The sequence below is a fragment of the Variovorax sp. 3319 genome (assembly GCF_031456585.1).
GTDB classification, from domain to species: Bacteria; Pseudomonadota; Gammaproteobacteria; order Burkholderiales; family Burkholderiaceae_C; genus Variovorax; species Variovorax paradoxus_P.
Map to the genome: position 1 here is coordinate 170,579 of NZ_JAVDUZ010000006.1, position 111,467 is coordinate 282,045.

A 111,467-nucleotide genomic window follows, 5' to 3' on the forward strand; every position below is an offset into this window, starting at 1 on the left:
GAACTCGCGCGTCTGGCGGATGTTGTGCAGGCTGTCCTTGGCGCCGATGCTCGCAAAGCCGACGATGGGCGGCGTGTAGTTGAAGGCGTTGAAAAAGCTGTACGGCGCAAGGTTGAGCGCGCCGTTCTCGTCTTGCGACGAAATCCATCCGATCGGCCGTGGCCCGACCATTGCATTGAACGGATCGTGCGGCAGGCCATGGCCCTTGGCGGGCTCGTAGAAGTGGAAGCCGTCTTCGCTGTCGTTGCTGGCGGTGGTGTTGTCGATGCTGGACATGGCTGTGGCTCCTTATGCTCCGGTGACGACGCTGCGAGCCACCGCTTCGGCCACCTTGATGCCGTCCACGCCGGCCGAAAGAATGCCGCCCGCGTAGCTTGCGCCTTCGCCGGCCGGGTACAGGCCGCGCACGTTGAGGCTTTGAAAATCATCGCCGCGCGTGATGCGAATCGGCGACGAGGTGCGCGTTTCAACGCCGGTCAGCACCGCGTCGTGCAGGTCGAAGCCCTTGATCTTGCGGCCGAAGGCGGGAAAGGCCTCGCGCATCGCCTCGATGGCATAGGCCGGCAGTGCCTGGTGCAGGTCGGTGGGCGTCACGCCGGGCTTGTACGAAGGCAGCACGCTGCCGAGCGCAGTAGAAGGCTTGCCCGCGATGAAGTCGCCCACCAGCTGGCCAGGCGCGCGGTAGTCGCCACCGCCGAGCACGAAGGCGTTCGATTCGAGCTCGCGCTGAAGCGCGATGCCGGCCAGCGCGTCACCCGCGGTTTCGGCCGTCCAGCCCGGAAAGTCGCGTGGGTCGATGCCCACCACGATGCCCGCGTTGGCGTTGCGCTCGTTGCGCGAATACTGGCTCATGCCGTTGGTGACCACGCGGCCCGGCTCGCTGGTGGCCGCAACCACCGTGCCGCCCGGGCACATGCAAAAGCTGTAGACCGAGCGGCCATTGCTCGCGTGGTGCACCAGCTTGTAGTCGGCCGCGCCGAGCAGCGGATGGCCCGCATGGCGGCCCCAGCGTGCGCGGTCGATCAGGCCCTGGGGGTGCTCGACGCGAAAGCCAATGGAAAAGGGCTTGGCCTCGATGTGCACGCCGCGCTCGTGCAGCATGGCAAAGGTGTCGCGCGAACTGTGGCCAAGCGCCATTACCACGTGGTCGGCGCGCAGCTCGCTCGACTGGCCCGTGGCCTGGTCGACCACCGTGAGGCCGCGCAGGTGCTTGCCGTTGGGGCCGTCTTCGATGTGCACATCGGTCACGCGCTGCTCGAAGCGGATCTCGCCGCCCAGCGCCACGATCTGTTCGCGGATGTTCTCGACCACCTTCACCAGCTTGAAAGTGCCGATGTGCGGATGCGCGACATAAAGGATTTCAGGCGGCGCGCCGGCCTTGACGAACTCTTCCATCACCTTGCGGCCAAGGAAGCGCGGGTCCTTGATCTGGCTGTAGAGCTTGCCGTCCGAAAAAGTGCCGGCGCCGCCTTCGCCGAACTGCACGTTCGACTCGGGGTTGAGCACGCTCTTGCGCCACAGGCCCCAGGTGTCGCGGGTGCGCTGGCGCACTGTTTTGCCGCGCTCGAGCACGATGGGCCTGAAGCCCATCTTTGCGAGCATCAGCGCCGCAAAGATGCCGCAGGGGCCAAAGCCGATCACCACCGGCCGGGGCGCACCCTCGGGCGCATGCGCCGGCGGCGTGTAGCGCATGTCGGGCGCGGGCTGTATGTGCGGATGGCCGGCGTGCCTGGCGAGCAGGGCGGCTTCCAGCTTTGCATCGGCCAGCTGCACGTCGCAGATGTAGACCGTGAGCAGGTCGATCTTGCGCGCATCGAAGCTGCGCTTGAAGACGGTGTGGGAGGCGATCGCTTCGAGCGGGACGTCGAGGGTCCGGGCGATCAGGGTGACGAGCGCTTCAGGCGCGTGGTCGAGCGGGAGTTTGAGTTCGGAGATTCTCAGCATGACGGTGGCTTGTGGTTATCAAGCAGACCGCGGATTTTACGCGCCCGAGGCGCTATGAAAGAGATAGCTGCTCAGGCTGGCAAAAAGCCTTCGACCGAGAGATAGCGCTCGCCCGTGTCGTAGTTGAAGCCCAGCACCACCGCATCGGGTGCCAGCGAGGGCAGCTTCTGCGCAATGGCCGCGAGCGTGGCGCCGGAAGAAATGCCGACCAGGATGCCTTCTTCCACCGCGCAGCGGCGCGCCATTTCGCGGGCCGGCTCGGCATCGACCTGCAGCACGCCGTCGAGGAGCGAGGTATCGAGGTTCTTGGGAATGAAGCCCGCGCCAATGCCCTGGATCGGGTGCGGCGAAGGCGCGCCGCCGGAGATGACGGGCGACGCCACCGGCTCCACGGCAAACACCTGCAGCTTGGGCCACTTCTTCTTGAGCACCTTCGCCACGCCGGTGATGTGGCCGCCCGTGCCCACGCCGGTGATGATCACGTCGATGCCGTCGGGAAAGTCGGCAGCAATTTCCTCGGCCGTGGTGCGCACATGCACCTCGATGTTGGCGGGGTTGTTGAACTGCTGCGGCATCCATGCGCCCGGCGTGCCGGCCACGATTTCTTCGGCGCGGGCGATGGAAGCCTTCATGCCGCCGGCGCGCGGCGTCAGGTCGAAGGTGGCGCCGTAGGCCAGCATCAGGCGGCGGCGCTCCATCGACATGCTGTCGGGCATTACCAGAATCAGCTTGTAGCCCTTGACGGCCGCCACCATCGCAAGGCCGATGCCGGTGTTGCCCGAGGTCGGCTCCACGATGGTGCCGCCGGGCTTCAGCGCCCCGGATTTCTCGGCGTCTTCGACCATCGCCAGCGCAATGCGGTCCTTGATGGAGCCGCCCGGATTGGCGCGCTCGGACTTGATCCACACCTCTTGTTTTGCATTGCCGAACAGGCGGTTGATGCGGATGTGCGGCGTGTTGCCGATGGTCTGGAGGATGTTCTGGGCCTTCATTGGGTCTCCTTGGGCTTTATGGGACAGGGCAGGTCGGTCGAAGCGCCATTGTGAAACGGGCTGCCTGCGGATGCGAGAGGATGAGGCGATAATTCCCTTCGTGAAGCACGCCAGACCGCCGCTGGTGCAAGCCCGAAAGGGGCGACGCCGCAAGGCGCCGCGTCGAAAGACCGCACTGGAGGAACGTCCGGACTGCACAGGACAGCGCAGGAGTTAACGACTCTCCACCGTGAGGTGAGGATCAGAGCAACAGAGACGAGCCGATTAAGTTCGGGTGAAACGGGCAATCTCTGCGCGCAGCAACACCAAGTAGGCCAGTATCGAGGTGGTTCCGCTGAGCTGGCGGGTAGGTGGCATCGAGCCGTTTGGCGACAAACGGCCCAGAGTAATGGCGGTCACGTTGGGGGCAACCCCAACGCACAGAATCCGGCTTATCGGCGGGCTTCACACTTTTTCTTGCCCCGGGGCAGCGGCTCATCGCGCCGCTGCCGCGGAGCGCACCCTCAGCGCGTAAACAGCCAGCCGCCCTTGGGCTGGCGCATCAACTCGTGCCGCCGCACAGAGCGCTCTTCGCCGTCGTCGCCCACGTACACCACGTCGAAGCGCAGCAGCCTGGGCGACACCATCTTCCAGTTCTGGATGCGCTTGACGGTGACGCAGGCTGTCTTGTCGTGGTAGTGCATTTCGGCCATGGGGCCGCCCTGGAAGCCCGTTCCGTCGAACAGCCGCCCGGGCGCCGCAAAATGGTTGAGCACGGCGCCGTTGCGCGCCGTGATGCAGCCTTCGGTGCGCACAAAAGACTCGATGGTGGGCGCGGCGCTTTGCACGATCTTGGCGACGGCCGGCGTGGGCGGCTTGGCGACGATGGCCTCGCGAATGCGCTCCACCTGCTCTTCGGTAATGGGCGCGAGCCCGCTGGGAGATACGACCGGCGGCGGGGCCTGCGGCGCAGGCGGCGATTGGTTGGGCAGCAATGGCGCCAGGTAGCTGCAGCCCACCAGCGCAAGAGGCGCCGTGCAGGCGAGTGCTGCGGTTCCGATTCCGAACTTCATCTCTTTTTCTCCTGTCCCTGTCTGTGTCCCTGTCCCTCGATAGCCTCTTGATTGTTGTTGTCGCTATCGTGGGTCAGAAGCGTTCGTGCGGCGAAAGATAACGCCACTGCCCGGGCTGCAGCCCCGACAGCGGCACGCGGCCGATGCGGATGCGCCGCATCGCAAGAATGCGCAGGCCGGCGTTGTCGCACAAGTGCGCAATCTGCCCCGGCCGCGCGCCCTTCAGCGCAAAGCGCAGGCCGGTCTGGTCGTCGGCCTGGCGGCCGATGCTCACGCGCGCGGGCGAGCGCTCGAAGCGCACCAGTTGCTCCGGGCTCACCGGGCCGGCCACGTCGACCATGACCTCGTGCTCCATGACGCCCGCGTCTTCATGCAGCTTGCGCTCGATGCGCCAATCCTGCGTATAGACGACCAGCCCGCTGGCGCCGGTTTCCAGCGGCGTCATGCAGTTCTGGCCCTTGGCATGCGCCGGCAGAAAGCGCATGCCCGCGCGCTCGGGCTCGTGGTGGTTGGCCGCCACCAGCAGCCGTTGCGCGTTTTCGGTCGGCATGCCGGCGGGCTTGTGCAGCAGCAGGGTGACCGGCAGCACCGGTTCGGGCTTGGCGCCGGCTTCGATCTCCACCTTCTGGTGGTCGTGCACGCGCGACTGGGGCAAGAGCGCCGGCACGCCATCTACCCGCACCGCGCCGTTTTCAATGAGCAGCTCGGCCTCTCGGCGCGAGCAGCCGGCAAGTGCCGCCACGCGCTTGGCAAGGCGAATGCCTTCTTCGCTGGAGCCGTTCATTGGGTGGAAGCCAGTTGCCGGATGCGGGCCACATGCGCGGCCAGCGAGCGGGCGGCCACCGGCCACATGCGCTCGGGCACGTCGTCATAAGCAAGCGGCAACCAGTCTTCGGGCGTGCCTTGGGGGAGTTTTTTCATGGCGGATGCAATCTTGGCTTCGCGCTTCAGGCGATGCGCTTTCAGTTGGGCGATGGCTGCGCGTGCGCTGCCGATGACGTAGCCGTGCGCCGGCAGGATGAAGTCGATACCGCCCGCCTCGCAGGCTGCGTCCAGCTTGTCCAGCGAATCCAGGTACGCGTTCATGTTGCCGTCGGGCGGGTCAACCACCGTGGTGCTGCCGTTCAGGATGTGGTCGCCGGAGAACAGCAGGCCGTCTTCTTCCAGCACCAGGCACAGGTGGTTGGCGGCATGGCCGGGCGTGTGAATGGTGCGCAGCGTGTGGTTGATTTTCTGGCCTTCGGCGTCGGTGCCCGAAAGCACCAGGCGCTCGCCGTCGAGCAGTTCGCGTTCGGCGGCAAAGCGTGCGGACGACCGTGCCGTGGGCGCCGAAGACAGCCCGAGGATCGGTGGCTTGGCTTTTTCGCACAGCGCCTGCAGCGGCGCTGCGCCGGGCGAATGGTCGGCGTGCGAATGCGTGCATACGATCATTCGGATGTCGCCCTGCGTGGCACGCCAGAGCCGGCCGATGTGCCCGGCATCGTTGGGCCCCGGGTCGATCACAAGGTAGCCCGTGGCCGCGTCGCCCACGATGTAGCTGTTGGTGCCGGGGCCGGTCATGGCGCCTGCGTTGGGCGCAGTCAGGCGCTGCACGTTCTTGAGCAGCGGCACCGCGTGCTCGCTCTGCCAGTCGAGCGTGTGCAGCAATTGGCCGTCGGGGCACACCAGCGCAAGCTCGCCATAGGGCGATTCGTTTTCCATGTAGCGCGCATCCTGCCCGCCGAGCAGCCCGGCGCGCGGGCAACTGGTCCAAAGCGGTTTTTCGCCGGCGCAGGCCTGCAGCACCGCATCGACCTTGGCATAGGCCGCCAGCCGCTGCAGCGTGCGCACCGTCGGAAAAATCATGAAGAAGCTGCCTGCCGCATGGCGTGCCAGCGCGTCGGCCGGCCGCACCCAGCAGGGTTCGAACTGCTCGCTTTCGTCGGCTGTGGGCGTCTGGCCTTCGGGCATGCGCGCCACCAGAAAAGGCACGTCGAAGCGCTTGGGCAAGTCGCGGTCGGTGATCCAGTGCGCAAGGGTGAAGACCTGGTCGCATGCGAGCACCAGCCCGCGCTGCTCGCACTGCGCCAAAAAGGAAACGGGGGACGTGGTGCTGCGGTCCATCGACGCGATGTCTTCCGCGCTCACGGGGTGGCCGTTTGCATGGCGCGCAAGCAGCACGCCCAGTTCTTCGAAGGCTTCGCGAATGGCCGCAATGGCCTGCGTGAGTTGAAGGCCGCTCTGGGTGGGGCGGTGCGCGGCAATGCGCTTGGCGGCTTCGTCGGCCGCATCGATCTGGCCGCCGGGAAACACATAGGCGCCTGGCGCGAAGCTTGCTCTGTCTGAACGGCGCGTCATCAGCACTTCGATGCCGGCTTCCGAATCGCGCAGCAGCAGCACGGTGGCTGCCGCGCGCACGGGCACCGGCTCGCGTGCTGGGTGGAGTTGTTGGGTGGGGCGGACCATGCGGCGATTATGGAGAGGTACTGCGATGCGGCGGTGTCCCGCATAAGCTCATACCGGATCGGGCATGAACCGCGCGCCACAATCCCGGGCTGCATCGCCCGCATCGAGGAAAAAGACAGTCATGACTCATTCTCCCTTTTCGCGTTTCTTCGGCTCCCGCCTGCTGCTGGCCGGCGCTGCCCTGTTTGCTGCCGCCGCATCGCCCACCGCCTTTGCCCAGGCCGACTGGCCGCAGCAGCCCGTGACACTGATCATGGGCTTTCCGGCCGGCTCGGGCGTGGACGTGGTGGCCCGCGCCATTCAGGAGCCGCTTGCCAGGCAGTTGGGCAAGCCCGTCATCATCGACTACAAGTCGGGCGCCGCCGGCAACATTGCCAGCGAGTATGTGGCGCATGCCAAGCCCGACGGCTACACCCTCTCTTTTGGTACCGCAGCCACCCACGGCAGCAACGCCGCGCTCTACAAAAAGCTGCCGTTCGACGTGGAGGCCGACTTTGTGCCAGTGGCGCCGGTGCTCGACGTTTCGAACGTGCTCACCATCAACCCCGACGTAATCAACGCAAAGACATTGAAGGAGTTCGTCGATCTCGTCAAGGCCAACCCCGGCAAGTACAACTATGCGTCTACAGGCAACGGCGCCGGCACGCACATGGCGTTTGCCGAATTCAATTCGCGCCTTGGCCTGAACATGGTGCACGTGCCCTACAAGGGCGGGCCCGAGGCCATCACGTCGGTGGTGCGGGGCGAAACCTGCTGCATCATGAACCAGGTGCAGACCGTGCTGCCGCACTACAAGGCGGGCAAGGTGCGCCTGTTGGGCGTGACCACGGCCACGCCGGTTGCGGCCGTGAAAGAGGTGCCTACCATCGCCTCGAGCGGCCTTGCAGGCACACAGGGCTTCGACAGCTCCATCTGGTTCGGCATCTTCGCGCCCAAGGGCACCGACGCCCAGATCGTCAACAAGCTCAACGCCGCGGTAAAGGCGGTGCTGGAGCAACCCGAACTTCGCGAGCGCTTCGAAAGCCAGGGCAACACCGTTCGCATCGAATCGCCCGCGCAGTTCAAGAAGACCGTGCACGACAACCGCGTGAAGTGGGCCGAGGTGGCCAAGGCCGCGAACATCAGCATCGATTGATGGCAGGCGCGGGCCTGCCGCGGTGCTATTCGAGCAGCGCCCGGTGAACGCGAATGGCCTCGGCCGATACCGGGTTCAACGCCGCGTTGCCATCCGCGTCCAGGTGAGCGAGCAGTTCCCTGCGCATGCGCGGTTCCCAAAAGCGCTTGAGGTGCAGCGCAAGATCTTGCAAGGCCTCCGCGCGGTCGGGCATGGCTTCGAAGAAGCTGCCCATCTGGTTCACCATGCGAATCAGCTGGTCTACATGCATTGCTGAAAACCTCCGGCGTTGGCGGGCAGGCCGTTCAGCCGCCCCGGATGCGTGTAGATGACCAGGTCGTCGCCGCGCACGAAGCCCGCCAGCGTCAGGCCGGTTTCCTGCGCGACTGCGGTGGCCATCGAGGTTGACGCCGACACTGCGGCCAGCAGCGGCACCCCGGCCGCAACGGTCTTTTGCACCATCTCGAAACTCGCGCGGCTTGTCACGGCGATGAAGCCTGTGGAAGCGGCCAGCGTGCTCTTGGCAAGCGCACCCACCAGCTTGTCGAGCGCGTTGTGCCGGCCGACGTCTTCACGCACCAGCAGGGCTTCGCCTTCTGCCGTGCACCAGGCCGCAGCGTGTACCGCGCCGGTCACCTTCTGCAGCACCTGCAGCGATGCAAGCTCCCGCATGCCGCGGGCAACGGCGCTCTTCGATAGCGAGGGGCCCGGCGGCAAAGGCGGCAGCGTGCGCGCAACATGCGCCAGGCTTTCAGTGCCGCACAGCCCGCACCCCGTGCGGCCGGCCATCGAGCGGCGGCGCTCCTTCAGCCGCGCGAACGCCGCGCTTGCCACTTCGAGCTTGAGGGTGATGCCTTCGGGCGCGTACTCTTCCTCGATGCCATAGAGTTCATTGCGCCCCAGCAGAATGCCTTCGCTGAGCGCAAAGCCGAGTGCAAAGTCGGGCAGGTCGGTTGGCGTTGCAAGCATGACCGCGTGCGCAATGCCGTTGAACTCCAGCGCGACCGGTATCTCCACGGCCACCCAGTCGCGGTTGTCGAAAATCTCGCGGGCGCGCACGCCCCGCACGGGCAGCAGCTCGGCGCTTCCGGGCCGCAGCGGTACGTCGGCCAGGTTCATTTGGCCACCGCTGTTTCTGCCGCTTCACCAAGCCGCTTGTTGAGCAGTTCTTCCTGCAGGGCGTTGAACCGGCTGTACTCCTGCTGCCATTCCGAAGGCTGCATCACCGGCATCACCTGCACCGCAGTCACCTTGAATTCGGGGCAATTGGTGGCCCAGTCGGAGTTGTCGGTGGTGATCACGTTGGCGCCCGATTCCGGAAAGTGGAAGGTGGTGTACACCACGCCCGGCTGCACGCGCTCGGTAATGGTGGCCCGCAGCACGGTTTCGCCGGCGCGGCTCCGTATGCCGACCCAGTCGCCTTCCGCAATGCCGCGGTCCTCCGCGTCGGCCGGATGGATCTCGAGCCGGTCTTCGCTGTGCCACTGGTTGTTTTCGGTGCGGCGGGTTTGCGCGCCCACGTTGTACTGCGAGAGGATGCGCCCCGTCGTCAATATCAGCGGGTACATGCGCGTGACTTTCTCGTCGGTGGGCACGTACTGCGTGATGATGAACTTGCCCTTGCCGCGCACGAATTCGTCGATGTGCATGGTTGGCGTGCCCTCTGGCGCGGCATCGTTGCAGGGCCACTGCACGCTGCCCAGCTTTGCCAGCTTGGCGTAGCTCACGCCCGTGAAGGTGGGCGTGAGCGCGGCAATCTCGTTCATGATTTCTTCGGCGCTCGAATAGTTCATGGGGTAGCCCAGCGCAGTGGAGAGCAGCTGCGTCACCTCCCAGTCGGCATAGCCCGCCTTGGGCGGCATGACCTTGGTCACACGCGAAATGCGCCGTTCGGCGTTGGTGAAGGTGCCGTCTTTTTCAAGGAACGACGCACCCGGCAAGAACACATGCGCGTACTTGGCGGTCTCGTTGAGGAAAAGGTCCTGCACGACGATGCATTCCATCGCCATCATGGCCTCGGCCACGTGCTGTGTGTTCGGGTCCGACTGCACCACGTCTTCGCCTTCGCAGTACAGGCCCTTGAAGCTGCCGGTAATGGCGGCATCGAACATGTTGGGAATGCGCAGGCCCGGCTCGGGCCGCAGCTCCACGCCCCAGGCCGATTCGAAGCTGCCGCGCGCGGTGCTGTCGGACACATGGCGGTAGCCGGGCAGTTCGTGCGGAAACGAGCCCATGTCGCACGAGCCCTGCACGTTGTTCTGGCCGCGCAGCGGGTTCACGCCCACGCCTTCGCGGCCCACGTTGCCGGTGGCCATGGCCAGGTTGGCAATGCCCATCACCATGGTCGAGCCCTGGCTGTGCTCGGTCACGCCCAAGCCGTAGTAGATGGCGGCATTGCGCTTGCCGTCGTGGCCCTGGGCAAACAGCCGCGCCGCGGCGCGCAGGTCGGCGGCCGGCACGCCGGTCACTTCTTCCATGGCCTCGGGCGAATTGGCCGGACGTGCGACAAATTCACGCCACTCGTTGAACGACTTGGGCTCGCAGCGCTCGGCCACGAAGGCTTCGTCGACCAGGCCTTCGGTCACGATCACGTGCGCCATGGCGCTGATGACCGCCACGTTGGTGCCCGGCTTGAGCTTGAGGTGATAGTCGGCCTTGACGTGCGGCGACTTCACCAGGTCGATGGTGCGCGGATCGACCACGATCAGCCGCGCACCGGCGCGCAGCCGCTTTTTCATGCGCGACGCAAACACCGGGTGGCCGTCCGAAGGGTTGGCGCCGATCACCATGATCACGTCCGACTTTTCAACCGACTTGAAGGTCTGTGTGCCGGCCGATTCGCCCATGGTCTGCTTCAGCCCGTAGCCCGTGGGCGAATGGCACACGCGCGCGCAGGTGTCGACGTTGTTGTTGCCGAAGGCGGCGCGCACCAGCTTTTGCACCAGGTAGCCTTCTTCGTTGGTGCAGCGCGACGAGACGAGCCCGCCGATGGAATCGGTGCCGTACTTGGCCTGGATGCGGCGGAACTCGCTGGCGGCGTAGTTGACGGCCTCGTCCCAGCTCACCTCTTGCCACGGGTCGGTGATCTTGCTGCGGATCATCGGCTTGAGCACGCGGTCCTTGTGGGTGGCGTAGCCCCAGGCAAAGCGACCCTTCACGCAGGAGTGGCCTTCGTTGGCCTTGCCGTCTTTCCACGGCACCATGCGCACCACTTCATTGCCCTTCATCTCGGCCTTGAAGCCGCAGCCCACGCCGCAGTAGGCGCAGGTGGTAATGGCGCTGTGCTCGGCCTGGCCCAGCCAGATGACCGATTTTTCTTGCAGCGTGGCCGTGGGACAGGCCTGCACGCAGGCGCCGCAGCTCACGCATTCGGATTCCATGAACGGCTGGTCTTGCCCGGGCGATACGCGCGACTCGAAGCCGCGGCCGCTGATGGTGAGCGCAAAGGTGCCCTGCGTTTCTTCGCAGGCGCGCACGCAGCGGTTGCACACGATGCACTTGGACGGGTCGTAGGTGAAGTAGGGGTTGGACTCGTCCTTGGCGCTCTTCAGGTGGTTGGCGCCATCGTAGCCATAGCGGACGTTGCGCAGGCCCGTGACGCCGGCCATGTCCTGCAGTTCGCAGTCCCCGTTGGCTGCGCAGGTAAGGCAGTCGAGCGGATGGTCGGAGATGTACAGCTCCATTACGCCCTTGCGCAGCTCTTGCAGCCTGGGGCTTTGCGTGCGCACCTTCATGCCGGCCTCGGCCGGCGTGGTGCACGACGCAGGGTAGCCCTTGCGCCCGTCGATCTCCACCAGGCAAAGCCGGCAAGAGCCGAAGGGCTCCAGGCTGTCGGTTGCGCACAGCTTGGGCACCTGTACGCCTGCGTCCACCGCGGCGCGCATCAGCGAGGTGCCCTTGGCCACCGTCACCGGCATGCCGTCGATTTCGAGCGTGACTTCTTCGGTCGATTCGCGCCTGGGCGTGCCGTAGTCGATGTCTTGCGATGGGTTCAGCATGGGATGTGTCTCCTGTTCGTCTTGCCGGTCAGGCTGCGGCGCGATCGGGGGCTTCGATGCCGAAGTCCTCCGGGTAGTGATTGATGGCCGACAGCACCGGGTACGGCGTCATGCCGCCCATGGCGCAGAGCGAGCCGTGCAGCATGGTGTCGCACAGGTCGCGCAGCAAAATGACTTGCTGCGGCCGGTTCTGGTTGCTGGTGATCTTGTCGATCACTTCCACGCCGCGCGTCGAGCCGATGCGGCAGGGCGTGCATTTGCCGCACGATTCGATGGCGCAGAACTCCATGGCGTAGCGGGCCAGCTGCGACATATCGGCCGTGTCGTCGTGCACCACGATGCCGCCGTGGCCCACCACGGCGCCCACGGCGGCGTAGGCCTCGTAGTCGAGCGGCAAGTCCCATTGCGATTCGGGCACATAGGCGCCCAGCGGCCCGCCCACCTGCACCGCCTTGATCGGCCGGCCGCTCGCGCTACCGCCGCCAAAGTCGTACAGAAGCTCGCGCAGCGTGAGGCCGAACGCCTTTTCGACGAGGCCGCCGTGCCTGATGTTTCCGGCCAGCTGAAACGGCAGCGTGCCGCGCGAGCGGCCCACGCCGTAGTTCTTGTAGAAGTCGGCGCCGCGCGCCAGGATGAGGGGCACCGACGCCAGCGTGATCACGTTGTTGATGACAGTGGGCTGGCCGAACAGCCCCTGCAATGCCGGCAGCGGCGGTTTTGCGCGCACGATGCCGCGGCGGCCTTCCAGGCTTTCGAGCAGCGCGGTTTCTTCGCCGCACACATAGGCCCCCGCAGCCTTGCGCACGATCAGGCGAAAGCTGCGGCCCGAGCCCAGGATGTCGTCGCCCAGGAAGCCCGCCTGCTCTGCATTGCGGATGGCCTCGTTCAGCGCGGCAATGGCATGCGGATATTCCGACCGCACGTACACATAGCCTTCGGTCGCGCCTGTCGCAATGCCCGCGATGGCCATGCCTTCAACCAGCATGAGCGGGTCGCCCTCCATCGTCATGCGGTCCGAGAAGGTGCCCGAGTCGCCTTCATCCGCATTGCAGACGATGTATTTTTGACGCGCCTCTGCGGCCAGCACGGTCTTCCACTTGATGCCGGCCGGAAAGGCGGCCCCGCCGCGGCCGCGCAACCCGGAGTCGAGCACTTGCTGCACGATATCCGCGGGCGAGAGCGTCAGCGCACGGCGCAGCCCCGCAAAGCCTTCGTGCGCCTCGTAGTCGGCCACAGACACGGGGTCGGTCACGCCCATGCGTGCGAAGGTCAGGCGCTCCTGCTTCTTCAGGTAGGCAATCTCTTCCGTCAGGCCCAGGTTCAGCACGTGTGCGCCGCCAGCAAGAAAGCCCGCGTCGAACAGGCCGGCCACGTCGGCGCGCGTTACCGGCCCGTATGCCACGCGGCCCTGCGGTGTTTGCACTTCGACCAGCGTTTCCAGCCAGAAGAGGCCGCGCGAGCCGTTGCGCACAATGCGCACCGGCAGGTTGCGCGCAAGCGCTTCGGCTGCAATCTGCCGGGCCACCCGGTCGGCGCCCACCGCCAGTGCGGCGGAGTCGCGGGGAACATAAACGGTAGTGGTCATGAGGCTTGCCGCGCTTCCTCGACGATTTCGTCGAACAGCGCCGGCGTGATGCGGGCATGCACTTCGTCGTTGATTGCAATGGACGGCGACGAGGCGCACAGGCCAAGGCAGAACACCGGTTCCAGCGAGTACTGGCCATCGGCCGAGGTGCCGTGCACGCCGCAGCCCAGCCGTTGCTCGGCATGCGCCAGCAGCGCGTCTGCACCCATCGCCTTGCAGGCTTCGGCACGGCAGACCTGCACCAGCAGCCGGCCTGCGGGCTCAGAGCGAAAGTGGTGGTAGTAGCTCACCACGCCGTGCACCTCGGCGCGCGACAGGTTGAACTGCTCGGCCACGAGCGGCACAGCATCGGGCGGCACATAGCCCAGCGCGTCTTGTATGCCGTGCAGGGCAGGCAGCAGCCCGCCGGGCACGTCCTTGTGCGCAGCGGCAATGGATGTCGCGATGCCCGGCCCTGTTGTCTCTTTCGCTTCTGTCATATGCTTTTGATCTCCTAATTGCGGAGTTGCCATACCCGTGGTTGCGCGAGTGTATGGAGCAGCATCGGGTGCCACAATATGAGGCGACCGGCCCAATAAATATGCGTTGAAAAGCCTAAACCTATGCATGAAGTGCACATCAAGCCCCAATGGACCATTCGCCAGCCCGATGGCGCAGCCCTGGCGCCGCGGGTGATCGAGCTGCTGGTGAAGGTGCTGGAGCACGGCAGCCTCTCCAGTGCCTGCGCGGAGGCCGGCGTGTCCTACCGGCACGCGTGGGAGCTCATTCGCCAGGGCGAAACCATGTTCGGCCAGCCGCTCGTGGCCATGCAGCGGGGCAAGGGCTCCAGCCTTACGCCGCTGGGCGAAAAGCTGGTGTGGGCAGACCGCCGCATTACCGCGCGCCTGTCGCCCCTGCTCGATTCGCTGGCCTCCGAACTGGGCGCGGAAATAGAAAAGCTGATTCCCACCGCGCCCAACTTGCTGCGCATTCACGCCAGCCACGGCTTTGCCATAGAGGCCCTGCACGGCTTTCTGGCCGCGGCGCAGGTGCCGGGTGATTTGCGCTACTGCGGCAGCGAAGAGGCCGTGGCCTCGCTGCATCACGGCAGTTGCGACGTGGCGGGCTTTCATGTGCCGCTCGGCGCGTTCGAGGCCGAAGCCGTTACCCACTACGGCGCCTGGCTCAACGCGGACACGCAGAAGGTCATCGGCATGGCAACGCGCCACCAGGGCCTCATGGTCGCGCCCGGCAACCCGAAAAAGATCTACTCGCTGGCCGACCTGGTGCGCCCCGATGTCCGCTTCATCAACCGGCAGGCGGGTTCAGGCACGCGCTACCTGTTCGATCTGCAACTGCGCGAGCAGGGCATTGCACCCGAATCCATCAAGGGCTACGAGCAATGCGAGTTCACGCACGCCGCGGTGGCGGCCTTTGTGGCCAGCGGCATGGCCGACGCGGGCTACGGCGTGGAAACGCCCGCGCGGCAGTTCAAGCTGGACTTCATCTCCAACCAGGTGGAGCGCTACTTTTTGCTGTGCGACGAACGCTCGCTCGCGGCGCCCATCGTGCAGCGCATGCTCGACATTCTTCGCAGCGATGCCTACCAACAGGCGGTAAACCGGCTGCCGGGCTACCAGGCGGTGAACTGCGGCCAGGTGCTGTCGCTGGCGGAGGCGTTCAGCTCCCTGGGTCCGTCGCGCGAAAAACCCGCCCGGTAACCTGCACTCGCGCGCCCAGCGCCTCGAAGCGGCACACAAGCTCGTCCTTCCAGCTCTCGCTGATGTTGTCGTCCAGCAGCTTCAGCGGCAGCTGGTGCTTGAGCTTCAGCAGGTTGGCACCTGCCAAATGGCTGTAGCTGGCATGCGCCTTGAGCGCGGTGAGTACCTTCAACGGCTGGTCGCCCAGATCCGTCAGGTGAACCGTATAGAAGACCGTCGGCGAAACGCCCGTCGGCGCAGGTGGTGGCGTGTACACCTCGATGCGATTCATCAGCACTTGCAGGCTCGGGTAGAGCGGCTGCGGTGACCAGTGGCCTTGGCCATGCCAGTCCCACAGCACCGGCACCTCCGGCCGGCTGATGTCGCCGATCAGCGGGTCGCCGCCGGCGTTTTGCAGAACCACCCAATGCGGCTGCCAGTCGCCCGTGTCCGCGGCGTCGCTCCACACCAGATGCCCGGGCGTGCTTGCCTGCTGATCAAGGATGAAGCGATAGCCTTCCATTTCCGCCAGCAGGCCGGGCACGTCAACCGCGCCCGAGCCGGTAAGCACCTCGCCGTCACCATCGCGCCATTCAGCCTCCTCCAGCATGAGAGTCTGCGCTTTCATGCGGCCACACCAGGCAAACCACTCTTGAATTGGCGGGGGCAGGGGAGGCAGGTTGAACCGGGCCGCCAGCGAGGCTTGTACGGCTGCCCGGCTGGGCCAGTTGTCGCGTGTCAGTGCCATTGAATGTTCGGGGTGCGGCGATCAGGCCGCCTCGATGGAGAGCCGGGGCCAACGCTCGGCGAACCGCTTGGCCTGAATGCGCTCCCGGTAGGTCGCAGCGCTTGCCCTCTGCGGATTGTGCCGAACGCGCAGCCCGAAGAGGTCGTCGAGCCCATGCGGAGCGACCACACCCAGCGTTCCGTCGCCGTTCAGGTACACGCCAACGCACGTGGCAAATTCTGGCCACGTTGCAACGCCTTCTTCCAGCGAGGCGAGGGGCGCGACAACCTGGCCGAGTGCGTCGGCGAACCAGCGATGAACGCCGGCCTGGTTGGTTACCTCCCAACGGAGGTTTGGCATGGCCGAGTGAAGCTGCTTTTCGAGATGGGCATCGTGCTCCGGCGCGGCATCCGCATCGAAGTAGACGACGTCCATGTCGTCGACCGGCGAATGTCGGTCGAAGCCGTGAAGGGTGTCCCACACCAACGAGCGGATGGCACCGGCGCCTATGCACCAGGACTGGAGTTGAAGCGAACGAACGGCGCGCAGTGCGGCCATCAGCGGGGCCGATGCAGCCACCATTGCGATGAGCCTGCGTTCGAGCACGGCTTGCACATTCGAAAGCTGCACGGTGATCTCTTCGGGCAATGAGGCGGTCATCAGTTCGGGTTTGCTCTTTCGTAGCGCATGAGCAGCGCAGGTCCGTCGGGCGTCATGACTTCGCCAACGTCCTCGAAGCCGACTTTCCGGTAGCAACGTATGGCGCGGGCGTTGGCGGGCGAGGGGTCTGTCTGCACCTTCGAAACGCCGGGGTCTTGAAAGAGCCGCTCGACGAAGGCCTTGATCATTGCAGTGCCCAGGCCCTGGTTCAGTCGGTCGGCGTCTGCCAGGAACTGGTCGATACCTCTCGCGCCGGCATCGGTCTCGTCTTCCCACCAGCCGCCGCCAGAGCCTTGCACCACGTAGACCTGGATGAACCCGATCGGCTCATCATCGAGTGTGGCGATGAACGCCCGGGTCGAAGACCTGCCGTCGAGCGTGGGAAGGTAGTCGTCCTTTATCTCTTCCAGCGTGCTGGGCTCGTTCCACCATTCGGCCACGTGGGGCCGCCGGACCCATTCGTGGAGCATTGCAAAGTCGTGTTCGGCCAATGGCCTGAACGAAAGCGCTTCCATCGCATTACCCTTGCAGCGAATTTTCAGAAGGCGTTCCGCCTAGCGGCGCTTTGGTGGCCGCTGCCATCCAGTCCCAGACCTGCGCGGGTGCCTCGATCATCACGTTGTGGCCGTGCGGCCCAAGGTCGCGGGCATCGGGGTCGAGCGCGCGGGTCTGCTCTAGCGTTACCAAGGCATCGTTGCCGCCGCGGCCCAGGTGCACCGGGCAGCGCGCCAGCGTCATCAGTTCGGTCAGCGGCGGCTTGCCGACGGCATTGGCCTTGGGGTCCATTGCAAGGCGCCATCCGTCCGCATCGCGTTCGACGCCTCTTGCAGCGGCAGCCGCCGATGCATCCGCAATTGCCGCAAGACCTGAAACCTTCAGGTATCGCTCCCACGCTTCTTCTTCCGTCGAAAACTTCTTGGCGGGTTGAGACGCCAGCGTTTCCATGCGACGGAGCTCATCGTCGTTCCACGAAATCTTGATGCCCGCCGCAAAGACCTGATGCGGCATTGCGCCGAACCAGCCGGTGGCCAGTGCGAGGCCGATCACTCCGCCCAGCGAATGCCCCAGCACTACCAGCCGGCCAGCAGGGTCGAGGTGCGGCAACACGGCGCGCGCAACGGTTGCGGCGCTTTGGCCAATCGCATAAGAGTCTTGCCGGCCCGAGCCGCCGTGGCCCGGCAGGTCCACGGCAATCCATCGCCCCGCCCATCGGGCGTTGGCCATTTCGCACATGGGCGACCACACGGCCCCGGTGGCGCCCATGCCATGCAGCATGAGGAGCAGGTCAGGGCCTTCGCCGCCTTGTTCGACGTACAGGTTCGCAGCTTGCATTGCGTTGCTCCTCAGGCGCGGCGCACTTCCATCACGCCATGCTCGCCGGCCTGCTCGTAGACCGAAGGCACGCGCGTTGCCAGGTGCAGCAAGATGCGTGGTGCCTGCTTCTTGACGGACCACCGCACCAGAATGCCGGCCAGCACCAGCGGCCCGCCGATCCATGGATAACCGGCCAACGCCGCGGCAATGCCCGGGCCGATGAGTGCAAGCGCCAGCGCCATTGCATGCATGCGGTGCGACACGAAGGGCACCACAAGCGCAGGGTTCACGATCACCCGAAAGCGCCCGTGCGGCAACCCTTCGCGGAATTCCTCGAAGGGAATATGTTCGGCGGTCTCCTGCGTGTCGTTCAGTTGGCTCATGCGCGCATTCTGGCGCCAAACGGCGATGGGCCGGCTGTTTGCATGTGGGCTGCGGCCTATTTGAAGATCATCGAAAGCGCATCTTCAAAGGCGGGCAGATCCGTTCCGACGTGGTTCGTCGAATATGTCTTTTCCACCAGCGTCAAGCCGGGGTATCCGCGCTGCAGCAGCTTTTCATACATCTCTCCCACCCACACGTAGTTGCAGCCCACAGGGTCACCGCACCGCGCGAGGATCAACGTGGCATTGATGGCCTTGCCTTTCTGCGCGTCGTACATCTTCTGCTCGAGGTTGTCCGTATCGACCTTCTGAAAACCATAGGAGCCTTCAAAAGAAAGGAAGTGCGAGAAAGTGAGCGTGCCGCTCGCACCTTCGAGAAAGAGCGCGTGGCCGGTCATGCTGCCGCTGAGTGAGAGCCCTGTGAGGACGCGCTTGCCCGGATCGGAGCGGTATCTGGATTCGATGAACGGCACCAGCTCCGACTTGAGAAACTCATGATAGGGAAGGGCACCGGGAAAGGTGTAGTCGGTTTGCCTGCGTATGGTGCCGCCTATCCCGACGAGGATGGCTTCGACGCGGCGTCGTTCGAGTATTTCCTTCAAGTTGTAGAAGCGCGAGACCGGCGCATAAAGCGCATCGCCGTCCAACGCATAGATAACGGGAAACGCCGCGGAGCTGCCGCTGTATGAGGGCGGCAGGTATATCTGCAGCTCGTAGGTTGCGCCGGTTTTTGCAGAGCTGATGCTCACGGTTTCCGTTCGGCCAGCAGCCGATGGCGCGGTGGCGGGAGGCGCACCCGTTACGGGCAGTATCGGCAAAGCGGCACCGCCGCCTCCGCCCCCACCTCCGCCGCCGCAGGCTGTCAGCGTAACGAGAAGCGCGCCGCAGACTGCGGACATGAGCGCGTAAAAACTCCCTCTGAATTGCATGGCGGCTTCCATTCTTGTCGAGGCATTTCGCAACGCCCCGGATCATCGTCGCGGCACATGTGAGTGGTCAATGACGTCCGTTCGCAGCCACCTCACTACACTGCCCCGATGCGCCACTCCCTCCATCGCATCGCGACATGCGAGACCTGCTGACCTCTTACTTCTTCAGCGGCGACACCATTCGCAGCCGCAGCGTGGGCAATGCCGTGCTCTCGGGCAAGGTCGATGTGCCTGTGCCTCCTGCAAGGCTCACGGCGGATTGGGAGCGCGAGATATCCGGCCACCTGGCCCTCGAGCCCGGCGACGTCGAGGCGATGCCGCTGGCGCGAGCGCGTGCGCGCTGGCCCGACTACGTGCGGTGCGTGCAGGCAGTGGCTGATTGGACGCGCACGCTCGGCCTGGGCGACGTGCTTGCATCGAGCGACGTCGCGCTCATGGCTTGCCGTGGCGCGCGATACCACCACGACGGTGCGCAATATGGCGGCGCTGCGTTCTGCAATCTGTTCGTGAGCGAAGACAAGGGGCTCGACGTTCACTTTGCTTCCACAGGCCATCGCATTCCGCTTGCTCGCGGCACGGTCCTGATCTTCGACACTGCCCAGCCTCATGCGGTTGTGCCGCGCGGCGCCAGCACTTTCGATGCGGCCGACTTCGGGCCTGACAAAGACTGCAGCCAGTTGTTTCTCACCTGGGAGCTTTCCATCGAAGGTGCCGATGTGGCGCGGGCACTCGGCGTGGTGTTCGACGTCGATTGTTCGACCGCATCGCAACTCGATGAAGAGCAGGTGCGGGTCAACGGCAAGCGCGCAACCGTGTGTTCCGCTTCAGGCCAGTGGTCAACTTTTGACTGATCTGCTCCGGTAGTGCTTACCAAGGTTCGCATCGCTACTACATCGCTGTGTCACAGCGACTTCGTACGCTCGATGTTGCCTTGATTCGCGGTGGCGGAGACACTGCCGTTCGTCGAGGCCATTCAAACCGCCTTGGCGAAATCAGGAGTGACTCTTCCATGCATTCACGGCTTTCTTATTTGCGCGCGCCGCTCGCGCTGTTGGTCATGGCCTTCGCGTTGACCGCATGTGGCGGTGGCGATGGTGGCGGCGGTGCCGCAGCCGGCTTCGGCGGCACGGCTGCGGCAAAAGACGTTGGTGAAAACACCGCCGGCAAGACCGATACCGCACCGGCGACGCCCGACGCCGGCAACAGCGAACCCACCGTGAGCTACGCCCCCTGAGGCGCATCCATCAAATATTCGAGACCGACCAAACCCACCATGACCACACGTCGCAAGTTTCTCCAGAGCGCCACGGGCACCGGCATTGCAGCCGCCACGCTGGCCACTTTTCCGCCCAGCATTCGCCGCGCGCTGGCCATTCCGGCGCACCACGAAACCGGCACCATCAAGGACGTGAAGCACGTTGTGCTGCTGATGCAGGAGAACCGTTCGTTCGACAGCTACTTCGGCACCTTCAAGGGCGTGCGCGGCTATGGCGACCGCTTTGCCGTGCCCGCGCCCAACGGCAAGACCATCTTTCACCAGACCTACACCAAGACCACGCCGCCCAGTACCTACACGCCCTACCGGCTCGAAGAGAGCAAGGGCAACGCGCAGCGCGCGGGCAGCACGCCGCACAGCTGGTCCGACTCGCAGGCCGCTTGGGACCACGGCCGCATGTTCAAGTGGCCCGACGTGAAGAACCTGCTGTCGATGGGCTACTACGACACCGCCGAAGTGCCGTTTCAGCGCGCGCTGGCCGAGGCCTTTACGCTGTGCGACCACTACCACTGCGGCATGCACACCGGCACCATTGCCAACCGCCTGTTCTACTGGAGCGGAACCAACGGGCCCAACGGCACCAGCCCCGCCGACGGCAGCAAGGTGCAACTGGCCGTGCTCAACAACCAGTTCAATGCCGGCAACGACATTGGCGCTTCGACCGAAGGCTGGACCTGGACCACCTATGCCGACCGCCTGGAGAAGGCCGGCGTCAAGTGGAAGGTCTACCAGAGCCTGATCGACAACTTCGGCTGCAACGAGATGATGAGCTTCAGGCACTGGCGCACCGCCATCGAGCAAATGCCCGAAGCGCGCCGACCGGTGTATGTGCCGGCCACCGACATCACGCAGCCGGTAACCGCCGCCGGCCCGTTCTACGACGCGGCCATTGACGACCCGCTGAGCCCTCTGGCCAAGGGCTTCGGCAACACCATGCCCTACGGCTTTCTGGAAACCTTCAAAGAAGACATTCGCAACGGCACCTTGCCGGCAGTGTCGTGGATCATTTCGCCATCGGCCTACAGCGAGCACCCCGGCCCTTCGAGCCCGGCCAAGGGCGGCTGGTATGTGCAAGAAGTGCTGGACGCACTCACCTCCAACCCCGAGGTGTGGAGCAAGACCGTGCTGCTCATCAACTTCGACGAGAACGACGGCTTCTTCGACCACCTGCCTTCGCCGGCCGTGCCCTCGCGCAACCCCGACGGGTCGCTGGCCGGTGCCACCACCATGGCCGAAGCCGACGTGGCCGTTGAATATCACAACTACACGCCGGCCACGCCCAAGCAGCCCGCCATGGACGGCCGCCCGTACGGCCCCGGACCGCGCGTGCCGATGTGGATTGTGTCGCCGTGGAGCCGCGGTGGCTGGGTCAACTCGCAGGTGTGCGACCACACCTCGACGCTCATGTTTCTGGAAAAGTGCTTTGGCGTGGCAGAGCCGCAAATCAGCAAGCACCGCCGCGCCGTCTGCAGCGACCTGACGAGCGCCTTCAACTTCGAGCGTCCCAACGACGAGCCGCTGCCCACGCTGGCCGGCCGCAAGACCAAGGCCGAGGCCGATGCGCTTACCACCGCACAAGAGGCGCTGCCCAAGATCGTGCCCATGGCCGATGCCGACCTGCCGGTGCAGGCCAGGGGCGTGCGGCCCTCGCGTGCATTGCCTTACGAGCTGCACACCAGCGCGCGCAGCGATGCGCTCAACGGCCGCGTTCAGCTGCTGTTTGCCAACAGCGGCAAGGCTGCCGCCGTGTTCCATGTGTACGACAAGCTGCACCTGGCCGACCGCATACCGCGCCGCTACGTGGTGGAGCCCGGCAAGCAGCTCGACGGCTACTGGGACGCCATGACCGACAACGCCGGCCTGTACGACCTGTGGGTGCTTGGCCCCAACGGCTATCACCGCCAGTTCAAGGGCGACCTCAACCGCCTGCGCGCGGGCGGTGCGGCCGCGCCAGAAATTCGCGTGGGCTACGACGCGCGCCGCGGCGACATCTACCTGCAGATGCGCAACGACGGCCGGCGCGATTGCCGCTTTACCGTTCAGTCGAACAAGGCCTACCCGCGGCCCGATGCCTACCAGGCAGGCGGCAGGGGCCGCCACGACGACCGCGGACGCGACGGGCATGGAGGCCATGGCCACGAAGGCCACGAAGACCACGACAACAACGGCGTGTACGGCACCCACCCGGACGGCTCATGGCGCATTCGCGTCAAGGGCGGCGGCGACACCGCCATGCGCTGGAGCCTGGACGCCAGCGGCCAGTGGTATGACTTTGTGGTCACCTGCGATGCCGACCCGTCGTTCTACCGCCGCTTTGCGGGCCGCATAGAAACCGGCCGCCACTCGGTGAGCGACCCGGCCATGGGGCTTGCCGACCGCTTCTGACCGGCAGCCGAAGAAAAACCGGGGCTACGGCAGCAGCCTTGCAACCGCATCGGCGAACGACGGAATATCGGTTTCGGTGTGCGTCGTCGAGTAGGTTGTTTCTTCTACTGCCAGGCCCTGGTAGCCGCGCCCCCGGAGCCGATTGAACATTGAATCGACCGGGGCAAAGTTGCACTCGTCCGGGTTGTCGCAGCGCGTAAGGATGAGCGTTGCCGGCAACGGCCTGCCGTTGAGGGCGTCGTGCATTTGCTGCTCCAGGTTTTCGTACTCTGGCCCCTGGTGCGCATACGCGCCTTCGAACGACAGAAAGTACGAGAACGTCAGGTTGTTGGCCGCGCCTTCGAGAAACAGCGCAATGCCCGCCATGCTCCCGCTCAGCGAGAGGCCGGTGAGCATGCGCTTGCCCGGATCGGCGCGGTACCTGGCTTCGACGAAGGGCACCAGCTCTTGCGTCAAGAAGTCGTGGTAGGCCGTGGCGCCGGGCATGGTGTAGTCCTGCTCGCGGCGCGAGGTGCCGCCAATGCCGACCAGAATCGCTTGCGTGCTGCGCTTGTCGAGAATGTTCTTCAGGTTTGAAAAGCGCGTGTCGGGCGGGTTGAAGATGCCGTCTGCGTCCATCGCATAAATGATGGGGTAGCTCGCCGAGCCGCCGTCGTAAGAGGCCGGCAGGTAAATCTCGAGCGGGTAGGTTGCGCCCGTCTTCGCGGAGGCAATGGTGTCGGTGGCAACACGGCTGGTTGCCGGGGGCGGTTCAGCCGGCTCTTCGGCTGGTGGTGGCGGTGTGGGTGTCGCGGGCGGCGTGGCAGGCGGCGTTGCGGGTGGCGTGGCGGGCGCAGCAGGCGGGTCGCTGGGCGGCGCAGCAGTGCCCACGGCGGCAAAGGGCAGCGCGGTCCCACCACCTCCGCCGCCACCACCGCCACCGCAGCTCGCCATGCCGAGCACCAGCGCCCAGCCTCCAAAAAATAAAAGCGAGCGCAGGCTGCGTGCGAGCTGCTGCATTGCGACTCCTTGATCGTCTGTGGTTTCAGTTCAGGAAGAAGCCGTCGCAAAGCGAACACAGCCCCTCTTCAGAATGCCACGCGGGGCCGTGGTCCCGGCCCGATCTTGGGGTACCTCAGTGCAGAAACACTCGTATCAATCCCACGCGGGCGAAAGGCCTGCCGGGTCGGTAAGCCGCTGCCCGCGGTCGAGCGCTGCAATCTGCGCCATCTCTGCATCGGACAGCCGCAGCTGCTGCGCCTTCAGGTTGCCCTCGAGGTTGGCGCGCTTGGTAGACGACGGAATGACCGCATAGCCCAGCTGCATGGCCCACGCCAGCACCACCTGCGCAGTGGTTGCGTTGTGCGCCTCGGCAATCGCCTCGATCACCCCGTCCGCCAGCACCTTGCCGTAGGCCAGCGTCATGTAAGACGTAATGTGAATGCCCTGGCTCTTCGCAAACTGGGCCACCTTGCGGTTCTGCAGATAGGGATGCAGCTCGATCTGGTTGGTGGCAATTTCATTCGCGCCCACGGCGGCAATGGCTTCCTTCATCAGCGAAATGTTGAAGTTGGAAACGCCGATGTGCCTGGTCAGCCCCTCGGCCTTTGCGCTGGCCAGCGCGGCCATGAACTCTGCCACCGGCACCGCGTTGCCGGGCGAGGGCCAATGGATGAGCGTCAGGTCGACATGGTTTGTGCGCAGCCTGGCCAGGCTTTCTTTCAGGCTTGGCACCAGCTTGTCTTGCGCGTAGTTGTCCGTCCAGATCTTGGTGGTGATGAAAAGCTCATTGCGCGGCACGCCGCTTTCGGCAATGGCCTGGCCCACCTCGGCCTCGTTGCCGTAGATCTGCGCCGTGTCGATGGCGCGGTAGCCCAGGTCGAGCCCGTTCTTTACCGAGTCGATCACCACCTGGCCCTTCAGGCGAAAGGTGCCCATGCCGAAGGCGGGAATGGTGTTGTTGGTCGTCATGATGTTGTTCGTCCTTGTCGTGCGTTTCTAAAAAAGAGAAAAAAGAAAAAGAGGAGGGCGATCAATCAGTGCCCCGCCGGCACCGCGCCCGAAGCCCGCACCGGAATACCCGCACGGCGGTCGAGCGTTCCGCTCCATTGCGTAAGCGCCAGAGAAACCAGCACCACCAGCGCGCCAATCCACGGCGTGTGCATCAGGCCAAGGTGCGTCACGATCAGCCCGCCCACCCATGCTGCGAGCGCAATGCCCAGGTTGAAGGCCGCGATATTCAGGCCCGAGGCCACGTCTACTGCCTGAGGCGTAAAGCGCTCGGCCTGCTTCACCACATACACCTGCAGCCCCGGCACGTTGCCGAAAGCCACCGCGCCCCACATCAGCACCGCCGCCAGCGCCAGCCACTTGTGCGGCGCTGCAAAGTTGAACACCAGCAGCACCGCGGCCAGCAACGCAAAGATGATCTTCAGCGCCGGAATCGGCCCCATGCGGTCGGCCAGCCTGCCGCCCCAGATGTTGCCCACCGCCACCGACACACCGTACACCAGCATGACCCAGCCCACAGCGCCCGCGCTGAAGCCCGACACATCGGTGAGGATGGGCGCAAGAAACGTGAACGGAATGAACGAGCCGCCGTAGCCGATGGCCGTCTTGGCATACACCAGCAACAGCCGCGGCTCCGCCAGCACCTTGGCCTGCTGCGCCAGCGAGGCCGGCGGCGTGTGACGGATGTTGCTGGGAACAAAAACCCAGCTGCCGACAAACGCGATTACGCCCAGCGCAGACACCGCCAGAAAAGTCTCGCGCCAGCCAAAGTGCTGCCCGATGAACGTGCCCAGCGGCACACCCGTAACCAGCGCCACCGTGAGCCCGGTGAACATGATGGCAATGGCGCTCGCGGCCTTTTCCTTCGGCACCAGGCCCGTGGCAATCGTCGAGCCAATCGAGAAGAACACCCCATGCGCCAGCCCCGTGAGCACGCGGGCGGCAATCAGCGATTCATAACTAGGCGCCTGCCACGCCAGCAAGTTGCCAAGCGTGAACAGCGCCATCAGGCCAAGCAGCAGCGCCTTGCGCGGCAGCTTGCCCGTGAGTGCGGTGAGCACCGGCGCGCCGATGGCGACGCCCAGCGCATAGAGGCTGACCAGCAGGCCGGCGGAGGGAAGGCCGATGCCGAGATCGGCAGCGACAGTGGGGATGAGGCCAACGATGACGAACTCGGTCGTCCCGATGGCGAAGGCGCTGAGGGTCAGCGCGAGTAGGGCGATTGGCATGAGGCACTCCTGATTGGGTTAGGAGGAGTGTCTTGGGATTACCTTTGCGGATTAAGAGGGGGTGGGGCAGAAGATAGTTGATTAAAAATCAACTATGAAGAGGCGCGCATGGCAAATTGGCTTCTACTCGGTCGTCTGTTGTTCTGCAAAGCGCGCAACGACATGTCCTAGATCATCTGCTTTGCCATCGTTATCCATCGCTCGAAAGACTCGACCTAGCTTTAGTAAAGACTCGTTCGTCGCAGTGCTCAAAAAGTCCTCGTCGAAGACTCTTTTGATAACTTCTTCCCGTCGGTTCCGCAGAAACGGAATGTCGAGTTGAAGCAAGCTAGTCATGTAGCCCGCGCTCGCGTCTGCAGGATCGCTTGCACAGATCTGCCCGTCTCGCGTATAGAGGAATCTAGCTTCGCACCCCTGGTCTAGCGGCGATATATGCTGAAGCTCGTCGAACCGGTTGCTCTTGGCGTGTCCGCAATGCGATGGTGTTGTCGCCTCGAATTTTCTTCCGCAGGAAGCGAAAAGATTTTCGTATTCGAGAGCTAGGTTCTCGTGACTTTCCTGCGGACGGAAGTGTTCGATGTGACTGCTGTCGAAGTCAATTGATTGCCCGCAGTAGCAACAGGTCCAACCTTGTTCTAACAGCAGCGACTCGTGCAAAGCATGCTTTTGAGGATTGTGTAGATCAGCGTAGCTTGGTTGCCAGTCGTCGTTTTCAAGCTCCATCCATTGCTGAAAAATCTCGGGAGCATTTTTCTTGTTCACATGTCTCATTTTCCAATGGTCTCCTTCCGCCTCAGCAGGGCGGCTGCACCAGCAAGCTCCGCCAGGCCCGGAGCTATTTTTCGTAGTTCTTCGAGTTGCTCGCGGGCAGCCTCCAGTTGGTTTCTCTCTAAGGCAGCAAATAGCTCAGACAGCCTTGTTTCGACAATGGGAGGTCTAGCAGATGCTCCCATGATTTCTTCGAGAACGCGACTCGAATCAACCCCATAGCTGACCTTGGGATGCGTGATGCCATGAGGGCTAAGCAAAATGATCTCCTTTGGCTTGAGCTCTCCAAGCACCTGCGGCGAATGACTCGCGACGATGAACTGAACCGCAGGGAAGGCGGCCGTCAGTCCTGTTGTGATCATCCGTTGCCATTTCGGATGCAGGTGCATATCAAGTTCGTCAATCAACACTACTCCCGGTGTATCTGTCAGCACACTTCGACCAAGATGTGGGTTTAGAAGGCACATACGACGGGCGATGTCTGCAACGAGAGAAATAACTGAGCGTTGACCATCACTCAGGTTCTCATAGAGTGTAGGAACGCGTTTTCTGGAGCTATCTTCATTCCACTCGACAAGAAGCCCCCTTTGCCTCATGTCATAGCGCACGCCCTTTAAGCCTTCAACAGCCCCTGCCAGCGCGGAGTTGACGAGGCCTAGCTCGTCATCGAGCACGTCATCAAACGCCTCCCCCAACTCGGACGCTGTTTGAAGGCGCTCTAGGCTCTTAGAGATCATCCATCCTTCCAAGGCCGAAGAATCTAGCGAGGCGTCCCACCATCTCTCGTATCCGTCTGCTCTGGCGTGGCGCTCCGTTACGGCCTCCAATTCGCTGAGTGCTCCTTTCGCCCACCTGCGATTCGCACCATAGAACACCGCGATCGGCAATGTTTTATGAAGCGTCTCATCACTAGAATTCGGAAGCGGGCGCTGTGATACCCAGAGTGGTCCCGGAGGATCTCCTGAGATCAGAGGATGTTCGATCGAACCAGCCTTCTTCCACGACCATTTGATCTTTGTCCCAAAAGCTTGTCCTGTAGCGATTAACTCAATCGGATAGCAGGGCTCAAAACGTCGACGCTCGTTGACCTCCGCAACGCTTACTCGCGCATCTCCTGGCTCCTGCAGTGGATGCGATTGACCGTGCCTCAGATTGAAGTACATCGTGAGTCCTCCAAGGCAGTCGCGCAGGCCTTTGAGGATCGTAGTCTTGCCACTTCCATTGGCGCCCACGAGAACGTTGAAGCCAGAGGAAAAGTCCACCGGAAGATCCTCGTGGCAGCGATAGTTCACGAGCCGTATCGAGTCGATTCGCATGATGGTCCTTATGTTTTTTGCACTATTCGAGATTATCTGCGTCGTGCCGCTGAGCACCATAGGCGAGACATCCCCAGATCGGAGCTGAGCGCCGCAAGTCTGGTTGATACGCCTATCGCCGATATACTGGTGCCGTCGCGCAAAAAGAGCGCGATCGGGTTTGGAAGCCCGCTAAAACCCCTGCGACGAAAGCCGCAGGAACCGCACATGGTCTGCGGCTTTTTCGTTCGTGCTGCTTTTAGGCGGCTCGGACGGGAGGGCGCAGCCCTGCCGGTTTCTCTGCAAGGGGTTTTCCGGTCTTCCAACCCGTTCGAGCTGCCGCCACTGTTTGGAAGCGGGTGCGGCGGTTGTAGCAAAGCAAAATCCCTTCGGAGGCCTTTCATGGCTGCATCTGCTCACGCGCCCGCGCAAACTCTCGCACGGCCCACGCTCCCTGCTCCCGCATTGCTCAGTCTCGATGACCTTGCTCTGCAAGCTTGCGACGACGCCGAGGCCCTCAACCACGTGGTGCGCGCCTACACGGCGCTCGAAAAGCTCATCGACACCAGCGCCCTGAGTGACTGCGAAGTACTCACCCCGAGCCGCACCGAACTGAGCGCCTTGCTGCGCTTGCTCAACGACGCACTGCTGGTTCGCATCAACACCGTTAACGCTGCCACTGGCGTGGTTCACCAAGCGCTTCAACGAGGCACCCCCGGCGGCATGTAGCGCCAGCTTTTCCCCCACAAAACAGCCGATGCCCGTTTCACCCGTTGCCGATCGCAAATCTGAAAGCGTTTCCGCCACTTGGGCACGACTGCGGACCATGGTCGCGGCGCGAGCCTCTTCAGACGGCCGCACCGACGCCCTCTACCCCGGCCTGCGCTACTACCGCTTTTCCCATCCCATCCGCTACGAGAAAACCCAACGTCTCACACCCGGCGTCGTGGTCGTCTTGCAAGGCCGCAAGACTGCGCACCTTGGTAATAGCGACCGCCGCTCGCTCGACTACGGCGCCACCCAGTGCCTGGTGCTCGGCGCCGAGGTCGCGTGCCTCGGCACGGTCGTCGGGGCGAGCACCGAAGAGCCGTACCTCGCCATTCATCTCGACTTGCCGCCCGATGTGCTGGTCAAGTCTTTCGTCGCGCTGGCAGAAAGCGGCAAGCTCGCGGCCGAGCCGGCGCGGGTGACCGAGAACTTCACGGCGCCGGTGGGGCAGGAGGTGGTCGAGGCCTTCGCGCGCCTGCTGCTGGCGGCGGACGACCCGGTGGACCGCCGCACGCTCGCGCCGCTGGCGGTCGAAGAGATCGTGCTGCGGCTGCTGCGCTCCGAGGCGGCGGCGGCCATTCGCAGCGCGAGTGCCGTCACCAAGGCGGGCGCGCGCATACAAGCGGCCATCGCCTTCATGCGCCGCCACTTGGGCCGGCCGCTGTCGGTGGCTGAAATTGCCAGCCACGTGCACATGAGCCCTTCGCACTTTGCGCACAGTTTCAGAGAGGTGGCCGGGGTCACGCCGATGCGCTGCATTCGCGACCTGCGGCTCGAAGAGGCGCGCATGCTGATGCTGGGCACTGGGCTGCGCCCCGGCGATGCGGCTGCGAAGGTGGGCTTCGAGAGCGCGGCGCATTTCAACCGCGCGTTTCGCAGGCGGTTCGAGGCAACGCCTGCGGAATACGTGCGGCGCGTGCAGTCGGGTTGATGGTGGAGGGGAGGGCTGCGGCAGCTTCGCAGCCACGGTCAATGTGTTCGCAGCTTCGCGTCTTGGCGCGGCGAAGGGCGCTGGCTAACCTGACTGCTTCCTTTTTCTTTTGTTGAAAGCAGCGCGAACTTCCATGGACCCGATCAACGTCATCATTACTTTCGAAGCCAAGCCGGAGGGCGCCTCTGCATTTGCGGAGCTCATGAACCAGGTCAAGCAGTCGTTGCCGTCGGCGGATGGCTGCCGGGGCGTGCAGCTGTTCGGGCGCAGCGACAACGCGTGCGTGTTCACGCTGGTCGAATCATGGGAATCGCAAAGCCACCATCAGGCGCATATCGATCGCGCAGTGGCGTCGGGCGCGTGGAGTGCGCTGGAGGCGCAGCTGGCTTGTGCGCCTGTGAGCTGGTATTGCGCGGAGCTTTGACGAAGGGTAGCGAAGTAAACTCCGCGGCTTTTTCGTTTCTGTAGAGGAGCGACTTGCGATGGCTGTCTTGGACACCGGCCCTTACTTCCACGGCACGCGGGCAGACCTTGAGGTGGGCGACCTGCTTACCGCGGGCTTCCGCTCAAACTACGACGGCGAAGTGGTGATGAACCACATCTACTTTACGGCCTTGCCAAAAGGCGCCGGGCTGGCCGCCGAAATGGCAAAGGGCGACGGCCGCTGCCGCGTCTATATCGTCGAGCCCACAGGTGCCTTCGAAAACGACCCCAACGTGACCGACAAGAAGTTTCCGGGCAATCCCACACGCTCGTACCGCAGCCGGGAGCCACTTCGAATTGTGGGCGAACTCGAAACGTGGGAACGCTTCGATGCGGAGTACATCGCGCAGCTCAGGGAGCGCGTGCGTGTAGGCATGGGAGAGATCATCAACTGAATCCCGCCCCCCGCGCCGATGCCGCGCTGGGTCAATCGCGATCTTCGTAGTAGCGGCGGTGCTGCTCGCGCTCCCATTGCTGGCGACGCCACTCACGGCGCTCTGCGCGGCGCTCTTCCCAGCGTTGTGCGCGGCGCTCTTCCCAACGAGTGCCAGGTTCGTAGTAGACGGGTGCCGGGGCCGAGTAGACCGGCTGTGCAGGCTGGTAGTAGGTTGGGGCGGGCCGCGAGTAGACGGGTGCCGGCTCGTAGTAGACCGGTGCGGGTTCGCTCACGACCACGCCGGGCAGGTTGACACCAATGGACCAGCTGGTGCCCGCGTTGGCCGATGCGGCGGTGAACAAGGCTGCAGCGGCAACGAGGCCGGCGGCACCCAACTTGAAAGCGGTTCGGGAAAACGTCATTTCAGCTCCTGGAGGGCGAGAAATAGCCCTGATGCCCAACCAACGCGTGGGCGGTCAGCGCCGCGTACATCGCCACGGTGAAGAACGTTCCCAAATGTCACTTAATCGTCAATCGAACTTCACCAGGTCCTTGAAGATCAGTTGACCCCAGCTATTGCCGCGCGCGTGCACCAGCAGCCCGCCTTCCGAGAGGCCGCCAAGCTTGATCGGCGAGAACCCGAGCTTTTCTGCAAGCGCGCCAATCTCCGCTGCTGCGCCGTCGTCGTCGCTCGACAAAAACACGACTCTCTTGCCGCCATGTACGGCAGGGTCCTGGCCAAGCACGGCAGCGACCAGATGGTTGAAGCCCTTCACCAGCCGTGCGCCGGTAAAGGCGTGCGCGACGGCCCTGGAAGAAGGCTCTCCGCCCAGTTGCTCAGGGGGCACGCCATAGGCGTTGATCACATCGACGATGGTCTTTCCCTGCCAAGTCGGCAGGGCCTTCGCTACGTCTTGGTGCGACTCGAAACGCACGGCCAAAAAGACGGTGTCGGCCTTGAGCGCGTCTGCCAGTTTCTTGGGAATGACCGTGGGCCCGATTGCCGCCGCGGCGGGCGCAAAGCTTTCGGGATCGCGCGTGGTTGCAACGGACACCTCGATGCCCTTGCGGGCAAACGCCTTGGCGAGGGCCTGGCCGACATTGCCGAAGCCGATGATTGCGTAGCTCATATGTTTCCTTTGGTTTGCGCGTCAGATTTGTGCCAGGCCGCCGTCAACGGCGAGCTCGCTGGCTGTCATGAAGCTGCTGTCCGACGAGGCAAGAAACGCAGCAGCGGCCCCAAGCTCAGCCGGGTCGGCCATGCGCTGGAGCGGATTCATCGAGGCAAAAACCTTCATGCCCTCCTCACCCAGCGCCGCCTTGGCGAGTTCGGTGGCCGTAGGCCCGGGCGACAGCACGTTGACCCGGATGCCCGTGCCCTTCAGGTCTTCTGCCCAGGTGCGCGCGAGGTTGCGCACCGCCGCCTTGCTCGCGCTGTAGGCGCCGAATGCAGGGGCGCCCGTGGTGCCGGCGCTCGATCCGGTCAGGATGATCGATGCGCCCTCGCGCATCAGCGGCAGCGCCTTCTGAACCGTGAAGATCGTGCCCTTCACATTGGTGTCGAAGGTCTCGTCGATGTGCTCGGCGGTGATCTTGCCGAGCGGAAGCGGGCTTCCGGCGCCGGCGTTGGCAAAGACGATGTCGAGCGTTCCGCGTTCGGCCTTTACCGCCGCGTAGAGCCGGTCGAGATCGGCCTCGTCGGAGACCGAGCCCTTCACCGCCCGGGCATTGGGGCCGAGCTCGGCCACAGCCGCGTCGAGCGCTTCCTGCCGGCGGCCGAAGATGTAAACGAAGGCGCCCTCATCGATAAAGCGCTTTGCCGCAGCGCGGCCGATGCCGGTCGCGCCGCCGGTGATTACGGCGGTTTTTCCATTCAGTCTGGTCATGTCATGCATCTTTCCTGGGGGTTGTTGCGCCGAAGCTCTCGTCAGAACAGAGGCGCGGTATCATGTGGATCAGTGGTCCGAATATCCGATTCACTGATCCGAATATATGGATCACTGATCCGATTGTCAAATACCCCTCCTGTCCTATGCGAGCCGACGCCAGAAAAAATTACAGCCATCTACTTGCAGTCGCGCGCGATGTCGTTGCTGAACATGGCGCCGATGCATCGATGCGAGACATCGCCCGTCGGGCCGAAGTGGGGTTGGCCACATTGCTGCGCCATTTCCCGACGAGAGAGGCTTTGTTCGAAGCGCTGCTGCGTACGAACCTGGATGGGCTGACGCAGAAGGCGAGCGAGCTCGAAACGCTGAGCGCACCTGACGAAGCGCTCGTGTCCTGGTTTCGCGAAGGGGTGGCGTTTGTTGGTAGCTACAACGGCGTTGTTGCGTTGATGGCAAGCGCGCACGCCAACCCGGAGTCCGCGCTTTACGCGCCATGCATGGCGGTGCGCTCAGCCGGAGCGCGACTGCTGCTTCGCGCCCAAGCCGAAGGAACGGCGCGCGCCGACATGGATGCGGACGACCTCTTTGCCCTGATGTCGGCACTCGGATGGCTCTTCGGCCAGCACGCATTTGCACCAAAGGCCGATCATCTTTTTCAGATCATTGCGAGTGCCATCTTGACTAGCGGGGCGAGCAGCGATGTGAAGAGGCAACCTGTACGGTTACCCGAATAGGGCCTCCGCTTGCGGCCAAACCGGGCCTTCGCAATAACGCCGCAATCGGGCGAGTTTCAAGAGGAGCAGGGATGCTAGTTCGCAGCATTGCTATTGCCGATTTCGACGCAGTTCATCGCTTGCTGACGTGCAACGGGTGGGCCCATCGCGTCGGTAATGTTGAAGAACTCGGCCGGCTGATCTCGGCTTCGCAGCGAGCGTTGGTTGCGGTGGCAGACGACCAGGTCGTCGGTTTCGCTCGCGCAATCACCGACGGAATTTCAAACGGGTATTTGTCCATGGTGGTGGTTGCTGAGTCGCACCGACGGCGAGGCATCGGGCAGGCACTTGTCGAGCGCCTTGTCGGGTCGGAACCGAACATCACCTGGGTGCTTCGAGCCGGAAGAGAAGGCGCCGCCGGATTCTTCGCGAAGCTTGGCTTCATCGCCTCGACGACCGCTATGGAGCGCTTGCGAAATTAAAGTGGATGAACTGTCCGGCCGGCGCAGAAGACAAAATGCCGCCAACGCCAAACATTGGCGGGGTAAAAAAACCAAACCAAGTCAAAGCGCCATGACCTTGCTTGCTAACCGTGAATTGCAGGTCCTCTTTGAAAGGGTGCAAAAACTTTTGCCCTTTGAGTCGACCGATCTTCGCCAAGCGAACGTTCGCTCGACTTCGCTTGATCTTGATGAACTCATTGATCATCCCAACGAGTACTTGGCCGGCATGGCTGAAGCTGCCCTCAAAGGGAAGGAATCCTTCTGGTCAGACGCACAACTGATACTTGAACGCTGGAAATCAGGGCCATCTGCGTTCGATCCGATTCTGGGCAACGAGGGATTTGTTGCAGTCTTGGCTGCGCTCGCCGAATTGCCTGAGCAATCATTCCAGGGCTCGCTCGGAGTCAGTCGCCATCTGCCTTCAAAAATCGATGATGCGGCCGCCTATCGGTGTACGGCGCTGCTCGTGCTCATCAGCCTTCGGTCGATCTGCTTCGGAGAACGCCGTGGACTCGACCAGGTTGCCGATTTTGTTGAGCGCAAAGGATGGCGATTCGCGAGGCTCTTGCCGGATCATGTTGGCTTCACCATCAGCGGATTTCGAGTGTTCTATGGGTACACGCATAGCCTCGAAGATGCGAACGCGCTTCTGGACTGGGCTCGAAATATTTTGGCCGCGAGAAAAGATCCGTGCGTTCAAGTCTCTCTGCTTGCTGCTATCTATTCGCTTTTGGCAACGGTCGGACGAACTGCACTTAACGACGATCCCGAAATGCTGCTGCGCTTTGCGCGATAGTTTATTTTGGATGGCAAATGAATCTGTTACGAACTTTCTGCACCGCTATTGCTTCCGCATTGCTGGTGTACGCCAGCGCGGCATCTGCACAACGAGCGACCGAAGCATCGGCGAGCGAACAAGAGATGTTGGAGGCCATCGAGACTCTCAATTACTCGCGGGCAGAAAAGCTGCTTCAGCGTGGCTTCGTTCCAAACACGCCGTTCTCGGGATCAGGTACTTCGGCAACGCATGTCGCCGCACGCATCGGTGATGCGAAGATGCTTGCGCTTTTTGTTGAGCATGGCGCGATAGTCGATTTGCCGACACAAGACGCCAGGAGGGATTCGCCACTCTTGATTGCCGCAGATGCGGGAAATCTGGGAACAGCTCACTATCTGCTGGCTCAAGGTGCAAATCCGAACTACCAAAATGGCGTCAGGAACGATGACTATGCCGTCGCTCACTACGCCACCACGAGCCAGAACGCATTGAAGATGCTGAAGTTGTTGAGTCGCTACAAGACCAACTTCAACGTGACTTCCCTGACCAAAACTTCCGTCTTGAACACTGCAATTTTCTCAGGCCACGCTGACGCTGCAGATTTTCTGTTGACCAATGGCGTCGACGGAGAAGCGAAGGATCTTGCCGGATTGCGCCCTGTATGCCATGCAGTTCTTCAAGAAGACCTAGGCGTGATTCGCGTCCTGGTCAAGCATCGCGTCTCATTGAATCATCTTGATTGCGCCGATGGCGTGTCTGGTGGGCTCTCACCGCTGCACGTCGCGTCCGGGGCCGGATCGATAGAAATCGTGCGCGTGCTAACGAAGGCTGGCGCGAGCTTGGAATCGCGTTCGAGCCGAGGAATGCTCCCGGAAGATCTCGCCAAGGCGCAGGGGCACACGGAAACTGCATCCTACCTAAGAGGGCTGATGAGGGGGCGCCGAAAGCGGGGCGCGCATATGGGTTGAGGCCGCAGTTGGCGAGAGCCGGAAGCTCATGTCGACGGCAGAATTTGGGGAAGCTATGTCACTTCGTGAGACCTTGAACAACCTCCAAGGGGCCATCTCGGCCGCCTGGACCAACTCGCCTGACGAATACCCGGATTGGAGCAGTTGGACATTCGAAACTCACATGAGGGACTTGCGAGACCTATGGGCACTGGCAGAGCCACGGCTGAGAAACCGCGACGTGGCTCAGCAGGTTGGGTCGGATCTGATGAGGATGATTGCGGCATTCGAATCAGGCGACAAGGCCACCGGCAGGAGCCTCGCCGGCAAGCTGTACAACCGGCCAATCTCGAAGCTGTCTTGAAAAGCAGACACCGAACATCGAAATGACAAAGCTGCTGACCCTCAATCTTCGGCGAGACGTCCCGGCACCAGAAGCGACTCCTCATCAAGCGGACCTCGCCAGGATATTTGACGACTTGAGCATCGAACTCAATGAAGGTCAGCTTTGCGGACGGAACTGGGAGCGGATGAGGGTCGCTCTTCGAGATGATCGGGAAAGCCCTGTGGGGTTGACCGACTTCATCATGACGGTCCCTTTTTGGATCGTCTCACAGCGGTTTGCGCTCCTCTTGCAAGCGCATCAGTGCCAATGCGAATTTCTTCCTCTAGAAGTCACCTATAAGAAGACGACCCTGACGGGCGAGTTCTTCGCGCTCAATGTTTTGGCGGTGGAGGACGAGGCGATCGATTTGTCTCAGTCGAAATTTGATCCTCGGCTGCTCAAACACGGCTTGATGAGGGATGTGAGCAAGCTCGTTCTCAAGCCCGACGCATTGACCTATACGCCGCTGGCATATCTACCGCAGATTGGTCAGATTGCAGTGCAAGATGAACTGTCCAAAAGAATCGAGCGAGAGCTTGTTGGCGTGAAATTGCTAGAGCCTTCACTCTTCACCAGTTGATCGGTGAACTGTTAGCTCCCTAGAACAACAATTGGCTAGGAGAAGCCACTCACTGCTGCAACAGAATAGAACTGAAAGCAGTCATTGGAGGAAGATGAGGGAGTCATGCACTGTGCAGTCGACGGGGAACTGCTGGAGAGTTCGAGCTTGCACGGGGATGCACTGTCGAAAAAGTGGCTCGCATATTTGCGAAAACCTCTTGTGCGGCGGGCCAGTCGTCGCCACCCACTTGGACGGCCCTTGGCTTTCTGGAGCGTGGAGTGTGCAGCAAGGAAGTGCAACTTCAGCATTGGCGACCATGTTGTCTATGCTTGCGCGATTCTTCGCTCAGGCGCCGAGCTGCAGAACAAGCAACTCCTGGATTCGCTTGGTTCGCCCGTGTGGCAGAACGTCCTAGCTCAGGCCTCCGATGAGCGACCGCTTTTCATCGTCATAAACCTCTTCCCCTGGGATGTTTCCAGCAAGGACAGCGAGGCCATGTTCCAGCTCGCGTATCACTTCGCCGCGGCGTATTTGAATTGGTTTAAGGACGACTATGCTGTCTCATGGCCGGCAAGCTAAGGGCAGGATACGGCCAGTACCGGACAAGATATTCAGCTCGTTACCTTGCGATTGAAGGCGACCATAGCTTCACGCTCGTACGGCAAGCTCCCCTCGATGAATGCCTTCGTGATGAGCTCAAGATTGCGAGGAGAGCGCGACTTGTCAGCCGCCAAAAGCGCTTTCGTCACGCCCGCTGCATCGAGTTCGGTGCAATAGGCGGGCGTTCCCGGTTGATAACGCCAGGACTCCGATAGCGGGCCAGCATCGACGGCATCGAAGCCGGTTTCGCTGACAAGACCCGACACCACGGATTTCGCAGCGACATCATCGCCACCGATCGGTATGGCCAGTCTGGAAGCGGAGCCACTTGTCGATCCGCAGTCGGACAGTGTGAAGGACAGGAGCGCGTTCCAGGCCTTCACGAGAGGCCTTCCAATCTGCTCGCTGCTCCAGACGGTTTCCAAATTTCCTTCGTCTACCTCTTCGATCTTGCCGTCTCGCACCGGATAGTAGTTGGACGTGTCGACTACGATAACGCCCGCTGGCACATTGGCAAGCACCGGCGCAAGTTCCGGATTTCGAGCGAACGGTACGGACAGGATGATGACCTCGACATCTTTGACCGCTTCATCTCGCGTGACGGCAGCGATTGCCGTCCCGGCAACGATGTCCTTCAGGGTTTCTGGCCCCTTCGAGTTGGCCAGCTTCACGTTGTGGCCGGCGATTGCCAAGATACGGGCCAGCGTTGCGCCAATATTTCCTGCTCCGATGATTCCAATTTTCATGATGTTCCTTTTGATGTTTATCGCGGGGTGGATGAAGTGTTGACGTGTTTTTCGTCCGGCGGCGGGCAACGCCACCGGCACTCTCAGTGATCCTGTCCGGGCGCAGGGATGGCGGACAGCATGGCGAAGACGTCGCCATATTGGCCGTTCGCCTCTGCGAACCGCAGGAACTTGGCGCGATCGACGACGACCTCGTTCGGCACGTGTTCGCCATGCAGCAGCGCGAGCGTCTCGGTCAGGAACTCCTCCAGCGGCATGGCTTGATCGTCGTTTTCCTGGCCGAACAAGGTGGTGCGCACTCCTGGCGGCACGATTTCGATCACTCGCACCGCCGTCTCGGCGAGCTGAACCCGCAGGCTCTCGGTGAAGGAGTGGACGGCTGCCTTGGTGGCACCGTAGGTCAAGGCCGCAGGAAATGGGACGAACGCAAGAGACGAGCTGACGTTGATGAGGACACCGTTGTCCTTGGTCATCAGTTGCGGCAGGAAGGCGTGGGTCATGCGGATCGTGCCTAGCAGGTTGACGGCAATCGTCCGCTCGGCAACCTCGAGCGAGTCCGCTTTCAAGACGTTCTCCGGCAGCATGATGCCGGCGTTGTTCACGAGCACGTTCAAGTCGGGAAAGCGGGCAAGCACGTGTTCTCGAGCGGCTGCTATGGACTGTGGCTCGGCCACATCGAGTTCGAGCGACTCGATGTCGGGATGCTCACGGGTGATCTGTTGCAGCAGCGCCGTTCGCCGACCTGCAACGATCACCTTGTTCCCTGCCCGCTGAAAGCGCAGCGCCATGCCGAGTCCGATGCCCGAGGTGGCGCCGGTGATGAGAATAGTGTTGCCAGAGGGCTTCATTGGTTTTCGCAGGTCGCGCCGGTTAAGATCAGTAGTGGACGTTTGTCCGTTTAGGCGAGTATACGGACATCTGTCCGTTTGTTTGGTTGGCCTTACTCAAAAGAGGGTTTGTGGAACAGGCGAAGAAGACCGGTCGGCCCGCACGGTCCGATGCATTGCAAAATAGAGAGCGCATCGTGTCGGTGGCGCTCGCGGAACTGGCACGCGCCGCGGACGTGCCGCTGAGTGCGATCGCACAAAAGGCGGGAGTCGGCCAGGGCACGATGTATCGCCACTTCCCGACGCGGGAAGCGCTAATCATGGCGGTGTATGAGTACGAGATGGGCCAAGTGGCGCACTTCGCCGAGCGGTTGCTCCAAGAGCACGCGCCGGACGAAGCCTTGGAGCGGTGGTTGCACCGCCTCGCCGAATACGCCAGGACCAAGGCCGGACTGGCCAATGCGATGAGCGAGGTCTCAAGCATGAAGAACTGCCAGGGGAACGACGGTTACGCGCCGGTCATTGCCGCGGCGCAGTTGCTGCTCGATGCCAATGCGCGCGCCGGCACGATCCGGGCTGGCGTGACGACCGACGACTTTTTCCTGGCGACCGCCGGCATCTGGTTGATCGACTTCAGCGGCGAATGGCAGCCGCGACTCGACTGGCTGGTCAGCTTCGTCATGCAGGGATTGCGCGCCGGCGCCTCGGGACCATCGCCCGCGCGGTGAGTCGGGGCGTTCAGGCGGGCCCGGGATCTGCCCGGCACGGCTTTTGCGCGCGCTTCGGCAGCGGTCTGCCGCGGCACCGTGGCGCGATGCCCGTGCATCCGGGCCGAACCGGCGTCGCGCGCGTTTCTACACGGCCTCGGCCCTGAGCAGACATTCAAGCTCACGATAAGCCCCCCGCAGAAACGGTAACCCGCAGCGCCACAATCCCCCATGCGCATCAAAGTCGGCGACCTCGCCCGCTCCACCGGTCTTACCGTCCGCACCCTCCACCATTACGACGAGATCGGCCTGCTCAAGCCCTCCGGCCGGTCCGACTCCGGCTACCGTCTCTACTCCGAAGGCGACGTCGCCCGCCTGCACGCCATTCAGGCGCTGCGGCACCTGGGCTTGGCGCTCGCAGAGATCGGGCCTCTCCTCGATGGAAGCGAAGCTGCCCCTGAGCGGGTCATCGAGCAGCAGATGCACGCGCTGGACCACCAGATTCGCCAGGCCACCGAGTTGCGCGAGCGGCTGGCGCTGATGCACGGCATGCTGCGCAAGGGTGGCAGCCCCAGCATGGACGACTGGGTGCAGACGCTTTCGCTGATGACAACCTTCGGCCGCTATTTCGAGGCGGGCGAGCTGAAGCAGATCCTCGGGGCTTACGTCGGTGTCGAGCAAGACTGGCTGCAGTTGCAGGCCGAGGTACGGCGCTACATGGACACGGGCGGTGGCATCGACACGTGGGAGTGCCAGGCGCTCACCCGCCGCTGGACGATGCTGATGGTGCGCTGGATGGGCGGCAATTACGCGCTGATGAATCGCTGGGGCGCCATGTTCCGGCAAGAGTCGAAGGTGCGCGGGCAGGGTGGGGCGCCGCCTACTGACATGATGGAGTTCATGGAGCAGGCCATCGAACTGCGTGTGCGGTTGATGCAGGAGCATTGCGGCAACGTGGAATTCCGCCTGCCCCCCATGCCCGACACCGAGGCGCAGGCGATCGATGCCGAGGGCCAGGCTTTGCTCCGGGCTGGCGAGCGGCGCGATGGTGCCAAGGCGCAAGCGCTTCGCAAGCGCTGGGCGGTGTTGCTGCACAAGACCTGCGGCGGCAACACCGCGCTGTTCGCGAAGCTCGCCACCTTGCATCTTGGCCACCCGCTGCTGCTGGCCGGCTTGCCGCTCGGACGCGAAGTGCGCGAATTCCTGTCGCCCGTCGATGAAAGTGCTTGACCCTCACGTAGCGTGAGCCCGCACAGTCGGCCCCTGTTCCAGAGGACCGACATGACAACCAAAACAGACTCGGCCGCACGCGCGGCGCTTTTCCAGGACCGCAACTTCCGCTGGCTGATAACCGGCAGCGCCATCTCGCTGCTTGGCGACCAGTTCACGCTGCTCGCACTGCCCTGGCTGGTGCTGCGCCTGACCGGGGACACCGTGGCGCTGGGTACCGTGCTGGCGCTGGTGGGCATTCCGCGCGCCGTATTCATCCTGTTGGGCGGCGCGGTGGTCGACCGGTTCTCGCCGCAGCGCGTGTTGATGCTCACCAAGCACGTCAACTTCGTGCTGCTTGGGTTGCTGGCGGCGGGTGTGTGGCAAGGCGTGATGACGCTGCCGGCCATCTACGCGTTGTCGCTGGCGCTGGGCATCAGCAGTGCCTTCAGCATCCCGTCGGGCACGTCGATCCTGCCGCACGCCCTGGCGCCCGCGCAGCTAGGCGCCGCCAACGGCGTGATGATGGGCGTGCGCCAGCTGAGCATGTTCGTCGGGCCGCTCCTGGCGGGCGTGCTGATTGCGCTGTTCGGCGACGGCTCGGGCGGCGTGCAGAACGCAGGCGGCATCGCGATAGCCCTCGCGCTCGACGCCTTCAGCTTCGCGCTCTCTGCCTGGACGCTCGCCCACGTAAAGATGCGCGCCCTGCCGGCTGACCCCGCGAGGCATGCGCCGATCTGGGCTTCGATGGTCGGCGGCGTGCGGCACGTCTGGGGCGATGCGCAGCTGCGCACGCTCTATCTTTATTGGGGCGCGGTCGCCGTGCTGGTGCTGGGGCCGTTGCATATCGCGCTGCCGGTGCTGGCGGAAAGCCGGCCCGGCCTGGGCGCTTCGGCCCTCGGGGTGATGGTCGGCGCGCACGGTGCCGGCACCTTGCTGGGCATGGTGGTGTCGGGACTGCGGCCGGGGCTGCGCATCGGCACCCTGGGCACCAGTGTGCTGCTGGCCGACATCGCCATCGGGCTGCTGTTCGTGCCCATGGGCGGCATCTCTGCTGCCTGGCAAGGGGCTTTGCTGATGGTGCTGGTGGGGGTGCTTGGCGGCTTCATGCAGGTGGCGGTGTTCACCTGGGTGCAGAAGCGCGTGCCGCCGGCAATGCTGGGCCGCTCGATGAGCCTGTTCATGTTCATCTTCATGGGGCTCGTGCCCGTGTCATCGGCGGCTGCGGGGTGGCTGCTGCAGGTGGTGTCGCTGCCGCAGTTGTTCACGGGGGCGGGGTTGCTGCTGGTGGCGGCCGCGGTTCTGGCTTGGGTGGGAACGCCGATTCGCGGTGTCGACGAGGCGGCGGCACCGGTGCGCGGCGCCGGTTCTTAACCATCGGTTCAGATCGATCATGGCAGGTGGTTTGACCATCGCCGGGGCTACGATCCGCTGAATGAAGTACCACACCACGCCCCGCAGCCACAAGCAACCCGGTTTCATCTTTGGCACGCGTGCGCGCGGTGCCACGGCTTGGGGGCTTTGCGCCGCCTTGCTGCTCATGGCCGGCTGCCAGGCAAGGCCGGAATTTCGTCCGCTCACGTCTGAGGCGCCGCCACCGCCAGTGTTTGCCACCGTGCCCGCCGACGAAACGTGCCAGGCCGTGCAGGCCCGCTACGCGCTCGGCCGCTCCCTCGACCCGCTGCTGCTGGAAGAAATGCGTACCCGCACCGGTTCCAGGTCTGCGCGCACCTCGCCGGCCGGCACGCCGTTGCCAACGCCGGCCGATCCGGCGCGCCTCAATGTCGATGTCGATCCGCAGGGTCTTGTGGTTGCCGCGCGCTGCGGCTGACCCGAGTTGATTTGATAATTCCGCGATGACGAAGAAGACGACAAACTCCACACCCATCGCGCTCGACTGCTACTACAGCCTTTCTTCGCCCTGGGCCTACCTGGGTGGCCCGCAGCTGCAAGACATCGTGCGCCGCCACCATGTACGGCTCACCCTCAAGCCCTATGACTTTCAGGCGGTGGTGCCACAAACCGGCGGCATTCCGCTGAAGACCCGGCCCGAGCCGCGGCGCACGTACCACGCGCTAGAGCTGGCACGCTGGAGCGACTACCTGGGCATGCCGCTCAACCTGGAGCCGGCGTATTACCCCAAGGGTGCGCCGGTCGATCCCAACTGGAACAAGTATCCCGGCTGGATGGTGATTGCGGCGCAACTGAAGGGGCTCGACGCACAGCCGCTCTCGCATGCGCTGCTGCGCGCGCTGTGGGCCGAAGAGCGCGACACCTCCGAAGCGGCGGTGCGCATTGCGGTGGCCGACGAAAACGGCTACGACGGCGCCTCGCTGCAGGCACTGGAGCAGTCGGCCGAAACGCTGGCCACCTACCGCGCCAACAGCGCCGAGGCCATAGAGGCGGGCGTGTTCGGCGCACCCACGTTCATCCTGAACGGCGAGCGTTTCTGGGGGCAAGACAGGTTGGCGTTTCTGGACCGGGCTTTGGACAAGCTTCGGCACGCGAGGGGCGGATAATCCCCCGATGCGAATCCGCTTTACCAAGATGCAGGGAGCCGGCAACGATTTTGTCGTGCTCGACGAAACGCGTGGCCCGCTGGGCCTTACGGCCGCGCAATACCGCTTTCTGGCCGACCGCCACTTTGGCGTGGGCGCCGACCAGATCCTTACGGTACGCCCCCCGTCGAAGGGCGCGGGCGAGGGCATCGACTTTCAATACGTGATTCACAACGCCGACGGCGGCGAGGTGGAGCAATGCGGCAACGGCGCGCGCTGCTTCATGCGCTATGTGCGCGAGCACCACCTGACCGACAAGGACACGGTGCGCGTCGAAACGCTGGCCGGCATCATCGAGCCGCGCATGAGCGAAGACGGCCGGGTGACGGTCGACATGGGCCCACCTATCTTCGAGCCGGCCCGCGTGCCCTTCGACACCGCGGGGCTCGACGCGCAGCCCACGGGCTCTTGGCACACCTGGCACCTGGCGCTTGGCACGCATGCCGATTCGGCCATTGTTTCGGTGGCGGTGCTGTCCATGGGCAACCCGCATGCGGTGCAGTTGGTCGACGACGTCGAAACTGCACCGGTAGAGCGCCAAGGCCCGCAAATCGAGCACCATCCGCGCTTTCCACAGCGGGTTAATGCAGGCTTCATGCAGCTGGTCGACCGCACGCACGTCAAGCTGCGGGTGTTCGAGCGCGGTGCCGGCGAAACGCTGGCCTGCGGCACCGGCGCCTGCGCGGCGGTAGTGGCGGGCATTCGGCTGGGCCTGCTCGACAACCGGGTCGACGTGCATACGCACGGCGGCGTGCTCACCATCGGCTGGGAGGGCGAGGGCAACCCCGTGCTCATGACCGGGCCGGCCACCACGGTCTTCGAGGGGGACATCGAGGTGCCCGAGCTGCCATGACCAACTTCAGAAACAACAAAGACGACCACGCCAACGCCATGAACCCGATTACCGAAGACGACATCGCCAACTACCTGGCGAACACGCCCGACTTTTTCGAGCGGCACGCACAGTTGCTGGCGCAGGTGCAGCTCACCAGCCCGCACGGCAACCGCGCCGTGAGCCTGCAGGAGCGCCAAGCCGAAATGCTGCGCGAAAAAATCAAGGCGCTGGAGCATCGCCTGATGGACATGGTGCGCCACGGCACTGAGAACGTGGTCATTGCCGACCGCCTGCAGCGCTGGACCAAGGGCCTCCTGACCACGCGCGACCCGCGCAGCTTGCCGTATCGCATTGCGGTCGACCTGCAGTCGCTATTTTTGGTGCCGCAAACCGCCATCAAGGTGTGGGACTGCGAGGCCGACTACCTGAACGAGGCCTACGCCCAGTGGGTGAGCGACGACGTGAAGGCGCTGGCCACCTCGCTCACTTCGCCTTACTGCGGACTCAATTCGGGCTTCGAGGCGGCCAACTGGCTGCCCGAGCCGGCCGGCGCCATGTCGATTGCGCTGATCCCGCTGCGGCCCGATGCCGAATCTCCGGCCTTCGGCCTGCTGGTGCTGGCTTCGCCGGACGCACAGCGCTTCAACGCCGAAATGGGCACCGACTTTCTCGAGCGCATCGCAGAACTGGCCTCGGGCGCCCTGTCGCGGCTGCGGCCTTGAGCGGGCGGCACCGGTCCTGGCGGGCCGTGCGGCCCGTGTTGTGGACGGTGCTGCTTGGCGGAATGCTGACGTACCTGGCCATTGCGGCCGTTGTTTGGCGGCACGCAGTCGAAGCCCTCGGCAATCCGCCCCAGCGCCCGGCCGATGCCGCGCTGATCCTGGGCAACCGCGCGTACTTGGACGGCAAGCCCAACCCGTGCCTGACCGGCCGGGTCGATGCGGGCATTGCGCTGGCCAATGCGGGCCGCGTGAAGCAACTGGTGCTCTCGGGCGGCGTCGACAAGGAAGACGGCCGCATCGAAGCCGAAGTCATGCAGCAGCATGCGCGTGCCGAAGGCTATGCCGGCCTGCTGCTGCTGGAGCCGGCTTCCACATCCACCCGGCTGAACCTCGCACTCTCGCGCCCGTTGCTGCAGGCGGCGGGCGTTCGCAGCGTGATCGTGGTGTCGGAGCCCTATCACCTGTGGCGCGTGGAGCGGCTGGTGCGGGCCGGCGGATTCGACAAAGACTTCGACGTTCAGTACGCCGCTGCCAGCACGCGCTGCTGGCAGCGCTGGGGCATGGTTTTCAAGGGCGCATTGCGCGAGCCTTTGGCTGTCGTGAACAATGCGTTCAATGGCTACCTCCACTGAGACGACCGATACGCGCTGGGTAGAAAAATACCTGGAGCACGTGCGCGTGGAGCGCCGGTTGGCGGCGCGCACGGTCGAGCTCTACGCCATCCACCTGCAGGCGCTCGTCGACAACGCCGCCGGAGCCGGGCTTGCGCTGGATCGCGTGCAAACAGCGCACATCCGGCGCTGGATGGCGCAGCTGCACGGCGCCGGCCGCGAGCCGCGCGGCATTGCGTTGGTGCTTTCGTGCTGGCGCAGCTTTTACCGCTGGCTCGGCAACGAAGGGCTGGTGGGCTTCAACCCCGTGCAAGACGTGCATGCGCCCAAGGCCGCGCGGCCGCTTCCCAAGGCGCTGGCGGTAGACGATGCGGTGCGGCTCGCCGAAATGTACGACCCCGAGGCCGACCCGTGGACCGAAGCGCGTGACGGCGCCATCGTCGAAGTGCTCTACGGCTGCGGCCTGCGGGTGAGCGAGCTCACCGGCCTGGACGCGCGCGCCAGCAACACGGCGCTCGGCTGGGTCGACCTGGACGCAATGGAAGCCAATGTGCTCGGCAAGGGCAGCAAGCGGCGCCTTGTGCCAATCGGCGGCAAGGCGGCCGAGGCGCTGCGCGACTGGCTCGCGGTGCGTGACGATTGCCCGGCGCTGGCTACGGCAGGTTTGCGAGACCCGGCCGGCGCGGCGGCGCTCTTCATCAACAGCAAGGGCTTGAGGATGTCCTCGCATGCGGTGTGGAAGCTGCTGCGCGAGCGCAGCCTGAAAGCCGGTTTGGCGGCGCCGGTGCATCCCCACATGCTCCGGCATTCGTTCGCGAGCCATGTGCTCCAGTCGAGCAGCGACTTGCGGGCGGTGCAAGAGCTGCTGGGCCACGCCAACATTGCTACCACGCAGATCTATACCCGGCTGGATTTTCAGCACTTGGCCAAGGCCTACGACGCGGCCCACCCGCGTGCGCAGGCCCGACCGGAAGGCTCCGATACGCGGACACGCGCTGAAGCAAGCGCCCGCGCCAAGCCCAAAAAAGACGACACCGACAACAAATGAAAACCCTCCGCCTCAAGCCCGGCAAAGAGCGCTCGCTGCAGCGCCGCCACCCCTGGATATTCGAATCCGCCATTGCACGCGGCGGTGCCGATTCGGGCGAGACGGTGCGCGTCGAATCGCACGACGGCGCCTTCCTCGCCTGGGCGGCGTTCAGCCCGGTGTCAAAGATCCGCGCGCGGGCCTGGAGCTTTGTCGAAACGCAGCGCATCGATGCCGCCTTTCTGGGCTCGGTATGCGCCCGCGCGGTCGCGGCCAGGGGGCTGTTCGACCTGCAGAGCGACGGCGTGCGGCTGATCCACGGCGAGGCCGACGGGCTGCCGGGCCTCATCGTCGATCGCTACGGCGACACGCTGGTGGCGCAGTTCCTGTCGGCCGGCGTCGAGCGCTGGAAGGCCGCCATTGCCGATGCGCTCCTCGAAGCGACCGGCCTGAACAAGCTCTACGAGCGCTCCGACGCCAGCGGACGCGAGCGCGAGGGGCTGAAGCCCGTGACAGGCTGGCTGCGCGGGGAGGGCGCCACCGAAATGACGATTCGCGAGCACGGCTGGAAGCTGTCGCTCGACGTTGCGACGGGACACAAGACTGGCTTCTACCTTGACCAGCGCGACAGCCGCCAGCGCTTTGCCGAACTGGCGCAGCACCGGCGCTTCAGGCGCGTGCTCAACTGCTTTTGCTACACCGGCGGCTTTACCGTGGCGGCGCTCGCGGGGCTGCAGGCGGCGGGCGTTGTGGAAGGCGCAGAGCTGGTGTCGGTCGATTCATCTCTGCCGGCGCTCGACAAGGCGCGGGCCAACCTGGCGCTGAACGGCTTTGGCGGCGAGGGTTCGGGCGTGAAGACGGAGTTTCTGGATGCCAACGTCAACACCGTGCTGCGCGAGTTCATCGAACAGGGCCGCACCTTCGACGCCATCGTGCTCGACCCGCCCAAGTTTGCGCCCACCGCCGCCCACGCCGATCGCGCGGCCCGCGCCTACAAGGACATCAATCGGCTTGCGCTCAAACTGCTGGAGCCCGGCGGCGTGCTGCTTACTTTTTCGTGCTCGGGCGGCATCAGCGCCGACCTTTTCCACAAGATCGTCGCTTCAGCGGGCATCGACGCGCAAGTAGACGGTTACATCAGCGAACGCCTGGGCGCGGCGCCCGACCATCCCATGACCATCGAGTTTCCCGAAGGCGAATACCTCAAGGGGCTGGTGGTGGTGAAAAAGGCGGCTTGACCCCGCGGCAACGCAACTGAGTGGCATTGGCTAAACTGCCTCTCCAGTTTTTCTTCTTCCCAGTTTTCCGCTTTCGGAGCACACCATGGCCCTTATTCCCGCCACCATCCTTACCGGCTTTCTAGGCTCGGGCAAGACCACGCTGCTCAAGCGCATCCTGACGGAGGCCCACGGCCAGAAGATCGCCGTCATCGAGAACGAGTTCGGCGAAGAAAACATCGACAGCGACATTCTCGTGACCGAGTCGAAAGAGCAGATCGTGCAGATGAGCAACGGCTGCGTCTGCTGCACCATTCGCGAAGACCTGCGCGAAGCCCTGCAACTGCTGGCCGCCAAGAAGCGCCAGGGCCTGCTCGACTTCGACCGCGTGGTGATCGAAACCACCGGCCTTGCCGACCCCGGCCCGGTGGCGCAGACCTTCTTCATGGACGACGAAATTGCCGAAAGCTATTTGCTCGATTCCATCCTGACTTTGGTCGATGCCAAGCATGCGCCGCAGCAGCTCAACGACCGCCAGGAGGCACGCCGCCAGGTGGGCTTTGCCGACCAGATCTTCATCAGCAAGAGCGAGCTGGTGTCGGCCGAAGAAACCGAGGCGCTGATTCACCGCCTCAAGCACATGAACCCGCGCGCGCCGCAGCAAAAGGCGCACTTCGGCGATGTGCCGTTGAAGGACATTTTTGACCTTCGCGGCTTCAACCTGAACGCCAAGCTCGACATCGACCCCGACTTCCTGAAGGAAGACGACCACGAGCATCACGACCATGACCACGCGCATGGCGAGCATTGCGACCACCCTTCGCACAAGCACGAAGGGCACGGCCATCATCACCACACGGACGACGACGTGAAGAGCTTCGTCTACAAGGCCGACCGTCCGTTCGATCCGGCCAAGCTCGAGGATTTTCTGGGTGCGATCGTCAACATCTACGGCCCGCGCATGCTGCGCTACAAGGGCGTGCTAAACATGAAGGGCACCGAGCGCAAAGTCATTTTCCAGGGCGTGCACCAGCTGATGGGCAGCGACCTGGGCCCGGAGTGGGGCAAGGACGAAGCGCGCGAGAGCCGCATGGTGTTCATCGGCATCGAGCTGCCGCGCGAAATTCTGGAGCAGGGGCTCGAGCAATGCCTGGTGTGACGCGTTGACTTGCTCCTTCCCCCGCCGGGGGAAGGTGGGGATGGGGGCAGGCCCTCGATTGGGCGCCGTGCTTTCTTAAAGGTCGTCGTGCCACCACCCCAGCCCTCCCCCAGCGGGGGAGGGAGGCCCCCGAGGCTTACTTGCCGGCCATGCCGCCCAGCGGCTTGCCGTTGACCTTCAGGTTGCCTTCGCTGTACTCCACCTGGCTGGTGATGTCGGTGCCGTCGCGCTTGACGAAGCCCATGCCTTCGCCTTGCTCGACCAGGCCTGCCACCATTTCGGGCGGCGGCAGTTGGCCGCTTTCAGCGCCGGTGGCGGCAACCTGCTCCAGCCATTGCATCGGCAGCCGCACGCTGGCCTTGAGCACGCCGCGCTTCATCAGGAGCGCCATGCCGGGTTCCTTCAGGTCTTCGTCGGTCACGCCGACCAATCCGGCCGTGTAGCTGATTTCGCCGCGCTTGCCGCCAATTTCGACCAGCATCTTGTCGACGCCGAGTTCGGGGTTGTACTTGGCCATGGCCTTGAGGTCGGGAGCCAGCTGGTCCATCAGCGCCTGCATGGCGGCCTGCGACGCCTTGCTGCCGCCCTTGCCGCAGCCGTTGACGGCGGCCGACTGCATCCAGGCATCGGCCAGCTTCTTGTAGCCGGCGGCATGAATGCGGCGCCCGCCGCTGGTCATTTCGAACTTGTCGATCTTCGTCTCGCCAACCTTGCCGGTGCCCTTGATGGTGCCAATGGATTCGTAGAGGCCATCCTTGATATTGGCGTCGGCAATCATGTCGATGTTCTGCAGCAGCACGGTGGGAAGCGGCTTGCCGCTGCCGCCCGCACCCAGGCCCTTGGGCGCCGCAAATTCGAAGCTGTCGAGGCGGGCCTCGGTCTTGCCCGTGGCCAGGATCCAGCCTTCGCTCTTGTTCATGTCGGCCTTGCCGGCCAGCTTGCCCATTTTCAGGGTCACGCCGGTGCGCGTATCGGTCAAGTCCAGGCCCGGCATCGCCAGGCTGTAGTTCACCTGGGTACGCGCGCCGTTCATCTCGGCGCGCATTTGCGCACCTTGCCAGGTGAACTGGCCCTTGCCTTCTTCGGCCAGCTTGATCGGCGCCACGGTCAGGTCGGTGGCATAGCCGCCGTTGAACGCCACCTTGGTGTGGGCCGTGAGGGGCTTGGCTTTGCCGAAGAGTTTTTCGGCTTCGGCCTGGGCCTTCACGTCGAGCACCAGTTCGCTGTCGATCGTTGCGGCGGCCAGCGTGCCGCCGGCAATCGGGCCGTGGTGGATGGTGTCGCGCACGGTAATGCGCACGGGCTTGAAGGGCGCGCTTTCGGCCTCGGCCTCGGCTTCTTCGTCTTCTTCATCGCCCTCGGCGGGCTTGGCAGGCTTGGCGACAGCGGGCACCTGTGCGGCCGAGGTATCGGCTGCGCATCCGAACTCGAATGTCACGGTGCTGACCGCGCCAAAGAATCCGCTTTCGTATTTGCGATCGATCACGCGCACCAGCGCGGTCTGCTTTGGCAACTCCTCCAGGGCGGCTTCGTAGCTGGACTTGACTTTGGAGCCCGCCAACCAGGTGCTGCCACCGTAGGCAACGGCGATGGCTGCGGCCAGCGTGCCCAAAACTGCTTTTTTGCTCAAGATTTCTTCTCTTTTGTATGAATGATCGGATCGACCCGCCGGGCCCGGTGGGCTCGGCAGGTCTTGTTGCCCCCTCCGGCAACGCCGGCGATGCTAACGGACGTAAGCGGTTTGCAGGCGCATCTCCCTTCTGTTTTGAGTTCTCTATACAATCGCGCGCCTGTTCCGGCAGCCACGCTTTCGTTTTAAGGGCGAGATGTGGCCTACGGCAGGGGGCGCCGCAAGTTTCTGGCGGGCTTTCGGGGGTATAACCCCGGGGTTCGTCGCTGCGAGCACTCCGACAATGTGGAGCCCGGGGCCTCAACCCCGCAGTGGTTCCCTTGGGAGGAGACACCCAGTGAAAGCGCGTTCCAGTTCGTTCAAGGAGCCAGTCACCGTGAAGAAACCCGCCGCCAAGGCAATGCCAGCAACCAAGTCCGCCGCCACCAAAGCGGTGGCTGCAAAGCCGGCTGTACCCGCGGCAAAAAAGATCTCTTCCGCTGCAAAAGCTCCGGCCACGAAAGAAAAAAGCGCTCCAAAGAAGCCAGCAACGCCAACGGCCAAGGCCGCGACCGTTGCAACGAAGCCCGTCAAGCCTGCAAAGTCTGCTGCGCCGCCGGAGGCATCCGCCCCGGCCAGGAGTGCAACCAAAACTGCAGATGCGGGTCTACCGCCATCCAAAACTGTCGGCCGCACTGCTGCCGTTACTTCTGCCCCTCCGATACCAATGAAAAAAACGGCTGCCGCCTCTTCTTCCGCCACGGCGACACCTTCGATGCCCGCTCAGACCGCCGCACCCGCCCCCGCGCGAGGTGGCCGCGTGTCCCGGCTGTCGCAGCTGACCGTGCCTTCCATGCCGCAATCGGTGGCCTCCACCGCTGCCAAGTCTTCTTTCTCGCAGGCGCCCTCCAACGCGCTGGTGCCGCCCCCTCCCGTCGCGGTCAAGAAAGACCCCAAGCTCGCCAACAACTGGAAAGCCAAGTCGGCTGCCGAGTTGACCGACGCCGAGGTCATCGCCATGCCCGACTCCGAGTACATGAACGAAAAGCAGATGGCGTTCTTCCGCCTGAAGCTGGTCGAGCTCAAGCGCGGCATTCTCGAAAACGCCGGTGAAACCACCGAGCACCTGCGCGAAGACACCGTGGTGGTGCCCGATCCGGCCGACCGCGCCACCATCGAGGAAGAACACGCACTCGAGCTGCGCACGCGCGACCGCGAGCGCAAGCTGCTCAAGAAGATCGAGCAGTCGATCCAGCGCATCGATGCCGGCGACTACGGCTACTGCGACGAAACCGGCGAACCCATCGGCGTCGGCCGCCTGCTGGCTCGCCCCACGGCCACGCTGTCGCTTGAAGCGCAGCAGCGCCGCGAACTCAAGCAGAAGATGTTCGGGGACTAAGCACAGAGCCAAGGCCAAAAGATCCAAGCTCGCGTCGAAATTCCTGTAGATGGCTAAGGAAGAAACGGGCCGCCTCCTGTCGAAGGTGGCGAAGTTCGTCCGCAATCCCCTGAAGGATTGGTCGGAGCTGAATGCGGCCGCCGATTCAACGCTCCCTGACCAGGCTTACAGCCGGGAAATGCTCAAGGAGATGATCGAGCGCCGCCAGCGCAACGACTTTGTGCGCCGGCGCGAGTTCGACATGCTCCGCAAGCTCCGGCAACGCGAAGCGGCCGCTCATGCGTTCGAAGGAACGGTCACGCCGTCGTCCTTCAACATGAACACCACCACGGAAAAGTCCGAGGGACGCGCACTCACGCTCAAGAAGATCGACGAGATCGAGGAGCAGATGTCGCAGCAGTGGTGGAAGGGCCGCGGCCCCAATGGCGAGGTGCTGGCCAATGCGCCGCCTGAAGCCGGCGCCGAGACCCTGCCCCCGCCCATGGACGAAGCCGAGGTAGCCAGCTTGCTCGCGGCGCCTACTTTTGGGGCGGCGCCAGCCACGGCTGCAGAAGCTGCCGCTGCGGCTCCTGCGCCCGCTGCGGCTCCGCTTGCGGCAAGCCCCGGGGTCGACGACACCTCGTTGCTGACGGCCCGGCTTGCGCGCGACAGCGCGCTGGAAGAGGCCGTGATCCGATTTGCGGATGGCGACGACACCGGCGCCGAAGCCATTCTTCTGCAGGCCCTGGCCTCCGAGAGTGCCGGCGCCGAGGGCGACCATGCCGCCGCCGAGCGCGACGAGACGCGATGGCGCGCATTGTTCGACCTGTACCGCGCCACCGGCGACGCCACCCGCTTTGCCGCCGCTCGCATGCGCTATGCGCAGCGCATGAAGCGCATGGGCCCCGACTGGGTGCCGCTCGACGAACTGGCGCGCGACGTGCAGGCAGTGGCCGCCAGCGAGTTCGCCGAGTTGGCTCCGACGAGTGCCGACTGGGTGTGCCCCGCGCGCCTGTCGCGCGACGGGTTGGTCAATCTCACGCGTGCGTTGTCGCAGGCCGGCGCCATCTGGACGCTCGATTGGCGCGCCCTGGCCGCCGTCGAGGCCGATGCCGCCTCGCCACTGCGCGTGCTGTTCACCCATTGGGCCAATTCGCCGGTCAAGCTGCGTTTCATTGGTTCGGCAAAGCTGCTTGCGGTGCTGGCCGAGGCAACGCCCAACAACGAGCGCAGCACCGAAGACGTCTGGTGGCAACTGCACCTGGCAACGCTGCGCATGATGAACCAGCCGGACGACTTCGAGCTGGTGGCGCTCAACTACTGCATTACCTACGAGGTTTCGCCGCCGGCCTGGCAAGACCCGAATGGCGAATGCACCACCATCGAGGCACCGGAGACGGGCCGGTCGGGGGCGGGCTCCGTGTGGTCGCTGCTGTCCGTCAACGGCGAATCCAGTTTTCCTTCGACCGACAGCGGCTTTGCCGCGCTCGCCGGCGACCTTCGCGGCGAGGCGCATTCGAGCCTCCAGCGGCTGGATGTCGACCTGCGCAACACCACCGCCCCGGTCATTTCATGTGCGGCGCTGCTGCGCATGGACCTTGCCGCAGCCGGCACGCTGCTGAGCTGGGTGCGCGCACGCGACGCCCAGGGCGAGCGGGTCCAGTTTGTGGACGCCCACCGCCTGATTGCGGCGCTTTTCGACCTGGTTGGCATTGCCGACCACGCCACGGTAGCGGTTCGTAAGAACTAACTTCCGTCGCGCGACTTGCACGCGCGCGGGGTTGCATTGCCTTGGGGCGTCCCCAGATGGCTTCGATGGAACAGTTTCACGGCACCACCATCGTGAGCGTGCGCCGCAAGACCCCCCAGGGCGACCAAGTCGCCATTGGCGGGGACGGGCAGGTCACTCTCGGCAATATCGTCATCAAGGGCACGGCGCGCAAAGTGCGGCGGCTCTATCACGGCAAGGTGCTGGCTGGCTTTGCCGGCGCCACCGCCGACGCCTTCACGCTCTTCGAGCGTTTCGAGGCCAAGCTTGAAAAGCACCAGGGCCACCTGACCCGCGCCGCGGTCGAACTCACCAAAGACTGGCGCACCGACCGGGTGCTGCGCAAGCTCGAGGCCATGCTGGCCGTGGCCGATGCCACCACCTCTCTCATCATTACTGGCAACGGCGACGTGCTGGAGCCCGAAGACGGCGTGATTGCCATCGGCTCGGGCGGCGCATATGCCCAGTCGGCTGCCAAGGCGCTGATCGACAACACCGATCTCACGGCTGAGCAAATTGTGCGCAAATCGCTGGCGATAGCTGGGGAAATCTGCATTTACACGAACATGAACCACACGGTGGAAGCGCTCTGACCATGTCCATGACCCCCCAGGAAATCGTCTCCGAGCTGGACAACCACATCGTCGGACAGCCGGCCGCCAAGCGCGCCGTGGCCATTGCGCTGCGCAACCGCTGGCGCCGCCAGCAGGTCGAAGAAAAGCTTCGCACCGAGATCACGCCGAAGAACATTCTCATGATCGGTCCCACGGGTGTGGGCAAGACCGAAATTGCACGCCGCCTTGCACGGCTGGCCGACGCGCCTTTCATCAAGGTCGAGGCGACCAAGTTCACCGAGGTGGGCTATGTGGGCAAGGACGTCGATTCGATCATTCGAGACCTGGCCGAAATTGCCGTCAAGCAAACTCGGGAGGCCGAAAGCGCCAAGGTGCGCGCCCGTGCCGAAGACGCCGCGGAGGACCGCATCCTCGATGTGTTGCTGCCACCCGCACGCGTTGCCGATGGCGCTACCCCGGCGCTGGACGGCCCCAACCCCACCCGGCAGGCCTTTCGCAAGAAGCTGCGCGAACACCAGTTGGACGACAAGGAGATCGAACTCGATCTTGCCGAGACTCGCGCCCCGCTCGAGATCATGGGCCCCGCGGGCATGGAGGAAATGACCGAGCAACTGCGCGGCATGTTCGGCCAGCTCGGTGGAGGCAAGCGCAAGACCCGCAAGCTCAAGATCGCCGAGGCCATGCGCCTCTTGATCGACGAAGAGGCGGCCAAGCTGGTGAACGAAGACGAAATTCGCGCCCAGGCCATCACCAACGCCGAGCAGAACGGCATCGTCTTCATCGACGAGATAGACAAGGTCGCCACGCGCAGCGAAGCCCAGGGCTCCGACGTGTCGCGCCAGGGCGTGCAGCGCGACCTGCTGCCATTGGTCGAGGGCACGGCCGTCACCACCAAGTACGGCGTGGTGCGCACCGACCATATGCTTTTCATTGCGAGCGGCGCCTTTCACCTGAGCAAGCCGAGCGACTTGATTCCCGAGCTGCAGGGGCGCTTTCCGATTCGCGTCGAGCTGCAATCGCTCTCGGTGGCGGACTTCGAAAGCATCCTCACGCAAACGCGCGCATCGCTGGTCAAGCAGTACCAGGCGCTGCTTGCCACCGAAGGCGTCACGCTCGACTTCACGCCCGAAGGAGTCAACCGCCTTGCGGCCATTGCCTTCGAAGTGAACGAGCGCACCGAGAACATCGGTGCACGCCGTTTGTCGACCGTGATGGAACGCCTGCTCGATGAGGTAAGCTTCGACGCCACGCGCATCGAGGGACAGACCATCCGCATAGATGCCGCCTACGTCGACGAGCGCCTTGCGGCACTAAGTCACGACGAAGACCTTTCGCGCTTCATCCTCTGAACGCCGCTTTGCAGCCCCTGTTACGGGGCTGCGCTTCACGCACTACATTCATTGCGTGAGCTAAGTGCTTCTTTTTCAACGAAATTCGCCGGTTTCCAGCTTTGGAAATCGGCGCTAAGTCGTTGATTCCATTACAAAAAATACCACCAACGACCAGTTGCGCGTGAAGTGTTTCCTGCTACAGTGCAAAAAAGTGCAGTTAAGTGGGAAAAAGTGCGGATGGTGCCTCTTTCGGGTGCCGCGGCATTCCCAACACAAAGGTCCTGGTCGTGTTTCAAGGCGCTTCATCGCTCAGTCTCGATGCCAAGGGGCGGCTCTCCGTGCCGACCCGGCATCGTGACGTCCTGAGCGCGACGGCGAACGGCCAGCTCACCATCACCAAGCATCCGCACGGATGCCTCATGGTGTTCCCGCGGCCCGAGTGGGAGAAATTTCGCGAGCGCATCGCCGCACTGCCAATGTCGGCGCAGTGGTGGAAGCGCGTATTTCTTGGCAACGCAATGGACGTCGAGATGGACGGCACCGGCCGCATCCTCGTGTCGCCCGAACTGCGCGCGGCCACCGGCATCACGCGTGAAACGCTGCTGTTGGGCATGGGCAACCATTTCGAACTCTGGGACAAGGCCACGTACGAGGCCAAGGAGGCCGAGGCCACCCAGGGCGAGATGCCCGATGTGTTTCAGGACTTCGCGTTCTGAGGGCTTGTGTGAACACTCCATGGATTCATACAACCGTCTTGCTGAACGAAGCGGTGGAAGCCCTTCTTTCCGGCAGCATGGCGGCGACCGGCACCTACGTGGACGCAACGTTCGGACGTGGAGGGCACTCGCGTGCGATTCTCGCGAGGCTGGCACCGGAAGGCAGGCTGATCGCATTCGACAAGGATGCGGAAGCAGTGGCCGAAGCAGCGCGCATCTCGGATGCGCGTTTTTCCATCCGGCACCAGGGATTCCGTTCGCTGGGTGAGTTGCCCGACGCCAGCGTGGCGGGTGTGCTGATGGACCTGGGCGTGAGTTCGCCGCAAATCGACAACCCGATGCGCGGTTTCAGTTTTCGTTTCGACGGCCCGCTCGACATGCGCATGGATACCACGCGCGGCGAGAGCGTGGCCGAATGGCTGGCAACAGCCGAACTTCAGCAGATTGCAGAGGTGATCCGTGACTATGGCGAAGAACGGTTTGCTGTTCAGATTGCAAAGGCGATTGTTGCTCGCAGACAAGAACGGGGCGCAATTTCAACCACCACCGAATTGGCCGAGCTCGTGGCTGGCACGGTCAAAACCCGCGAGCAGGGCCAGAACCCTGCAACGCGCACATTTCAGGCTTTTCGGATTTTCATCAACGCCGAGCTTGAAGAGCTGCAACAGGCGCTAGAGGCGAGCCTTTCGGTGCTGCAGCCCGGCGGGCGGCTCGCGGTGATCAGCTTCCACTCGCTGGAAGACCGCATCGTGAAGCAGTTCATCGCCAAGCACTCCAAGGAGGTGTACGACCGCCGTGCGCCCTTTGCGGCGCCCAAGGTCATGAAGCTCAATGCGCTCGAGCGCATCAAGCCTTCGGCCGAGGAGGTCAGCGGCAATCCGCGCTCGCGCAGCGCCATTCTGCGTGTGGCCGAACGCACAGGGGCAGCATGACGCGGCTCAACCTGCTCCTTCTGATGGCCGTCATTTCGACGGCGCTGTACCTCGTGCACACGCAGTACCTGTCGCGCCAGCTGTACACCGAACTCGACCGCACCCAGCAGGAGGCGCGGCGCCTCGAGCTCGACCACGATCGCCTGCAGGTCGAAAAGCGCGCCCAGGCCACGCCGTTGCGCGTGGAAAAGCTCGCGAAAGAGCAGCTGCAGATGCGCACCACGACGCCGGCCATCACGCAATACGTGCGGCCTGACGGCACCGTGATTCCGGCCGTGGTGGCCCCGCCGCCCGCGCCGCCGGCCGGTCCGGCGCCTAAGCCTGTGGCGAGGGCCCAGCGATGAGCCGCCGCAGCGTTCGCTACACCACCAGCCCCTTGCTCGCGAGCAAGACGCCGGTCTGGCGCAGCAAGTTCATCGTGGCCGGCATTGCGCTCGGCTTTGTCATGCTGGCAGGCCGGGCTGCGTACGTGCAGGTCTTCAACAACAGCTTCTTCCAGCGGCAGGGCGAAGTGCGCTTTGCGCGCACGCTGGAGCTGCCGGCAAACCGCGGGCGCATTCTTGACCGCAACGGGCTCATCCTGGCCTCCAGCGTGGTGGCGCCGAGCATCTGGGCCATTCCGGAAGACATCGAGCGCGACGACCCCGAGGTGCGCGCCAAGCTCAAGCAGGTGGCCAAGCTGCTCGAAATGCCGCAGAAAGACTTCGACAAGAAGCTCGAGGACGAAGACAAGACCTTCGTCTGGATCAAGCGGCAGGTCGATGAACCCATTGCCAAGCAGATTGCTGCGCTCAACCTCAAGGGCATCTACCAGCGCAAGGAATACAAGCGCCAATATCCCGAGGGCGAGGCTGCCGCTCACGTGGTGGGCTTCACCAACGTCGAAGACAACGGGCAAGAAGGCATCGAGCTTTCCTTCAACAAGGAACTGGCCGGCAAGGCCGGCTCGCGCCGCGTCATCAAGGACCGCCTGGGCCGCGTGGTCGAGGGCGTGGGCGAGCAGGTGCCGCCGGTCGACGGCAAGGACATCCAGCTGAGCGTCGACAGCAAGGTGCAGTTCTTTGCCTATCAAAAGCTGCGCGACGCCGTAACCGCGCGCAAGGCCAAGGCGGGCAGCGTGGTGGTGCTCGACGCAGTAACCGGCGAAGTGCTGGCGCTTGCCAACTACCCTAGCTATGTGCCCGACAAGCGGCAGAACCTGACCGGCGAGCAGCTGCGCAACCGCGCGCTCACCGACACCTTCGAGCCCGGCTCGACCATGAAGCCGATCACCGTGGCCATGGCCCTGGAAGCCGGCCGCGTGAAGCCGTCCACGCTCATCGAGACCTCGCCGGGCCGCTACCAGATGGGCGGCTTCACCATCAGCGACACGCACAACTACGGCACGCTCACTGTCGAAGGCGTCATCCAGAAGTCGAGCAACGTCGGTGCGCTGAAGATCGCGCAGAAGATGTCACCGCACGAAATGTGGGACACCTACACCGCGCTCGGCTACGGCCAGAAGCCGCAGATCCAGTTTCCCGGCGCGGTGACCGGGCGCCTGCGCCCCTGGAAGACCTGGAAGCCGGTCGAGCAGGCGACTATGGCCTACGGCTACGGCCTGTCTGCATCGCTGTTTCAAATGGCGCATTCATACACAGCGTTTGCGCACGACGGCGCGATCATTCCGGTCACCATCCTCAAGAACACCGAGTCGCCCGTGGGCGTGCGGGTGTTCTCACCGTCGAACGCACTGGCGGTGCGCAAGATGCTGCAGATGGCTGCGGGGCCGGGCGGCACGGGAACGCGCGCGCAAACCATCGGCTATTCGGTCGGCGGCAAGTCGGGCACGGCGCACAAGCAGGTTGGCAAAGGTTACGCAAGCAACAAATATCGGGCGTGGTTCACCGGCATGGCGCCAATTGAAAAGCCGCGAATCATCGTCGGCGTAATGATCGACGAGCCGAGCGACGGCCAGTACTTCGGCGGCGTGGCCGCCGCGCCTGTTTTCAGCGAAGTCGTGCAGCAGACCCTGCGCATGATGAACGTTCCGCCCGACCTTGCCGTCAAACCCCTGGTGGTGACGCAAGGCGTCGACGAGAGCTTCTGAGCATGCTGACACTCACATCCCCCCAACTCGCCGCGCTCTGGCTCCAGGAGCGCGTGCAGGGTGCGCTGCATGCGGACAGCCGGCCGGTCGGCGCCGGCGACGGCTTCATTGCATGGCCCGGTGCAGCAACCGACGGGCGCAAGCACGTGGCGGCCGCATTGGCGCAGGGCGCTGCAGCCTGCCTGGTCGAACACGACGGCGTCGAAGCTTTCGGCTTCGACAGCGGCGAATTCAGCGACCGCATCGCTAGCTACCCGGGGCTCAAGGCGGCCACGGGCCCCATTGCCTCGGCGTTCTACGGCAACCCTTCGGCCGCGCTCGAATTACTGGCCGTTACCGGCACCAACGGCAAGACCTCCACTGCCTGGTGGCTCGCCGAAGCGCTTTCGACCTTGACCGTGCCCGGCGGCGTTCGCACCTTGCGGCTCGACGGCAGCGCCGAGCGCTGTGTGCCGTCGCCCTGCGCGGTCATGGGTACGCTGGGCATTGGCGTGCCGCCGGAGCTCACCTACACCGGTCTTACCACGCCAGACCCGGTCATGATGCAGCGCGAACTGCGCGCCCTGGTCGAACGCGGCTTCGGTGCTTGCGCCGTCGAGGCTTCGTCGATCGGCATTGCCGAACGGCGGCTCGACGGCGCGCGCATTGCGGTGGCCGTGTTCACCAATTTCACGCAGGACCACCTCGACTACCACGGCAGCATGGAGGCCTACTGGCAAGCCAAGGCCGAGCTGTTCCGCTGGCCCGCACTGCGCGCAGCGGTGATCAACATCGACGACGTGCATGGCGCCAGCTTGTGCGCAAACCTGATCGAAGCGGGCGTAGGCGCGCTCGACGTGTGGACTGTTTCTGCCGCCGGCGCACCGGCGCGCCTGATGGCGCGCGACGTCGGCTACGACGCGCAGGGGCTGCAGTTCTCGGTGGCCGAACACGGCACCGATTCGGTCGAACGCATTTCGACCGGGCTGATCGGCCAGTACAACGTGGCCAACCTGCTGGGCGTGCTGGGCACGCTGCGCGCGCTCGGCCTTACGCTGGCGCAGGCCGTGGCGGCATGCGCCAATCTTGGCAGCGTGCCGGGGCGCATGGAGCGCGTGAGCGCCGGTGCAGGCGCGCCGCTGGCGGTGGTCGACTACGCCCACACGCCGGACGCGCTCGACAAGGCCCTGGCCGGCTTGCGACCGCTCGCACAGCAGCGCGGCGGCGCGCTGTGGTGCCTGTTCGGCTGCGGCGGAGACCGAGATCCGATCAAGCGCCCGATGATGGCGGCAGTGGCCGAACGCCAGGCCGACCACGTGATCGTGACCAGCGATAACCCGCGCAGCGAGAACCCCGACGCGATCATCAGCCAGGTGCTGCTCGGCTTGTCGCGCCCGGAGGCTGCGCAAGTGCAGCCCGACCGCGCGGCCGCCATTGCCGACGCCATTGCGCAGGCAGCGCCGCAAGACGTGGTGCTCATCGCCGGCAAGGGCCATGAAGCCTGGCAGGAAATTGCCGGCCAGCGCATTCCGTTTTCCGACCGGGCTCACGCGCAGGATGCGCTGGCCAAGCGAGGTGCCGCATGAGCGAGCCGATGATGCTTACGCTGGGCCAGGCGCAGCAATGGATTCCGGGTGCGCGACTGGTGGGCGACGCCAGAACCACCATTTCCCGCGTCCACACCGACACCCGCACGCTGTCCGCGGGCGACTTGTTCGTGGCGCTCAAGGGCGAGCGCTTCGATGCCAACGAGTTCCTGGCCGATGCCAAGGCGCAAGGCGCCGTCGCTGCGCTTGCGCACCATGGGCTGGAGGCTGCAGGCCTTGCCGGCCTCGAAGTGCCGGATTCGCTTGCGGCGCTGGGCGCGCTGGGCGCTCGCTGGCGCGCGCAGTTCGATTTGCCGCTGATCGCCGTGACCGGCAGCAACGGCAAGACCACGGTCACGCAAATGATCGCGGCCATCCTGGTTGCCTTCAGGGCGGATCGCGCATTGGCGACGGCCGGCAACTTTAACAACGAAATCGGCGTGCCGCTCACGTTGCTGCGGCTGCGTGCCAAGCACCAGCTCGCGGTGGTCGAGCTTGGCATGAACCATCCGGGCGAAATTGCACGCCTCGCAGCCATTGCACGCCCGACGATTGCACTGGTCAACAACGCCCAGCGCGAGCACCTCGAGTTCATGGCCACGGTCGATGCGGTGGCGCGCGAGAACGGCGCGGTGTTTTCCTTCTTGCCCGAGGGCGGCACCGCGGTGTTTCCCCACGGCGACGAGTTCACGCCGCTGTGGAACGGCATGGCGCACGACGGTGCGCCGCGCCGCTGCATGACCTTCGGCGAGCAGCCGGACGCCGACATTTCGCTGGTGGGTGCCGAATGGCAGCAGGGCGCGTGGCAGGTGCATGTGCGCACGCCGCTTGGCAACTTCGATGCACGCCTGCACATTGCGGGCCGGCACAACGTGGTCAATGCGCTTGCTGCCACCGCCTGTGCGCTTGCGGCCGGTGTTCCGCTGCAAGCCATAGCGGCGGGTCTCACAAGCTTCCAGCCGGTGAAGGGCCGCTCCAAGGCAAGCGAGGTCGTGCTGCCCGGCGGGCACCCGATCACGCTCGTTGACGACAGCTACAACGCCAACCCCGATTCCGTGCGCGCCGCCATCGACGTGCTTGCCGCATTGCCGGGCCCGCGCCTGCTGGTGCTCGGCGACATGGGCGAGGTGGGCAACCGCGCGGCCGAATTCCATGCCGAAGTCGGCGACTGGGCGCGGCAGCGCGGTATCGAGACCGTGTACGCGCTGGGCGCAGAAACCGCGCACAGTATTGCCGCGTTCGGCGGTGCAAGCAGCGGCGAGCACGGCAATGACGGCCGGCACTTCGAAGGAATCGACGCGCTCAACGCTGCGGTGCTGGCGCGTTTGCCGCAGGTCGGCAGCGTGCTGGTCAAGGGCTCGCGCTTCATGAAGATGGAGCGGGTGGTGCAGGCCATCGAGCAATCACAACAACAAAAGGAGGCCGGTCATGACGCATGAGCCGAGCAAGACAACATGCTGATGAGCCTGGCCCAGTGGCTGCAAACACTTTCGCCCGAGTTCGGGTTCTTGCGCGTTTTTCAGTACCTCACGTTCCGTGCGCTGATGGCTTCGCTGACTGCCCTGGTGGTCGGCCTGGTCGCCGGCCCCTATGTGATTCGTCGCCTCGCGGCCTTGAAGATCGGCCAGCCGGTGCGCGGCTATGGAATGGAAACGCACCTGACCAAGAGCGGCACGCCGACCATGGGCGGTGTGCTGGTGCTGTTCGCCATCGCCTTTGCCACGCTGCTGTGGTTCGACCTGTCGAACCGTTTTGTCTGGATCGTCCTGTGGGTGACCATGGGCTTCGGCGCCATCGGCTGGGTAGACGACTGGCGCAAAGTGGTGCGCAAAGACCCGGAAGGCATGCGCTCGCGCGAGAAGTATTTCTGGCAGTCGGTGGTCGGCCTGATTGCGGGCTTCTACCTTCTGTTCAGCATTTCGGAAAGCTCCAACTGGCGCGTGCTGCAACTGTTCTTTGCCTGGGTGCAGTCGGGCTTCGACCTCGACTTTCCGCCAAAGATCAACCTGCTGGTGCCGTTCTTCAAGGAGGTGAGCTATCCGCTGGGCGGCATCGGCTTTGTGGTGCTGACGTACCTGGTGATCGTGGGCGCGAGCAATGCCGTCAACCTGACCGATGGCCTGGACGGCCTGGCGATCATGCCGGTGGTGATGGTGGGCTCTGCGCTGGGCGTGTTCGCCTACGTCACGGGCAGCGCCGTGTACTCCAAGTACCTGCTGTTCCCCAACATTCCGGGCTCGGGCGAACTGCTGGTGTTCTGCTCGGCAATGGCCGGTGCGGGCCTTGCGTTTCTCTGGTTCAACACCCATCCGGCACAGGTCTTCATGGGCGACGTGGGCGCGCTCGCGCTCGGCGGCGCGCTGGGCACCATCGCGGTCATCGTGCGCCAGGAGATCGTGTTCTTCATCATGGGCGGCATCTTCGTGGTCGAGGCGATCTCGGTGATGGCGCAGGTCATGTACTTCAAGTACACCAAGAAGCGCTACGGCGAAGGCCGCCGCGTGCTCAAGATGGCGCCGCTGCACCACCACTTCGAGAAAAGCGGCTGGCGCGAGACGCAGGTCGTGGTGCGCTTCTGGATCATCACGATGCTGCTGTGCCTCGTGGGTCTTTCAACGCTGAAGCTGCGGTAACGGGCACATGCGACACCTGAAAGACCTCCCCGTATTGATCCTCGGCCTTGGTGCGTCCGGGCTGGCGATGGCGCGCTGGTGCGCACGCCACGGCGCGCACGTGACCGTGGCCGATACGCGTGAGGCGCCCGCGCTGCTTGCAACACTGCGCGCGGAGCTGCCCGAGGTGACCTTTGTCGGCGGACCGTTCTCGGCTGCGCTGATCGAAGGCACGCCGATCCGGGCCATCTACCGTTCGCCGGGCCTTTCGCCCGCCACGATTGCACCGGTCGCCGATGCGGCGCGAGCCGTGGGACTGCCGGTCGGCGGAGAACTCGATCTCTTTGCGCGTGCGCTGCAGGATCTGCGAACCGTCGAAGTACCGGCGGCGGAAGCGGACCCTGAAGCTGAAACTCCGGCCGAGGTTGAGCCCGTCGCAGAGCCGCCCGTGGAAGTCGCCGAGCCCGAAGCACAGGCCGAGCTGGCGCTGGACGCCGAGCCGGCGGAAGCCGCTGCGCCTGTCGAGCAGGCCGGCGTTCCTCCCGAGTCGGCAGCGGCTCCGGAGGCAGCCGAAGCCGCGGAGGCGCCTTCCGAAGTGCCTGACCCGGCCGAGCCAGTCCAGGGCGAGCCGGAGGGCGAACCCGTCCCCGCGATGGCCGAAGCCATGCCGCGCGATCCCTCGCTGAGCGTTCCTGTCTTGCCGCCAGCGGACGAAGCACCTGCGGAACAACCGCTGGACGCGCCCGCCGCGTCGCCGGGGCCCGCCGCTGCATCCAGGCTGCCGAGCACCGGCAAGCCCTACGTGCCTACAGCGGCCAGGGAAGCCGCAGAGTTCGTTGCCAAGATTGCCGAGCTCGCCGCCTCCAACCCGGCTTCCGCGGCCGTCGAGGAAGAGCCGACGGCCCAGCTCCCCTTGGTGCCGATCGAAGAGCCGCCTGCCCCCAAGGGCTACACGCCCGCCGTGCTCGCCATCACCGGCACCAACGGCAAGACCACCGTCACGGCGCTCACCGGCCAGCTCGTCGAGCGCGCCGGCAAGACCGTGGCCGTGGCGGGCAACATCGGCCCAACGCTGCTCGACACCCTGGCGGAGCACATCGACGCCGAGACGCTGCCCGACGTGTGGGTGCTCGAACTCTCGAGCTTCCAGCTTGACGGCGTGCAGGGCTTCGAGCCCACCGCCGCAACGGTGCTCAACCTCACGCAGGACCATCTCGACTGGCATGGCGACATGCCTGCCTATGCATCGGCCAAGGCACGCATCTTCGGCGCGCAGGGCCTCATGGTGCTGAACCGCGACGACCCGGGTGTGATGGCGATGCTGCCCGCGCCTGTCAGGGTCAAGCTGCAGCGTCCGCAGATTCGCACTCACATTACTTTCGGCAGCGCAATGCCGCTTCGTCCTGGCGACTACGGTATCGAGCGTGTCAACGGCATGGCCTGGCTGGTGCGCGCGCTAGAGGCCGACGAAACGCAAAAGCGCAAGCGCGGCGCGGTGGTCGAAGAAGAAATCTTTCTCCAGCGCCTGATGCCCGCCGACGCCTTGCGCATCCGCGGGCGCCACAACGCAATGAACGCCCTCGCGGCGCTTGCCCTTGCCAGCGCCGCCGATTGCCCGCTCGGCCCCATGCTTTACGGCTTGCGCGAGTACCGCGGCGAACCGCATCGCGTCGAACCGGTCGCGCTGGTGGACGATGTCGAATACTTCGACGACAGCAAGGGCACGAATGTGGGCGCCACCGTTGCCGCGCTGAACGGCCTTGGCGAAGACCGGCGCGTGGTGATCATTCTTGGCGGCGAGGGCAAGGGGCAAGACTTCGATCCGCTCGCGGAGCCCGTGCGCCAGTTCGCACGCGCCGTGGTGCTCATCGGCCGCGATGCGCCGCTGATCGAGCAGGCGCTGGCTTCCACCGGCGTTTCGCTCATGCACGCCGGTTCGATGGAAGAGGCCGTCAACCTGGCCGCCGCGCGCGCGAACCCGGGCGATGCCGTGCTGCTGTCACCAGCCTGTGCGAGCTTCGACATGTTCAAGGACTACGAGCATCGCGCAGCGGTGTTTCGCGAAGCCGTGCAAACGCTGGCGGACAACCCGCGCGAAGCGGCCTCGTCGAACGATTCCGACTTTTCTTCGGGAGACCCGGTTTGAACACTGCAACCGCCGGCGCCACGCCCAACACCAAGCCCCGCCGTTTCGGCGGCTGGTTCGGGCGCGCGCGCAGCGGCATCGACGCCTTGCCCATGCACCTGCCGGTGCGGCTGGGCGGCGCCGGCATCACGCAGACCAAGGCCGCGCCAATGCGCGTGCTGGGTTTCGACCAGGCATTGGTCTGGGTGACTGTCGCGTTGCTCACCTGGGGCTTGGTGATGGTGTACTCGGCCTCCATAGCGCTGCCGGACAACCCGCGCTTCGCACGTGCGGGCTATGGCCCGGTGTTCTTTCTCACCCGGCATGCGGCCTCGGTGGCGTTTGCGTTCGTCGCAGCCCTGCTGGCCTTTCAAATTCCGATGAAGACCTGGGAGCGTTCCGCGCCCTGGCTCTTCGTGGCCTCGCTGCTGCTGCTGGTGGCGGTGCTCATTCCGCACATCGGCATCAACGTGAACGGCGCGCGCCGGTGGCTGCCGCTTGGCTTCATGCGCTTTCAGCCGTCCGAACTCGCCAAGCTCGCAATGGTGCTCTATGCCGCGAGCTACATGGTGCGCAAGATGGAAATCAAGGAGCGCTTCTTCCGCGCCGTGCTGCCCATGGGCATTGCCGTGGTGGTGGTGGGCATGCTGGTCATGGCCGAGCCCGACATGGGTGCCTTCATGGTGATTGCCGTGATTGCCATGGGCATCCTGTTTTTGGGCGGCGTGAACGCGCGCATGTTCTTCGTCATTGCCGCCCTGGTGGTGGTGGCCTTCGGCACCATCGTTGCCACCAGCCCATGGCGGCGCGAGCGCATTTTTGCCTACCTCGATCCGTGGAGCGAGGAGCATGCGCTGGGCAAGGGCTACCAGCTTTCGCACTCGCTCATTGCCATCGGCCGCGGCGAGATCTTCGGCGTGGGCCTGGGCGGCAGCGTCGAAAAGCTGCACTGGCTGCCCGAGGCGCACACCGACTTCCTGCTGGCGGTGATCGGCGAAGAGTTCGGCCTGGTCGGCGTGCTGCTGATCATCGGCATGTTCCTCTGGCTGACCCGCCGCATCATGCACATCGGCCGCCAGGCGATTGCGCTGGACCGCGTGTTCTCGGGGCTCGTGGCCCAGGGCGTGGGGGTGTGGATCGGCTTTCAGGCCTTCATCAACATGGGTGTGAACCTGGGCGCGCTGCCGACAAAGGGGCTGACGCTGCCGCTGATGAGCTTTGGCGGCTCGGCCATCCTGATGAACCTCGTGGCGCTGGCGGTGGTGCTTCGTATCGATTATGAAAATCGTGTGCTGATGCGCGGAGGCCGCATATGACCGGCCGCACCGCACTCGTCATGGCCGGCGGCACCGGTGGCCACATCTTTCCAGGGCTCGCGGTCGCCGAGGCCTTGCGCGAGCGCGGCTGGCGCGTGCACTGGCTGGGCGCGCCCGGCAGCATGGAAGAAAAACTGGTACCGCCTCGCGGCTTTGCCTTTGAGCCGGTCCAGTTTGGCGGCGTGCGCGGCAAGGGGCCGCTCACGCTGTTCCTGCTGCCGCTGCGGCTCTTGCGCGCCTTCTGGCAAAGCTTTGGCGTGGTGCGCCGCGTCAAGCCCAATGTGGTGGTGGGCCTTGGGGGCTACATCACATTTCCGGGCGGAATGATGAGCGTGCTGCTCAACAAGCCGCTCGTGCTGCATGAGCAGAACTCGGTCGCAGGCCTTGCCAACAAGGTTCTCGCGGGCGTGGCCGATCGCGTGTTCACCGCTTTCCCCAACGTACTCAAGAAAGCGCAGTGGGTGGGCAATCCGCTGCGCGCGGCGTTCACGTCGCAACCTGCCCCGGCCGTGCGCTTTGCGGGCCGCAGCGGTCCGCTCCGACTGTTGGTGGTTGGCGGCAGCCTGGGCGCCAAGGCGCTCAATGCCGTGGTGCCGCAGGCGCTCGCGCGCATCGAGCCGGGCACCCGCCCGCGGGTGCTGCACCAGAGCGGCGCCAAGCAGATCGACGAACTGCGCGCCAACTACGCCGCGGCCGGTGTCGAGGGCGAGCTCACGCCGTTCATCGAAGACACCGCGCAGGCCTATGCAGACGCCGACATCATCGTCGCGCGCGCCGGGGCCAGCACCGTCACAGAAATCGCGGCCGTCGGCGCAGCAGCGCTGTTCGTGCCTTTTCCTTCGGCGGTCGACGACCACCAGACCACCAACGCGCGCTTCCTCGTCGATGCGGGCGGCGGCTGGCTGGTGCAGCAGACCGACCTCACACCTGAATTGCTGGCTGACTTGCTACAGAAAACCGAGCGCACTGCGCTGATCGATAAGGCCGCCAAGGCCAAAACCATGCAGAAGACCGAAGCCGTCGAGGCGGTCGTCCGCGCCTGCGAGGAGCTTGCCAAGTGAAGCATGCAATTCGTCATATCCACTTCGTAGGCATCGGCGGCTCGGGCATGAGCGGCATTGCCGAGGTGCTGCTCAACCTGGGTTACCGCATCACGGGTTCCGACCTTGCCGACAGCGCCACGCTGCGGCGGCTCGCCAGCCTGGGCATCGGTACCTTCGTTGGGCATGCCGCCGCGCACATCGAGGGCGCCGACGCGGTCGTCACGTCTACCGCGGTGCAGTCGGACAACCCTGAAGTTCTTGCGGCGCGAGAAAAGCGCATTCCGGTGGTGCCACGCGCCATGATGCTGGCCGAACTGATGCGTCTGAAGCAGGGCATTGCCATTGCAGGCACGCACGGCAAGACCACCACCACCAGCCTGGTGGCAAGCGTGCTCGAAGCCGCGGGGCTCGACCCGACCTTCGTGATCGGCGGGCGCCTCAACAGCGCCGGCGCCAACGCGCAGCTCGGCAGCGGCGACTACATCGTGGTGGAGGCCGACGAATCCGACGCTTCGTTCCTGAACCTGCTGCCCATCATGGCGGTGGTCACGAACATCGACGCCGACCACATGGAAACCTACGGGCACGACTTCGCGAAGCTCAAGAAGGCGTTCGTCGATTTCCTGCACCGCATGCCGTTCTATGGCGTGGCGATCTTGTGCACCGACGATCCGGCGGTGCGCGACATCGTGGGCGAGGTCACCTGCCCGGTCACCAGCTACGGTTTCGACGAAGGCGCGCAGGTGCGCGCGGTAGACGTGCGCGCCGTGGGCGGGCAAATGCATTTCACGGCGCAGCGCCGCAACGGCGTCACGCTGCCCGACCTGCCCATCGTGCTGAACCTGCCTGGCGAGCACAACGTGCGCAACGCGCTGTCGGTGATCGCGGTGGCGGTGGAGCTTGGTATTCCCGACGAGGCAGTGCAGCGCGGGCTGGCCGGCTTCAAGGGCGTGGGCCGCCGCTTCCAGAGCTATGGCGAAGTTGCCGTGCAGGGCCAGGCGGGCGTAGACGCACCGGGCACCTACACCGTGATCGACGACTACGGGCACCACCCGGTCGAAATGGCCGCGACCATTGCCGCCGCGCGCGGCGCGTTCCCAGGCCGCCGGCTGGTGCTGGCCTTTCAGCCGCACCGCTACACCCGCACGCGCGACTGCTTCGAAGACTTCGTGAAAGTCATCGGCAACGCCGACGCCGTATTGCTGGGCGAGGTGTATGCAGCGGGCGAGCCGCCCATCGTGGCCGCCGATGGCCGCTCGCTGGCGCGCGCCCTCCGCGTGGCCGGCAAGCTGGAGCCGGTGTTCGTGGACGACATCAATGCCATGCCACAGGCCATTGTGGACAACGCGCGCGCCGGCGACGTGGTGCTTTGCATGGGTGCGGGCTCCATTGGTGCGGTGCCGGCCAAGGTTGTCGAAATTGCCACCGCGGCTAGCGGCGCGGAGGTTGCCCCATGACTCTTCAAGATCCAAAGCAATTCGGCAAGGTTGCCGTGCTGTTCGGTGGAAGCTCCGCCGAGCGCGAAATTTCCCTCATGTCCGGCAACGGCGTACTCGAGGCGCTGCGTTCGCGCGGAGTCGATGCGCACGCATTCGATCCGGCCGAGCGCGATCTGGTCGAGCTTCGGCGCGACGGCTTCGCGCGTTGCTTCATTGCGCTGCACGGTCGGCATGGCGAAGACGGAACGGTGCAGGGCGCGCTCGAGTTGCTTGGTATTCCCTACACCGGCTCAGGCGTGATGGCTTCGAGCGTGGCCATGGACAAGGTCATGACCAAGCGTATCTGGCAGGCCGACGGACTGCCGACGCCCAAGTATGTGCGCTTGGCCTTCGACCAGCAAAGCCGCGAGCAGATCCGCGCCGTGCCCGACGTGCTGGGGCTGCCGCTTATCGTGAAGCCGCCGCGCGAAGGTTCCTCGATTGGCGTGACCAAGGTGGAGGGCTACTCGCAGATGCAAGACGCCGTCGCGCTTTCGGCCAGGTACGACGCCGACGTGCTGTGCGAGGAGTTCATCGAGGGCGAGGAAGTGACCTGCGCCGTGCTCGGCAGCGGCCTCGATGCGCACGCCTTGCCGGTGGTGCGCATTGCCGCGCCCGAAGGTGCCTACGACTACCAGAACAAGTACTTCACCGACGACGTGAAGTACCACTGCCCAAGCGGCCTGCCGCAAGCCGAAGAGTATGAAATCCAGCGCATCACGCTCGCTGCCTACCGCACGCTCGGCTGCCGCGGCTGGGGCCGTGCCGACGTGATGATTCGCGCGAGCGACCGCAAGCCCTTCCTGCTCGAGATGAACACGTCCCCCGGCATGACCAGCCATTCGCTCGTGCCGATGTCGGCGCGCGCATCGGGCATTGCCTACGAAGACCTGTGCCTGCGCGTGCTGGCATCGGCCTCTCTGGACGCCAAGGGGGGAGCGCAATAGCCATGGCCGACAGCATCCCCGCGCCTTTCGACGTCAAGCTCATGAACATCGTCTCGAACCTCGCGTTCGCGGTGGTGGCACTCATGCTGCTGGCGGCGGGTGCATGGTGGGTGCTGCGGCAGCCTTTCTTTCCCATTGCCGGGATCAAGGTCGACGGTGACGTGACGCACAACAACGAAGTGACCCTGCGCGCGAATGTGGCGCCCCAGCTTTCGGGCAACTTCTTCACGGTCGATCTTGCCCGCGCGAGAACAGCCTTCGAGTCGGTGCCCTGGGTGCGCAAGGCGGTGGTGCGGCGCGAGTTTCCGAACAAGCTGCGCGTGACACTGACCGAGCAGGTGCCCGTGGCCAACTGGGGCGACGAAGCGGGCTCGAAGCTGATCAACGGCTTCGGCGATGTGTTCGAAGCCAACGTGGCCGAGGTGGACGACCGCCTGCCGCGCCTGGATGGCCCCATCGAGCAGGCCGGCCAGGTGCTGGGCATGTACCGGGTGATTGCGCCGATCTTCCAGCCCTACGACTTCAGCGTCGACGAGCTCACGCTCTCGAGCCGGGGCAGCTGGAAGGTGGTGCTGAACAGCGGCGCAGAAATCGAGCTTGGCCGCGGCCAGCCCGAAGAAGTGGCTGCGCGTGCGCAACGTTTCCTGAAGACCGTGACCCAGGTCGCGGGCCAATACCACCGCACCGCGGCGGACGTCGAAGGGGCCGATCTGCGGCACAACGACGCCTATGCGTTGCGCCTTCGTGGCGTCACCACGGTCGTTACCGACCCGAAGACCAAGAAGAAGTAAATAGCGAATACCGAGGACATTCAATGCCCAAAGAATACAAAGACCTGGTTGTCGGACTCGACATTGGCACCGCCAAGGTGATGGTGGTGGTGGCCGAGGTGCTGCCCGGCGGCGAACTCAAGCTGGCCGGACTCGGCATTGCGCCGAGCAACGGCCTGAAGCGCGGCGTGGTGGTGAACATCGATGCGACTGTTCAAAGCATCCAGCAGGCCTTGAAGGAGGCCGAGCTGATGGCCGACTGCAAGATCAGCCGCGTCTACACGGGCATTACCGGCAGCCACATCCGCGGCATCAATTCGAGCGGCATGGTGGCGGTGAAGGACAAGGAAGTGACGCCGGCCGATGTGGCCCGCGTGGTGGAAACTGCGCGCGCCATCAACATCTCGAGCGACCAGCGCCTGTTGCTGGTGGAGCCGCAGGAGTTCGTGATCGACGGCCAGGACGTGAAAGAGCCGATCGGCATGAGCGGCATGCGGCTCGAAGCCAAGGTGCACATCGTGACCGGCGCACAGAGCGCGGCCGAGAACATCATCAAGTGCGTGCGCCGCTGCGGGCTCGAGGTCGACCAGCTGATGCTGAACCCGCTGGCCTCCAGCCAGGCGGTGCTGACCGAAGACGAGCGCGAACTCGGCGTGGTGCTGGTGGACATTGGCGCGGGCACGACCGACGTGGCGATCTTCACCAACGGCGCAATCCGCCACACGGCCGTGATTCCGATTGCGGGCGACCTCATTACCAGCGACATTGCCATGGCGCTGCGCACACCCACCAAGGACGCCGAAGACATCAAGGTCGAGAACGGCTATGCCAAGCAACTGCTGGCCGACCCCGACACGCAGGTGGAAGTGCCCGGCCTTGGGGATCGCGGCCCGCGCATGCTGAGCAAGCAGGCGCTGGCCGGTGTGATCGAGCCACGCATCGAGGAGATCTTCTCGCTCGTGCAGCAGGTGGTGCGCGAGTCGGGCTATGAAGAGGTGCTGTCTTCGGGCGTGGTGCTCACGGGCGGCAGCGCGGTGATGCCCGGCATGGTCGAGCTGGGTGAAGACATCTTCTTGAAGCCCGTGCGGCGCGGCATTCCGAAGTATTCGAGCGCACTGTCCGACATGGTTGCACAGCCGCGCGCAGCCACCGTGATGGGCTTGCTCGAGGAAGCGCGCTTCGCACGCATGCGCGGCTTCAAGGTCGCGCAGAAGAACGGATCGGTAAAGACTGCGTTCGGACGTTTCAAGGACTTCATCGTGGGGAACTTCTGACCATGAATCACTCCCCACTCTGGCTCGCACGCGGCGGTCCTCCCTTGCATTTCTACGAGCGATGGCGGCGCACAGGTCCACCGCCGCGACGACGGCTACGTTGAACTCGTCAAGACACCAGAAAAATTCATAGATACACAACGGCAACTGCAAAATTCAAGGAGTTAGAAATGACCATCGAAATGATCGAAGTCGAAGAATTCAACCAAGGCACTCAGATCAAGGTGATCGGAGTGGGCGGCGGCGGCGGCAATGCCGTTGCCCACATGATGGAGCGCGGCGTGCAGGGCGTTCAGTTCGTCTGCGCCAACACCGACGCGCAAGCGCTCCAGCGCAGCAACGCACACAAGATCATCCAACTGGGCACCAGCGGCCTGGGCGCTGGCAGCAAGCCCGACAAGGGACGTGACGCAGCCGAAGCTGCGGTGGACGACATTCGCGCAGCCATCGACGGTGCGCACATGCTGTTCATCACGGCCGGCATGGGCGGTGGCACCGGCACCGGCGCCGCCCCCGTGATTGCACGCGTGGCAAAGGAAATGGGCATTCTGACCGTGGGCGTGGTGACCAAGCCCTTCGACTGGGAAGGCGGGCGCCGCATGACCAACGCCGACGCCGGCCTGGCCGAACTCGAGGCGAATGTCGACTCGCTGATCGTGGTGCTCAACGAGAAGCTGCTCGACGTGCTGGGCGAAGACATCACCCAGGACGAAGCCTTCGCGCATGCCAACGACGTGCTGAAGAACGCCGTGGGCGGTATCTCGGAAATCATCAACGAGTACGGCGGCGTGAACGTCGACTTCGAAGACGTGCGCACCGTGATGGGCGAGCCTGGCAAGGCCATGATGGGCACCGCAGCCGCTGCCGGCCCCGACCGCGCCCGCATCGCCGCCGAACAGGCCGTGGCTTGCCCGCTGCTCGAAGGCATCGACCTCTCGGGCGCAAAGGGCGTGCTGGTGCTGGTGACCGCGTCGAAGGGCTCGCTCAAGCTGAACGAGTCGAAGCTCGCGATGAACACCATCCGCGCCTACGCCTCGCCCGATGCGCACGTGATCTACGGCGCGGCCTACGACGAAAGCCTGGGCGACCAGATGCGCGTGACCGTGGTGGCCACCGGCCTTTCGCGCGCCGACGCACGCCGCCAGGCACCCACGCTCGAAGTGATTCGTACCGGCACCGACAACATCCCGTTCAACGTGCCGACGCTCGGCACGGGCCATGGCGGCCATGGCGGCCACGGCGTGAGCCAGCCCAACTACGACGGCATGGCGGTTCCCAGCGTGTGGCGTACCAACCGCACGATGGCCGCTGCCAAGGTGGACGCACTGTCGTCGGGCGGCATGGACGACTTCGAGATTCCCGCATTCCTGCGCCGTCAAGCTGACTGAGGCCGGGCCACCGAACGCAGAGGGCACGAAGGTTCGCAAGGGGCACGGGGAAGACCTGAAAGGGACTTCCGCCGGCTCTACGCGCTGCGTTCGCTTCGTGCCCTTTGCGTCCATCGTGGGCGCTTGAAATAGAACCTATGTCTATTGGTGCCATAGCAAGGGGCATAGGCAGCCATGCCCGCCGCGCGCCTAAAATTGCAGGTGTGCTGCAACAAAGAACCCTCAAGTCGATCAGCCGCGCCGTAGGCGTGGGGCTTCACAGCGGACAACGCGTAGAACTCACGCTGCGCCCGGCGCCTGCGGACACGGGCATCGTGTTCCGGCGCGTCGACCTGCCCGAGCCGGTCGACATTCGCATGACCGCCGAAGCGGTGACCGACACGCGGCTGGCTTCCACGGTTTCGACCGGCGGGGCCAAGGTGCAGACCGTCGAGCATTTGATGTCCGCCTGTGCAGGCCTGGGCATCGACAACCTCTACATCGACATCACGGCCGACGAAGTGCCGATCCTCGACGGATCGGCCTCGTCGTTCGTGTTCTTGCTGCAAAGCGCAGGCATCGAACTGCAGAAGGCACCGCGCCGCTTCATTCGCGTGACCCGCAAGGTCGAGGTGCGCGAGGGCGAGGGCGCCAACGAGAAATGGGCGAGCCTGGAGCCGTACCACGGCTACAAGCTGAGCTTCGAGATCGACTTCGATCATCGCGTGGTCAATTCCACCGGCCAGCGCGTGGAGTTCGACCTGGGTTCCGACTCTTACAGCCGCGACATTGCGCGCGCCCGAACCTTCGGCTTTACCAAAGAGGTCGAATACATGCGCAGCAAGGGCCTGGCGCTTGGCGGCGGCTTGGACAACGCCATCGTGATGGACGACACCAAGGTGCTCAATGCCGGCGGATTGCGCTACGACGACGAGTTCGTAAAGCACAAGATCCTCGACGCCATGGGCGACCTGTACATCATCGGCAAGCCGCTGCTGGCCGCTTACACCGCGTTCCGCTCGGGCCATGCGCTCAACAACAAGTTGCTGCGCGAACTGCTGGCCAACAGCGACGCCTACGAGGTCGTGACCTTCGAAGACGAAAAGCGCGCGCCGCGCGGTTTCGGCGAAGTGGCGCGGGCCTGGTAGCGGGTTCTTTTTTCTTCTTCTCACCTCCAGGCAATGCTCGTCTTCCGCTGGGCCATTCTGCTGCTGTTGCTGGTGGCGGGCGTGTCGTTCGCGTTCTATGCCGGAACGGGGCAGGCCAGGTACCGGCGCTTCGGCTGGATCGTGCTCAAGTGGACGCTGCTCGCGGCCTTCGGATTCTTTGCGGTGCTGATCGCCGAACGGGTGGCCTAGCAGCAGGCTGGGCCTGAAACGGCGCTACTACCTCGAGCGGCCTTGCCGGTAAGTGCCGGCATGCGTTTTCGACAGATCGGCCGCCTCGGCCAACCGCGCCATCGAGCGGCCCACCTGCGCATGGGTGATGGCAATGCCGAGCGCGTCGGCCGCGTCTGCGCCGGGCAAGCCGGGCAGGTCGAGCAGGCGCTTCACCATTTCCTGCACTTGCGCCTTGGCGGCCTGGCCATGGCCGGCGACGGCTTTCTTCATCTGCAGCGCGGTGTATTCGGCTACCGTGAGCTTGCTGTTGACCAGAGAGGTTACGCAAGCGCCGCGTGCCTGGCCCAGCAGGAGCGTCGACTGCGGATTGACGTTGACAAAAATGATTTCGACCGCCGAAGCATCGGGCTGGTAGCGCTCTGCGATTTCGGCAATGCCGTCAAACAGCACCTTGAGGCGGGCCGGCAGGTTGCCGCTGCCTAGGTGCCGCGTGCTGATGGTGCCGCTTGCCACGTAGCGCAGCGCGTGGCCGTCCGCGTCCACCACGCCGAAGCCGGTGGTGAGAAGGCCGGGGTCGATGCCGAGAATGCGCATGTCGTCAGACGTTGAAGTACCAGCGGATCGAATGGAAGAAGATGGGGGCTGCAAAGCACAGCGCGTCGACACGGTCGAGCAGGCCATTGGCGCCGGTTACACCCACGCCCTTCTTGCCCCAGTTGGGAATGCCGCGGTCGCGCTTGAGCGCCTTCATCACCAGGTGGCCCATGGAGCCCGCGATGCAGGCAATGAACGACACCGCAAGTGCCTGGCCGAACTTGAAGGGCGTGATGAACGAGAACAGCGCGCCCACCAGGCTGGCCACCACGATGCCGATGCCCCAGCTGGTCCAGTTGAAGCTGCGGCTCACGTTGGGCGCGAAGGGCTTGCGATGGGTGCGGCGCGAAATAACGTGCTGCACCAGCACCGAGGTCTGCACCACGAACACCAGGAAGAAGACGAGAAAGGCGCTTTTGCCCTCGTAGCCCGGAAAGCTCAGCAGAAGCAGCGCGGGCACGTGGCTCATGCCGTAGACGCACACCATGATGCCCCACTGGAGCTTGGCATTGCGCTCCAGAAAATGGCTTGGGTCGTTGGCCAGCGCGCTTGCCACCGGAATGGCAAGGAACACGTAGACCGGAATGAACACGGTGAACAGGTCGAAGCGCGCGGTGCCTACAAGCCAGAACTGGATCGGCAGCACCACGAAGAAGGCCAGGATCAGGCTGCGGTGGTCGCCGCGGCGCGTGGGCGAGAGCGTAATGAACTCGCGAAGCGCGAAGAACGCGATGAGCGCGAACAGCACGGTGGCCACTGTTTCGCCGAGCGCCCAGCCGACCCAGAACACGATCACCATGAACCAGGTGGTGCCCAGCAGCTTGCGGTAGTGTGCAAGCTCGGCTTGCCATGCGGCGTCGTGCACGGGGTTGCGGCGCTCCCTGAAGCTCAGGAAGAGCGCCGTTGTGCTCGCAATCACGAGCAGGCCGAAGACGATGAGGAACAGGGTCGCGACTTGCTGAGTCGGGGTGAGGCTGCGCAGGAACTGGTTCATCGCAAGGTTCCGCTCAGACGTCGCGCAAGGCGATCACCGCGGCACGCGCGCGATCCAGGAAAGGGCGGCGCTCTTCGCCTTCTTCCACGCGGATCGGCGCACCGAACGTGACCGAGCACAAGATCGGCACCGGCACGATCTCGCCCTTGGGCATCACGCGCTGCACGTTGTCGATCCATGCGGGCACCAGCACCACTTCGGGAAACATCGTGGCAAGCGTGTAGAGGCCGGACTTGAACTTTTGCGGCTCGCCCGTGTGGCCGCGCGTGCCCTCCGGAAAGATGATGATCGAGTCGCCGCTGCGCAGCGCTTCGACCAAGGGGGTGAGCGGATCGGGAGCGGGGGCTACGGCCGCGGCCGGTTCGGAAGGGGCAGCTTCCGTTGCTGCGGCCGGCGGTTCGACAGGGGGTGTGATCGGTGGCGCAGGAGGCGGGGGCGCGGGAAGATCGAGCCGCCCCTGCACTTCGTCGAATGCTTCGGGGGTGACATCGACCATGGTCGGTGCCGGTGGGGTCATTGGCAACAGCGGTTCCATGGAAGGCTCGATGCGCTCGGCTGGCGGCGCGACGGCATCGCGTGCCGGTGCGGGTGGCATGTCAGGTTCTGCCCGGGGCGCTGGTGGCACCGCTGAAGCGGGCGCCGTGGCGGCGCGTTCCACATACACCGCATTGAAAACCTCGGTCGTGATCCAGCGCTTGAACGGCGTATTGGCCCAGTAGTCGCGCGCCGCAATGGGCCGCGTGATGCTGCGCAGCTCTTCGGGCAGGGCGGCCCAGATCATCACGAGATCGGCGTGGCTCTGGTGATTTGCGAAATAGATGCGCTGCTCGGCCTTGGGCGGGCAACCATACCAGCGTGCCTGGGCACCCGTGAGCAACCGGACGATTCCCAACAACAACCAACCTGTGAGCTTTGCCAGCATGGGCGCGATGATACGGGTCATGCGATGGCGTTTCGATCCTCTTTCTCTGGTGTGGGCGGTGGCCCTGTTCTTTGTTCTCGTGCTACTGGCCACCGTCGGCGCGCGTTGGGGCTGGCTGCGGAGTTTCTTCGGCGACGTGCTGGCCGTGGCATGGGTGTACGTCGTTTTCAAGACTTTCATTGCCGCGCGCGTTCTTCCCTTGGCGCTGGCCGCATTGGGCGTGGGCCTGGCGGTCGAACTGGGGCAGTTACTGGCATCGGCCTGGCACCTGCACATTCCGAATCGCGCGCTGCGCATCGTGCTCGGCAGCACGGCCGACTGGTGGGACGTAGTGGCCTACCTGATCGGCTTTGCGGCCGTGCTGGCCATCGAAGCGCTGCGTGGTGCCGTCAGGGCAACTCGGCCGCGGGCATCCGCGCCACGATGGTCGAAGCCCGCCCGTTGAGATAGGACGAGCCCAGCCGGCGCTCGAAGAACTTGGGGCTCGGAAGCATCACCGCCAGGCGGGCGGCTTCACCGGCGCTCAGGCGCGATGCGGGCTTTTTGAAGTAGTACTGGGCTGCGGCCTCGGCACCGAACACGCCTTCGCCCCATTCGACGTTGTTCAGATAGATCTCCAGGATCCGCCGCTTGTCGAGCAGCACCTCGAGCGTCATGGCAAGCACCAGTTCCTGGCCCTTGCGCAGCAGCGTGCGCTCGCCGGAGAGCAGCAGGTTCTTTGCAAGCTGCTGCGTGATGGTGGAGCCACCGCGCAGTTGCACCGGCCGCGCCGGCTTGCCGCGCGCAATGGCACGCGCCGCGCGCCGGGCCGCGAGCTCTTCAGCCTTGGCATTGCGTTGCCGGGCGCGCTCGATGGCTTCCCACTCCACGCCGTTGTGGTCGATGAAGTCGGCATCCTCGCTGGCGATGACTGCACGCTTGAGGTTGTCGCTGATCTGCGCGTAGGGCACCCATTCCTGGCGCCATGCGCCCTTGCTGCCCTGGTGAATCGCAATCTGCCAGGCTTCGGAGCGCTGGAACGCGGTGCTCTGCGGGTCGATCACGGCCATGGCCGCAATGCGAGCCACGAAGAAGAATTCGAGCGCCACGCCCGCCACCAGCAGGCAGCCGATCAACCGCAACAGCGCCTTCATTGGCCGGCGGCGAGTGAAGCGCGCAGTTCAGCCAGCACCTGTGCTGCAGGTGGGCGCACGCCGCGCCACGCCTCAAAGGCTTCCGCCGCTTGCTCGACCAGCATGCCGAGTCCGTCGCGCCCTGCGGCGCCGTGCGCTTCGGCCCACGCAATGAAGCCGGCGGCGGCGGGCCCGTACATCAGGTCGACCGCGAGCGCGCCGGGGCGAAGCACCTGTGCGCGCACCGGCACCGCATCGCCTGCAAGGCTGGAGGCCGTGGCGTTGATCACAACGTCGAAATTGCCGGGCACCTCGTCGAGCGCCCAGGCCTCGAGCGCGGCGCCGTGGCGCAAGGCCAGTGCCGCATGGCGCTGCACCAGGGCCATGGCCTTGCCAACGGTTCGGTTGGCCACCACGATGCGCGAGGCGCCGGCATCGAGCAGCGGCCCCAGCACGCCCGCGGCAGCCCCCCCTGCGCCGATGAGCAACAGTTCGCTGCCCGCCAACGGAACCGCGGCATTGCGCACGATGTCGTTGACCAGGCCGATGCCGTCGGTGTTGTCGGCGTGAATGCTGCCGTCCGATTCGAAGTGCAGCATGTTCACCGCCTGGGCAAGCTGGGCGCGCTCGCTGGTGTGCTGCGCAAGGGCGGCGGCATCGAACTTGAACGGCACAGTGACATTGCAGCCGCGCGCTACGTGGCCCTGCTCGGCAGCTTCCCGCCGGAAGCTGGCTACGCCTTCGGCAAAGGCACCGATGGGCACGAGCCGGCGGGTGTATTCCATCTGCTGCTGGCCGCAGAGCTCGGCAAATCGGGCATGGATGCGGGGCGAGCGGCTGTGCTCGACGGGGTTGCCCATTACGCAGTACAGGTCCATGGCGCCGTGATTCGCGGTTGTTGCTATTGGGTTGCTATTGAGAAGAGAGCTCGATGGTTTCGTCGCGCGTGAACTTGAAGCGCGACTGCAGCACGATCTGGTCGGTCTGCTTGCGCATGGCGTCGGTGAATTTGCCGAAGTTGCCGATGCTGTGCACGATGGCCTTGGCGCGCCGGTCGAGCGTGGTGTCGCCCGAGCTTTCGTCGACCACCGTATCGAGGATCTTGCCGTCGTGGTTGATGGTGATCGTCATCTTGAGCTCGCCGTAGAGCTTCTTGCCGGCCGCCGTGGGAAAGTTCTCGGTACCCCGCACTTCAATGCGGCGGCGCAGCGTGTCCACGTAGATGGCATAGGCTGCCTCACGCGTGGAAGGGCTCAGGTAGCGCTTTTTGGGGCGCGCGTTTTCTTCGTTCACGCGGCGCTCGATTTCGGCCAGAAGCTCGACCATCTGGCGCCGCTTTTCCTCGCGCGCCACGGCCTCTTTCGGATCGCCCGAAACGCGCGGATCGGGTGCGGGCATGGCGGCAAGGTCGCGCTTGAGCTGTGCGAGCAATTGCATCTGCTGCGCCTGCATCGCCTCGACCTGGCGCTGTGCTTCTTCCATGGAGTCGCCCACGGCGGTAAAGCTCGAAGGCGGCAGCGGGCTGGTGGCACGGCCCCGTTCGAGGTCGCCGCCGCCGGCCAGCGAGGTTTGCGCCATGACGCGGGCCGTGGCGTCGGGCTTGTCGTTGGTCTTGCTGTTGACCAGGATCACCTCGAGCGGCGTGTCGCTGAAGACCCGGTTGAACGATTCGGGATCGACGAAACGCACCGTCAGAAGTGCGGCGTGCGCGATGACCGACACACCGAGTGCGATCTGCAGCGTGCTCAGATCCCTGAAGTTCATTGACGACGCTCCTCGCGGCTCATTAATGTTTTTTGTATGTTTCGCGCCGCGCTTACGCCGGCGTGTTCTCCGGCGCCGGCTCGCTATCGGTGAGGTCGACCGCAATGGCAATGGGACCGGCCACTTCTTCTTCCTCGTCGCCGCTTTCCTCGTCGGCCGCGGCGTCCGCCTTGGGTGCGTCGAGGCGCTCGAGCACCGTGCCGTGCACATCGAGCGCAATTTCGTCGATCTCGCCGAGCTTTACGCGAAGGCGCGCACCGCGCTCCTGCTGGCCCGCCACCGGAAACACCAGCGGCAGCGTGTCTGCACGCACCAGCGCGCCGTTCTGGATGTCCTTGATGACGGTGGCTTCGAGCTCGGTAATGCCTTGCTGCTCCAGGTACTTGAGCGTCCAGAAGCGTTCCATGCCGCCCTGGTAGGCGTTGTAGGTCGCGTAGGCGGCGTCGAAGCCCGAGAGAATAGAGAACAGGTCGGCGTCCTTCGGCTTGAAGGGCGCGGCCAGCGCGGCAGTCTTGCCGTGGCGCGCGGCCGCGATGATCTGCCACTGGTTCACCAGGTCGGTGTAGCGGCGCAGCGGCGAGGTGCTCCAGGCATAGCTCTTCACGCCCAGGCCCGCATGCGGCAGCGCCCGTGTGCCCATGCGCACCTTGATGCCGGGTGCCAGGCTTGCCTGGCTGCGGTAGAGCCCGGGCACGCCGAGCTCGCCGAGCCAGCCGCCCCAGCTGCTGTTGGCCAGGATCATTGCCTCGGACACGATGAGGTCGAGCGGCGCACCGCGCTGGCGCGTGGTGATCTGCACCTGCTCGCTGCCATCCGGCTCGCCGTCGTTGCCGACGAGGCGAAAGTTGTAGTCGGGGCGGTTGAAGTTCTCGGGCTTGCCGCGCACCACTTCACGCTGGGCCTTCAGCTGCTTTGCGAGCCGGAACAGGAAAGAGAGCGGAGCACGCAGCTTTGCAGCAGCCTCCGGCGTGTTCCCGTTCGTGAAAGAAGCGTCTTCGAGCCAGGGCTGGGTGACGATGCTGTCGAGCTGGTCGTGCCGCAGGTTGGCAACGATGGGCACGCGCTCCAGCTTGGTCTCGGTCGATTGCAACTCCAGCGTGGCTTCGTCGAAGCGCGCGTAGAGCGACACCGCCGGTCGGTCGCCGCCCTCGAGCAGGGTGTAGGCGCTGACCACCTCGTCAGGCAGCATGGTGATCTTGTGGCCCGGCATGTAGACCGTGGACATGCGTGAGCGCGCCACCTGGTCGATGGGGCTGCCGGGCGTCAGTGCGAGGCCTGGCGCCGCAATATGGATGCCGACCGTGACTGTGCCGCTGCCGAGGCCCTGCACCGAAAGCGCGTCGTCGATTTCGGTGGTTTGCGAGTCGTCGATCGAGAAGGCCTCGACGCCGGTGGCCAGCGGCAGATCGTCCGCGATGGCCGGTGCGGCGAGCGCCGGAAAACCCGTGCCCTTGGGGAAATTCTCGAAAAGAAAGCGGCGCCAGTGAAACTGGTAGGGCGAGTCGATCGCGCCGGCGCGCTCCAGCAGTTCGAGCGGAGGGCGCTGCGTGGCGCGGGCGGCGTCGACCACGGCCTTGTATTCGGGCGCGTTCTTGTCGGGCTTGAACAGGATCTTGTAGAGCTGCTCGCGAATGGGTTGCGGGCAAATGCCCTCGGCCAGCTGGCCAGCCCACTCGACGATTTGCGCCTGCACGACTTTCTTCTTCTCGATGGCGGCCAGCGCCTGCTGCACGATCTCGGCCGGCGCTTTCTTGAAGCGCCCTTTGCCTGCGCGGCGAAAGTAGTGCGGCGCCTCGAACAACGCAAAAAGCGCGGCGGCCTGCTGCGCGAGCGTGGGCTTGTCGCTGAAATAGTCGGCGGCCAGTTCGGCAAAGCCGAATTCGCCCTCGGCCGCGAATTCCCACGCCAGGTCGAGGTCCATCGTGGCCGCGATTGCACGGGCTTCGGCAATCAGCTCGGCCGGGGCCGGTTTCTCGAAACGCAGGACGATGTTGGCGCCCTTGACCTTGACGCGCTTGCCGGTGTCGAGCTCGACCTGCGCCGATGCTTCGGCCTCCGACAGCACGCGGCCGCCGAGGTACTTGCCGGCTTCTTCAAACAATACAAACATGAGCCGATTGTCCCACGCTGGACCCGGCTCGCCGCCCGGCGCCGGAGGGACTCAGACCGGGTTGATGAACTCGATGATGTCGTCCAGATGGTTCTGTTCGAAATCGGACAGCGCGTGGTCGCCCCCTTCGAGCAGCTTGATATTGCTGTCCGGGTAGCGTGCGGACATTTCGTGCCAGTCGAGCGCCTCGTCGCCCTTGGCGATGATGGCCAGCACGCGCTCGGGCCGGGTGAGGGCGCCTACCTCCATGGTGCGAAGCTCCTGGATGTACTCCGGCCGGAAATAAAAATGCTCGGCAGGGTCGTGCCAGGTGGTCTGGTCGCCGATGTAGAGAGCCAGGTCGCGCGCGGGGTGCACGGCAGGGTTGAGCAGCACGGTGCGGCAACGCGTCATTCCCGCAACGTAGGTGGCGTAGAAGCCGCCGAGCGACGAACCGACAACGGCCATCGACTTGCGGGGCCAGTCTGCAATGCCTTTCATCACCATGTCGATCGCCTCGCGCGGGGAGGGCGGCAATTGCGGGCACCACCACTGCAGCTCGGGATGCTCCTTCGCCACGCGGCGCGCCATCAGCCGCGCCTTGGTCGAGCGGGGCGAGGAGCGGAAACCATGCAGATACAACAGGTGAGTGGTTTTCGGATCCATGCGAGGCGGAGACTGAAAGTGTTGCGTTCGACGCAACTCCATGGAAGGAGCCGGGTAATTTTGCATGAGGTCCGTGTGCGTGGCGCGGCTACCGGGAAGGGCTCTTCCCGCACGCAGGCTTCGTGCGGGAATGTGATTGTTTACCACTGGGGTCTCCGGGGCGCGGAATTTTCTGCATCCGAGTGGCTCTGGCCTTGCCTCGGAACCCGAAAGTACTCAGCTGGCGCGCCAAAAACGGCCAAGTCGATCGGGTCGTGTTGCATTTTTGCAAGGCGGCGAAGTTTCGCGGCCCACGGCGGCGGCTGCATCCCATGAAGATGGGAGGTGCCGCGGCCTTTTGAATGCGCGTGGCGGCTTATGCTAAAGCCCATGAATATCGAGGCTCTTGATGCCGGAACTGCGCGCCGCTGGGGCGTCCTCGTGGTCGAGGACGACAGCCGCGCGCGTGCCTTCTTCGAGGCCAGCGTGCAGCGCAGCCCGAGCCTCTTCTGGCTGGGTAGCGCCGGTACTGTGCAAGAGGCGTTGGCGTGGCTTGCGCAAACGGCAACAATTCCCGACGTGCTGCTGGTCGACCTTGGCATGCCCGACGGAAGCGGGCTGGATGTGATCCGCGAGGCTGTTGCGCGCTTTCCGGGCTGCGAGCCGCTGGTGATTTCCGTCTTCGGAGACGAGGAAAACGTGCTTTCCAGCATCGAGGCTGGCGCCGTCGGCTACATCCACAAAGACGCGGCGCCCGAGGATATTGCGCAGACCATCGTCGAGATGAAGGCCGGTGCCTCGCCGATCTCACCCATGATTGCGCGGCGGGTGCTTGCCAAGTACCGCAGCCTGCAACTGGCGGGCACGCCCGCCGCGGCAGCGCCCCAGGCGGCCGCCGACAACGCTGCGCCCAGCCTGCTCTCCGCTCGCGAACACGAAGTGCTCACGCTGATCGCGCGCGGCTTTTCCTATGCGGAAATTGCCCGGCTCAAGGGATTGAGCGTGCATACAGTGCAGACCCACATCAAGAATCTCTACGGCAAGCTGGCGGTGCATTCCAAGAGCGAGGCGGTGTTCGAGGCCACGCGGCTCGGCCTGCTTTCCCATCCCGGGTGAACCGTGTGGCGGGGCGAATGTTCGCTAAGCCGTGGAGGGCGCTGCTCGCGCTTTGGCTGGCATTGATCTTGGTGGCGCCGGCCGGCGCCGCAGCGGCGGAAGAGCCCATCGAACTGCGCAGCGGCACCGCAACGGTCACAGTCGACGGCGCGACGCAGACGGCACCGGTCGAGCTTTCGTACCACTGGGATCGCAAGCAGCAGGGGCGCCCGGGCTCCGCGAGCTTCGACTTGCCTTTTACGCTTGGCGCTGCGCCCGAGACGCCGTGGGGCATCTTCATTCCCCGCGCGGGCAGCGTGCTGGAGGTGTCTCTCAACGACGCGCTGCTGCAGGTCTATGGCGATCTCGGTCGCGCCAACGGCCCGGACTACGCCAAGGCGCCCATCTACGTGCCGGTTCCCGGGCATCTGCTGAAAGCCGGCGACAACCATCTTCAGATTCGTATTCGCGCCGACGGCGCCCGGCGGGCCGGTCTTTCGCGCGTGACCATCGGGCCTGCCACGCCCGTGCGTACCGATCTTTTCGAGAATGCCTATGCCTGGCGTTTTACGGGCTCGGTGCTTTTGACCGCCTTCAGTCTCATCGTGGGAGGCATCGCACTGGCGCTGTGGGTTACGCAGGTCGATGTCGAAGCCGTTGGGCGGCATCGACGCGAAAGCATCTATTTCTGGGCGGCCCTTGCCGAATTCTGCTGGGCCCTGCGGGTGGCCGACAGCGTGATTGCCGAACCGCCGCTCCCCTGGCCGGCCTGGGGCGTGCTCATGGCGGCCTCCTACGCGGGCTGGATGGCGTCCGCCATGATGTTCTGCTATCACCTTGCGGGTTGGGCCGGCCGGCCCCGGTTGCGCTGGCTGCGCTGGCCCATGGCGGCTGTGGTGGCCGGAACCATCGGCGCCAGCTCGTTGGCGCTGTTCCGTGAAGAGCCGTTTTGGCTCACCGGCTGGCTCGCGGGGGAAATCGTGTTCATCACGCTGTTCGTCTGTGCCTTTGTGGTGGCGACAGTCAGGCGGCCGAGCATGGAGCGCCTGCTGGTGGCGGCTGCTGCGCTGGTAACGCTGGGCTTCGGCGTGCGCGACTGGCTGGTCATTCGCCTGAGCGACTCCTACGGGGAGACGACCTGGGTGCGCTATTCGTCGGTTTTCTTCGGCATTGCGCTGCTGCTGATCGTGCTCAGGCGCTTTCACGCCGCAAGCATCGAGGCGCGTGGTTCGGTCGCGGCTTTGGCCGAGCGGGTGGCGCAGCGCGAACGCGAACTCGCATCGACCTTTGCGGCGCTGGAACAGGTAGCGCGCGACCAGGCCCGCACCCATGAGCGCGAACGCATCCTGCGCGACATGCACGACGGCGTGGGTTCGCGCATCAGTTCGGCCATCCGGCAGTTGCAGTCGGGCCAGACCAGTTCGGAAGAGCTGCTGCGTACCCTGCAGGACTCGCTCGACCAGCTCAAGCTTTCGATCGACTCCATTCACCTCCCGCCGGGCGATGTCGGCGCGCTGCTGGCGGCGCTGCGCTATCGGCTGGAGCCGCGCCTGGCGGCTGCGGGCATCAGGCTGGAGTGGGGCGTGGAAGAGGTGCCGACGGTAAAGGGGCTCGATGCCCAGGGCATGCGGCAACTGCAGTTCCTGCTCTTCGAGGCCATTTCGAACGTGCTGCAGCATGCCCAGGCAAAAACGCTCCGCATCGAGGCGCAGCCGGTGGCCGGGGCGGTGCAGTTGCGCGTGATTGATGACGGACGGGGCTTCGACGCAGCGCGGGTGCCCCGGGCGCTGGCGGAACGGGCCGGCGCTGTCGGCGCGCGGCTTGCGGTCGAAAGCCGAGCGGGGCGCACGGTCGTTCAACTCGAATTCGACTGACGGGTGTTCCGGGGCGCGGATAATCCAGCCCCATGTCCGCCGTGTTCAATCAGCCCTCCCTGGCGCGCCGCGTCGCGCCCATCTTCCAGGGCTTCGACGGCTTTCTGGCCTTTGCCGTGCTGCTGCTGGCGTTTGCCGGGTTGCTGACAATGTATTCGTCGGGTTACGACCATGGTTCGCGCTTTGCAGACCATGGCCGCAACATGCTGCTGGCCGGCTTCATCATGTTCGTGGTGGCCCAGGTGCCGCCGCAGCGGCTGATGATGTTCGCAGTGCCGCTCTATGTGGCGGGGGTGTCGCTGCTGGTTGCCGTCGCCCTGTTCGGAATCACGAAAAAAGGGGCGACCCGCTGGATCAATGTCGGCGTGGTCATCCAGCCCAGCGAAATCCTCAAGATTGCAATGCCGCTGATGCTGGCCTGGTGGTTCCAGCGCCGGGAAGGGCAACTCAGGCCGCTCGACTTCGTGGTGGCGACGGTGTTGCTGGCTATTCCGGTCGGGCTCATCATGAAGCAGCCCGACCTGGGCACCTCGCTTCTGGTGCTTGCCGCGGGCCTGGCAGTGATCTTTTTTGCCGGCCTGCCGTGGAAGCTCATCGTGCCGCCAGTGGTGCTTGGCGCCGTCGCCATCACGCTGATCGTGGGCTTCGAGTCGCAGCTGTGTGCCGACGGCGTCGATTGGCGGGTGCTGCACGACTACCAGAAGCAGCGCGTTTGCACGCTGCTCGACCCCAGCAAGGACCCGCTGGGCAAGGGGTTCCACATCATCCAGGGGATGATCGCCATCGGTTCGGGCGGCGTGGGCGGCAAGGGGTTCATGCAGGGCACCCAGACGCATCTCGAATTCATTCCCGAACGCACCACCGACTTCATCTTTGCCGCGTATTCCGAGGAATTCGGCCTCGTGGGCAACCTTGCGCTGATTGCGGCTTTCATCCTGTTGATCTTTCGCGGACTGGCCATTGCGACCAACGCCACCACGCTGTTCTCACGGCTCCTGGCCGGGGCGGTGACGATGATTTTCTTCACCTATGCCTTCGTCAACATGGGGATGGTGAGCGGCATCCTGCCCGTGGTGGGCGTGCCGCTGCCGTTCATCAGCTACGGCGGTACCGCCATGGTGACGCTGGGCCTGGGGCTGGGCATCTTGATGTCGATCGCCCGGGCCAGGAAGCTGTCCCAGTCGAACTAGCTTCAGCCTGCGTCGGCCAGGAAGCGCTCGGCCAGCAGCACCCAATACGCGGCTCCGAGCGCAACGTTGTCGTCGTTGAAGTCGTAGCCAGGGTTATGGACCATGCAGGCCCCGGCACTGTCCCCGTCGCCATTGCCTATCAGCAGGTAGCTGCCCGGCACCTGCTCGAGCATGAAGGCGAAGTCCTCGCTGCCGGTCAGCGGCGGGCCTTGCGGCGTCACGCATTCGGCTCCCACCAGTTCCACCGCGACCTGCCGCGCGAAATCCGTTTCGGCCGGCGTGTTGACCAGCACCGCATAGCCCTTGCGCCAGTCGATCACGGCCTTGCAGCCGAAGCTCTCGGCCTGCGCGGCAATGACGGCCTTTACGCGACTTTCGAGCAGCGCGCGCACCTCGCGGTCGAGCGCGCGCATGCTGATCTCCAGCGTCGCGCTGGCCGGAATCACGTTGTTGGCCTTGCCCGCGTGGATGGCGCCCACCGTGACCACGCCCATCTGGAGCGGGTCGATGTTGCGGGAGACCACGCTTTGCAGCGCCATGACGATGCTGGCCGCCGCCACCACCGGGTCGGCGGTGCGGTGCGGCATGGCGCCGTGCCCTCCCACGCCTTCGATCACCACGGTGGCGTAGTCGGATGAAGCCATGGCGGCACCCTCGCGCAGCGAAAACCGGCCTTGCGGGAGACCCGGCATGTTGTGCATGGCAAAGATGGCGTCGCACGGATACCTGTCGAACAGGCCATCTTCCATCATGCGAAGCGCGCCGCCGCCGCCTTCTTCGGCAGGCTGGAAGATCAGGTTGAGCGTGCCGGAGAAACGCCCGCGTGTGGCCAGGTGGTGCGCTGCGGCCAGCAGCATTGCGGTGTGGCCGTCGTGGCCGCAGGCATGCATCACGCCGTGATTGCAGCTGGCGTAGGGCAGGCCGGTGGCCTCGTCGATGGGCAATGCATCCATGTCGGCCCGAATGCCCAGGCGCCGCGCTCCGTCGCCGCGGACCAGGCGGCCCACCACGCCGGTGCCGCCCAACCCCTGTGCCACCTCGTAGCCCCAGGCCCGCAGCTTCTCGGCGACGAGCGCGGCGGTGCGGTGTTCGCCGAAAGCCAGTTCCGGGTGGCGGTGAATGTCGCGGCGAATGCCGATGAATTCTTCGGCGTGGTGCTGCAGGTCTTCAATCAGGTTGTTCATGCCGAGGCGCCTATTGGGGTTGCAGGTGGATGGACTTTGCGATGTCGCGGTAGCGCGCGGTTTCGCTTTCGAAGAATTTCTGGGCTTCGGCCAGCGAGGTGGGAGCCGAGGCCAACTGCGTCTGTGCCGCAAGCTGCGAGCGCACGCCCGCATCGACCAGTGTGGCGCCAATTGCCTTGTGCAGGCGCTGCACGACGTCCTCCGGCGTCTTTCTGGGCACCAGGAAGCCGCTCCAGGTCTTGTAGTCGAAGTCCTTGAGTTCCTTGCTCTCGCTCATTGCGGGCACGTTCTTCAGGAGTTCGGAGCGGCGTGCGCCCAGCTGGCCGATCACCTTGAGCCGGCCTTGCTCGGCCAGCGCTCCCATCGCCGCGCTGTAGACCAGCACCGCAAAGTCGACCTGGCCCCCGCCGATGTCCTGCAGCAGCGGCGCGTTGCCCTTGTAGGGTGCATGGTTGAGCTTGATGCCGGTCTGCAGCTGTACCTTTTCGAGCAGCAGGTGGTAGAGCGAGCCGATGCCCACGCTGCCGTAGCTCAGCGGCTCGGCGGACGACTTGCGGGCCAGTGCAATGAGCTCGTCGACGCTGTTGGCGGGCAGGTCTTTGCGGGCCACGAACACCATTACCGCCTCGGCCACCGGAGCTACCAGCCGAAAGTCCTCGGCCTTGAGCTTCACGGCCGCATTCGCGAGCGGCGACAGGATGACTTCGTTGGGCGATCCCTGGAAGACGTAGTAGCCATCCGCCGGCGCGGAAAGCACCTTCTGCGCGGCAAGTGCGCCGCTCACGCCGCCCAGGTTCTCCACGATCACCTGCTGCCCGAGTTCGCGGCCCAGCGGTACCGTGAAGATGCGCGCCGTGGCATCGGAAGGCCCGCCTGCGGGATAAGGAACCATGAGGTTGATGGGCTTGGCCGGATAGGGCTGCTGCTGCGCGAGTGCCGCAGCGCCGGTGGCCGCCAGCAGGCCGCAAGCGAGCAGGTCGCGCCTGCGGAAGAAGGACTTCGTCGTCGTCATGTGTGTCGCTTTCGTGGGTTGAGGGCGATCCGGTGGGCGCAGCAGAAGGGCGCGCCAATTCATCCTAGGGGCGCGAAAACCCCTCGTCCAATGCATTGTTCTTTGCATTAGCATGAGTTCAACTCATTCGTTTGTTCATCCATGCCCATGACCCTGGTGCAGCTTCGGCATCTGATCTCGCTGGCCGCCACCGGCTCTTTCAGTGCTTCGGCGCAGGCCATGCACCTGACGCAGCCGGCGCTCAGCCGCAGCATTCGTGCGCTGGAAGACGAACTGGGTCTGCCCCTGTTCGACAGGGTGGGGCGCCGCAATGAACTCACGCCATTCGGCAAGCAGGCGCTCGAGCGTGCGCGCCAACTGGTGCTCGACGCGGAAGACCTGCACGGCAGTGGCCGACTCGTCGGTCATGCCGAGGGCGGCGAACTGCGCGTCGGCATGGGTTCGGGCCCCGGTGCCATGCTGATGACGCCCTTGCTGATGCGCATGGCCGAGCGCCACCCGAAGGTCCGCACGGTTGTGGCCCGTGGACACACCGACATGCTCCTCCAGGCGCTGCGTGCCCGCACGCTGGACGCGCTGGTGGTGGATGCACTCTCGCTCAAGCCGGCGCCCGACCTGAAGCTGGACACCGTACGCGAGATGCGCGGCGTGTTCATGTGCCGGCCCGGCCACCCGCTCGCACGCAAGCGCGGAGACGTTCTTTTTGCAGACGTGCAGAGCTATCCCATTGCCTCTACGCCGCTCAGCGATCAGGTAGCGGCAGCCCTGGTCGAGGCCCATGGGCCGCAGGCGCATCCCTCGGCATGCGTCACGCTGCAATGCGAAGAGGTGCCGAGCCTGGTCGAGGTTGCGCGCAGCAGCGACACGGTGCTGCTGGCCATTCGTGCCGCGGCGCCCGATCTGCAGGAGCTCGACGTGCGTCCGGCGCTGGCGCGCGTGGCGCGCTTTGCGGTTGTAACCCTCGCCCGCCGCACCGAGGCGCCGGCACTGGCCATCCTTCGCGAGCTGGCCGACGAGTTCCTGCGCGATGAAGCGGGCCCGCCCCCGCTGAAGCGCAGAAGCCGGGCGCGAGCAATAATCCGTCAATGATCTCTCGCGAACCTACCATCGAGCGCCTTGCCACGGCGCAACAACTCCTTCTCACGCCCTTCGGCCTTGACGAATCGCACCTGAGCAAGGCCTTGGCCGAGATCACCGCCCACAAGGTCGACGACGCCGACCTGTACTTCCAGTACACGCGCAGCGAAGGCTGGAGCCTCGAAGAGGGCATCGTCAAGACCGGCAGCTTCAGCATCGACCAGGGCGTCGGCGTGCGCGCGGTCAGCGGCGAGAAAACCGCATTCGCCTATTCGGACGATATTTCCGAGGCATCGCTGCTCGACGCGGCTCGCACGGTCCGCTCCATTTCCTCCGCCGGCCGCACCGGCCGCGTAAAGACGCCGGCCCGCAAGATTGCTTCGAGCCGCTCGCTCTATAGCGGCGTCGATCCCATCTCCACGCTCGACAGCACGGCCAAGGTCAAGCTGCTCGAACGGGTCGAAAAGCTCGCTCGTTCGCGCGACCCGCGCGTGGCCCAGGTGATGGCGGGCCTGGCGAGCGAGTACGACGTGGTGCTGGTGGCGCGCGCCGACGGCACCCTTGCGGCCGACGTGCGCCCGCTGGTGCGCCTGTCGGTGACCGTGATTGCCGAGCAGAACGGCCGGCGCGAAGTCGGCTCCGGCGGCGGGGGCGGGCGTTTCGGCCTGGCCTACTTCACCGACGAGCAGATTGCCGAATACGTGGACCAAGCCGTGAAGGCTGCGCTGACCAACCTCGACGCCCGTCCGGCGCCTGCCGGTGAAATGACCGTGGTGCTCGGCTCCGGCTGGCCCGGCATCCTGCTGCACGAAGCCATCGGCCACGGGCTGGAAGGCGACTTCAACCGCAAGGGCTCGAGCGCGTTTTCGGGCCGCATCGGCCAGCGTGTGGCAGCCAAGGGCGTGACGGTGCTGGACGACGGCACCATTGCCGACCGCCGCGGCTCGCTCAATGTGGACGACGAGGGCAATGCGAGCCAGCGCAACGTGCTCATCGAAGACGGCATTCTCAAAGGCTATATCCAGGATTCGCTCAACGCACGGCTCATGAAGGTCAAGCCCACGGGCAACGGCCGGCGCGAAAGCTACGCCCACGTGCCCATGCCGCGCATGACCAACACCTACATGCTCGGCGGCGACAAGGACCCGAAGGAAATCGTGGCCAGCATCAAGAAGGGCCTGTACGCCACCAACTTCGGCGGCGGCCAGGTCGACATCACCAGTGGCAAGTTCGTGTTCTCGGCGAGCGAGGCCTTCTGGGTCGAGAACGGCAAGATCCAATATCCCGTGAAAGGCGCGACCATCGTGGGCAACGGCCCTGACGCGCTCACCCGCGTGACCATGATCGGTAACGACATGGCGCTCGATTCGGGTGTGGGCACCTGCGGCAAGGAAGGCCAGAGCGTACCCGTCGGCGTGGGCCAGCCCACCCTGCGCATCGATGGTTTGACCGTAGGCGGCACGGCCTGAGAGCTTGCTAAGCTCCGCTCCTTATTTTTCAAAAAGAGGAGCAATCGATGAGGATCAGGATCAATTCGTCCGTGGCTGTCTTGGCCGCAACTGCCGCAGTGGTGCTCGCAACCGCAGGTTGCGCTTCGCGCGGCGGTTCGGGCGATAGCAGCCAGCCGTCGGCGTCGGCACCCGCCGCCAGCGCACCCGCTGCCCCGGCGCGCGGCGGCGTCAAGGCCGGCATGGACGCCAAGGGCAACGTCATCGATTCGTCCAAGGTCGAAGCCGGCAGTGGCCGTACCGTGAAGGGCCTGAATGGCTACGAAGGCGAAATCACCGGCGTTCCCGCGCGCAACAGCAAGTTCTCGCGCCTGCAGATCGGCATGAGCGCCAAGCAGGTGACCGACCTCGCCGGCCAGCCTACGGACCAAGGCGCCTACGTCACCGGCAAGGCCTTCATTCCGTTTTATTTCGGCAGCGACCGCCATCGCTACGAGATGACGTACAAGGGCCAGGGCCGGCTGGTTTTCGCGGGCGGCGGCATGGGTGACTACTCGGGCGGCAACCTGATCTGGATCATCCACAACCCCAACGAATCGGGCTACCGCTGAGTATTCGGAGCCGGGCTTTTTGCCCGGCTTTTTGTTTTCCGTGCTACATTTCGCGCACATGTCCGCCCTCCGCGCTTATTTCTTCGCCTACTTTTGGTTCCCGGTTTCCGGCGGACGAGAGGCGAGCGCGTAAAGCAAACGAACACCCTCCCAGAACCGCCGGTGGCCCAGAGCCCCCGGCGGTTTTTTTATGCCCTGACGATTTCACTCCAACAAGGAAAAGCACCATGAGCACGAACACTGCCCCCGCCAGCGACAGCTGGTATGCGAGCGTCGAAAAAACCAGCAAGACCGACGACGAACGCATCAAGGACATCAACGTGCTGCCCCCTCCCGAACATCTGATCCGCTTCTTTCCGATTCGAGGCACGCCGGTCGAAACGCTGATCGAGGGCACCCGCCGCAACATCCACAACATCATGGCGGGCAAGGATGACCGGCTGCTGGTGATCATGGGACCGTGCTCGATTCACGACCCGGCTGCCGCGCTCGAATACGCCCGCCGCCTGAAGGTGGAGCGCGAAAAGTACGCCGGCACGCTGGAGATCGTAATGCGCGTGTATTTCGAGAAGCCGCGCACCACCGTGGGCTGGAAGGGGCTCATCAACGACCCGTACCTGGATGAAAGCTACCGCATCGACGAGGGCCTGCGCATTGCGCGCCAGTTGCTCATCGACATCAACCGGCTCGGCCTGCCGGCGGGCAGCGAGTTTCTCGACGTGATTTCGCCGCAATACATCGGCGACCTGATCGCCTGGGGCGCCATCGGTGCGCGCACCACCGAAAGTCAGGTGCACCGTGAACTTGCTTCGGGCCTCTCTGCGCCCATCGGCTTCAAGAACGGCACAGACGGCAACATCCGCATCGCCACCGACGCCATCCAGGCGGCGGCACGCGGCCACCACTTTCTCTCGGTGCACAAGAACGGCCAGGTCGCCATCGTGCAGACCAACGGCAATCGCGACTGCCACGTCATCCTGCGCGGCGGCAAGGCGCCCAACTACGACGCTGCGAGCGTAGAGGCCGCTTGCAAGGACCTCGAGGCCGCCAAGCTGCCGTCCACGCTGATGGTCGACTGCAGCCACGCCAACAGCTCCAAGCAGCACCAGAAGCAGATCGACGTGGCAAAGGACATTGCCCATCAGATCGCCGGTGGATCGAACCGCGTGTTCGGCGTGATGGTCGAGAGCCATCTGCAAGCCGGCGCCCAGAAGTTCACGCCGGGCAAGGACCAGATCGCTGGCCTCGAATACGGCAAGAGCATTACTGACGCCTGCCTGGGCTGGGACGATTCGGTGCAGGTGCTCGACGTGCTTTCGCAGGCGGTAAAGCAGCGCCGCGGTTGAAAAACGGCCGGCGGGGCTAGAGCATCCCGGCCAACTCGGGCCAATGGTGCCGCATGGTGGCGGCTTCATCGCTGCCCGGGGGCACCATCGAAAAGTCGGCAAAGTCGAAACCCGGCCCCACCATGCACGCGACCAGCGTGAAGTCGCCGCTGGTGTGGCCCTGGATCGGCCGTGCAGCTTGCCACTGGCCGGCCGGTACCACGTGCTGCGGCCGCGTGCCGTGCGCATCGACCGGGCCCAACCGCACGTGGGCCGGCGCGGTGCGCATCGCGGCATCGCAAGTCCACAGCGCCAGGGGCACGCCCTCAAGATGCACCCACACTTCGTCCGAGAGCACCCGGTGCCAGCGCGAATGCTGGCCGGCCTCCAGCAGAAAGTAGATGCTGGTGAGCGCGCTGCGCGGCGCGCGGCCGTCTGTGGGAATCACGCTGGCTGCCGAACGGAACACTTCGCTGTACCAGCCGCCCTCGGGGTGGGGCTGCAGCTTCAGGCTCTCGATCAGTTCGCGGGCGCGCATGGCAGTCATGGCACGGCGCGGAGCGCTGCAAGCAGCTTGTCGTGTACGCCGCCGAAGCCTCCGTTGCTCATGCAGACGATGTGATCGCCGGGCTGCGCCGCGGCAACGATCTGCGCGACCAGCGGTTCGACGGCACTGGCCACCCGCGCGCGGTCGCCCATCGGGGCCAAGGCAGCGCCGGCGTCCCAGTCGAGCCCGGCGGTATGACAGAAGGACAGGTCGGCCGCTTCCAGGCTCCAGGGCAATTGCGCCGCCATGACGCCGAGCTTCATCGTGTTGCTGCGCGGCTCGAATGCCGCGAGGATGCGCTCGCCTTGCTTGCCGGCATCGTCGAGTTTCTTGCGCAGGCCATCGAGCGTGGTGCGAATGGCAGTCGGGTGATGGGCGAAGTCGTCGTAGACCGTGATCGAACCGCCCTCGCGTTCGACGGTGCCGCGCAATTCCATGCGCCGGCGCACGTTGCGAAAGCTGCCGAGCGCCTTGGCCGCATCGGCTGGCGCTACGCCCACATGCTCGGCCGCGGCAATGGCAGCCAGCGCATTCATCTGGTTGTGCAGGCCCGACAAGGCCCATTCCACGCGGCCCACCGGTTCGCCGTTGCGCAGCACATCGAAAGCGTCGTGCGTGCCGCGCGCCTGCCATTCCCCGCCTTCGCCAAAGCGCGCGAGCCCGCTCCAGCAGCCCTGGCTCAGCACGCGCTGCAAGCTCTCTTCGGTGGCGTTGACCACCAGTCGGCCGGTGCCAGGCACCGTGCGGACGAGGTGATGGAACTGGCGCTCGATGGCGGCAAGGTCGTCGAATATGTCTGCGTGGTCGAATTCGAGGTTGTTGAGAATTGCCGTGCGCGGGCGGTAGTGCACGAACTTGCTGCGCTTGTCGAAAAAAGCGGTGTCGTATTCGTCCGCCTCGATGACGAACGCGGGTCCGTCGCCAAGCCGCGCAGACACGCCGAAGTCCAGCGGAACGCCGCCCACCAGAAAGCCCGGCGCCTTGCCGCCTTGCTCCAGCACCCAGGCCAGCATCGACGTGGTGGTGGTCTTTCCGTGCGTTCCGGCCACGGCAAGCACGTGGCGGCCCAGCAGCACATGCTCGGCCAACCACTGCGGGCCGCTGGTGTAGGGCTTGCCGGCATCGAGGATGGCTTCCATCAGCGGAAACTTGGGGCTGCCGTCGGGCAGCCGGGCCCTCGAAACCACATTGCCGACCACGAACATGTCGGGCGAGAGTGCCAACTGGTCGGCGCCGAAGCCCTCGATCAAGTCGATGCCGAGCGAGCGGAGCTGGTCGCTCATCGGGGGGTACACGCCGGCATCGCAGCCGGTGACCCGGTGGCCCGCTTCGCGCGCCAGGGCGGCCAATCCGCCCATGAACGTGCCGCAGATACCAAGAATATGAATGTGCATCGGCCGATTCTAGGGAGGCCGCCTGCCAGGGCCGGGTCGCAGCCTTGTCCTTTGTACTGATGTTTCGTGTGAGGGCGGCGTTGTGCGGGCAAAATGTTCCGATGGACACGACCACCAAGCGTGAGATCGCCGCCACCGCAGCCCGCCTCGTCGTCGAGGAGGGTCTGGAGTACGGCCCGGCCAAGCGCCGGGCGGTGCGCGACCTTGGGCTTTCGTCGCGCACGGCGCTTCCGAACAACGACGAGGTCGAAGCCGAAGTGCGCGACTACATCGCACTTTTTTGCGCCGACACTCAACCGCAGGAACTGCATGCCTTGCGGCTGCTCGCGCTCGAATGGATGGAGCGTATGTCGGCTTTCCGGCCGCACATCGGGGGCGCCGTGTGGCATGGCACGGCCACACGCCTGTCAGACATTTATATTCAATTGTTCTGCGATGATTCCAAGTCGGCCGAAATTGCCCTTATCGACCATCACGTGGACTATGAGCCGCGAATGGTCACCGGGTTTCATGGCGAGCAGGTCGAAGCCCTGAGCGTGCACGCACCAAGCCGCGCGCTCGGCGAAGAAATTGGCGTGCACCTGCTGGTGTATGACCTGGACGACCTGCGGGGGGCGCTGCGCCCCGATGCCCAAGGGCGAACGCCGCGTGGCGACCTGGCCGCGCTGCGCCGGCTGATTGAAAGAGAAAAGGACAAGTGAATGACTTCATCGCCCACACGGCGCCGCCTCATGTATGGCGGCGTGGCGGTTGCCGCCGCTGCGGCGGGCTTGGGCGGCGCTTGGTGGCGTGAGCGCGGGAGCGGTAGCAAGGGCGAAGCGCTCGACGCAGCCTTCTGGGCACAACGTTTCGACCGACCCGAGGGCGGCGAACTGGAGTTTTCGAAACTGCACGGCAAACCGTTGCTGTTGAATTTCTGGGCAACATGGTGTCCGCCCTGCGTGGAAGAAATGCCGATGATCGATCGTTTCTTTCGCGAAAATGGTGCCAACAGCTGGCAAGTTGTAGGCTTGGCTATCGATCAACCGAGCGCCGTGCGCAAGTTTCTGCAAAAAACCCCGGTCAGCTACCCGGTCGGATTGGCCGGTTTGCAGGGCACCGAACTGGTAAAAAGCCTTGGCAATACTGCTGGGGGACTGCCGTTTACGCTGGTTCTCACCGGCGCCGGCACCGTCGCCGCTCGTAAAATGGGCAAGCTCGAGCCCGCCGACCTGGACGGTTGGCGACGTGAACTCGTTCACGGTTAGAATCAGATACACCTCGGCATTCGCCGCCAATCGCTAAAGATCAACGATTTTTAGCCAAGTTACATCCTATTGACCGGCAAAGTCGGCACTGGAGCCCCATGGATCTGCGCAAACTCAAGACACTGATCGATCTGGTGTCTGAATCCAATATTTCCGAACTGGAAATCACCGAAACCGAAGGCAAGGTTCGCATCGTGAAGGGCGGCGGCGCTGCCCCCGTTCAATATGTGCAAACCGTGGCGGCACCTGCCGCTGCTGCTCCCGCCGCGGGTGCTCCGGCAGCACCGGCGCTTGCCAGCGCACCCGCTGCCGAAGCCGCGCCCACTGGCCATGCGGTCAAGTCGCCCATGGTGGGCACCTTCTATCGTTCGTCCAGCCCGGGTGCCCCGGCATTCGTCGAAGTGGGCAGCAAGGTCAACGAGGGCGACACGGTCTGCATCATCGAAGCGATGAAGATCCTCAACGAAATCGAAGCAGACAAGTCCGGCACGATCACCCAGATCCTCGGCGAAAACGGTCAGGCAGTCGAATACGGCCAGCCGCTGTTCATCATCGAGTGACCATGTTCAAGAAGATCCTGGTTGCAAACCGGGGGGAAATCGCCCTCCGGATCCAGCGCGCCTGCAGCGAGCTCGGCATCAAGGCCGTGATGGTCTACTCCGAGGCGGACCGCGACGCCAAGTACGTCAAGCTGGCGCAAGAGGCCGTGTGCATCGGCCCGGCACCGTCGTCGCTGAGCTATCTCAATATGCCGGCGATCATTTCGGCGGCCGAGGTCACCGACGCCGAGGCAATCCACCCCGGCTACGGTTTCCTGAGCGAAAACGCGAACTTCGCCGAACGCGTGGAACAAAGCGGTTTCCAGTTCATCGGCCCGACGCCCGACAACATCCGAACGATGGGTGACAAGGTCTCGGCCAAGCAGGCGATGATCAAGGCCGGCGTGCCTTGCGTGCCCGGCTCCGAGGGCGAGCTCTCCGACGACGCTGCCACCAACAAGCGCATTGCGCGGGCCATCGGCTATCCGGTCATCATCAAGGCTGCGGGCGGCGGCGGTGGCCGCGGCATGCGCGTGGTGCACACCGAAGCGGCGCTCGTCAACGCCATCCAGATGACCAAGGCGGAAGCGGGCGCTGCTTTCAACAACCCGGCCGTGTACATGGAGAAGTTTCTCCAGAACCCGCGGCACGTCGAAATCCAGATCCTCGCCGACAAGCACAAGAACGCGGTTTACCTGGGCGAGCGCGACTGCTCCATGCAACGGCGCCACCAGAAGGTGATCGAGGAATCGCCGGCACCCGGCATTCCGCGCAAGCTGATCGAGAAGATCGGCGAGCGCTGCGCCGCGGCCTGCAAGAAAATCGGCTATCGCGGCGCAGGCACCTTCGAATTTCTCTACGAAAACGGCGAGTTCTATTTCATCGAAATGAACACGCGCGTGCAGGTGGAGCATCCGGTCACCGAGTTCACCACCGGCATCGACATCGTGAAGACGCAGATCATGGTGGCGGCGGGCGAGAAGCTCCCGTTCACGCAGCGCCAGATCGAAATGCGCGGCCACGCCATCGAGTGCCGCATCAACGCCGAGGACGCCTGGAAGTTCACGCCGTCGCCGGGCCGCATCACGATGTGGCACCCGCCGGGCGGCCCCGGCGTTCGCGTGGATTCGCATGCGTACACCAACTACTTCGTACCGCCCAACTACGACTCGATGATCGGCAAGATCATTGTGTATGGCGACACGCGCGAGCAGGCCATGGCGCGCATGCGCACCGCGCTGAATGAAACCGTGATCGAAGGCATCCAGACCAACATTCCGCTTCACCGCGAACTGATGGTCGACGCCAAGTTCATGAGCGGCGGCACCAACATCCATTACCTGGAAGAGTGGCTCGCGGCGCACAAGCGCTGAACAGAGACACCCGACGCCACCATGTTTGAACTTCGCCTGATGGCGCCGGAAGACCGTGTCGAAATGCTCAGCGACGCGCTCGATGCACTCGACGCGCTGAGCGTGTCGGTGGAAGACGCCGATGCACAGACCGATGCCGAGCAGGCGCTGTTCGGCGAACCCGGCATGCCGCCTCCCAAGGAAGGCTGGCAGCGTTCCCGCGTGATCGCGTTGTTTGCCGACGAAGCACTCGCCGACGAGGCTGCGTCGGTGCTCGCGCTGCAGGATTTTTTTGAAGGCTGCGCAGTGCTCGGCGTTGCGCCGGTGCCCGAGCAGGACTGGGTGCGGCTCACGCAATCGCAATTTGCGCCGGTCGAGATCACGCCCGAATTCTGGATTGTGCCCACGTGGCACGAGCCGCCCGAACAGGCTAGGCAGGTGATCCGGCTAGACCCGGGGCTTGCCTTCGGTACCGGCACGCATCCCACCACGCGCATGTGCCTGCGCTGGATTGCGAAGCAGGGCGAAGGCGCGTTCGGCAACCAGCGTGTGCTCGACTACGGCTGTGGCTCGGGCATTCTTGCCATCGGCGCGGCAAAGTTCGGCGCACTCGATATCGATGCCGTCGACATCGACGAAGCAGCCGTTTCATCGACGCGCCTCAATGCCGAGGCCAATGGCGTACGCCTGAATGCCGGCTTGCCGGAAGCAGCCAAGGGCAACTACAACACGGTGCTCGCCAACATTCTCGCCACGCCGCTCAAGGTGCTTGCGCCCTTGCTGCGCAGCCACGTGGCGCCGGGCGGATCCCTGGTGCTCGCCGGCATTCTCGAGCGGCAGGCCGACGAGCTGAAGCAGGCCTATGCGCCTTATGCCGCGCTCGAGGTGAGCGACAGCGAGGATGGTTGGATCCTGATGACGGCGCGCTGCTGACCGGCGCGGCCAAGATTTTTCACCGCTGCGCATCGCTCGCGAGGCGGAGGGCCAACCCTACAATCGCCCGGTCATGAGCCTCGTCACGCGCTGCCCCGCCTGTGCCACCACCTTCAAGGTGGTGCGCGACCAGCTTCGCATTTCGGATGGCTGGGTGCGTTGCGGCCGTTGCAGCAATGTGTTCGATGCCACACTCGATCTGCACGAAGCACCAGACGGTGTGCCTGGCCCTGCAGCGCCGCCCCCGCCGCCTCAGCCTCCTGCAGAACCCGAGGCGCAACCGGGGCCCTCTGGCCAGAATTCGACACCGGCTGCGCACGCCGCATCGGAATCATCGAGCGTCACGGACGACGCGGATTTCTTCGACGACGACTCGGAGCATCAAGAATCTTTGGATGATGATGCCGGCTCAACGCCGCCTTCGGAGGCGATCGAACTCCTTCCGCCGGCGGAGCTCCCCGCGACAAGGCCTGCGTCTGCACCGCCAAGTGCGTCTGCTTCGGCAACCGGCTCCACTGAAGCGCCCGCTACCGCCTTCGTCTTGCCCGCGCACGGAATCGTTGCCGACGAGCTGTGGTCCGACTTCGAAGCCAACGAGCCCGAATGGCGACCGCCGGCAAGTTCGCTGCCGCCGTTTCCGAACATCGACCTGAATCTTGCGGCACCGCCTTCGCCGCCCCCACCCCCGCCGCCTCCACTGCCAGCCTTGCGCATCAAGGCGCGCGAAATGGCGGCATCCGCCAGCGTCGAAGACGAAAAGCACGAGGCGGCACAGGACCGCGACCAGGTGCAGATGCAAAAGGCGCTGCGCCGGGCTCGCATCAAGTCGGCCAAGATCGCGAGTGCCAAGGCACGCGACGAACGCAGCGCCGCAAAGGCGGCGGGCTCGATGGTGCGCGAGGCGAGCGAACTCGATGGAGATTCGGGTCCCTTGCCGCTCCCTGCGCCCCTTCATGAAGCGGACGATTCGGACAGGGTTCCTTTCTCTGGCGACGAAACGAGCGCGAACCGCGATGCCCCGGGCTTCTGGCAGCGCGGCCCCGTGCGGTTCGCGCTCTGGTTTTTGGCGGCGCTCGCAGCTCTGCTGTTTGTTGTGCAAGTCTTGCATCACGAGCGCGACGGCATCGTGGCTCGCCAGCCCAACTTGCGCCCGGCATTTGCCGCGATGTGCCGGTTGACCGGCTGCGAGCTCACGGCGTTGCGCCAGATCGGCGACATCGTGATCGAAGGTGCCGCCTTCGCGCGCGAGAAGACCGGCAACAACGACTACCGGCTCAGCTTTACCTTGCGCAATGGCGCGATGGTTCCGCTGGCCATGCCGGCCATCGAGCTTTCGCTGCTCGACACCCAGGAGCGTGCGGTGGTGCGCCGCGTACTCACGGCTTCAGACTACGGCGCGCCGTCGGTGCTTGCAGCGCGCTCCGACCAGGGCGCGTCGCTCCCGCTCACGCTGTCCGCAACAGAGTCGGCAGCGCTGCCGCCGATTGCCGGCTACCGCGTGGAAGCGTTCTATCCTTAGGCAGGGCTCGCGCCCGCGCCTTGTTCATTCATTCATCCACACCCTTCAACCAACGGCTCACCATGGCAGCAGTGATTTGCGGTTCCCTCGCGTTCGACACCATCATGACTTTCGAGGGCCGGTTTGCCGACCAGATCCTTCCGGACCAGCTGCACATTCTCAATGTGTCGTTCCTGGTGCCGGGCTTGCGGCGTGACTTTGGCGGCTGTGCCGGCAACATTGCCTACAGCCTCAATGCGCTGGGCGGCACGGCGTTGCCGATGGCCACGCTCGGAAGCGACGGGGCCGACTACCTGGAGCGCATGCGCACGCTGGGCATCAGCACCGAGTTCGTGCGCCAGCTCGAAGACACTTTCACCGCGCAGGCGATGATCATGAACGACGTCGACAACAACCAGATCACGGCGTTCCACCCCGGTGCGATGCAGCAGGCGCACCTCACGAAGATCGCCGCGCGCGAAGACATCCGCATCGGCATCATCGCGCCAGATGGCCGCGAGGCAATGCTGCAGCATGCGGAGCAGTTTGCCGCCGCCGGCATTCCGTTCGTATTCGATCCGGGCCAGGGCCTGCCGATGTTCGACGGCGAGGCGCTCAAGCACTTCATCGATCTGGCGAGTTGGGTGGTCGTCAACGACTACGAAGGAAAGATGCTTTCGCAGCGCACCGGCTGGAGCCTGGCCGAAATCTCGAAGCGGGTGCGCGGCCTGGTGGTCACATTAGCAGCGGAAGGCTGCGAGGTGTGGACCGACGGCGAGCGCGAACACGTGCCGGGCGTGACGCCGACCGCGGTGGTCGAACCCACCGGCTGCGGCGATGCATGGCGCGGCGGGCTGTTGTTTGGTCTTGAGAAGGATTGGCCGCTCGCGCAGTGCGCGGCTCTGGGCAACCGTATCGGTGCGCTCAAGATTGCACAGCGCGGACCGCAAAACTACCAGATCGACAAGAAGGCGCTGGGCCTCTGAGCATTTGCATGCCGCCTCCGTAGGCGGCGCGCATGAAAAAAGCCCGACACCGTGAGGTGCCGGGCTTTTTGCCGTCAAGGCCGCTGAGAAGCTCAGGGCTTGCTGGCCGTCGGAAACGGCCAGGCTGCCTGCGGGTTCAACGTCGTTTGCGCAGCAGGCGCTGCGGCAGGCGCTGCCTTTGCGGCCTTCTTTGCAGCAGGCTTCTTGGCAGCAGCAGCAGGCTTGGCAGCAGGCTTTTTCGCGGCTTTCTTGGCCGCAGCCTTTTTGGCAGGAGCCTTTTTGGCAGGAGCCTTCTTGGCGGCAGCCTTCTTCGCAGGGGCCTTCTTGGCAGCGGCCTTCTTCGCCGGAGCCTTCTTCGCCGCCGCCTTCTTGGCAGGAGCCTTCTTCGCTGCGGCCTTCTTTGCCGGAGCCTTCTTGGCAGCGGCCTTCTTTGCCGGAGCTGCCTTCTTGGCGGCTACCTTCTTCGCAGGCGCCTTCTTGGCGGCTACCTTCTTGGCCGGAGCCTTCTTCGCAGCTACCTTCTTGGCGGGAGCCTTCTTAGCGGCCGCGACCTTCTTTGCCGGAGCCTTCTTTGCAGCGGCTTTCTTAGCCGGCGCTTTCTTTGCAGTTGCCATTTCTATTTCTCCTTGATCAAGTTGAAAAAATCAACCTATTGAAGCACTCCGCGCACGTTGGTAGCGCAAAGCGATTCATGGCGTTGGAATCTGTGCTCCAGCACCATGAACACCTGAGCCCTCGTCCATGCCGCGCTCTTCGGCGCGATCGGTGGCAAGGGCAATTCTTGAATTCATTAATTCTTATCGGAAAGATTCAATCCCAGGAGAGCGCGCCACCCGACTGGTACTCGATCACGCGGGTCTCGAAGAAATTGCGCTCTTTCTTCAGGTCAATCATTTCGCTCATCCAGGGGAACGGGTTTTCTTCGTTCGGGAAGAGCGTTTCGAGGCCGATCTGCTGTGCACGCCGGTTGGCAATGTAGCGCAGGTAGCCCTTGAACATGGAGGCGTTCATGCCGAGCACACCGCGCGGCATGGTGTCTTCGGCGTATTTGTATTCGAGCTCGACGGCCTTCATGAAGAGGGCCTTGATCTCGGCCTTGAACTCGTTGGTCCAGAGGCCGGGGTTCTCGAGCTTGAGCTGGTTGATGAGGTCGATGCCGAAATTGCAGTGCATCGACTCGTCGCGCAGGATGTACTGGTACTGCTCGGCGGCGCCGGTCATCTTGTTCTGGCGGCCCAGTGCAAGGATTTGCGTGAAGCCGACGTAGAAGAAGAGGCCTTCCATCAGGCAGGCGAACACGATGAGCGACTTGAGCAGCGTCTGGTCGGTTTCGTGCGTGCCGGTCTTGAAGTGCGGGTCGCTGATGGCATCGATGAACGGGATCAGGAACTGGTCCTTCTCGCGGATCGAGGGCACTTCGTTGTAGGCGTTGAAGATCTCGCTCTCGTCCAGGCCGAGCGACTCGACGATGTACTGGTACGCGTGCGTGTGAATCGCTTCCTCGAAAGCCTGGCGCAGCAGGAACTGGCGGCATTCGGGCGCCGTGATGTGGCGATAGGTGCCCAGCACGATGTTGTTGGCGGCCAGCGAGTCAGCGGTCACGAAGAAGCCGAGATTGCGCTTGACGATGCGGCGCTCGTCTTCGGTCAGGCCGTTCGGGTCTTTCCACAACGCGATGTCGCGCGTCATGTTCACTTCTTGCGGCATCCAGTGGTTGGCGCAAGTGGCGAGGTATTTTTCCCAGGCCCACTTGTACTTGAACGGCACCAGCTGGTTGACGTCGGTCTGGCCGTTGATGATGCGCTTGTCGGAAGCCTTGACGCGCTGCGCTGCGATGGGGGCAGTGGGCTGTGCAATCGACGAAGTCGGAGCATCCACCGGTCGGCCTGCGGGCAAGCCGCTGGTCGATGCGTGGTGTTGCTGCAATCCTTGTTGCATATCCTTTGGTAAGGAGGGCTTGACTTCTTCGTCCCAGGTCAACATAGAAAAATCCAATGCTCAATTATCGGAGCAACGATGTGAGTTGCAAAGTGCTCGTTCACGTCGCGCTCCATTTATGTGGTTGTTATGTTGCTCTCATGCATCGCGCGATGTCAGTCAATGCCGTGATCGACTGAGGGTTCGCGCGTTGTGCATGGACCTCGCTCGCTTCACCGACGCGTCATTGGCATGCTTCGCAGGTCGGATCGTCCACACCGCAGAACGCGATGTCGGTTGCAGGGATCGCGTTCATCTGCGCCTTTGCTGCAGCAGCTGCGGCATCGAGTGCGCTCATGCCCGAAGGTGCATCGCTGCCCGACGACACCGCATTGAGACGGCCCGATTGCACGGTGGATTTTTCGGCGTGCGTGGCGCTCTGCGTGCGCAGGTAGTAGGTGGTCTTCAGGCCGCGCAGCCATGCGAGCTTGTAGGTGTCGTCGAGCTTCTTGCCCGATGCGCCGGCCATGTAGATATTGAGCGACTGTGCCTGGTCGATCCACTTCTGGCGGCGCGAGGCAGCCTCGACCAGCCAGGTGGTTTCCACTTCGAACGCGGTGGCGTAGAGCGCCTTCACGTCTTGCGGCACGCGGTCGATCGGACGCAGCGAACCGTCGAAGTGCTTCAGGTCCATCACCATCACGTCGTCCCACAGGCCCAGGCGCTTCAGGTCGCGCACCAGGTAGTGGTTGATCACGGTGAACTCGCCCGACAGGTTCGACTTGACCGACAGGTTGCCGAAGCAAGGCTCGATGGAGGCGTCGACGCCGATGATGTTCGAGATGGTTGCGGTCGGGGCGATGGCCACGCAGTTGGAGTTGCGCATGCCGTCGGCCTTGATCTTCTGGCGCAGCGCGTCCCAGTCGAGGGTGGCCGAGCGGTCGACCTCGACGTAGCCGCCGCGTGCCTTTTCAAGCAGGTCGAGCGTGTCGATCGGCAGGATGCCCTTGTCCCACAGCGAGCCCTTGTAGCTCGAGTACTTGCCGCGTTCCTTGGCCAGTTCGGTCGAAGCCCAGTAGGCGTGGTAGCAGATGGCTTCCATCGACTCGTCGGCAAACTGGACGGCCTCTTGCGAGGCGTAGGGAATGCGCAGTTCGTACAGCGCGTCCTGGAAGCCCATCAGGCCCAGTCCGACCGGACGGTGACGCAGGTTGGAGTCGCGCGCCTTCTTCACGGCGTAGTAGTTGATGTCGATCACGTTGTCGAGCATGCGCATCGCGGTCGAGATTGTCTTCTTGAGCTTTTCCTGGTCGACCTTGCCGTCCTTCAGGTGCTGCAGCAGGTTCACGGAACCCAGGTTGCAGACGGCGGTTTCGGTGTCGCTGGTGTTCAGCGTGATTTCGGTGCACAGGTTCGACGAGTGAACCACGCCGGCGTGCTGCTGCGGCGAGCGCACGTTGCAGGCGTCCTTGAACGTGATCCAGGGATGGCCGGTTTCGAACAGCATCGTGAGCATCTTGCGCCACAGGTCCGACGCCTGGATGGTGCGGGCGGGCTTGATCTCGCCGCGGGCTGCCTTTTCTTCGTAGGCGACGTAGGCCTTTTCGAAGTCGGCGCCGAACAGGTCGTGCAGGTCGGGCACGTTCGACGGCGAGAACAGCGTCCAGGTACCCTTTTCCATCACGCGGCGCATGAAGAGGTCGGGAATCCAGTTGGCCGTGTTCATGTCGTGCGTGCGGCGGCGGTCGTCGCCGGTGTTCTTGCGCAGTTCCAGGAACTCCTCGATGTCGAGGTGCCAGGTTTCAAGGTACGTGCAGACGGCGCCCTTGCGCTTCCCGCCCTGGTTCACCGCCACGGCGGTGTCGTTCACCACCTTGAGGAACGGCACCACGCCCTGCGATTCGCCGTTGGTGCCCTTGATGTGGCTGCCCAGTGCGCGCACGCGGGTCCAGTCGTTGCCCAGGCCGCCAGCAAACTTGGAGAGCAGCGCGTTTTCCTTGATCGACTCGTAGATGCCGTCCAGGTCGTCGGGCACGGTGGTCAGGTAGCAGCTGGACAGCTGCGAGCGCAGCGTGCCGGCGTTGAAGAGGGTGGGCGTGCTCGACATGAAGTCGAACGACGACAGCACTTCGTAGAACTCGATGGCGCGGGCTTCGCGGTCGATTTCGTTCAGCGACAGGCCCATGGCCACGCGCATGAAGAAAGCCTGCGGCAGCTCGATGCGCGACTTGCGCACGTGCAGGAAGTAGCGGTCGTAGAGCGTTTGCAGGCCGAGGTAGTCGAACTGGTTGTCGCGCTCGGCCTTGAGCGCCGCGCCCAGGCGGGGCAGGTCGTACTGCAGCAGCTTTTCGTCGAGGAGTTCGTTCTCGACACCCTTCTTGATGAACTGCGGAAAGTAGTCGGCGTAGGTTTGCGCGCGCTCGGCGGGCATGACTTCGCGGCCGATGATTTCCTTGAAGATCGTGTGCAGCAGGAGGCGGGCGGTGGCGAAGGTGTAGTCGGGGTCCTTCTCGATGAGCGTGCGGGCGGCCAGGATGGAGGCCTTGTACACCTCGTCGAGGGGCACGCCGTCGTACAGGTTGCGCATCGTCTCGGCGACGATCGGTGCGGCGCTGATGCTGTCGCCCAGGCCTTCGCAAGCAGATTCGATCAGGCCCTTGAGTTCGTTCAGGTCGAGCGCCACGCGCTCGCCGCCGTCCAGCACGTGCAGCAGCGGCGCGGCCGGCGCTTCTTGCGTGCCTTGCTTGGAGCGCTCTTGCGTCCGGCGTTCGCGGTACAGCACATAGGCGCGCGCAATTTCGTGGTGGCCGCCGCGCATCAGGCCGAGCTCGACCTGGTCTTGCACGTCTTCGATGTGGAAGGTGCCGCCGCCCGGACGCGAGCGGACCATGGCGCGGATCACGCCTTGCGTGAGGGCGTCGACCGTTTCACGCACGCTCGCCGATGCTGCGCCCTGGGTGCCATGCACCGCCAGGAAAGCTTTCATCATCGCGATGGCGATCTTGTTGGGTTCGAAGGGAACCACGGCGCCGTTGCGGCGGATGATCTGGTAGTGCGCGAGGTTCTGACCGGTGGGCGAGCCAGCAGTGTCTCGTTGCTGCTGCTGTGGCGTCGAGGGAACGGTACGCGGGGTCGATGGGGTGTTCAGGGCTGTTTGCATTCGCTTCCTCTCGGTATGGCAATTCTTGTTGGGTGGCAACGCTTGGCTGGCGTCGCGCCGGTACTTCATGACCGGACGGAGGACACTATATCTAGGGTGTGAAGCGTCTACAACCACTAGATGTAGTGTTTTTTGAGAGATTCAACACAGTGGCGTATTTGTTTGGGCGCCGCACTCGGCCAGCGATGCCCCATGAATACTGGCCTATGGTCGCGCAACCCGCGCGGGCTGTGGCTTGCAAGCGGATTTGGGCTTGCAAGGCGCATGGTTGCTGGAGGCACGCTCCAGATTTTAGAGATTGCTGCGGCGCAAGAACGCCGCATCGCATGCCGCCGACCGATTAAAAAAATTAGCGCTGCAGCACCTGATCGGGGAACATTCGCGGACTCCAGCCGAGTTGGCCGCGCAGCAATTGCCAATCGAAGCCCGCACCTGGATCCTGTTTGCGGCCCGGCGCAATGTGCTCGTGGCCCGCGATGTGCGCGATGGCGTAGTGCTGCGCAATCGCCGCGCAAAGGCTGGCCAGCGTTTCGTATTGCGCCTCGTCGAAGGTCAGGCCTTCCAAGCCTTCGAGTTCAATTCCGATCGAGTCGTCGTTGCAGTTTTCGCGGCCCCGCCAGCATGACCTGCCGGCATGCCAGGCGCGGTCGTCGCAACTCACGAACTGCCAGAGTTCGCCGTTGCGCCGCACATAGAAATGCGAGGAAACCTCGAGCCCGCGAATGGATTGGAAGTAGGGGTGCGCGTTCCAGTCGAGCTGATTGGTGAAGAGTTGCTGCACTGCATGGCCGCCATATTCGCCGGGCGGCAAACTGATGGAGTGCAGCACGATCAGATCGGTCTGGGCACCCGCGGGCCGCGATCCGAAATTCGGCGAGGGCAAGGCCTTTGCAAAGCGATACCAGCCGGCGCGCCAGAGGCCCTCGTCGCCGCTTGCGTTCGTCAGCGTTGCTTCAGTCGTCGGCATTGCTCGCGGTGCCTTCGTCGCCATTGGGCGTGGTGATGCCCAGCCGTGCGATGCGATAGCGAATCTGGCGCAGGCTCATGCCGAGCCGCGCGGCGGCCGCGGTGCGGTTGAAGCCGCTTTCATGCAGCGCGCGCACAAGGATTTCGCGCTCCTGCTGGTCGAGGTAGGCCTGCAGGTCGGACGGCAAGGGCGGCGGCGCGGTCTTGGGCTCCACCAACGTCGTGGGGGGCGGAGCCGCGACCGCGAGCGGATCGCCACCATCGTCGGATGGCGTTGAGGACGGCGACGACACAGGTGCAGCAGCAGAAGAAGCCGACGGCACCGAAGCCGCAAGGCCCGGAACGGCCGGCTGTCCGCCTCCCATCAGGTCCAGGTGCAATTCGTCGCCGTCGTTGAGCGCCACTGCGCGGTGCAGCAGGTTCTCGAGTTCGCGCACGTTGCCGTGAAGCGGATGCTGCGCAAGACGTTGCAGCAGCTCGGCGGAAAGATGCGGCACCGGCAGTCCGCCGTCATGGGCGATGCGCGCAAGCAACGCGGCGCAAAGCGCCGGCAGGTCTTCGCGCCGGTCGCGTAGCGCGGGCACTGCAATTTCGATCACGTTGAGCCGGTAAAAAAGATCCTGGCGGAAGCGGCCGGCGTTGACTTCTGCGTGCAGGTCCTTGTGGGTGGCGCTCACGATGCGCACGTCCACAGCGTCTTCCTGCGTAGAGCCGATGGAGCGCACGCTGCGCTCCTGGATTGCGCGCAGCAGCTTGGACTGCATTGCCAGCGGGAGGTCGCCGATCTCGTCGAGAAACAGTGTGCCGCCGCGCGCGGCCTGGAAGTAGCCGTCACGGTCTTGCGACGAGCCGGTGTACGAGCCCTTGCGCGCACCGAAGAATTCGGCCTCGAGAAGGTTCTCCGGAATTGCGCCGCAGTTGACCGCGACGAAGGGGCCGTCGCTGCGCTGGCTGCAGGCGTGCACGGCGCGTGCCACCAACTCTTTGCCGGTGCCCGATTCGCCGCGCACCAGCACGGGCGCCATGCCCCGCGCAACCTTGGCGATGCGCGACTTGACCAGGCGCATCGGCTCCGAGTTGCCCACCAGCCGTTCAAGCGCCGCCGTGCCGCCGCCTGGAACGGCAAGCGTGTCGCCGGCACGTTCGCCCTGCGCCACCGGTGCCGCTTTCGTGGCCTTGGCTGGCACGGCCTGCTGTGCTTGCACGGCCGATGCGACCACGGCACGAAACTGCTTCAGGTCGACAGGCTTGGTCAGGTAGTCGAAGGCGCCGGCCTTCAGCGCCTCGACCGCGTTCTCGGCGGAACCGTAGGCCGTCATCACCACGCAGCGTTCGGTGCGCTGGTCTTTCTGTATGCGGTGGATGATTTCCATGCCTTGGCCGTCAGGCAGCCGCATGTCTGTAATCACCGCATCGAATTGGCCGGCTTCCAGGTGCTCCCAGGCTTCCGAAACGCTGCCTGCGGCTTCCACGCGGTAGCCTTCGCGCAGCAGCGTGAGTTCGTAGAGCGTGCGCAGGTCGGGTTCGTCGTCGATGACGAGGATGTTGGCCGGGCGCTGCAGGGAAGGAGGGGTGGGAGTGCTCACGGCGCTATTGTGTCAGCCGGTTTTCGCTGGGGGCGAAGCTCACGAAGAATTCGTTGCCCTCGGGGCCGCCCGCCACAAGCGCCCGGCGCTCGTAGCCGATGGTGGCGCCATGCCGCCTGCACAGTTCGCGGCACAAGAACAGGCCGAGCCCGCTCGATCGGCTTTCGGACGAGAAGAACGGCTCGAACAAATGGCGCTGCACCGCCGGTTCCAGGGGTGCGCCGTCGCTCCACACTTGCAGGCTCGGGCGGGCTGAGCTGCCGCGCTGCATGGTGGTGACGACCTGGATGGAGCCCTCGCGCTTGCCGGCATAGCGCGCCGCGTTGTCCAGCAGGTTCACGAGCAGGCGGCGCAGGTGCTCGACGTCGAAGCGCACTTCGCTCTCGGCGGCATCGAGCGTGATCAGGACGCCCTGGCGCTGCGTCTGGCGCACCCACTCTTCGGCGAGCGCGCGCACCGCGGGGTCGAGCGCGACCTGTTCGCCGAGCGAAAGCACGCGTTGCTGGCGTGCCCGCGAAACGTCGAGCACGTCGTCCACGATGCGCGCGAGCCGCTGTGCGTTGTGCTGCACCATGCTGGTCAGCTTGCGGTGCGCCGGGTCGGTCAGGTCTTCGTTGAGCAGTGCGCTGGCCTGCGTGATGGCGGCCAGCGGATTGCGGATTTCGTGCGCCACCGCGGCCGACATGCGGCCCATTGCCGCCAGCTTTTCGGTGCGGATGCGGGCCTCTATTTCGCGCAGGTCTTGCAGGAACATCACGCACAGGCTGTCCACGCGCTGGTCGCTGGTGGGCGTGAGCCGCGTGCGCACCCGCACTTCGCGCGCCGCCCCCCGCGCTTGCGCCACCGGGATTTCTTCGGACTGCGGTGCGCGGCGCGCGAAGGTCTGGCGCGCCAGCGCAGCAAGCGCGTGCCATGCGGGCTGCGTGTGCAATGCGAACGGAAGAGGGAGCTTTGCCAGGCCTTGGCCCAGGATGGCATCGGCTGCCGGATTGGCCGCATACACCATGCCTTCCGCGTCGATCACCAGCACGCCCTCGCTCAGCGTTTCGATCACCAGGTCGTTCACCTGCGCCTGCATCTGCGCGCTGCTGCGGTTGCGCAGCGCCGTTTCTTCTTCGCGTGCCAGCCGGCGCGCGAGCTCGTGCGCCAGCAGCGCCACCACGAAAAGGCCGGTGCCGGTGAGCGCCGCCTGCACGAATCGCGTGGAGGAATCGCCGGGCTGCTGAAGCCAATGCCAGCCTGCGTCCGCCAGCAGCAGCAGCGTGACGGTGGCCGTGGTGCCGAGGCCCACTGTCACCGTTCCGAGCACCGCGCTCATGAGCACCGGCAGTGCGAACAGCGGCGTGTAGTTGATATTGCCGCCCTGCAGCACCTGGAGCGCAGTGAAGGTGCCCAGGTCGACGCCGATGGTGACGAACCACAGCGCCGCAAAGCCGCGGATGGGCGGCGTGAAATGCGCGTAGCGCGCACCCAGCCAGCTGGCGGCCAGGTAACCCGCCGAAAGCGCAATGGCCAGCGGCTGCATCGTCTGGCCGAGTGCCAGGGCCACGCCCTGCAGCAGCACAAGTACCAGTGCCACGAAGCAGCGCGCCGCCATGAAGCCGCGCCATAGCCGCAGCAGCGCAGCGCTTTCGCTTCGGCCCGGTTCGAGCACGTCCCAGTCGGTGGTGATGGCCTCGGCGCGCGACCAGAGGGACGAGCTCATGGAAGCGAACCCCGTTCAGCCGCGTTCGGCGGCTTCACGGTGCGCGGCACTGCAGTACACCGCGTCGCCCGGGCCGCCGAGCGCATCGCTTGCAGGCAGGTGCAAGCCGCAATGGGCGCAGCGCAGCATTGCCTGGGGCGGCGCCGGTG

The 111,467-nt window shown here is 64.6% G+C and carries 110 protein-coding genes and 1 other RNA gene (2 of these 111 running past the window's edge); 63 read left to right on the plus strand and 48 right to left on the minus strand.

The features are described 5' to 3' along the window. The 3 genes from J2X67_RS14115 to cysK form a co-directional block, all read right to left on the minus strand. A protein-coding gene (locus tag J2X67_RS14115; RefSeq protein ID WP_309953906.1) for a flavin reductase family protein crosses the window boundary here: on the minus strand, window positions 1-276 show its beginning. 381 nt of this gene lie to the left of the window's left edge; only the first 276 of its 657 coding nucleotides appear in the window; the start codon lies at window positions 274-276; its stop codon lies off the left edge, out of view. Between the two features lie 12 nt (window positions 277-288). Further along, window positions 289-1,944 (minus strand): NAD(P)/FAD-dependent oxidoreductase, encoded by a 1,656-nt coding sequence (locus J2X67_RS14120; RefSeq protein WP_309953908.1) that lies wholly within the window; start codon window positions 1,942-1,944, stop codon window positions 289-291. A gap of 71 nt (window positions 1,945-2,015) precedes the next feature. Then, window positions 2,016-2,936: a cysteine synthase A gene (gene cysK, locus J2X67_RS14125; protein WP_309953910.1), complete on the minus strand. Its 921-nt coding sequence runs from the start codon at window positions 2,934-2,936 to the stop codon at window positions 2,016-2,018. Window positions 2,937-3,038: 102 nt separating this feature from the next. Here cysK and rnpB point away from each other — a divergent pair. Then, window positions 3,039-3,386, plus strand: an RNA gene (gene rnpB / locus J2X67_RS14130) — RNase P RNA component class A. 53 nt (window positions 3,387-3,439) lie between these two features. Here rnpB and J2X67_RS14135 read toward each other — a convergent pair. The 3 genes from J2X67_RS14135 to J2X67_RS14145 form a co-directional block, all read right to left on the minus strand. Continuing rightward, entirely contained in the window at window positions 3,440-3,988 is a 549-nt protein-coding gene (locus J2X67_RS14135) for a hypothetical protein (protein ID WP_309953912.1), read from the minus strand. Between the two features lie 73 nt (window positions 3,989-4,061). After that, window positions 4,062-4,772, minus strand: coding sequence for an RNA pseudouridine synthase (locus J2X67_RS14140; protein ID WP_309953914.1), 711 nt, complete (start codon window positions 4,770-4,772; stop codon window positions 4,062-4,064). Then, the gene (locus J2X67_RS14145; RefSeq protein WP_309953916.1) at window positions 4,769-6,433 is read right to left on the minus strand and encodes an MBL fold metallo-hydrolase; all 1,665 of its coding nucleotides are present in this window, start codon (window positions 6,431-6,433) and stop codon (window positions 4,769-4,771) included. Before J2X67_RS14145 ends, J2X67_RS14140 begins: the two co-directional genes overlap by 4 nt. Before the next feature lie 121 nt (window positions 6,434-6,554). On the opposite strand from J2X67_RS14145, the gene J2X67_RS14150 reads away from it, so the two are divergent. Next, window positions 6,555-7,568 (plus strand): tripartite tricarboxylate transporter substrate binding protein, encoded by a 1,014-nt coding sequence (locus J2X67_RS14150; protein ID WP_309953918.1) that lies wholly within the window; start codon window positions 6,555-6,557, stop codon window positions 7,566-7,568. A gap of 25 nt (window positions 7,569-7,593) precedes the next feature. On the opposite strand, the gene J2X67_RS14155 is transcribed toward J2X67_RS14150, so the two are convergent. Genes J2X67_RS14155 through J2X67_RS14175 form a run of 5 tightly spaced genes read right to left on the minus strand, consistent with a single transcriptional unit; the run spans window position 7,594 to window position 13,609 of the window. Next, window positions 7,594-7,818: a formate dehydrogenase subunit delta gene (locus tag J2X67_RS14155; protein ID WP_309953920.1), complete on the minus strand. Its 225-nt coding sequence runs from the start codon at window positions 7,816-7,818 to the stop codon at window positions 7,594-7,596. Next, window positions 7,809-8,666: a formate dehydrogenase accessory sulfurtransferase FdhD gene (gene fdhD, locus J2X67_RS14160; protein WP_309953922.1), complete on the minus strand. Its 858-nt coding sequence runs from the start codon at window positions 8,664-8,666 to the stop codon at window positions 7,809-7,811. The genes J2X67_RS14155 and fdhD overlap by 10 nt, the downstream gene beginning before the upstream one ends. After that, window positions 8,663-11,545: a formate dehydrogenase subunit alpha gene (fdhF, locus tag J2X67_RS14165; protein ID WP_309953924.1), complete on the minus strand. Its 2,883-nt coding sequence runs from the start codon at window positions 11,543-11,545 to the stop codon at window positions 8,663-8,665. Before fdhF ends, fdhD begins: the two co-directional genes overlap by 4 nt. Window positions 11,546-11,573: 28 nt before the next feature. Next, a complete protein-coding gene (locus J2X67_RS14170; RefSeq protein ID WP_309953925.1) occupies window positions 11,574-13,130 on the minus strand; it encodes an NADH-ubiquinone oxidoreductase-F iron-sulfur binding region domain-containing protein in 1,557 nt (518 codons plus the stop codon). After that, window positions 13,127-13,609: a formate dehydrogenase subunit gamma gene (locus tag J2X67_RS14175; RefSeq protein WP_309953926.1), complete on the minus strand. Its 483-nt coding sequence runs from the start codon at window positions 13,607-13,609 to the stop codon at window positions 13,127-13,129. Before J2X67_RS14175 ends, J2X67_RS14170 begins: the two co-directional genes overlap by 4 nt. 123 nt (window positions 13,610-13,732) lie before the next feature. Here J2X67_RS14175 and J2X67_RS14180 point away from each other — a divergent pair, with 123 nt between their 5' ends. Next, window positions 13,733-14,830 (plus strand): substrate-binding domain-containing protein, encoded by a 1,098-nt coding sequence (locus J2X67_RS14180; protein WP_309953928.1) that lies wholly within the window; start codon window positions 13,733-13,735, stop codon window positions 14,828-14,830. On the opposite strand, the gene J2X67_RS14185 is transcribed toward J2X67_RS14180, so the two are convergent. The 6 genes from J2X67_RS14185 to J2X67_RS14210 form a co-directional block, all read right to left on the minus strand. After that, entirely contained in the window at window positions 14,790-15,437 is a 648-nt protein-coding gene (locus J2X67_RS14185) for a hypothetical protein (RefSeq protein ID WP_309953930.1), read from the minus strand. The two genes, J2X67_RS14180 and J2X67_RS14185, sit on opposite strands and share 41 nt — an antisense overlap. 141 nt (window positions 15,438-15,578) lie before the next feature. Next, a complete protein-coding gene (locus J2X67_RS14190; RefSeq protein ID WP_309954086.1) occupies window positions 15,579-16,118 on the minus strand; it encodes a nucleotidyltransferase family protein in 540 nt (179 codons plus the stop codon). A gap of 77 nt (window positions 16,119-16,195) precedes the next feature. Then, the gene (locus J2X67_RS14195) at window positions 16,196-16,711 is read right to left on the minus strand and encodes a GNAT family N-acetyltransferase (RefSeq protein WP_309953931.1); all 516 of its coding nucleotides are present in this window, start codon (window positions 16,709-16,711) and stop codon (window positions 16,196-16,198) included. Between the two features lie 4 nt (window positions 16,712-16,715). Next, window positions 16,716-17,528 (minus strand): alpha/beta hydrolase, encoded by an 813-nt coding sequence (locus J2X67_RS14200; protein WP_309953933.1) that lies wholly within the window; start codon window positions 17,526-17,528, stop codon window positions 16,716-16,718. 11 nt (window positions 17,529-17,539) lie between these two features. Continuing rightward, entirely contained in the window at window positions 17,540-17,893 is a 354-nt protein-coding gene (locus J2X67_RS14205; RefSeq protein WP_309953934.1) for a hypothetical protein, read from the minus strand. 56 nt (window positions 17,894-17,949) lie between these two features. Then, window positions 17,950-18,834: an alpha/beta hydrolase-fold protein gene (locus J2X67_RS14210; RefSeq protein WP_309953935.1), complete on the minus strand. Its 885-nt coding sequence runs from the start codon at window positions 18,832-18,834 to the stop codon at window positions 17,950-17,952. A 125-nt stretch (window positions 18,835-18,959) separates the two neighbouring features. On the opposite strand from J2X67_RS14210, the gene J2X67_RS14215 reads away from it, so the two are divergent. The 3 genes from J2X67_RS14215 (at window position 18,960) to J2X67_RS14225 (ending at window position 22,483) form a co-directional block, all read left to right on the plus strand. Then, window positions 18,960-19,673, plus strand: coding sequence for a hypothetical protein (locus tag J2X67_RS14215; RefSeq protein ID WP_309953937.1), 714 nt, complete (start codon window positions 18,960-18,962; stop codon window positions 19,671-19,673). A 158-nt stretch (window positions 19,674-19,831) separates the two neighbouring features. Continuing rightward, entirely contained in the window at window positions 19,832-20,056 is a 225-nt protein-coding gene (locus tag J2X67_RS14220; RefSeq protein WP_309953938.1) for a hypothetical protein, read from the plus strand. A gap of 39 nt (window positions 20,057-20,095) precedes the next feature. After that, on the plus strand, window positions 20,096-22,483 hold the full coding sequence (locus J2X67_RS14225; protein WP_309953939.1) for a phosphocholine-specific phospholipase C: 2,388 nt from the start codon (window positions 20,096-20,098) through the stop codon (window positions 22,481-22,483). Between the two features lie 24 nt (window positions 22,484-22,507). On the opposite strand, the gene J2X67_RS14230 is transcribed toward J2X67_RS14225, so the two are convergent. The 5 genes from J2X67_RS14230 to J2X67_RS14250 form a co-directional block, all read right to left on the minus strand. Then, on the minus strand, window positions 22,508-23,482 hold the full coding sequence (locus tag J2X67_RS14230) for an alpha/beta hydrolase-fold protein (protein WP_309953941.1): 975 nt from the start codon (window positions 23,480-23,482) through the stop codon (window positions 22,508-22,510). Window positions 23,483-23,617: 135 nt separating this feature from the next. Continuing rightward, window positions 23,618-24,433 carry a 2,5-didehydrogluconate reductase DkgB gene (gene dkgB, locus J2X67_RS14235; RefSeq protein WP_309953943.1) on the minus strand — a complete coding sequence of 272 codons (816 nt, stop codon included), beginning with the start codon at window positions 24,431-24,433 and terminating at the stop codon, window positions 23,618-23,620. Window positions 24,434-24,498: 65 nt separating this feature from the next. Then, window positions 24,499-25,701 (minus strand): MFS transporter, encoded by a 1,203-nt coding sequence (locus J2X67_RS14240; protein ID WP_309953944.1) that lies wholly within the window; start codon window positions 25,699-25,701, stop codon window positions 24,499-24,501. A gap of 123 nt (window positions 25,702-25,824) precedes the next feature. Continuing rightward, window positions 25,825-26,472 carry a retron system putative HNH endonuclease gene (locus tag J2X67_RS14245; RefSeq protein WP_309953946.1) on the minus strand — a complete coding sequence of 216 codons (648 nt, stop codon included), beginning with the start codon at window positions 26,470-26,472 and terminating at the stop codon, window positions 25,825-25,827. Next, the gene (locus J2X67_RS14250) at window positions 26,469-27,785 is read right to left on the minus strand and encodes an AAA family ATPase (protein ID WP_309953948.1); all 1,317 of its coding nucleotides are present in this window, start codon (window positions 27,783-27,785) and stop codon (window positions 26,469-26,471) included. Before J2X67_RS14250 ends, J2X67_RS14245 begins: the two co-directional genes overlap by 4 nt. A gap of 381 nt (window positions 27,786-28,166) precedes the next feature. Here J2X67_RS14250 and J2X67_RS14255 point away from each other — a divergent pair, with 381 nt between their 5' ends. The 4 genes from J2X67_RS14255 to arr all read left to right on the plus strand — a co-directional run bounded on the left by J2X67_RS14255 (window position 28,167) and on the right by arr (window position 30,341). Then, window positions 28,167-28,493, plus strand: a complete 327-nt coding sequence (locus J2X67_RS14255) for a hypothetical protein (RefSeq protein WP_309953950.1) — start codon at window positions 28,167-28,169, stop codon at window positions 28,491-28,493. A gap of 97 nt (window positions 28,494-28,590) precedes the next feature. After that, complete coding sequence (locus J2X67_RS14260) at window positions 28,591-29,463, plus strand: AraC family transcriptional regulator (protein ID WP_309953952.1); 873 nt, start codon at window positions 28,591-28,593, stop codon at window positions 29,461-29,463. Window positions 29,464-29,596: 133 nt separating this feature from the next. Next, window positions 29,597-29,887 carry a putative quinol monooxygenase gene (locus J2X67_RS14265; RefSeq protein WP_281147888.1) on the plus strand — a complete coding sequence of 97 codons (291 nt, stop codon included), beginning with the start codon at window positions 29,597-29,599 and terminating at the stop codon, window positions 29,885-29,887. Between the two features lie 58 nt (window positions 29,888-29,945). Next, window positions 29,946-30,341, plus strand: coding sequence for an NAD(+)--rifampin ADP-ribosyltransferase (arr, locus tag J2X67_RS14270; RefSeq protein ID WP_309953954.1), 396 nt, complete (start codon window positions 29,946-29,948; stop codon window positions 30,339-30,341). Between the two features lie 31 nt (window positions 30,342-30,372). On the opposite strand, the gene J2X67_RS14275 is transcribed toward arr, so the two are convergent. The 3 genes from J2X67_RS14275 to J2X67_RS14285 all read right to left on the minus strand — a co-directional run bounded on the left by J2X67_RS14275 (window position 30,373) and on the right by J2X67_RS14285 (window position 32,208). After that, window positions 30,373-30,744, minus strand: coding sequence for a hypothetical protein (locus tag J2X67_RS14275; protein ID WP_309953955.1), 372 nt, complete (start codon window positions 30,742-30,744; stop codon window positions 30,373-30,375). A 108-nt stretch (window positions 30,745-30,852) separates the two neighbouring features. Then, window positions 30,853-31,452, minus strand: coding sequence for an NADPH-dependent F420 reductase (locus J2X67_RS14280; protein ID WP_309953956.1), 600 nt, complete (start codon window positions 31,450-31,452; stop codon window positions 30,853-30,855). 21 nt (window positions 31,453-31,473) lie between these two features. Beyond that, window positions 31,474-32,208 (minus strand): SDR family oxidoreductase, encoded by a 735-nt coding sequence (locus J2X67_RS14285; protein ID WP_309953957.1) that lies wholly within the window; start codon window positions 32,206-32,208, stop codon window positions 31,474-31,476. Between the two features lie 146 nt (window positions 32,209-32,354). On the opposite strand from J2X67_RS14285, the gene J2X67_RS14290 reads away from it, so the two are divergent. The 6 genes from J2X67_RS14290 (at window position 32,355) to J2X67_RS14315 (ending at window position 36,678) form a co-directional block, all read left to right on the plus strand. Beyond that, a complete protein-coding gene (locus J2X67_RS14290; protein WP_309954087.1) occupies window positions 32,355-32,945 on the plus strand; it encodes a TetR family transcriptional regulator in 591 nt (196 codons plus the stop codon). A gap of 71 nt (window positions 32,946-33,016) precedes the next feature. Then, window positions 33,017-33,406: a GNAT family N-acetyltransferase gene (locus tag J2X67_RS14295; RefSeq protein ID WP_309953958.1), complete on the plus strand. Its 390-nt coding sequence runs from the start codon at window positions 33,017-33,019 to the stop codon at window positions 33,404-33,406. A 1-nt stretch (window position 33,407) separates the two neighbouring features. Beyond that, window positions 33,408-34,223, plus strand: coding sequence for a hypothetical protein (locus tag J2X67_RS14300; RefSeq protein ID WP_309953959.1), 816 nt, complete (start codon window positions 33,408-33,410; stop codon window positions 34,221-34,223). Window positions 34,224-34,240: 17 nt separating this feature from the next. After that, window positions 34,241-35,173: an ankyrin repeat domain-containing protein gene (locus tag J2X67_RS14305; protein ID WP_309953960.1), complete on the plus strand. Its 933-nt coding sequence runs from the start codon at window positions 34,241-34,243 to the stop codon at window positions 35,171-35,173. A gap of 365 nt (window positions 35,174-35,538) precedes the next feature. Next, the gene (locus J2X67_RS14310; protein ID WP_309953961.1) at window positions 35,539-36,117 is read left to right on the plus strand and encodes an imm11 family protein; all 579 of its coding nucleotides are present in this window, start codon (window positions 35,539-35,541) and stop codon (window positions 36,115-36,117) included. Window positions 36,118-36,357: 240 nt separating this feature from the next. Beyond that, window positions 36,358-36,678 carry a hypothetical protein gene (locus tag J2X67_RS14315; RefSeq protein WP_309953962.1) on the plus strand — a complete coding sequence of 107 codons (321 nt, stop codon included), beginning with the start codon at window positions 36,358-36,360 and terminating at the stop codon, window positions 36,676-36,678. Window positions 36,679-36,710: 32 nt separating this feature from the next. Here the strand turns inward: J2X67_RS14315 and J2X67_RS14320 are convergent, their stop codons facing one another. Both J2X67_RS14320 and J2X67_RS14325 read right to left on the minus strand, forming a co-directional pair. Next, entirely contained in the window at window positions 36,711-37,526 is an 816-nt protein-coding gene (locus J2X67_RS14320; protein WP_409050494.1) for an NADPH-dependent F420 reductase, read from the minus strand. Between the two features lie 2 nt (window positions 37,527-37,528). Beyond that, window positions 37,529-38,293: an SDR family NAD(P)-dependent oxidoreductase gene (locus tag J2X67_RS14325; protein ID WP_309953964.1), complete on the minus strand. Its 765-nt coding sequence runs from the start codon at window positions 38,291-38,293 to the stop codon at window positions 37,529-37,531. Window positions 38,294-38,403: 110 nt separating this feature from the next. On the opposite strand from J2X67_RS14325, the gene J2X67_RS14330 reads away from it, so the two are divergent. From J2X67_RS14330 to J2X67_RS14380, 11 genes are all read left to right on the plus strand, one after another. Continuing rightward, complete coding sequence (locus tag J2X67_RS14330) at window positions 38,404-39,000, plus strand: TetR/AcrR family transcriptional regulator (protein WP_309953965.1); 597 nt, start codon at window positions 38,404-38,406, stop codon at window positions 38,998-39,000. Between the two features lie 210 nt (window positions 39,001-39,210). Beyond that, window positions 39,211-40,209, plus strand: a complete 999-nt coding sequence (locus J2X67_RS14335) for a MerR family transcriptional regulator (protein WP_309953966.1) — start codon at window positions 39,211-39,213, stop codon at window positions 40,207-40,209. A gap of 51 nt (window positions 40,210-40,260) precedes the next feature. Next, on the plus strand, window positions 40,261-41,562 hold the full coding sequence (locus tag J2X67_RS14340) for an MFS transporter (RefSeq protein WP_309953967.1): 1,302 nt from the start codon (window positions 40,261-40,263) through the stop codon (window positions 41,560-41,562). A 61-nt stretch (window positions 41,563-41,623) separates the two neighbouring features. Continuing rightward, window positions 41,624-42,019 carry an I78 family peptidase inhibitor gene (locus J2X67_RS14345; RefSeq protein WP_309953968.1) on the plus strand — a complete coding sequence of 132 codons (396 nt, stop codon included), beginning with the start codon at window positions 41,624-41,626 and terminating at the stop codon, window positions 42,017-42,019. 25 nt (window positions 42,020-42,044) lie between these two features. Beyond that, window positions 42,045-42,707 (plus strand): 2-hydroxychromene-2-carboxylate isomerase, encoded by a 663-nt coding sequence (locus tag J2X67_RS14350; RefSeq protein WP_309953969.1) that lies wholly within the window; start codon window positions 42,045-42,047, stop codon window positions 42,705-42,707. 7 nt (window positions 42,708-42,714) lie between these two features. Continuing rightward, entirely contained in the window at window positions 42,715-43,599 is an 885-nt protein-coding gene (dapF, locus tag J2X67_RS14355; RefSeq protein WP_309953970.1) for a diaminopimelate epimerase, read from the plus strand. Further along, window positions 43,596-44,303 (plus strand): DUF484 family protein, encoded by a 708-nt coding sequence (locus tag J2X67_RS14360; RefSeq protein ID WP_281147908.1) that lies wholly within the window; start codon window positions 43,596-43,598, stop codon window positions 44,301-44,303. The genes dapF and J2X67_RS14360 overlap by 4 nt, the downstream gene beginning before the upstream one ends. 26 nt (window positions 44,304-44,329) lie before the next feature. Further along, on the plus strand, window positions 44,330-44,935 hold the full coding sequence (locus J2X67_RS14365) for a YdcF family protein (RefSeq protein ID WP_309953971.1): 606 nt from the start codon (window positions 44,330-44,332) through the stop codon (window positions 44,933-44,935). Next, a complete protein-coding gene (locus tag J2X67_RS14370; protein ID WP_309953972.1) occupies window positions 44,919-45,962 on the plus strand; it encodes a tyrosine-type recombinase/integrase in 1,044 nt (347 codons plus the stop codon). Before J2X67_RS14365 ends, J2X67_RS14370 begins: the two co-directional genes overlap by 17 nt. Continuing rightward, complete coding sequence (locus tag J2X67_RS14375) at window positions 45,959-47,179, plus strand: class I SAM-dependent methyltransferase (protein ID WP_309953973.1); 1,221 nt, start codon at window positions 45,959-45,961, stop codon at window positions 47,177-47,179. Before J2X67_RS14370 ends, J2X67_RS14375 begins: the two co-directional genes overlap by 4 nt. A gap of 85 nt (window positions 47,180-47,264) precedes the next feature. Beyond that, window positions 47,265-48,317, plus strand: coding sequence for a GTP-binding protein (locus tag J2X67_RS14380; RefSeq protein WP_309953974.1), 1,053 nt, complete (start codon window positions 47,265-47,267; stop codon window positions 48,315-48,317). Between the two features lie 136 nt (window positions 48,318-48,453). On the opposite strand, the gene J2X67_RS14385 is transcribed toward J2X67_RS14380, so the two are convergent. Next, on the minus strand, window positions 48,454-49,947 hold the full coding sequence (locus J2X67_RS14385) for a YdgA family protein (protein WP_309953975.1): 1,494 nt from the start codon (window positions 49,945-49,947) through the stop codon (window positions 48,454-48,456). A gap of 300 nt (window positions 49,948-50,247) precedes the next feature. Beyond that, a complete protein-coding gene (locus J2X67_RS27750) occupies window positions 50,248-50,688 on the minus strand; it encodes a hypothetical protein (RefSeq protein WP_409050495.1) in 441 nt (146 codons plus the stop codon). 13 nt (window positions 50,689-50,701) lie between these two features. On the opposite strand from J2X67_RS27750, the gene dksA reads away from it, so the two are divergent. The 21 genes from dksA to J2X67_RS14490 all read left to right on the plus strand — a co-directional run bounded on the left by dksA (window position 50,702) and on the right by J2X67_RS14490 (window position 74,570). Continuing rightward, the gene (gene dksA / locus J2X67_RS14390) at window positions 50,702-51,325 is read left to right on the plus strand and encodes an RNA polymerase-binding protein DksA (protein WP_012746056.1); all 624 of its coding nucleotides are present in this window, start codon (window positions 50,702-50,704) and stop codon (window positions 51,323-51,325) included. Between the two features lie 49 nt (window positions 51,326-51,374). After that, complete coding sequence (locus J2X67_RS14395) at window positions 51,375-53,054, plus strand: STAS domain-containing protein (RefSeq protein WP_309953976.1); 1,680 nt, start codon at window positions 51,375-51,377, stop codon at window positions 53,052-53,054. 65 nt (window positions 53,055-53,119) lie between these two features. Next, entirely contained in the window at window positions 53,120-53,665 is a 546-nt protein-coding gene (gene hslV / locus J2X67_RS14400) for an ATP-dependent protease subunit HslV (RefSeq protein WP_026283873.1), read from the plus strand. Between the two features lie 2 nt (window positions 53,666-53,667). Further along, window positions 53,668-54,996: an ATP-dependent protease ATPase subunit HslU gene (hslU, locus tag J2X67_RS14405; RefSeq protein WP_309953977.1), complete on the plus strand. Its 1,329-nt coding sequence runs from the start codon at window positions 53,668-53,670 to the stop codon at window positions 54,994-54,996. 269 nt (window positions 54,997-55,265) lie between these two features. Then, complete coding sequence (gene mraZ, locus J2X67_RS14410; RefSeq protein WP_126747920.1) at window positions 55,266-55,694, plus strand: division/cell wall cluster transcriptional repressor MraZ; 429 nt, start codon at window positions 55,266-55,268, stop codon at window positions 55,692-55,694. A gap of 8 nt (window positions 55,695-55,702) precedes the next feature. Next, complete coding sequence (gene rsmH / locus J2X67_RS14415) at window positions 55,703-56,626, plus strand: 16S rRNA (cytosine(1402)-N(4))-methyltransferase RsmH (RefSeq protein WP_309953978.1); 924 nt, start codon at window positions 55,703-55,705, stop codon at window positions 56,624-56,626. Further along, window positions 56,623-56,970, plus strand: a complete 348-nt coding sequence (gene ftsL / locus J2X67_RS14420; protein ID WP_309953979.1) for a cell division protein FtsL — start codon at window positions 56,623-56,625, stop codon at window positions 56,968-56,970. The genes rsmH and ftsL overlap by 4 nt, the downstream gene beginning before the upstream one ends. Continuing rightward, window positions 56,967-58,715 carry a penicillin-binding protein 2 gene (locus tag J2X67_RS14425; RefSeq protein WP_309953980.1) on the plus strand — a complete coding sequence of 583 codons (1,749 nt, stop codon included), beginning with the start codon at window positions 56,967-56,969 and terminating at the stop codon, window positions 58,713-58,715. Before ftsL ends, J2X67_RS14425 begins: the two co-directional genes overlap by 4 nt. Window positions 58,716-58,717: 2 nt before the next feature. Next, on the plus strand, window positions 58,718-60,280 hold the full coding sequence (locus tag J2X67_RS14430; RefSeq protein WP_309953981.1) for a UDP-N-acetylmuramoyl-L-alanyl-D-glutamate--2,6-diaminopimelate ligase: 1,563 nt from the start codon (window positions 58,718-58,720) through the stop codon (window positions 60,278-60,280). Next, the gene (gene murF, locus J2X67_RS14435) at window positions 60,277-61,719 is read left to right on the plus strand and encodes a UDP-N-acetylmuramoyl-tripeptide--D-alanyl-D-alanine ligase (protein WP_309953982.1); all 1,443 of its coding nucleotides are present in this window, start codon (window positions 60,277-60,279) and stop codon (window positions 61,717-61,719) included. Before J2X67_RS14430 ends, murF begins: the two co-directional genes overlap by 4 nt. 15 nt (window positions 61,720-61,734) lie before the next feature. Beyond that, window positions 61,735-62,913, plus strand: a complete 1,179-nt coding sequence (gene mraY, locus J2X67_RS14440) for a phospho-N-acetylmuramoyl-pentapeptide-transferase (RefSeq protein WP_126747925.1) — start codon at window positions 61,735-61,737, stop codon at window positions 62,911-62,913. Window positions 62,914-62,920: 7 nt separating this feature from the next. Next, complete coding sequence (gene murD / locus J2X67_RS14445; RefSeq protein ID WP_309953983.1) at window positions 62,921-65,038, plus strand: UDP-N-acetylmuramoyl-L-alanine--D-glutamate ligase; 2,118 nt, start codon at window positions 62,921-62,923, stop codon at window positions 65,036-65,038. Further along, window positions 65,035-66,333, plus strand: coding sequence for a putative lipid II flippase FtsW (gene ftsW, locus J2X67_RS14450; RefSeq protein ID WP_409050496.1), 1,299 nt, complete (start codon window positions 65,035-65,037; stop codon window positions 66,331-66,333). The genes murD and ftsW overlap by 4 nt, the downstream gene beginning before the upstream one ends. Continuing rightward, complete coding sequence (murG, locus tag J2X67_RS14455; protein ID WP_309953984.1) at window positions 66,330-67,394, plus strand: undecaprenyldiphospho-muramoylpentapeptide beta-N-acetylglucosaminyltransferase; 1,065 nt, start codon at window positions 66,330-66,332, stop codon at window positions 67,392-67,394. The genes ftsW and murG overlap by 4 nt, the downstream gene beginning before the upstream one ends. Further along, the gene (murC, locus tag J2X67_RS14460; protein ID WP_309953985.1) at window positions 67,391-68,833 is read left to right on the plus strand and encodes a UDP-N-acetylmuramate--L-alanine ligase; all 1,443 of its coding nucleotides are present in this window, start codon (window positions 67,391-67,393) and stop codon (window positions 68,831-68,833) included. The genes murG and murC overlap by 4 nt, the downstream gene beginning before the upstream one ends. Then, window positions 68,830-69,801, plus strand: a complete 972-nt coding sequence (locus tag J2X67_RS14465; protein WP_309953986.1) for a D-alanine--D-alanine ligase — start codon at window positions 68,830-68,832, stop codon at window positions 69,799-69,801. Before murC ends, J2X67_RS14465 begins: the two co-directional genes overlap by 4 nt. Window positions 69,802-69,803: 2 nt before the next feature. Then, the gene (locus J2X67_RS14470) at window positions 69,804-70,592 is read left to right on the plus strand and encodes a cell division protein FtsQ/DivIB (RefSeq protein WP_309953987.1); all 789 of its coding nucleotides are present in this window, start codon (window positions 69,804-69,806) and stop codon (window positions 70,590-70,592) included. 23 nt (window positions 70,593-70,615) lie between these two features. After that, window positions 70,616-71,845, plus strand: a complete 1,230-nt coding sequence (gene ftsA, locus J2X67_RS14475) for a cell division protein FtsA (RefSeq protein WP_007832444.1) — start codon at window positions 70,616-70,618, stop codon at window positions 71,843-71,845. A 170-nt stretch (window positions 71,846-72,015) separates the two neighbouring features. Next, window positions 72,016-73,233, plus strand: a complete 1,218-nt coding sequence (gene ftsZ, locus J2X67_RS14480; RefSeq protein ID WP_309953988.1) for a cell division protein FtsZ — start codon at window positions 72,016-72,018, stop codon at window positions 73,231-73,233. Between the two features lie 203 nt (window positions 73,234-73,436). Beyond that, entirely contained in the window at window positions 73,437-74,360 is a 924-nt protein-coding gene (lpxC, locus tag J2X67_RS14485) for a UDP-3-O-acyl-N-acetylglucosamine deacetylase (RefSeq protein ID WP_281147929.1), read from the plus strand. A 33-nt stretch (window positions 74,361-74,393) separates the two neighbouring features. Then, complete coding sequence (locus tag J2X67_RS14490; protein ID WP_281147930.1) at window positions 74,394-74,570, plus strand: hypothetical protein; 177 nt, start codon at window positions 74,394-74,396, stop codon at window positions 74,568-74,570. Window positions 74,571-74,597: 27 nt separating this feature from the next. Here the strand turns inward: J2X67_RS14490 and ruvC are convergent, their stop codons facing one another. The 3 genes from ruvC to J2X67_RS14505 are packed head-to-tail and all read right to left on the minus strand — an operon-like array spanning window position 74,598 to window position 77,062. Continuing rightward, complete coding sequence (gene ruvC / locus J2X67_RS14495) at window positions 74,598-75,146, minus strand: crossover junction endodeoxyribonuclease RuvC (protein WP_126747934.1); 549 nt, start codon at window positions 75,144-75,146, stop codon at window positions 74,598-74,600. A gap of 4 nt (window positions 75,147-75,150) precedes the next feature. Then, window positions 75,151-76,140, minus strand: a complete 990-nt coding sequence (locus tag J2X67_RS14500) for a phosphatidate cytidylyltransferase (RefSeq protein ID WP_309953989.1) — start codon at window positions 76,138-76,140, stop codon at window positions 75,151-75,153. A gap of 13 nt (window positions 76,141-76,153) precedes the next feature. Further along, window positions 76,154-77,062 (minus strand): 1-acyl-sn-glycerol-3-phosphate acyltransferase, encoded by a 909-nt coding sequence (locus tag J2X67_RS14505; RefSeq protein WP_309954090.1) that lies wholly within the window; start codon window positions 77,060-77,062, stop codon window positions 76,154-76,156. A gap of 7 nt (window positions 77,063-77,069) precedes the next feature. Here J2X67_RS14505 and J2X67_RS14510 point away from each other — a divergent pair, with 7 nt between their 5' ends. Further along, window positions 77,070-77,507 carry a DUF2809 domain-containing protein gene (locus J2X67_RS14510; RefSeq protein WP_309954091.1) on the plus strand — a complete coding sequence of 146 codons (438 nt, stop codon included), beginning with the start codon at window positions 77,070-77,072 and terminating at the stop codon, window positions 77,505-77,507. Here J2X67_RS14510 and J2X67_RS14515 read toward each other — a convergent pair. From J2X67_RS14515 to J2X67_RS14535, 5 genes are read right to left on the minus strand one after another with little or no spacing between them, the layout of a single operon-like run. Beyond that, a complete protein-coding gene (locus J2X67_RS14515) occupies window positions 77,452-78,195 on the minus strand; it encodes a transglycosylase domain-containing protein (protein WP_309953990.1) in 744 nt (247 codons plus the stop codon). The two genes, J2X67_RS14510 and J2X67_RS14515, sit on opposite strands and share 56 nt — an antisense overlap. Next, window positions 78,192-79,052 carry a shikimate dehydrogenase gene (gene aroE, locus J2X67_RS14520; protein WP_309953991.1) on the minus strand — a complete coding sequence of 287 codons (861 nt, stop codon included), beginning with the start codon at window positions 79,050-79,052 and terminating at the stop codon, window positions 78,192-78,194. The genes J2X67_RS14515 and aroE overlap by 4 nt, the downstream gene beginning before the upstream one ends. Before the next feature lie 34 nt (window positions 79,053-79,086). Beyond that, on the minus strand, window positions 79,087-79,938 hold the full coding sequence (locus J2X67_RS14525) for a TonB C-terminal domain-containing protein (protein WP_309953992.1): 852 nt from the start codon (window positions 79,936-79,938) through the stop codon (window positions 79,087-79,089). Window positions 79,939-79,990: 52 nt separating this feature from the next. Then, on the minus strand, window positions 79,991-82,048 hold the full coding sequence (locus tag J2X67_RS14530; protein WP_309953993.1) for an RNB domain-containing ribonuclease: 2,058 nt from the start codon (window positions 82,046-82,048) through the stop codon (window positions 79,991-79,993). A 51-nt stretch (window positions 82,049-82,099) separates the two neighbouring features. Then, complete coding sequence (locus J2X67_RS14535) at window positions 82,100-82,693, minus strand: YqiA/YcfP family alpha/beta fold hydrolase (protein WP_309953994.1); 594 nt, start codon at window positions 82,691-82,693, stop codon at window positions 82,100-82,102. A 357-nt stretch (window positions 82,694-83,050) separates the two neighbouring features. On the opposite strand from J2X67_RS14535, the gene J2X67_RS14540 reads away from it, so the two are divergent. Genes J2X67_RS14540 through rodA form a run of 3 tightly spaced genes read left to right on the plus strand, consistent with a single transcriptional unit; the run spans window position 83,051 to window position 86,831 of the window. After that, on the plus strand, window positions 83,051-83,788 hold the full coding sequence (locus tag J2X67_RS14540; RefSeq protein ID WP_309953995.1) for a response regulator transcription factor: 738 nt from the start codon (window positions 83,051-83,053) through the stop codon (window positions 83,786-83,788). 17 nt (window positions 83,789-83,805) lie between these two features. Beyond that, entirely contained in the window at window positions 83,806-85,641 is a 1,836-nt protein-coding gene (locus J2X67_RS14545; protein WP_309953996.1) for a histidine kinase, read from the plus strand. Between the two features lie 32 nt (window positions 85,642-85,673). Next, complete coding sequence (gene rodA / locus J2X67_RS14550; protein WP_309953997.1) at window positions 85,674-86,831, plus strand: rod shape-determining protein RodA; 1,158 nt, start codon at window positions 85,674-85,676, stop codon at window positions 86,829-86,831. A gap of 2 nt (window positions 86,832-86,833) precedes the next feature. Here rodA and J2X67_RS14555 read toward each other — a convergent pair whose 3' ends face one another. Further along, entirely contained in the window at window positions 86,834-88,015 is a 1,182-nt protein-coding gene (locus tag J2X67_RS14555; RefSeq protein WP_309953998.1) for a M20 aminoacylase family protein, read from the minus strand. A 10-nt stretch (window positions 88,016-88,025) separates the two neighbouring features. After that, window positions 88,026-89,027, minus strand: a complete 1,002-nt coding sequence (locus J2X67_RS14560; protein WP_309953999.1) for a tripartite tricarboxylate transporter substrate binding protein — start codon at window positions 89,025-89,027, stop codon at window positions 88,026-88,028. Window positions 89,028-89,174: 147 nt separating this feature from the next. Here J2X67_RS14560 and J2X67_RS14565 point away from each other — a divergent pair, with 147 nt between their 5' ends. The 4 genes from J2X67_RS14565 (at window position 89,175) to J2X67_RS14580 (ending at window position 93,509) form a co-directional block, all read left to right on the plus strand. Continuing rightward, window positions 89,175-90,116, plus strand: coding sequence for a LysR family transcriptional regulator (locus J2X67_RS14565; protein WP_309954092.1), 942 nt, complete (start codon window positions 89,175-89,177; stop codon window positions 90,114-90,116). Continuing rightward, window positions 90,113-91,573, plus strand: a complete 1,461-nt coding sequence (gene tldD / locus J2X67_RS14570; protein WP_309954000.1) for a metalloprotease TldD — start codon at window positions 90,113-90,115, stop codon at window positions 91,571-91,573. Before J2X67_RS14565 ends, tldD begins: the two co-directional genes overlap by 4 nt. Window positions 91,574-91,620: 47 nt before the next feature. Continuing rightward, window positions 91,621-92,163 carry a hypothetical protein gene (locus J2X67_RS14575; RefSeq protein WP_309954001.1) on the plus strand — a complete coding sequence of 181 codons (543 nt, stop codon included), beginning with the start codon at window positions 91,621-91,623 and terminating at the stop codon, window positions 92,161-92,163. Between the two features lie 227 nt (window positions 92,164-92,390). Continuing rightward, complete coding sequence (locus J2X67_RS14580) at window positions 92,391-93,509, plus strand: 3-deoxy-7-phosphoheptulonate synthase (protein WP_309954002.1); 1,119 nt, start codon at window positions 92,391-92,393, stop codon at window positions 93,507-93,509. Between the two features lie 16 nt (window positions 93,510-93,525). Here the strand turns inward: J2X67_RS14580 and J2X67_RS14585 are convergent, their stop codons facing one another. Continuing rightward, window positions 93,526-94,035, minus strand: coding sequence for a cupin domain-containing protein (locus J2X67_RS14585; RefSeq protein ID WP_309954003.1), 510 nt, complete (start codon window positions 94,033-94,035; stop codon window positions 93,526-93,528). Further along, window positions 94,032-95,429: a UDP-N-acetylmuramate:L-alanyl-gamma-D-glutamyl-meso-diaminopimelate ligase gene (gene mpl / locus J2X67_RS14590; RefSeq protein WP_309954004.1), complete on the minus strand. Its 1,398-nt coding sequence runs from the start codon at window positions 95,427-95,429 to the stop codon at window positions 94,032-94,034. The genes J2X67_RS14585 and mpl overlap by 4 nt, the downstream gene beginning before the upstream one ends. 101 nt (window positions 95,430-95,530) lie before the next feature. Between mpl and J2X67_RS14595 the strand changes: the two genes are divergently transcribed. From J2X67_RS14595 to J2X67_RS14625, 7 genes are all read left to right on the plus strand, one after another. After that, the gene (locus J2X67_RS14595; protein ID WP_309954005.1) at window positions 95,531-96,130 is read left to right on the plus strand and encodes a hypothetical protein; all 600 of its coding nucleotides are present in this window, start codon (window positions 95,531-95,533) and stop codon (window positions 96,128-96,130) included. Beyond that, complete coding sequence (locus J2X67_RS14600; protein ID WP_309954006.1) at window positions 96,131-96,676, plus strand: TlpA disulfide reductase family protein; 546 nt, start codon at window positions 96,131-96,133, stop codon at window positions 96,674-96,676. It abuts the gene before it with no gap. Between the two features lie 98 nt (window positions 96,677-96,774). Next, on the plus strand, window positions 96,775-97,236 hold the full coding sequence (accB, locus tag J2X67_RS14605) for an acetyl-CoA carboxylase biotin carboxyl carrier protein (RefSeq protein WP_281147948.1): 462 nt from the start codon (window positions 96,775-96,777) through the stop codon (window positions 97,234-97,236). Window positions 97,237-97,238: 2 nt separating this feature from the next. Beyond that, window positions 97,239-98,588 carry an acetyl-CoA carboxylase biotin carboxylase subunit gene (accC, locus tag J2X67_RS14610; protein ID WP_126747952.1) on the plus strand — a complete coding sequence of 450 codons (1,350 nt, stop codon included), beginning with the start codon at window positions 97,239-97,241 and terminating at the stop codon, window positions 98,586-98,588. Window positions 98,589-98,609: 21 nt separating this feature from the next. Then, a complete protein-coding gene (prmA, locus tag J2X67_RS14615; RefSeq protein ID WP_309954007.1) occupies window positions 98,610-99,500 on the plus strand; it encodes a 50S ribosomal protein L11 methyltransferase in 891 nt (296 codons plus the stop codon). Window positions 99,501-99,573: 73 nt separating this feature from the next. Next, on the plus strand, window positions 99,574-101,019 hold the full coding sequence (locus tag J2X67_RS14620) for a zinc-ribbon and DUF3426 domain-containing protein (protein WP_309954008.1): 1,446 nt from the start codon (window positions 99,574-99,576) through the stop codon (window positions 101,017-101,019). A gap of 62 nt (window positions 101,020-101,081) precedes the next feature. Next, window positions 101,082-101,984, plus strand: a complete 903-nt coding sequence (locus J2X67_RS14625) for a carbohydrate kinase family protein (RefSeq protein ID WP_309954009.1) — start codon at window positions 101,082-101,084, stop codon at window positions 101,982-101,984. A 92-nt stretch (window positions 101,985-102,076) separates the two neighbouring features. On the opposite strand, the gene J2X67_RS14630 is transcribed toward J2X67_RS14625, so the two are convergent. The 7 genes from J2X67_RS14630 to J2X67_RS14660 all read right to left on the minus strand — a co-directional run. Next, window positions 102,077-102,598, minus strand: a complete 522-nt coding sequence (locus J2X67_RS14630) for a histone H1-like DNA-binding protein (protein ID WP_309954010.1) — start codon at window positions 102,596-102,598, stop codon at window positions 102,077-102,079. 196 nt (window positions 102,599-102,794) lie between these two features. After that, window positions 102,795-103,967 (minus strand): ribonucleotide-diphosphate reductase subunit beta, encoded by a 1,173-nt coding sequence (locus J2X67_RS14635; RefSeq protein WP_309954011.1) that lies wholly within the window; start codon window positions 103,965-103,967, stop codon window positions 102,795-102,797. Between the two features lie 178 nt (window positions 103,968-104,145). After that, window positions 104,146-107,061, minus strand: coding sequence for a ribonucleoside-diphosphate reductase subunit alpha (locus J2X67_RS14640; RefSeq protein ID WP_309954012.1), 2,916 nt, complete (start codon window positions 107,059-107,061; stop codon window positions 104,146-104,148). 349 nt (window positions 107,062-107,410) lie between these two features. Beyond that, window positions 107,411-108,028: a 1,6-anhydro-N-acetylmuramyl-L-alanine amidase AmpD gene (gene ampD / locus J2X67_RS14645; RefSeq protein WP_309954013.1), complete on the minus strand. Its 618-nt coding sequence runs from the start codon at window positions 108,026-108,028 to the stop codon at window positions 107,411-107,413. Further along, the gene (locus J2X67_RS14650; RefSeq protein WP_409050497.1) at window positions 108,015-109,613 is read right to left on the minus strand and encodes a sigma-54-dependent transcriptional regulator; all 1,599 of its coding nucleotides are present in this window, start codon (window positions 109,611-109,613) and stop codon (window positions 108,015-108,017) included. The genes ampD and J2X67_RS14650 overlap by 14 nt, the downstream gene beginning before the upstream one ends. A gap of 4 nt (window positions 109,614-109,617) precedes the next feature. Further along, window positions 109,618-111,318 (minus strand): ATP-binding protein, encoded by a 1,701-nt coding sequence (locus J2X67_RS14655; protein WP_309954014.1) that lies wholly within the window; start codon window positions 111,316-111,318, stop codon window positions 109,618-109,620. Between the two features lie 15 nt (window positions 111,319-111,333). Beyond that, window positions 111,334-111,467, minus strand: the 3' portion of a protein-coding gene (locus J2X67_RS14660) for a PP0621 family protein (RefSeq protein WP_309954015.1). It continues 124 nt past the right edge of the window; 134 of the gene's 258 nt are visible here — the last part of the coding sequence; the start codon falls outside the window, past its right edge; it ends in the stop codon at window positions 111,334-111,336.

Bases quoted from the DNA above. Each gene is read 5' to 3' on its own strand.
- J2X67_RS14150 (WP_309953918.1), top strand. From the start codon at position 6,555: ATGACTCATTCTCCCTTTTCGCGTTTCTTCGGCTCCCGCCTGCTGCTG.
- J2X67_RS14335 (WP_309953966.1), top strand. From the start codon at position 39,211: ATGCGCATCAAAGTCGGCGACCTCGCCCGCTCCACCGGTCTTACCGTC.
- J2X67_RS14515 (WP_309953990.1), bottom strand. From the start codon at position 78,195: ATGAAGGCGCTGTTGCGGTTGATCGGCTGCCTGCTGGTGGCGGGCGTG.
- accB (WP_281147948.1), top strand. From the start codon at position 96,775: ATGGATCTGCGCAAACTCAAGACACTGATCGATCTGGTGTCTGAATCC.
- J2X67_RS14555 (WP_309953998.1), bottom strand. From the start codon at position 88,015: ATGAACAACCTGATTGAAGACCTGCAGCACCACGCCGAAGAATTCATC.
- murG (WP_309953984.1), top strand. From the start codon at position 66,330: ATGACCGGCCGCACCGCACTCGTCATGGCCGGCGGCACCGGTGGCCAC.
- rodA (WP_309953997.1), top strand. From the start codon at position 85,674: ATGTCCGCCGTGTTCAATCAGCCCTCCCTGGCGCGCCGCGTCGCGCCC.
- J2X67_RS14530 (WP_309953993.1), bottom strand. From the start codon at position 82,048: ATGTTTGTATTGTTTGAAGAAGCCGGCAAGTACCTCGGCGGCCGCGTG.
- J2X67_RS14600 (WP_309954006.1), top strand. From the start codon at position 96,131: ATGACTTCATCGCCCACACGGCGCCGCCTCATGTATGGCGGCGTGGCG.
- J2X67_RS14370 (WP_309953972.1), top strand. From the start codon at position 44,919: ATGGCTACCTCCACTGAGACGACCGATACGCGCTGGGTAGAAAAATAC.
- J2X67_RS14325 (WP_309953964.1), bottom strand. From the start codon at position 38,293: ATGAAGCCCTCTGGCAACACTATTCTCATCACCGGCGCCACCTCGGGC.
- J2X67_RS14375 (WP_309953973.1), top strand. From the start codon at position 45,959: ATGAAAACCCTCCGCCTCAAGCCCGGCAAAGAGCGCTCGCTGCAGCGC.
- aroE (WP_309953991.1), bottom strand. From the start codon at position 79,052: ATGGACCTGTACTGCGTAATGGGCAACCCCGTCGAGCACAGCCGCTCG.
- dkgB (WP_309953943.1), bottom strand. From the start codon at position 24,433: ATGACGACCAACAACACCATTCCCGCCTTCGGCATGGGCACCTTTCGC.
- J2X67_RS14285 (WP_309953957.1), bottom strand. From the start codon at position 32,208: ATGACCAGACTGAATGGAAAAACCGCCGTAATCACCGGCGGCGCGACC.
- J2X67_RS14640 (WP_309954012.1), bottom strand. From the start codon at position 107,061: ATGCAAACAGCCCTGAACACCCCATCGACCCCGCGTACCGTTCCCTCG.
- J2X67_RS14630 (WP_309954010.1), bottom strand. From the start codon at position 102,598: ATGGCAACTGCAAAGAAAGCGCCGGCTAAGAAAGCCGCTGCAAAGAAG.
- J2X67_RS14580 (WP_309954002.1), top strand. From the start codon at position 92,391: ATGAGCACGAACACTGCCCCCGCCAGCGACAGCTGGTATGCGAGCGTC.
- tldD (WP_309954000.1), top strand. From the start codon at position 90,113: ATGATCTCTCGCGAACCTACCATCGAGCGCCTTGCCACGGCGCAACAA.
- J2X67_RS14425 (WP_309953980.1), top strand. From the start codon at position 56,967: ATGAGCCGCCGCAGCGTTCGCTACACCACCAGCCCCTTGCTCGCGAGC.
- prmA (WP_309954007.1), top strand. From the start codon at position 98,610: ATGTTTGAACTTCGCCTGATGGCGCCGGAAGACCGTGTCGAAATGCTC.
- J2X67_RS14540 (WP_309953995.1), top strand. From the start codon at position 83,051: ATGCTAAAGCCCATGAATATCGAGGCTCTTGATGCCGGAACTGCGCGC.
- J2X67_RS14175 (WP_309953926.1), bottom strand. From the start codon at position 13,609: ATGACAGAAGCGAAAGAGACAACAGGGCCGGGCATCGCGACATCCATT.
- J2X67_RS14395 (WP_309953976.1), top strand. From the start codon at position 51,375: ATGGCTAAGGAAGAAACGGGCCGCCTCCTGTCGAAGGTGGCGAAGTTC.
- J2X67_RS14200 (WP_309953933.1), bottom strand. From the start codon at position 17,528: ATGCAAGCTGCGAACCTGTACGTCGAACAAGGCGGCGAAGGCCCTGAC.
- arr (WP_309953954.1), top strand. From the start codon at position 29,946: ATGGCTGTCTTGGACACCGGCCCTTACTTCCACGGCACGCGGGCAGAC.
- J2X67_RS14360 (WP_281147908.1), top strand. From the start codon at position 43,596: ATGACCAACTTCAGAAACAACAAAGACGACCACGCCAACGCCATGAAC.
- J2X67_RS14250 (WP_309953948.1), bottom strand. From the start codon at position 27,785: ATGCGAATCGACTCGATACGGCTCGTGAACTATCGCTGCCACGAGGAT.
- J2X67_RS14585 (WP_309954003.1), bottom strand. From the start codon at position 94,035: ATGACTGCCATGCGCGCCCGCGAACTGATCGAGAGCCTGAAGCTGCAG.
- J2X67_RS14310 (WP_309953961.1), top strand. From the start codon at position 35,539: ATGACAAAGCTGCTGACCCTCAATCTTCGGCGAGACGTCCCGGCACCA.
- J2X67_RS14500 (WP_309953989.1), bottom strand. From the start codon at position 76,140: ATGAACCAGTTCCTGCGCAGCCTCACCCCGACTCAGCAAGTCGCGACC.
- J2X67_RS14560 (WP_309953999.1), bottom strand. From the start codon at position 89,027: ATGACGACGACGAAGTCCTTCTTCCGCAGGCGCGACCTGCTCGCTTGC.
- J2X67_RS14170 (WP_309953925.1), bottom strand. From the start codon at position 13,130: ATGACCACTACCGTTTATGTTCCCCGCGACTCCGCCGCACTGGCGGTG.
- J2X67_RS14340 (WP_309953967.1), top strand. From the start codon at position 40,261: ATGACAACCAAAACAGACTCGGCCGCACGCGCGGCGCTTTTCCAGGAC.
- J2X67_RS14280 (WP_309953956.1), bottom strand. From the start codon at position 31,452: ATGAGCTACGCAATCATCGGCTTCGGCAATGTCGGCCAGGCCCTCGCC.
- J2X67_RS14275 (WP_309953955.1), bottom strand. From the start codon at position 30,744: ATGACGTTTTCCCGAACCGCTTTCAAGTTGGGTGCCGCCGGCCTCGTT.
- J2X67_RS14305 (WP_309953960.1), top strand. From the start codon at position 34,241: ATGAATCTGTTACGAACTTTCTGCACCGCTATTGCTTCCGCATTGCTG.
- J2X67_RS14185 (WP_309953930.1), bottom strand. From the start codon at position 15,437: ATGAAAGCGCAGACTCTCATGCTGGAGGAGGCTGAATGGCGCGATGGT.
- J2X67_RS14220 (WP_309953938.1), top strand. From the start codon at position 19,832: ATGCATTCACGGCTTTCTTATTTGCGCGCGCCGCTCGCGCTGTTGGTC.
- dksA (WP_012746056.1), top strand. From the start codon at position 50,702: ATGCCCGCTCAGACCGCCGCACCCGCCCCCGCGCGAGGTGGCCGCGTG.
- J2X67_RS14205 (WP_309953934.1), bottom strand. From the start codon at position 17,893: ATGAGCCAACTGAACGACACGCAGGAGACCGCCGAACATATTCCCTTC.
- J2X67_RS14180 (WP_309953928.1), top strand. From the start codon at position 13,733: ATGCATGAAGTGCACATCAAGCCCCAATGGACCATTCGCCAGCCCGAT.
- ftsA (WP_007832444.1), top strand. From the start codon at position 70,616: ATGCCCAAAGAATACAAAGACCTGGTTGTCGGACTCGACATTGGCACC.
- ruvC (WP_126747934.1), bottom strand. From the start codon at position 75,146: ATGCGCATTCTCGGCATCGACCCCGGCCTTCTCACCACCGGCTTCGGC.
- accC (WP_126747952.1), top strand. From the start codon at position 97,239: ATGTTCAAGAAGATCCTGGTTGCAAACCGGGGGGAAATCGCCCTCCGG.
- J2X67_RS14505 (WP_309954090.1), bottom strand. From the start codon at position 77,062: ATGCTGGCAAAGCTCACAGGTTGGTTGTTGTTGGGAATCGTCCGGTTG.
- J2X67_RS14510 (WP_309954091.1), top strand. From the start codon at position 77,070: ATGATACGGGTCATGCGATGGCGTTTCGATCCTCTTTCTCTGGTGTGG.
- J2X67_RS14635 (WP_309954011.1), bottom strand. From the start codon at position 103,967: ATGTTGACCTGGGACGAAGAAGTCAAGCCCTCCTTACCAAAGGATATG.
- fdhD (WP_309953922.1), bottom strand. From the start codon at position 8,666: ATGAACCTGGCCGACGTACCGCTGCGGCCCGGAAGCGCCGAGCTGCTG.
- J2X67_RS14225 (WP_309953939.1), top strand. From the start codon at position 20,096: ATGACCACACGTCGCAAGTTTCTCCAGAGCGCCACGGGCACCGGCATT.
- J2X67_RS14195 (WP_309953931.1), bottom strand. From the start codon at position 16,711: ATGGAAGCGCTTTCGTTCAGGCCATTGGCCGAACACGACTTTGCAATG.
- J2X67_RS14120 (WP_309953908.1), bottom strand. From the start codon at position 1,944: ATGCTGAGAATCTCCGAACTCAAACTCCCGCTCGACCACGCGCCTGAA.
- J2X67_RS14260 (WP_309953952.1), top strand. From the start codon at position 28,591: ATGGTCGCGGCGCGAGCCTCTTCAGACGGCCGCACCGACGCCCTCTAC.
- murF (WP_309953982.1), top strand. From the start codon at position 60,277: ATGAGCGAGCCGATGATGCTTACGCTGGGCCAGGCGCAGCAATGGATT.
- J2X67_RS14255 (WP_309953950.1), top strand. From the start codon at position 28,167: ATGGCTGCATCTGCTCACGCGCCCGCGCAAACTCTCGCACGGCCCACG.
- J2X67_RS14295 (WP_309953958.1), top strand. From the start codon at position 33,017: ATGCTAGTTCGCAGCATTGCTATTGCCGATTTCGACGCAGTTCATCGC.
- J2X67_RS14230 (WP_309953941.1), bottom strand. From the start codon at position 23,482: ATGCAGCAGCTCGCACGCAGCCTGCGCTCGCTTTTATTTTTTGGAGGC.
- J2X67_RS14575 (WP_309954001.1), top strand. From the start codon at position 91,621: ATGAGGATCAGGATCAATTCGTCCGTGGCTGTCTTGGCCGCAACTGCC.
- J2X67_RS14465 (WP_309953986.1), top strand. From the start codon at position 68,830: ATGACTCTTCAAGATCCAAAGCAATTCGGCAAGGTTGCCGTGCTGTTC.
- J2X67_RS14245 (WP_309953946.1), bottom strand. From the start codon at position 26,472: ATGAGACATGTGAACAAGAAAAATGCTCCCGAGATTTTTCAGCAATGG.
- J2X67_RS14535 (WP_309953994.1), bottom strand. From the start codon at position 82,693: ATGGATCCGAAAACCACTCACCTGTTGTATCTGCATGGTTTCCGCTCC.
- ampD (WP_309954013.1), bottom strand. From the start codon at position 108,028: ATGCCGACGACTGAAGCAACGCTGACGAACGCAAGCGGCGACGAGGGC.
- J2X67_RS14595 (WP_309954005.1), top strand. From the start codon at position 95,531: ATGGACACGACCACCAAGCGTGAGATCGCCGCCACCGCAGCCCGCCTC.
- J2X67_RS14470 (WP_309953987.1), top strand. From the start codon at position 69,804: ATGGCCGACAGCATCCCCGCGCCTTTCGACGTCAAGCTCATGAACATC.
- J2X67_RS14155 (WP_309953920.1), bottom strand. From the start codon at position 7,818: ATGCATGTAGACCAGCTGATTCGCATGGTGAACCAGATGGGCAGCTTC.
- J2X67_RS14620 (WP_309954008.1), top strand. From the start codon at position 99,574: ATGAGCCTCGTCACGCGCTGCCCCGCCTGTGCCACCACCTTCAAGGTG.
- J2X67_RS14430 (WP_309953981.1), top strand. From the start codon at position 58,718: ATGCTGACACTCACATCCCCCCAACTCGCCGCGCTCTGGCTCCAGGAG.
- J2X67_RS14140 (WP_309953914.1), bottom strand. From the start codon at position 4,772: ATGAACGGCTCCAGCGAAGAAGGCATTCGCCTTGCCAAGCGCGTGGCG.
- ftsZ (WP_309953988.1), top strand. From the start codon at position 72,016: ATGACCATCGAAATGATCGAAGTCGAAGAATTCAACCAAGGCACTCAG.
- J2X67_RS14190 (WP_309954086.1), bottom strand. From the start codon at position 16,118: ATGGTGGCTGCATCGGCCCCGCTGATGGCCGCACTGCGCGCCGTTCGT.
- ftsL (WP_309953979.1), top strand. From the start codon at position 56,623: ATGACGCGGCTCAACCTGCTCCTTCTGATGGCCGTCATTTCGACGGCG.
- J2X67_RS14135 (WP_309953912.1), bottom strand. From the start codon at position 3,988: ATGAAGTTCGGAATCGGAACCGCAGCACTCGCCTGCACGGCGCCTCTT.
- J2X67_RS14265 (WP_281147888.1), top strand. From the start codon at position 29,597: ATGGACCCGATCAACGTCATCATTACTTTCGAAGCCAAGCCGGAGGGC.
- hslU (WP_309953977.1), top strand. From the start codon at position 53,668: ATGTCCATGACCCCCCAGGAAATCGTCTCCGAGCTGGACAACCACATC.
- J2X67_RS14545 (WP_309953996.1), top strand. From the start codon at position 83,806: ATGTTCGCTAAGCCGTGGAGGGCGCTGCTCGCGCTTTGGCTGGCATTG.
- J2X67_RS14350 (WP_309953969.1), top strand. From the start codon at position 42,045: ATGACGAAGAAGACGACAAACTCCACACCCATCGCGCTCGACTGCTAC.
- J2X67_RS14345 (WP_309953968.1), top strand. From the start codon at position 41,624: ATGAAGTACCACACCACGCCCCGCAGCCACAAGCAACCCGGTTTCATC.
- hslV (WP_026283873.1), top strand. From the start codon at position 53,120: ATGGAACAGTTTCACGGCACCACCATCGTGAGCGTGCGCCGCAAGACC.
- J2X67_RS14565 (WP_309954092.1), top strand. From the start codon at position 89,175: ATGACCCTGGTGCAGCTTCGGCATCTGATCTCGCTGGCCGCCACCGGC.
- mraY (WP_126747925.1), top strand. From the start codon at position 61,735: ATGCTGATGAGCCTGGCCCAGTGGCTGCAAACACTTTCGCCCGAGTTC.
- cysK (WP_309953910.1), bottom strand. From the start codon at position 2,936: ATGAAGGCCCAGAACATCCTCCAGACCATCGGCAACACGCCGCACATC.
- J2X67_RS14210 (WP_309953935.1), bottom strand. From the start codon at position 18,834: ATGGAAGCCGCCATGCAATTCAGAGGGAGTTTTTACGCGCTCATGTCC.
- J2X67_RS14145 (WP_309953916.1), bottom strand. From the start codon at position 6,433: ATGGTCCGCCCCACCCAACAACTCCACCCAGCACGCGAGCCGGTGCCC.
- J2X67_RS14525 (WP_309953992.1), bottom strand. From the start codon at position 79,938: ATGAACTTCAGGGATCTGAGCACGCTGCAGATCGCACTCGGTGTGTCG.
- J2X67_RS14625 (WP_309954009.1), top strand. From the start codon at position 101,082: ATGGCAGCAGTGATTTGCGGTTCCCTCGCGTTCGACACCATCATGACT.
- murD (WP_309953983.1), top strand. From the start codon at position 62,921: ATGCGACACCTGAAAGACCTCCCCGTATTGATCCTCGGCCTTGGTGCG.
- J2X67_RS14290 (WP_309954087.1), top strand. From the start codon at position 32,355: ATGCGAGCCGACGCCAGAAAAAATTACAGCCATCTACTTGCAGTCGCG.
- J2X67_RS14215 (WP_309953937.1), top strand. From the start codon at position 18,960: ATGCGAGACCTGCTGACCTCTTACTTCTTCAGCGGCGACACCATTCGC.
- fdhF (WP_309953924.1), bottom strand. From the start codon at position 11,545: ATGCTGAACCCATCGCAAGACATCGACTACGGCACGCCCAGGCGCGAA.
- dapF (WP_309953970.1), top strand. From the start codon at position 42,715: ATGCGAATCCGCTTTACCAAGATGCAGGGAGCCGGCAACGATTTTGTC.
- J2X67_RS14380 (WP_309953974.1), top strand. From the start codon at position 47,265: ATGGCCCTTATTCCCGCCACCATCCTTACCGGCTTTCTAGGCTCGGGC.
- J2X67_RS14240 (WP_309953944.1), bottom strand. From the start codon at position 25,701: ATGCCAATCGCCCTACTCGCGCTGACCCTCAGCGCCTTCGCCATCGGG.
- J2X67_RS14655 (WP_309954014.1), bottom strand. From the start codon at position 111,318: ATGAGCTCGTCCCTCTGGTCGCGCGCCGAGGCCATCACCACCGACTGG.
- mpl (WP_309954004.1), bottom strand. From the start codon at position 95,429: ATGCACATTCATATTCTTGGTATCTGCGGCACGTTCATGGGCGGATTG.
- J2X67_RS14490 (WP_281147930.1), top strand. From the start codon at position 74,394: ATGCTCGTCTTCCGCTGGGCCATTCTGCTGCTGTTGCTGGTGGCGGGC.